We start from the raw sequence: 98,601 nt of genomic DNA, 5'->3' as shown, positions 1-98,601 counted from the left end.
AGGTGTCCCTCCTTTACAAAGATGGTAAAAGAATAAGGTTGCGCAACAATTGTACAACCTGTAAATACTTCTAATGCATATTTATACGAAACGTATTTTAAAATATAAAAACGTCGTTAGTATCCGAGATAGAGTTTTCGACAAAATAACACATGTGGACAACTATTTACTCACATGTGATTTAAACTATCCACATGTTATACACAAATTGTGGATAAAATAAAGGTGTGGAAAACTTATTCAAAGTGAAAACACAACTATAATATCAAAAAAAAGCAGCTATAGCAATGAATTTAAGAAAGTTATCCACAAAATCAATACCTTGTGGAATAAACTTGTCCACAATACGATATACTGTGTAAAAGTAAAAAAAGAGTTTGTGGATACAAAAAAGAGAAAATATATTTATCCACAAGGAAATATAGGTACTGTGAAAAAGTTTGTGAATAGGTTAAAAATGAATATTTGATGAAAATTTCGAGAACCATTGACATTTTCCTATTTGATTTACTATAATTTATTAGACTGTCTTTAACAGATATTCCTCAGGGAGGTGTCATATAATGAAAAGAACTTACCAACCAAATAAACGTAAGCGCAGCAAAGTACATGGTTTCCGCAGCCGTATGAGCACAGCAAACGGACGTAAAGTGCTAGCAGCTCGTCGTCGTAAAGGAAGAAAAGTATTATCTGCGTAGACCACTGATCGTTCAGTGGTCTTTTTTTCTAATAATAATGAGTTTCCGCTGATGAAATACAGGAGTGTCAAATGATATGAAGAAAAAAAATCGTATAAAAAAGAATGATGAATTCCAGGCTGTTTTCCAAAAAGGACAATCGAATGCCAATCGCCAGTTTGTTGTATACAAATTAGATAAAGAAAAACAGCCGCATTTTCGCATTGGTCTTTCTGTTAGTAAGAAAATAGGAAATGCAGTAGTGCGTAATCGAATTAAGCGTATGATTCGCCAATCGATTATAGAATTAAAAGATGAGATAGATTCTGGAAAAGATTTTGTTATAATAGCAAGGAAGCCTTGTGCAGAGATGACATATGAAGAGTTAAAGAAAAGCTTAATTCATGTCTTTAAACGCTCTGGTATGAAAAGAATAAAAAAGTAGCGTAAGGAAATGAATTACACTATATACATACCGAAACAAGGAGGAGCAGGCTTTGAAAAAGAAAATAGGTTTATTAGCCATGGTTATTATGCTAATGGCAATTGCTACCGGTTGTAGTGAAACAAATCAACCGATTACACCGAAAAGCACTGGGATTTGGAATGAATATTTCGTATACCCGCTTTCTCAGTTAATCACGTATTTTGCAGAATTATTTGGTAGTAATTACGGTTTAGCAATCGTTGTTACAACTCTTATCATTCGTTTTGCATTATTACCATTAATGATTAAACAAACGAAGAGTACGAAAGCAATGCAGGCGTTACAACCAGAAATGGTGAAATTAAAAGAGAAATATAGTTCTAAAGATCAAGCAACACAGCAAAAACTACAACAAGAAATGATGCAGTTATATCAAAAGAATGGTGTAAACCCATTAGCAGGATGTTTACCAATATTTGTTCAGATGCCTATTTTATTCGCGTTTTATCATGCGATTATGAGAACAACAGCAATTAGTGAACATACATTTTTATGGTTCGATTTAGGACAGGCGGATCCGTTCTATATCCTTCCAGTTGTTGCAGCTATTACGACGTTTATTCAGCAAAAGCTTGCAATGGCAGGAACGGCTGGACAAAATCCGCAAATGGCAATGATGATTTGGCTTATGCCAATTATGATTTTAGTCTTTGCAATTAACTTCCCAGCAGCACTATCATTGTACTGGGTAGTTGGTAATATCTTTGGTATCGCTCAAATGTATATGATCAAAGGGCCTGAAATTAAGGCTAGTAAGGCAGGAGGATCAAGCAAGTGAGTATGATTACTGCTAAAGGACAAACAGTCGAGCTGGCAGTACAAGATGCTTTAAGACAATTAAATGCTTCGAAAGATCGAGTAGATATAAATATTATCGATGAGGGTAAGAGGGGGTTCCTGGGTTTATTTGGGAATCGCCCCGCTGTTGTAGAAGTTGTATTGAAAAAAGATCCAATCCAAGAATGTGAAGAATATTTAAAAAATGTTATTCAAAATATGGGTGTGGAAGTTGAGATTAGAAAAATTGTAAAAGGACGCGAAGTTGAATTTACAATTTCTGGTGAAAATATCGGTGTTTTAATTGGTAAAAGAGGGAATACGTTGAATTCTTTGCAGTATTTAACAAAACTTGTTGCGAACCGTAATACAAAGCAATATATTGGTATTACACTGGATGCTGAAAACTATCGTAGTAAAAGAAAAAATACGTTAGAATCTCTTTCCTATCGATTAGCAAAACAAGTAGTGAGTACTAAAAAAAGAGTTGTTCTAGAACCAATGCCTTCTTTCGAACGAAAAATTATTCACCAAGCATTATCTAATCATCAAAATATCATTACAACTTCTGAAGGAAAAGAACCACATCGGTATGTTGTAATATCTTCCAAGTGACCGGTTACTCAATTGAGTGCCGGTTTTTTTGAGGAGAAAATAAATGTGGATAACTAAAAAACACTAAACTTATCCACTGTGAATAAGTTTAGTGTTTTTTACATAAGGACATAATAAAATGAGTTATTATTCTTTTGTAGATAGGTTCGTTATGGTATCCTAATAATTTAGTGACGGAAAAAATTCATGTTGAAATAGAGATAAATAAGCAAGTGAGGTGAAAGGACATGGAATTTGATACAATTGCCGCAATTTCCACAGCGCTTGGGGAAGGTGCAATTGCCATTGTTCGAGTAAGTGGGGATGATGCGATTGAGAAAGTCGATCGTATTTTTAAAGGGAAGGATTTAACACAGGTTTCTTCTCATACAATTCATTATGGTCATATTGTCGATTTAGATACAAATCAAGTTATTGAAGAAGTTATGGTGTCCATTATGCGTGCACCAAGGACTTTTACGCGTGAAAATATAGTAGAAATTAACTGTCATGGTGGACTTGTTTCGGTAAATAAAGTATTACAGCTTATTTTAGCGCAAGGAGTACGACTGGCAGAGCCTGGTGAATTTACAAAACGTGCTTTTTTAAATGGACGTATTGATTTGTCACAAGCAGAAGCTGTTATGGACTTAATCCGTGCGAAAACAGATCGTGCTATGAATGTAGCGATTAACCAAATGGAAGGACGATTATCTAAATTAATCGGCCATCTGCGTCAAGAAATATTAGAAACATTAGCTCATATTGAGGTGAATATAGATTACCCAGAATATGATGATGTGGAAGAGATGACGCATAATATTTTAATTGAGAAAGCTACACATGTCCGTGCTGAAATTGCAAAGATATTAGAAACATCGAAGCAAGGAAAGATTTTACGTGAAGGCATTTCTACCGCGATTATCGGTAGACCTAACGTTGGGAAATCATCGCTATTGAATAGTCTTGTTCAGGAGAAAAAGGCAATTGTAACTGATATTGCAGGAACAACTCGTGATGTTATTGAAGAGTACGTTAATGTGCGTGGTGTACCACTTAAACTTATAGATACAGCCGGAATTCGTGAAACGGAAGATATTGTTGAACGAATTGGTGTAGAGCGTTCGAAGGAAATGATGAGCCAAGCAGACTTAGTGTTAATTGTAGTGAATTATAGCGAGGCTTTAACAAATGAAGATGAGGATCTATTCCGTGCCGTACAAGGAAAAGATTTCATTGTTATTGTAAATAAGACAGATTTACCGCAAGAAATTGATATGGAACGTGTTACAGATTTAGCGGTAGGAAATCGTGTTATTACAACATCTTTAATTGAGGAGCAAGGAATAGATGAGCTTGAAAAGGCGATAGCTGATTTATTCTTTGAAGGAACAATTGATTCTGCGGATATGACATACGTGTCTAATGCGAGACATATCGGATTATTAACACAAGCAGGAAGAACAATTAATGATGCAATTGAAGCGATAGAAAATGGTGTTCCGATTGATATGGTTCAAATTGATTTAACAAGAGCGTGGGAAATACTTGGTGAAATTACTGGTGATACTGTCCATGAAAGTTTAATTGACCAATTGTTCTCTCAATTTTGTTTAGGAAAATAAAGTAAAACTTTAATCAGAGATGATTTAGTAAGATAGAGGTTATTAGGAGGAATAAACAATGGGATACAATGCCGGTTCATATGATGTCATAGTAATCGGTGCAGGTCATGCAGGATGTGAAGCTGGTCTTGCGGCAGCACGAATGGGCTCAAAAACATTAATGTTAACAATTAACTTAGATATGGTAGCGTTCATGCCATGTAACCCTTCTGTTGGTGGACCAGCAAAAGGGATTGTTGTTCGTGAAATTGATGCATTAGGCGGAGAAATGGGACGCAATATTGATAAAACACATATTCAAATGCGTATGTTAAATACGGGTAAAGGACCAGCTGTACGCGCGCTTCGTGCACAAGCTGATAAATTCTCTTACCAGCATGAATTAAAGAAAACAATTGAAGAAACACCAAACTTAACGTTGTTTCAAGGTCTGGTAGAGCGTTTAATTATTGAAGATGGTGTATGTAAAGGGGTAATTACGCAAGCTGGTGCTGAATACACAGCGAAAACAGTTGTAATTACAACGGGAACATTTTTACGTGGTGAGATTATTATGGGAGATTTAAAATATTCAAGTGGTCCAAATAATCAGCAACCATCTATTACATTATCTGAACACTTAGAGGAACTTGGTTTTGATCTTGTTAGATTTAAAACAGGTACACCTCCGCGTGTAAACAGTAATACGATTGATTATAGTAAAACAGAAATTCAACCAGGTGATGATAAGCCACGTGCTTTCTCTTTTGAAACGACAAAATTTATTATGGATCAAATTCCATGTTGGTTAACGTATACAAGTACAGAAACACATCGTTTAATAGATGAAAACTTACATCGCTCAGCTATGTATTCTGGTATGATTAAAGGAACAGGGCCTAGATATTGCCCTTCAATTGAAGACAAGGTAGTAAGATTTAATGATAAACCACGTCATCAAATTTTCTTAGAGCCAGAAGGACGTAATACACAAGAAGTATATGTACAGGGCTTATCGACGAGCTTACCAGAAGATGTACAGCGTGCAATGCTTAGAACAATTCCTGGCCTGGAAAATGTTGAAATGATGCGTACGGGTTATGCAATTGAATATGATGCGATCGTACCAACTCAACTATGGCCAACACTTGAAACGAAAAAAATTAAAAATTTATATACAGCAGGACAAATTAACGGAACTTCTGGTTACGAAGAAGCAGCAGGACAAGGGCTTATGGCTGGGATTAATGCAGCGTGTCGTTCTTTAGGTAAAAAAGAAGTTATTTTAGGTCGTGCTGATGCTTATATTGGTGTCTTAATTGATGACCTTGTAACGAAAGGTACAAATGAACCATATCGTTTATTAACGTCTCGTGCAGAATATCGCCTATTATTACGCCATGATAATGCTGACCTTCGTTTAACTGAAGTTGGTCGTGAAATTGGCTTAATTAAAGAAGATCGCTATGAGCGATTTACAAATAAAAAGTTACAAATTGAACAGGAGAAGGAACGGTTAGAGAGTATTTTTATTAAACCGCGTCCTGAAGTTCAAGAATTAATTCGTAGTATTGGTGGAAGTGAATTGAAAGATGGAATACGTGCAAGTGACTTATTACGTCGTCCAGAGGTGACATATGAGCATATTCATCTTTTAGTACCAAGTGAAGTACCATTAAGTGATGAAATTACGGAACAAGTTGAAATTCAGACCAAGTACGAAGGATATATCGAGAAATCTTTACAGCAAGTAGAACGTATGAAGAAAATGGAAAACAAAAAAATTCCTGTGGATATTGATTATGATGCGATTTCTAGCCTTGCCTCAGAAGCGAGACAGAAATTGAAAGATGTTCGTCCGCTTTCAATGGGGCAAGCTTCACGTATTTCTGGCGTAAATCCAGCTGATGTTTCCATTTTGCTTATTTACATTGAACAAGGAAAAATTGCACGAGTATCGAACCAATAACATAGTAAGGAGATATTGCTAGATGAACATAGAACAATTTCAATCTATGCTAGAAGAGAAGGGTATTTCCCTCTCTTCTAGACAGTTAGAGCAGTTCGGAATCTATTTTGAAACATTAGTAGAGTGGAATGAAAAAATGAACTTAACGGCTATTACGGAGAAAGAAGAAGTATACTTAAAACACTTTTTTGATTCTGTTACAGCGGCTTTTTATTATGATTTTTCGAAACCATTTTCTATTTGTGATGTTGGAGCAGGAGCTGGATTCCCAAGTATCCCTTTAAAAATCTGTTTCCCGCACTTAAAAGTAACAATTGTAGATTCATTACAAAAACGTATTAATTTCTTAAATCACTTAGCGCAAAAGTTAGAATTAAGTGATGTTGCATTTTGTCATGATCGTGCTGAAACATTTGGAAAAAAAGAAGGTGTACGTGAAGCATACGATATTGTAATGGCACGTGCAGTTGCACGTCTTTCTGTATTAAGTGAGCTATGTTTACCACTTGTAAAAGTAGGGGGAACATTCATTGCAATGAAAGGTGCAGCGGCGAACGAAGAAATCGAAAATGGCAAATATGCTTTAGAGGTACTTGGCGGAGAATTGAAAGAAATGTCTACGTTCCAATTACCGTTTGAAGAAAGTGAGCGTAATATTTTATTAATCGAGAAAAAGCGCAAGACACCAAAGAAATATCCACGCAAACCGGGAACGCCCAATAAATTACCTATTGAAAAATAAATCTTATTAGACGTAAGATTAAATTATATAAATGAAAACGTAAATGTTTCATAGGAAACATTTTATGTAGAACAGTCAATAGGCCTAAAAGGTGGTGGAATATGTATGAAAAATACGTTTTCTCGTTTATTTGGCTTTGGAGATAAAGAGAGCGAATTCGAATTACAAGACGAAAGCCATGAAGAAATAGCTAAAAAGGTATATGAAGAAATACAGGAAATTCCGATAGTAAACATTACCCCTAACCGTTATCAACCACGAACAGTTTTTGACGATGCACGTATTGAGGAGCTAGCATTAACGATTCGTACGCATGGGCTTATCCAGCCGATTGTTGTGAGACAGTATGAGGATGATAAGTACGAGATTATTGCCGGGGAAAGGCGTTTCCGCGCAGCAACAAAGTTAGGGTGGGAAAAAGTTCCTGCAATAATAAAGAATTTAAATGATACTGAGACAGCTTCTGTAGCGTTAATTGAAAATTTGCAACGTGAGGAATTAACAGCAATTGAGGAAGCTGTGGCATATCAAAAGCTGATTGAGTTACATAATTTAACACAAGAAGCATTGGCACAACGACTTGGAAAAGGACAATCGACAGTCGCAAATAAATTGCGATTATTAAAATTGCCTGAAGAAATCAAAAGTGCATTATTAGAAAAAAGTATTACAGAACGGCATGCTCGCGCCCTTATTCCTTTGAAGAATGAGGAATTACAACTGAAGGTTTTACAAGAGATTGTGGAGAAGCAATTGAATGTAAAGCAAACAGAAGAACGAATTGCAAAGTTATTAGAAGAAGTAAAACCAAAGCGCAAAGCGAAGCAAAAAGCAGTAAGTCGAGATGCGAGAATTGCTATGAACACGATTAGACAATCATTACAAATGGTTGCTAATAGTGGTTTGAATGTTAATTCTGCGGAAGAAGAGTTTGATGAATACTATCAAATTACGATTAAAATTCCGAAGAAAAAATAATTACGTGCTAGAGACCTTATCCTATTGGAGAGGTCTCTTTTACTATATTTTCTTGTTAAAGCAAGAAGGAGTTTAGAAATAAATTTTGAAGTTTAATAAGGACGTAAAAGAAAAACTTTTATTTCATGTTACAATAAACGTAATTGTTTCTAGAATAAGAAAGAAAGGTTGAAAGTAGGTGACATCATGGGAAAAATCATTGCTATTGCTAATCAAAAAGGCGGTGTTGGAAAAACAACAACATCCGTTAATTTAGGGGCTGGATTGGCACAAGTAGGAAAAAAAGTCCTTCTCGTAGATATTGATGCTCAAGGAAATGCAACGACTGGTGTAGGGATTGAAAAGTCTGAATTAGATCAATGTATTTATAATGTTCTTGTAGAAGATGCAGATGTTCAAGGTGCCATACGGAAAACCGCAACTGAAAACTTAGATGTTCTACCCGCTACAATTCAATTGGCTGGTGCTGAAATTGAATTGGTACCAACCATTTCCCGGGAAGTACGCTTGCAAAGAGCGTTACAGCCGATTCGTGATGAATATGAGTATATTATTATTGACTGTCCCCCATCCTTAGGGTTATTAACGATTAATGCATTAACAGCAGCAGATTCTGTTATTATTCCTGTACAGTGTGAATATTACGCGCTGGAAGGGTTAAGTCAGCTATTAAATACAGTTCGACTTGTGCAAAAGCATTTAAATGAAAATTTAGCAATTCAAGGTGTATTGTTAACGATGTTGGATGCTCGTACAAATTTAGGAATTCAAGTTATAGATGAAGTGAAAAAATACTTTAGAGATAAAGTATATCGTTCGATTATTCCTCGTAATGTTCGCTTAAGTGAGGCACCAAGTCATGGAAAACCAATTATGCAGTATGACGCTAAATCAAGAGGAGCAGAAGTATATTTAGATTTAGCAGAGGAAGTGATTGCAGGTGGCTAAGGGATTAGGAAGAGGAATCAACGTGTTTTTTCCAGATTTAGATGTGAAAGAAGAAGAAACAATTCAGGAGATTATAGTAACTGAATTAAGGCCGAATCCATATCAACCACGTAAATATTTCAATAAAGAAGCGATTCAGGAATTAGCGGCTTCTATTAAAGAGCACGGTATATTGCAACCTTTAATTGCTCGAAAGAGTATTAAAGGATATGAAATAGTTGCAGGTGAAAGAAGATATCGTGCTGCTAAAGAGGCCGGACTTGAGAAAGTGCCTGCTGTCGTAAGGCAATTAAATGAGCAGCAAATGATGGAATTTGCTTTGCTTGAAAACTTACAACGAGAAGATTTAAATCCTATGGAAGAGGCAATGGCATATCAGATGTTAATGAACGAGCTAAATGTAACACAAGAACAATTAGCAAAACGTCTTGGTAAAAGCAGGCCTTATATCGCAAATTATACTCGTTTGTTAAGCCTCCCTTCATTCGTTCAAGATATGATTGCAAACGGTCAACTTTCAATGGCTCATGGAAGAACTTTACTTACAATAAAAGATGAAGAACAGTTGAAATCTTTATTGAAGCGAATTGAAAAAGAAGGACTGAATGTTCGCCAATTGGAACAAATTGTCCAGGAAATTAATCAACGTGTTTCACGTGAAACACAACAAGTGAAAAAAGAAAGAAATATATTTTTTGTAGAGCGTGAAACGTTTTTAAGAGAAAAGTTTGGTACGGATGTAAAAATTAAAGAAACGAAAAAAGAAAAAGGTAAAATCGAAATCGAATTTTTTAATAAAGAAGATTTAAATCGAATTTTAGAATTATTATCAAAGGGAAATTAAAAAGCAAACCATCTTATTGTTTATAGATGGTTTGCTTTTTTTAATGCAGATAATTTTTGATCGGTTTCTTTTATACTTTGTGCAATTACATCGGCCATCTTCATAACTAAACTTAGTCTTGTATTTTGAAGTACGAAAAACTCCATGAAACCATTTAAATTTACGATGCCATGAATATGCAAATCACCAATTTCAGGTAATTTCTTATTCATCGCAGCTCCAGGTTTACTGGGACCCTTTCCGGTAGTTATAGAACCGATACTTTGAGATTTTCCTAAACATGCATCAACAGCAATAATAAATGAAGTAGGATTTTCTTTCTGTATATTCTGAATTTTTCCCTCTAGATTTAGTGCATGTATTGGTTCGTCTAGTGTGCCGAATACTTGAAGGTTTTTGATTTCAATTTGTTCTAGTTTAGTACCAACTAATGGACCAAGTGCATCACCGGTGGAACGGTCTGTTCCGATACAAACGAGAATGAGTGGCATATTAGTCTTAATGGGAATATGGGAAAGTAAGAAATTACTGATTGTCTCAGAGGCTTCTAAGTCATGATGCATAACATTTTGAGTTTCTTTTTCAAAAAAAGGTAAGCGAAAACTTCTAATATTCATGAAGCACCCATCCTTTTAATAAATTTTCACAATATGTTATATGGTGTGTGAAATGGAAAATTATAAGTGCATACTTTCTACAAACTGTGAATGAAAATGGAAATAATAGTACTAGTATATATATATTCGTTTCATTTTATACCTGAATGGAAGTTAACAAATGGAATTAAAGTCATAAATTTTTTTCAGAAATCAGAGAGAGTTCTGATACAATAATAAGGATAACTAAAAAGAAATTTTAGCTAGAGAGGTAGAGGGACATGGATTTAGCGTTGAAATGGTTTGAGTCCATTGATTGGACGAATATAGGTGTGAAGTCACTAAAAATAATCGTTATTTTAATACTTGGTGCAATCGTTGTGCGAGTTGCAAGGGCAATTGTACGAAATGCGTTTCGTATGGGAAGCCGTTCGCCGATTCAAATTTCAGAACGTCGTACAGTTACGGTAGCGAAGTTGCTTGAAAATATTGTGGCATACGTTGTTATGTTCATTATGTTAATTGCGATTTTAGGTGTGTTTGATATTAATGCATCAGGTCTATTAGCCGGTGCTGGGGTAATTGGTTTAGCAGTCGGTTTTGGTGCACAAAGTTTAGTTAAAGATGTTATTACAGGATTATTTATTTTGTTAGAGGATCAATTTTCAGTAGGTGATTATGTAAGAATAGGGCAATTTGAAGGAACTGTTTTGGAAATTGGACTACGTACAACGAAGATGAAAAGCTGGACAGGTGAAATTCATATAATACCAAATGGTAGTATTGTACAAGTAACGAACTTTTCCGTTAGTAATAGTGTAGCATTTGTTGATGTATCTATTTCTTATGAAAGTGATATAGTACGAGCGGAGCAAGTTATTGAAGATTTATTAGTAGAATTACCAGAAAAATATGAGAAAATGGTAACAACGCCTCAATTGCTAGGTGTTCAAACATTGGCAGCGTCTGAAGTTGTATTACGTGTTATTGCTGAAGTTGAGCCGATGCAGCATGCAGTTATTGCGAGGGCTCTTCGCAAAGAGATTAAAAATCGTCTTGATTTACATGGGATTGAAATTCCATACCCACGTATGGTTTTATATAGTCGCGAAGAATTAGTTAGTGAAAAAGCAATTTAATAGTGGGAGGGATTTAGAGAATGGAGCAAAAGCAATATAACTTGTACGATGTTGTGGAAATGAAGAAAGCCCATCCATGTGGTGAAAATCGCTGGAAGATTATTCGTATGGGAATGGATATCCGCGTTAAGTGCGAGGGGTGTGACCATTCGGTAATGATTCCTCGAAGAGAGTTTGATCGCAAGGTGAAAAAAATACTTGTAAAGCACGAAGAATAGTGAAAAAGCAACAGCTGCAGTAGACAGCCGTTGCTTTTTTTCATTTGGTGGAAACTTGTCATTTTTTTCGTTACTATCTATAATGATGAAAGATTGAGACATAGGAGTGAAAAATATGGGATTAACGGCTGGGATTGTTGGATTACCTAACGTAGGTAAGTCCACTTTATTTAATGCAATTACACAAGCAGGAGCAGAATCTGCGAACTATCCATTCTGTACAATCGATCCAAACGTAGGGATTGTAGAAGTACCAGATGAGCGTTTAAATAAATTAACGGAATTAGTAGAACCGAAAAAAACTGTTCCGACTGTATTTGAATTTACTGATATTGCAGGTATCGTAAAAGGTGCGAGTAAAGGTGAAGGGTTAGGAAATAAATTCTTATCTCACATTCGTCAAGTAGATGCAATTTGCCAAGTTGTTCGTTGTTTTGAAGATGAAAATATTACGCACGTTTCAGGAAAAGTAGATCCAATTGATGACATTGAAACAATTAACTTAGAACTAATCTTAGCGGATTTGGAATCTGTTGATAAGCGTATCGAACGAGTTGCGAAGTTAGCAAGACAAAAAGATAAAGAAGCTGTATATGAGCATGAAATTTTAGTTCGTTTAAAAGAAGTTTTTGAAGAGGGAAAACCAGCTCGTACTGTTGAATTTACAGAAGAGCAAATGAAGATTGTTAAAGGCCTGCATTTACTTACAACGAAAGAAATGCTATATGTAGCAAACGTAAGTGAAGATGATATTATGGATCCTTCCGACAATAAATATGTACAAATGGTAAAAGAATTTGCAGCAAATGAAAATTCACAAGTAATTGTTGTATGTGCAAAAATAGAATCAGAAATTGCTGAGTTAGATGAGGAAGAGAAGAAAGTATTCCTTGAAGAACTAGGTATTGAAGAATCTGGTTTAGATCAATTAATTCGTGCTGCATATGACTTATTAGGACTTGCTACTTACTTCACAGCTGGTGTGCAAGAAGTACGTGCATGGACGTTTAAACAAGGTATGAAAGCACCACAATGTGCTGGTGTTATTCATACGGACTTTGAACGTGGATTTATTCGTGCGGAAACAGTTTCTTATACTGATTTAATGACAAATGGCTCTATGACAGCTGCAAAAGAAGCTGGTAAAGTACGTTTAGAAGGAAAAGAGTATATCGTAAAAGACGGAGATGTTATGCACTTCCGCTTTAACGTTTAATTTAATATTTCCTAGGAAAAATAAAGATATGAACTTGGCAAATATATTATGTGTTTGCCAAGTTTTTTACGTATTGGTGAGTTGATTCATATAACTTACTATGATATAATCTAAACTCGTGAGTAATTACTATAAATTAATTGCTCCTTGCCCATTATGGGCCGTTTAGACCAAAAGGAGGTGAAAGTGTAATGAGAAAGTACGAAATTATGTACATCATTCGTCCTGGCGTTGAAGAAGAAGCTCAAAAAGCTTTAGTTGAACGTTTCGCAGGTGTTTTAACAAACAATGGTGCAGAAATCATTAACACAAAAGAGTGGGGTAAGCGTCGTTTAGCTTACGAAATCAACGACTTACGTGAAGGTTTCTACATGATCTTAAACGTGAACTCTAACTCAGAGGCGATTAACGAATTCGACCGTTTAGCTAAGATCAACGAAGATATCCTTCGTCATATCGTTGTTAAAGAAGAAGAAAAATAATTGATATATAAGGGAGAGTGGTTCGATTGATGAATCGTGTTATCCTCGTTGGTCGTTTAACTAAGGACCCTGACTTACGTTACACGCCCAATGGTGTTGCAGTAGCTACTTTTACGTTAGCTGTGAATCGCGCATTTGCGAATCAACAAGGTGAGCGTGAAGCTGACTTTATTAATTGTGTAATATGGCGTAAACAAGCAGAAAACGTGGCAAATTATTTGAAAAAAGGTAGCTTAGCAGGCGTAGACGGACGTCTTCAAACTCGTAATTACGATGGACAAGATGGTAAACGTGTATATGTAACAGAAGTTCTTGCGGAGAGCGTACAATTTTTAGAGCCGCGTAATGGCGGTGGGGAGCAACGTGGTTCATTCAATCAGCAACCATCAGGAGCTGGTTTCGGTAACCAAAGCTCTAACCCATTTGGTCAATCTAGTAATTCAGGTAACCAAGGTAATCAAGGTAACTCTGGATTTACGAAGAATGACGATCCATTTTCGAATGTTGGTCAACCGATTGACATTTCGGACGACGATTTACCATTTTAATGGTGTGAATCGGCTATTTTTAACAAAGAATGGAGGGAATAGACATGGCAGGACGCAAAGGTGGACGTGCGAAGCGTCGTAAGGTGTGTTTCTTTACATCTAACGGCATCACTCGCATTGACTATAAAGATGTTGATTTATTAAAACGTTTCGTTTCTGAGCGCGGTAAAATTTTACCTCGTCGTGTAACAGGAACAAGCGCGAAATACCAACGCAAACTTACAGTTGCAATTAAACGTGCTCGTCAAATGGCACTTTTACCATATGTTGGTGAATAATAGCGTATGAAATGCACAGTAGAGTCGGACTCTACTGTGCATTTTGCTATGCTTTTCTTTTTTGAAAGAGAGGTTAGATGATGAAGAATACGAAATTTATTACTGAGGGTGCAGCACTGTTAGCGATATATGCAATGTTATTGCTTATATCTATGTATGTTCCAATTTTAGGTACAGTTGTAACGTTTGCGTTGCCATTGCCATTTATATTGCTAACGATAAGATATAGATTATCTAACGCCTTTATAGTTTTTACTGCGGCGCTTTTTATTACTGTTATTGTCAGTCAGCCGATGAACCTAGTAAAGACAACTATGTTTGGATTGATAGGTATCGTTTTAGGATATATGTATAAAAAACGAAAAAAGCCGGTAGAAACTTTAATGGCGGGGACGCTTGCGTACTTAATTGGTATTATGCTCATTTATGTTGCGAGTATAAAGTTTTTTAACATAGATTTAATGAAGCAAATGCAAAATATGTTTAATGAAAGTATGGCGCAAAGTGAAAAGATAGTTACTGCTGCGGGTATGCCTATTAGTAAAGAGCAAAAAGAATTATTTGCACAATTTAATGATGTGTTACAAACGTTATTCCCAAGTTTGCTTGTAATGGTTTCTGTATGTTTTTCTTGGATTACAGTTATGATATCAGGTAGTGTTTTGAGAAAACTAAAGCATGACGTTATACCTTGGCCTAAATTTAAAGATATACAATTACCAAAGAGTATTGTTTGGTATTACGTTATATTTATTTTGCTATCAACTTTTATAAAAGTAGAACCGACATCATATTTACATATGGTATTTTCTAATTTATATGTCATATTTGCTTTACTACTAGTACTGCAAGGTCTGACATTTATCGCTTTTATAGCGCATAGCAAAGGTTTTACGAAAGGTGTTCCTATTATTAGTTTTATTGTCTGCATGTTTATTCCGATGATGTTTCCTCTTGTAACAATCTTAGGTATAATTGATTTAGGGATTTCATTGCGTTCTAAAATAGGGGAATAAAATAATATTCCTTACACTATTTTAATTTGTTTAACTAACTGGAAAGTGAGTTAGTTTTACTTTATAGGAGTTGTATACATGCCTGAATTTTATAAGAAACAGTGGTTTTTATATCCTGTTTACGTATTGGCATTTTTTGTATTCGTGCTAATTTCACTCCTCTGTTACTTTCATTTAATTATGGGGATATCAGCCTTTTTTATCTTTTGTATTGTACTTTTTTTCGTTATACGATTCGAACTTACTTTTCAAAGGAATTTTGAAAAACATACGACAGATATGATTACAAGGGTAAAGAAAGTGAGTAATGAAGCATTTAACCAAATGCCAATTGGTATTTTGTTATACAATAAGGATTATGGGATTGATTGGGCGAATCCTTATTTATCATCATGTTTGGGGCAGCATGCATTAGCTGGTTGGCACCTTTACGATGTATCAGAAACATTACTCCTTTTTATTAAGGGGGAAACTTCTGACGATATAGTTTCTTTAAATAATCGAAAGTTTCGTGTTTTTGTAAGGAAAGAAGAAAAGCTAATTTATTTCTTTGATGTAACGGAACAAACAGAAATTGAAAAGATGTATGAAGATCAGCGCACTGTTTTAGCTGTTATTTATTTAGATAACTATGATGAAGTTACGCAAGGATTAGATGACCAATTACGTACGAATATAACAAGTCTTGTGACGTCACGTCTAAATGAATGGGCCGTTAAGTATGGTGCATATTTGAAACGTGCATCTTCAGAAAGATTCTTCGTTGTACTAAATGAAAGTATTTTAGCGCAAATGGAGAAAGGGAAATTTAGTATTTTGGATCAAGTGCGTGAAGAAACATCAAAAAGGAATATACCACTTACATTAAGTGTTGGTGTTGGCTCAGGTGATTTACCTTTATCAGAACTTGGAGCGATGGCTCAATCTGGTTTAGACCTTGCATTAGGACGAGGAGGAGACCAAGTAGCTATTAAACAAGCAACGGGTAAAGTTAAGTTTTACGGTGGTAAGACGAATCCGGTTGAAAAGCGTACTCGTGTACGTGCTAGGGTTATTTCACATGCATTAAAGGATTTAGTATTAGAAAGCAGTAATGTCATTATAATGGGGCATAGAGCTCCTGATATGGATGCGATTGGTGCAGCGATTGGTATTTTAAAGGTAGCTCAATTAAATGAGCGCAAAGGATATATTGTATTAGATGAAAATGATTCTGATAAAGGAATCAAACGTTTGATGGATAAAGTGAAACAAAATGAAGAGTTATGGTCACATTTTATTACACCAGGGCAAGCGATGGAATTTGCAAATGATGATTCATTACTTGTTGTTGTTGACACGCATAAACCTTCAATGGTGATGGAGGAAAAACTGTTACACAAGATTGAAAATGTAGTAGTTATTGACCATCATCGCCGCGGGGAAGATTTCATTGAAGATCCATTACTTGTTTATATGGAGCCATACGCTTCTTCAACGGCAGAGCTTGTTACAGAATTACTTGAGTATCAACCGAAAAATTTAAAGATGACAATGTTAGAAGCAACGGCATTGTTAGCTGGTATTATTGTTGATACGAAAAGTTTTACATTCCGTACAGGCGCTCGTACATTTGATGCCGCTTCTTATTTACGCTCGCATGGCGCAGACACTGTACTTGTACAAGAGCTTTTAAAAGAAGATATGGGTCAGTATTTACGAGTTGCAAAAGCTATTAAAAATGCGTACATTTATAAAAATGGAATTGCTATTGCAAAAGTCGATAGTGATGACTATTACGATCAAGTGCTTATTGCACAATCAGCGGACACGCTATTAACGATGACGGGTATTATTGCATCATTTGTTATTGCGAAACGTGGGGAGAATTTCATTGGAATTAGCGGCAGGTCTTTAGGTGAAGTGAATGTGCAGCTAATTATGGAGAATTTAGGAGGTGGCGGGCATTTGACGAATGCAGCCACACAAATGAAAAATGTTACAGTAGATGAAGCGGAGGAGAAGCTTCAATTTGTTATTGATGACTATTTACAGGGAGGCACACAATCATGAAAGTAATTTTTCTAAAAGACGTAAAAGGTAAAGGTAAAAAAGGAGAAATAAAAAACGTACCAGATGGTTATGCAAATAACTTTTTACTAAAACAAGGGTTAGCTGCTGAAGCGACAAACAGCAGTATGAAAACTTTAGATGCTCAAAAGCGCAAAGAGGAAAAAGATGCAGCAGCAGAAGTTGAGAATGCAAAAGAGCTGAAAGAAACATTAGAGAAATTAACTGTAGAAGTAAAGGCGAAATCTGGAGAAGGTGGCCGCTTATTTGGTTCTATCACGAGTAAACAAATTGTAGATGTAATGCAAAAGTCACACAAGATTAAACTTGATAAACGTAAATTTGAAATGGATGATGCAATCCGTGCATTAGGTTATACAAACGTCAATGTGAAATTGCATCCACAAGTAACAGCAACAGTAAAAGTTCATGTTAGTGAACAATAAAAATAAATTAAGCAAGGAGGATTGCGCATGAGTGATGTAATGGCTGATCGTACCCCTCCGCATAATATAGAAGCTGAGCAGGCAGTCTTAGGTGCCATATTAATTGATCAGGATGCGTTAACGTCAGCATCGGAACTATTGGTACCTGACTCATTTTATCGAACGAAACATCAAAAGATTTTTGAAGTCATGCTTGGGTTGTCTGATAAGGGAGAACCAATCGACTTAGTAATAATGACATCAGCGATGGCTGATCAAGGATTACTAGAAGAAGTTGGTGGGGTTTCTTATCTAGCAGAGTTAGCAGAAGTTGTTCCAACAGCTGCTAACGTAGAATATTATGCACGCATCATCGCTGAAAAGGCACTTTTACGTCGTTTAATTCGAACGGCGACTCATATTGTATCGGATGGATACGAGCGAGAAGATGATGTGGATGGCCTTTTAAATGAGGCTGAGAAAAAAATATTAGAAGTATCTCACCAAACAAATGCAAAAGCATTCCAAAACATTAAAGATGTTCTTGTAGATGCTTATGATAAAATTGAACTTTTGCATAATCAAAAGGGTGAAGTTACCGGGATACCAACTGGATTTACTGAATTAGATAAGATGACCGCAGGTTTTCAGCGAAATGATTTAATCATCGTGGCGGCGCGTCCATCGGTAGGGAAAACTGCATTTTCACTAAATATCGCACAAAACGTAGCGACGAAAACTGATGAAAATGTAGCGATTTTTAGTTTAGAGATGGGCTCTGATCAGCTTGTTATGCGTATGCTTTGTGCAGAAGGAAATATTGATGCACAAAGACTTCGTACCGGTTCATTAACTTCTGATGATTGGGCGAAATTAACAATGGCGATGGGTAGCCTTTCTAATGCTGGTATATATATTGATGATACACCAGGGATTAAAGTAAATGAGATTCGAGCAAAATGTCGTAGATTAAAGCAAGAGCAAGGTCTTGGGATGGTTTTGATTGACTATTTACAGCTTATTCAAGGAAGTGGGAAATCAGGAGAAAACCGTCAGCAGGAAGTATCTGAGATTTCTCGTACATTAAAAGGGATTGCACGTGAATTGCAAGTACCTGTTATCGCCTTGTCGCAGTTATCTCGTGGTGTAGAATCTCGTCAAGATAAACGTCCGATGATGTCTGACATTCGTGAATCAGGAAGTATCGAGCAGGATGCTGACATTGTAGCCTTCCTATATCGTGAAGATTACTATGACCGTGAAACAGAAAATAAAAATACAATTGAAATTATCATTGCAAAACAACGTAATGGTCCGGTAGGTTCAGTAGAGCTTGCGTTTGTTAAGGAATTTAATAAATTCGTCAACTTAGAACGCCGCTTTGAGGATGGACATGCACCGCACGCATAAAGGCAGTATAAAAAAGAAACACATTTCTTATAATAAGATGTGTTTCTTTTTTTTATATGAAAGATAGGGCTTTCATAAGATGAATATGTAATTCTTACGAACGAAAACGTTTTTCGATAAAAAAATGTTCGCTTTTTGGTTGACTTCTCTTTCTGTTTTGGTACAATTATATTGTTTGAATAGATCGTTTGAAAATTGCGGAGGTGCTTTAATAATGTCTTCAGTAGTAGTTGTAGGAACACAATGGGGCGACGAAGGAAAAGGTAAAATCACTGATTTTCTTTCTGAGCATGCGGAAGTAGTTGCAAGATATCAAGGTGGAAATAACGCGGGACATACAATTGTTTTCGGCGGAGTTAAATATAAATTACACTTAATTCCATCTGGTATTTTCTATAAAGAGAAAATTTGTGTAATCGGAAATGGCTTAGTAGTAGATCCGAAAGCATTACTTGAAGAGTTGAAATACTTACACGATCGTGGTGTAAGTACTGATAATTTACGTGTAAGTAACCGTGCGCACGTTATTTTACCTTATCACTTAAAACAAGATGAATTAGAAGAAGCGAGTAAAGGTGATAACAAGATCGGTACAACGAAAAAAGGTATCGGTCCTGCATATATGGATAAAGCTGCTCGTATTGGTATCCGTATGGCTGATCTTTTAGACCGTGAAGCATTTAAAGAGAAGCTTGAGCGTAATTTAGTGGAGAAAAATCGTTTGTTTGAAAAAATGTACGATACAGAAGGTTTCAGCGTAGAAGAAATCTTTGAAGAGTACTTCGAATACGGACAACAAATCGCACATTACGTATGCGATACATCAGTCGTATTAAATGATGCACTAGATAACAATAATCGTGTATTATTTGAAGGTGCACAAGGTGTTATGCTTGATATCGACCACGGTACGTACCCGTTCGTTACATCTTCTAACCCAATTGCTGGTGGTGTAACAGTTGGAACTGGAGTTGGTCCTGCGAAAGTTACTCGCGTTGTAGGTGTATGTAAAGCATATACAAGCCGTGTTGGTGATGGTCCATTCCCTACTGAACTTAATGATGAAATCGGTCACCAAATTCGTGAAGTTGGTCGTGAATACGGAACAACAACGGGTCGTCCACGCCGTGTAGGTTGGTTCGATAGCGTTGTTGTAAGACATGCACGTCGTGTTAGTGGTTTAACAGATTTATCATTAAACTCTATCGATGTATTAACAGGTATTCCAACTGTTAAAATTTGTGTTGCTTACAAATGCAATGGCGAAGTTATCGATGAAGTTCCAGCTAACTTAAACATTTTAGCGAAATGTGAGCCTGTATATGAAGAGCTTCCAGGTTGGACAGAAGATGTTACTGCTGTGAAATCATTGGATGAACTTCCTGAAAATGCAAGAAAATACGTAGAGCGTGTTTCTGAATTAACAGGAATCCAATTATCTATGTTCTCGGTTGGACCAGATCGTAATCAAACAAATATCGTTCGTAACGTATACGAAGCTTAATTGATATAAAAAATTGATTTTTTTAAGAAAAAACTCATATTTTTATGAGTTTTTTCTTATTTTTTATAAAAAAATAAAAAAAGGTATTGCAAAAATGAAAGATAGCATGTTATGATATGTCTTGTCGTCACGAAAATATGACGTTGGTGAGTATGAGCCATTAGCTCAGTTGGTAGAGCATCTGACTTTTAATCAGAGGGTCGAAGGTTCGAATCCTTCATGGCTCACCATTTTATTTTTCGTGGCCCGTTGGTCAAGTGGTTAAGACACCGCCCTTTCACGGCGGTAACACGGGTTCGAATCCCGTACGGGTCATGTTTTTTTTATGTTCATTTTTGGTCCCGTGGTGTAGTGGTTAACATGCCTGCCTGTCACGCAGGAGATCGCCGGTTCGACCCCGGTCGGGACCGCCACTTTTGTTTATACCACCATTAGTGGTTTTATATATAGTTTTGGCTCGGTAGCTCAGTCGGTAGAGCAGAGGACTGAAAATCCTCGTGTCGGCGGTTCGATTCCGTCCCGAGCCACTCTCAGGATATTAAGTGGGCCCACTTAATATCCTTTTTATTTTGTCCAGTTTTACAAATGTGGGTAGTTATTTTACAATAGAATGAGGAGCCTCTAGCAGTTGAAGCTAGAGGTTTTTCTATAGATCGTATAGGATTCCGTGTAAAAGTGGATGATACATGAGTCTATGAGAATAGAGGAGAAATACTTAGACTAAGATTGTTGTCATATAGGAACATACTATAGAAACATCAATATGTTTGAGGATTATTGATCATATTTTTATAAGGAGGAAATAGACGATGATGGGAAAGAAAATTTTAGTAGTTGATGATGAAAAGCCAATTGCGGATATTTTGAAGTTCAACCTAGAAAAAGAAGGTTTTGAAATTGTAATGGCGCATGATGGTGATGAGGCGATTGAAAAAGCAAATGAAGAACAGCCAGATATGGTTTTATTAGATATTATGTTACCGGGAAAAGACGGTTTAGAGGTATGTCGTGAAATACGTAAAAGCTCAGAAATGCCAATTATTATGCTTACAGCAAAAGACTCTGAAATTGATAAAGTATTAGGGCTTGAGCTTGGGGCAGATGATTATGTAACGAAGCCATTTAGTACGAGGGAGTTACTTGCTCGTGTGAAAGCGAATTTACGTCGCCATCAGCAGGGTGGTGCTGCAGAGAAAGAAGAAAATACCGAAATGGTTATTGGACCAATCGTTATCAATTCGAACGCTTATAGTGTAACAAAGCGTGAAGAAAGCATTGAGCTTACACATCGTGAATTTGAATTACTACATTATTTAGCGAAGCATTTAGGTCAAGTTATGACTCGTGAACATTTATTACAAACAGTTTGGGGTTATGATTATTTTGGAGATGTACGTACAGTAGACGTAACAGTACGTCGTTTACGCGAAAAAATTGAAGATAATCCAAGTCATCCTACTTTAATTGTAACTAGACGTGGAGTAGGGTATTACTTGCGTGACCCAGAACAGGAATAGTATATGAAGAAAGTTGGTTTTTTTCAATCTATTCATTTAAAATTTGTGCTCATATATATGCTGTTAATATTAATAGCAATGCAAGTAATTGGTGTATATTTCGTCAGGGAATTAGAAAAAAGCCTTGTAAAAGGCTTTCAAGATTCCTTAACGCAGCAAACAAATCTACTTTCTTATAACCTGAAGCAAGAGTTTGTAAAAGAACGTCCTAAAACAGAATCAGTAGATAAAGCTATTAATGATTCGATTCAAAAATTCGCATCAGATCGTAAGAAAGATATTCAAGAAGTAAGTGTAATTGATTCTACTAAAAAATTAATGGCAATTTCAGACGGGTCTAAGCAAAATAAGGTAGGAAGAACGTCAGCAGATACAGCTGTACAACGGGTAATGGTACAAAAGAAACCAGAGTCAAAGATTGAGAAAGATGGAAATACAGGTCATCGAGTTCAAGTTATGATTACCCCTATTCTAAAAGAGCCAGGCGGAGAGGTACTTGGTGTCATTCATATCGTTGCATCTATGGAAGATGTGTATAAACAAATGAAGGACATCAACCAAATTTTCGCAACGGGGACAGTAATTGCTTTATTAGTAACAGCTGTACTTGGAATTTTATTGGCTCAAACAATTACGAGACCAATTTCAGATATGCGAAGACAAGCAATTGAAATGGCGAAAGGAAATTATTCGCGAAAAGTAAAGGTGCATAGTCACGATGAGATTGGACAATTAGCATTATCTTTTAACAATTTATCTAAAAAATTACAACAAGCTCGTTCCTCCACAGAAAGTGAAAGACGAAAATTATCATCCGTTTTATCACATATGACAGATGGAGTAATTGCTACTGATCGAAAAGGGGATATCATTTTATTAAATGATCCTGCGGAAAAGATGTTAAATGTTTCGCGTGAAACGGCGCTAGATCAATCAGTGTTAGAAGTGCTAGGAATACAAGAAGAATTTACACTGGATCATTTATATGAAGAGCCTGATTCAGTTTTATTAGATTTTAGTACGAGAAATGAACCATATATTTTACGTGCTAGTTTCTCTGTTATTCAAAAAGAAACAGGGAAGGCAAATGGTTTAATTGCTGTATTATATGATGTAACAGAGCAGGAGCGGATAGAACAAGAGCGCCGTGAGTTTGTTGCGAACGTATCTCATGAGTTAAGAACGCCGTTAACAACGATGCGCAGTTACTTAGAAGCACTTACTGATGGAGCATGGCAAGATCCCAATATTGCACCGCAATTTTTAACGGTTACACAAGAGGAAACGGAAAGAATGATCAGGCTTGTAAATGCATTGTTACAACTATCTAAACTAGATAGTACAGAACATCGCTTAATGAAGGAATGGGTCGACTTTACGGATTTCTTTAATAACGTTATCGATCGTTTTGAAATGTCTAAAGAGCAAAATGTAAGCTTCAAACGATCTTTCTCTAAAAAATCTCGATTTATTGATATGGATACAGACAAAATTACACAAGTTTTATATAACATTATTTCCAATGCACTAAAATATTCGCCAGAAGGTGGTACAGTAACATATCGCCTACGTGACCGCGGGGAGTTATTAGAGATTAGTGTGAGTGATCAAGGAATGGGAATTCCGAAAGAAAATGTAGATAAAATATTTGAACGTTTTTATCGTGTAGATAAAGCGCGTTCGAGACAAATGGGTGGTACAGGTCTTGGGTTAGCTATTGCGAAAGAAATGATTGAGGCACATGGCGGCTCGGTTTGGGCGAAAAGTGAGGAAGGAAAAGGGACAACTATTTATTTCACATTGCCAATGGCGACAGATGAAGAGGACGATTGGGAATGAGTATGGAAAACTTTAAAACGATAGTTCTAATTAATTTGGTTGTCATTAGTCTATTTCTTACTTTTAACTTGTGGACATATGTTCCTGATTCTACTTCTATGCAAAATACAAAGTTCGTTCAAGGTAACGAAGAGATAAATCCGATAAAGATTTCGGAGGTTGTTCGCCCATCCTCTGTCGTTATTCATAAAGAGAAAAATCATTATGTAAGCGAAAAGAAGGAAAATGTGGATTCGATCTATAAAATTCTTGAAAACGGAGAATTACATAATTTCGAGGAAATAACGGGGACAGTCCCTAAAGGTGATTTTCTGTCTTATGTACACGGAGAAGAAAAAATTGAATTTGTTTTTCCTACAAATATCCCGTTAGATACGATTAAAAATATGTTTAATATTAAAGATAAAAACATAGAAAGTAACAGAAGTTTTAATCGTATTATAATTGATCCTTCTAGAAGTAAGGACCAAGAAATTAAAGTTAGCTTTGTTTCCTATGATACTCCTCATAAAATATATCAAGCAACATTGAGTGGTGCTTATATAAAGGATATTATAAATGTTCAAAATCAACTTATAACAGTAGCAAGACCATATTTTGAGTATCAAATAAATGATACAAAAAAACTTTTTTTACCAGAGGGGATTACGGAATTAAGTAAGGCAGAGTATATTACAGCTAAACTAGAAGTGGATCCATTTAAAAATGCTTTATTTAGTGATCCACGTTATTTAAGTCCTATTTCTGAGAAAACAAAGGAAACATTTACAGATGGCATCCGTTCTATGGAAATTGATAAGTCGGATGCAATGTTGAAATATAAAAATTCCGCTGTACATGGTGATAAATCTACGGATAATGCGGTAATTTTACAAAAAAGTTTTGACTTTGTAAGTGGGCATAGTGGATCCTTGAAGTCCTATCGTTTTGATTATATTAATGGGAGGAAAACTTCATTCCGTTTATATGAGGATGGTTTGCCTGTATTTAGTGCAAATGGAATAGCGGAATTAAAACAAGTATGGGGTTCAGGTGAAATTATGCAGTATGAAAGACCCTTTTTTGAGTTCAGTATTACTTTGCCTAGTAAACAACAAACAACTTCTCTCGCATCAGGTCGTACAGTGATGACATCACTAGAGAATAATCCAGAAATTGATAAAAAATCAATTCAGGATGTTGGTATTGGTTATAAAATGTCATTGGAACCGTCCATCAGTGATGTGAGAATCGCTGTCTTACAGCCGATATGGTATGTAAAATGTGAAGAAGATGGTAAGCAACAAATATATGAGTGGAGTGAGGGGGGACTAAATGGATTGGGATCGAATTAAAACCATATTTATTGTGACCTTTTTTGTTTTAGACCTCTTTCTTATCTTTCAGTTCATTCAAAAGCAAGATAGTAATCAATTAGAACTTGTGACGGAAACGAAAATCGATCAACAATTAAAAGCTGAAAAAATTACTATGGGAAATTTTCCTAAAGAACTTAAAAAAGAGTCATTTATAATGGCGAAAAATAAGGGTTTCAAAGAAGAAGATGTGCAATCTTTAAAAAATCAGACAGCGCATGTGCAAGATGAATATCAAATAGAGGGTAAATTAAAAGAGCCTTTTTTAAATACAAAATCATTGTCAAAAGATAAGTATAATGAGTTTTTGAAAAATTATGTGCTGGATGGACAAAAATATGAGTTTGGAGCAATAAAGGACTCAAAAATTTACTTCTTTCAAAAGTATAAAGATAAACCAATCTTCTACAATAATCGTGCGATGATTGTTGTAGATTTAAATGAAAAAAATGAGCTTATTTCGTATACACAAACAATGTTAACGGATTTGAAGGAAATGGGCGAAAGCGAAAAGACAAAAGAACAAGAAATTATTACTGCTCAAACAGCTTTAGAAAATATATATTTGAAAAATAAAATTGCAGAAAATACGCACGTGAAAGAGGCGCAGATTGGATATGCGACTCTTGCGGAGTCTTCTTCTAATATACAAGTGCTTGCTCCAACATGGAACTTAAAGACAGAACAAAAAAAGGATTTTTTTGTGAATGCAATTGAAGGACAAGTTATGGAATTGGGGGAAACTCAAGTGCCGGAAGAACATAATGGAGTGAGAAAGAATGAGCATGCATTTTAGTGTACTTGCAAGTGGAAGTACAGGGAATATGCTATATGTAGGAACAGATGAAAAAAAACTGCTTGTCGATGCAGGTTTAAGTGGTAAAGCGACAGAGGCTTTATTTAAACAAGCTGAACTGAATATAAATGACATATCAGGTATTCTTGTAACACATGAGCATAGTGATCACATTAAAGGATTAGGTGTATTGGCGCGTAAATATGATTTACCTGTTTATGCGAACGAGAAAACATGGAATGCAATGGAACATTTAATAGGTAATATCCCAACTGATCAAAAATTCATTTTCTCAGTAGGAGACGTGAAAACATTTGGGGATATTGAAGTTGAATCATTTGGTGTTTCTCATGATGCGGCGGAACCGATGTTTTACGCTTTTCATAACAATAATAGAAAGTTAGCTCTTATTACAGATACGGGCTACGTAAGTGACCGTATGAAAGGTGTTATTAAGGGAGCAAATGCTTTCGTGTTTGAAAGCAATCATGATGTGGAAATGCTTCGTATGGGACGCTATCCATGGAGCATTAAGCGACGTATTTTAAGCGACGTTGGCCACGTTTGTAATGAGGACGCTGCATTAGCGATGGCTGATGTTATTACAGATGAGACAAAACACATTTATTTAGCACATTTAAGCTTAGATAATAACATGAAAGAATTAGCGCGTATGTCTGTATCACAAGTATTAGAAGAAAAAGGTTTTGGGGTTGGAAAATCCTTTGAAATACATGATACAGATCAAAAAGTGCCTACGAAAATTCAATACGTATAATTCTTCATTTTAGTAAACAATAAAGGTGAATATAGTTGTTTTCAGGAAGATAGGTGAACAAATATGTCCTTTATTGATGAAGAAAAATATCGTATTAAACGTGCAGGCAAAAAGAAACATAAAGGTATTGTCATTTCTAGCATAGCGGGGACAATTGTAGGGGCTTCATTATTTGCATTTGGAGCGCCTTTATTTTCAAATCATGCAGGTAAGCTTCCGCAAGCTGAAGCAAGTGAAAAAAATATGGCTGAAGCTCAAAGTGGAAATGTTCCTGTTAAACAGATTAGCTTTGTAGACGCTGTTGATCGTGCTTCAGAGGCTGTTGTTGGTGTTATTAATATTCAACGAGACAATTTTTCAGAGGCTGATTCAGAAGCTGGTACAGGCTCTGGTGTGATTTATAAGAGAACAGATGGACATGCGTATATTGTAACGAATAACCACGTTGTTGCTGGGGCGAATCGTATTGAAGTGAGCTTAAGTGACGGTAAGAAAATTCCAGGTAAAGTATTAGGAACCGATGTAGTCACGGACTTAGCTGTACTAGAAATAGATGCGAAGCATGTGAAGAAAGTGATTGAAATTGGCGACTCTAATACCGTTCGTAGAGGAGAACCAGTTATTGCGATTGGAAATCCACTGGGGTTACAATTTTCCGGAACTGTCACACAAGGTATTATTTCGGCTAATGAGCGTATTGTTCCTGTAGATTTAGATCAAGATGGACATTACGATTGGCAAGTAGAAGTATTGCAAACAGATGCGGCAATTAATCCAGGTAATAGTGGTGGAGCGCTTGTAAATGTAGCGGGACAATTAATAGGTATTAACTCAATGAAAATTGCAGCAAAAGAAGTAGAAGGAATTGGACTAGCTATTCCAGTTACGAGAGCTGTTCCTATTATGAATGAACTAGAAAAGTACGGTAAAGTAAGAAGACCTTACGTTGGGATTGAACTAAGATCATTAAATGAGATTCCGAGTTACTATTGGTCAAAAACATTACACTTACCAGGTAACGTAACAGAAGGAGTCTGCATTTTAGATGTGAAAAGTCCTTCGCCAGGTACGGATGCGGGTCTTAGAGAACATGATGTTATTGTGGCGGTAGATGGAAAAGCGGTGCACGATATTATTGGGTTCCGCACGGCCTTATATAATAAAAAAATTAATGATAAAATGACTCTTACGTTTTATCGTGGTACAAAACGAGCGACAACAACGGTGAAATTAGGCATTCAAAAGTATTAAAAACAGGAGGGCCTACCTCCTGTTTTCTATTGTAGAAAAGTGAGGTGAAGAATATGAATTTACCTTGTTGTTTAGAACATGTTGAATTAGCATTAGATATCATTGTGGATGAGTGTGAAGTCGCACCGGTTATTAACAATGTGGATAACTCTAAAGAAGAGAAAAAAACATGTGAATTTTGTCAAAATGAGGCGACATATGTTGTATCGAACACAGATTCTCACACAATATGTGGGTAACATCTGTGGATATGTGGATAAGTCCTGTGGATAACGTGTTTGTAAGGTGGGGAATAAATGTGAATATCTCGATTATTTCAATTGGGAAATTAAAAGAAAAGTACTTAAAACAAGGTATAGCAGAATATTTAAAACGATTATCTTCTTACGCAAAAGTAGAAGTAATTGAATTGCCAGATGAAAAGGCACCAGAAAATTTAAGTGCAGCAGAAATGTTAATTGTAAAAGAAAAAGAAGGTATTCGTATACTGGATAAAATTTCTGATGATACGCATGTCATTGCGTTAGCTATAGAAGGAAAACAAAAATCATCAGAAGAATTTGCGGTAAGTATAGATCGCCTTGCTACATATGGAAAGAGCAAGATCACATTTGTAATTGGTGGATCACTGGGGCTTAGTTCTGAAGTAATGAAGCGTTCAAACGAATCTCTTTCTTTCTCAAAGATGACATTACCACATCAATTAATGCGTCTAGTATTGCTTGAGCAAGTGTATAGGGCGTTTCGGATTAATCGTGGTGAACCGTATCATAAATAAATTTTTCATTTGTATATAAAGAGTAAAAAAGACCATTGGACAAAAATCACCGATGGTCTTTTAAACATTAATAGATGGTATGTAGATTTCCTAAAATAAGTATGTTTCTATTTCTAAAAAAATATGCTGTAATATGAAGAGGGAAAAAGTATAAGTAGTCATAGAAGTGAGGAATTAAAGGTGAAGAAGTTTAAGAAGTTTTACTTGGAGATTACGAGTGTATGTAATCTTGCGTGCAGCTTTTGTCCGCCGACGGAAAGGCAGAAGCAATTCATTTCTGTAGAGGATTTTGCTAAAAGATTAGACCAAATTAAACCTCACACAGACTACATTTATTTGCACGTGAAGGGTGAGCCGTTGCTCCATCCGAAAATAGATCAACTATTAGATTTAAGCCATGAAAAAGGGTTTAAAGTTAATATTACAACGAACGGAACGTTAATTAATAAGAGAAGGCATAGACTGTTAAATAAGCCTGCGTTAAGACAAATGAATTTTTCACTGCACAGTTTTGATGGACACCCAGGTTCGCAAGATAAAGAGGGCTATGTAAGGAGTATACTTTCTTTCATTAGAGAGGCAACAAGTCAATCGGACTTAATCGTTTCACTAAGATTATGGAATTTAACTCAGGATAATAAAACAAATGCTGAAATCCAAAAAAATAGGGATTTATTATCTATAATTGAAAATGAGTTTGATCTATCTTATCAAATTGAAGAGAAGCTTACACCGGGAAAAGGTATAAAAATTGCGGAACGTGTCTTTATTAATCAAGACTATGAATTCCAGTGGCCGGCATTGCATGAAGAAGAGGATGATGGAAAAGGATTCTGTCATGGTCTTCGAAATCAGGCTGGAATCTTAGCGAACGGAACGGTTATTCCTTGTTGTCTAGATGGTGAGGGAATTATTAATCTTGGAAATATTAATAATGATTCATTCTCTAATATTATTGAAGGTGAAAGAGCGAACAATATTGTAGATGGATTTTCAAAAAGGGTTGCAGTAGAAGAACTATGCAGAAAGTGCGGATACCGCAAAAGATTTGGAAAGTAAATATAGAATAAGCCCTCATAAAGCGAGGGCTTATTTTTATTCTTGATAAGAACGTTCTAATTCATCAATTAAGGAACCGACGTAAGAAACGGCTTTACGGATTGCATCTGGTTTTGACATGTCTACTCCAGCGTGTTTCATTAATTCAAGTGGTTTCATTGTACCGCCTGCACGGAGTACATCAAGCCAGCGATCAACAGCAGGTTGACCCTCTTCTTTAATCATTTGAGCTACAGCGGTAGAAGCAGTTAGTCCCGCAGAATATGTGTAAGAATATAAGCCCATATAATAGTGAGGTTGACGCATCCATGTTAAACCGGCGCCTTCATCAATTTCTACGGAATCTCCCCAGAATGTCGAAAGGACCTTCGTTTTTATTTCAGTTAAAGTTGTAGCTGTGAGTGCTTGCCCTTCTTCTGCTAGAGCGTATACTCTTCTTTGATATTCTCCCTCAAGTAGATGGGTAACGAAGTTGTGGTAATATGTGCCGAGTAGTTGCAGAATAACCCATCTGCGCATTCTCTTATCTTCAGTAGTCGCAAGTAAATGCTGGGCTAATAGTAATTCATTCATCGTTGATGGAGCTTCAACGAAGTACATAGATGGACGCACATTCATAATACGCTGATTTTTATTTGCTAAATAAAAATGACCAGCATGTCCAAATTCATGAGCTAATGTGAAACATCCGCGCATCGTACCCTGCCATGTAATTAAAATATAAGGGTGAGAACCGTATGGGCTAGAGCAGAAGGCACCTGTTGATTTTCCTATGTTATCTGCAAGGTCTACCCATCTTTCTTTGAAGCCCTTTTCGATAATGGAACTATATTCATTTCCTAATACTTTTAAGGAATCTTGAATGAGTTTGCCAGCTTCTTCGTAAGTGATTGTTGGATTAAATTCAGGATCTAACGGTGCATGTAAGTCACAGAAAAGCATTTGATCAAGCCCTAATACATTCTTTTTTAAATCTGCAAAACGGCGCATATGAGGCGCTAATTCGTTATAAATAATATCTAGTTGGTTGTTGTACATTTCAAGTGGAACTTTTTGAGGTTCTAAAAGCATATGGGTAACGGACTCGTACTTGCGCAAACGAGAAAGCGCCACTTGTTTTTTTACTTCAGTAGCATATGTTGTTGCAACTGTATTTTTATATCGTTTCAATGTGGAAACAAATGATGAATATGCTTTTTTACGTATATATGCGCTTGGAGAAAATTCATATTTGCTTTCGAATAATGCAAACGATACAGGCAAATCATTTCCCTGTTCATCTTGTATAGAAGGGAAATCCATATCGGCTAATTTAGTCATGCCGTAAATTTTGTAGGGTGAACTATGAACTTCGCCGAGTGCAGCAAGAGCTTCTTCTGTTTCAGGAGAGAGTGTGTGCTGCCTCTTTTTGAGTATCTCTAGTAATGATTTACGGAAAGGTTCAAGTTTTATTTCCTCAGTTAAATATTTTTCAATTATTCCCTCCTCAAATGAGAGAATTTCGTTATGAATAAAGGATAGTGCGGTATGTACATTCGTTCCTAGAGCGAAAATTTTGGAAGAGTTCGCTTGAATAACTGAATCTGTACGATCAGCGGATTCTTTTAAATTTGCATATGCGCCGAGTTTTGTTAACTTCATTAAAAGCTCTTCTTCTAAAAGTAGGCAATTTAATAAGGTAGCGGGGCTAGTGTGTAATTGTCCTTTAAATGCATCAAGTTTTTTTATATCGTCTGTTAATACATGTAATGCAGTTTCCCACTCTTTATCAGATTCGTATAAATCAGAAAGGTCCCATGTCAATTCAGTAGAGACTTCCGCGCGAATAAGGCGTTTCTCAATTACATTTTTCATTTGTTATATCCCCCTTATTATAAGTATCTAAAAACATGATACTAGAAAATTCAGTGAAATGAAAATATTTTACATTTTTATACATGAAAAAGAAGGACAAGCATAAAAAATGCTTGTCCTTCTAGTTAAATTTATAAATTAATATACTTTGTCACCGTTGAAAATAGAGTTTTTCACGACTACATAATCTACAGTACGAATTGCGTCTAATTTTGTTCCACCAGCGTAAGAGATAGAAGATTGAAGATCTTGTTCCATTTCGATTAAAGTGTCTTCTAAAGAACCTTTATGCTCAACGAACATTTTCTTACCTTCAACGTTTTTCTTCTCACCTTTTTGGAATTCAGAAGCTGAACCGAAGTACTCTTTATAAAGTTTGCCATCTTTTTCGATTGTTTCCCCTGGAGACTCTTCATGACCTGCGAATAGAGAACCGACCATAACCATAGTTGCTCCAAATCGAATTGATTTAGCTACGTCGCCATGTGTACGAATACCACCGTCAGCGATAATTGGCTTACTTGCAGCTTTTGCACACCAGCGAAGTGCAGCTAGCTGCCAACCGCCAGTTCCAAAGCCTGTTTTAATTTTAGTAATACAAACTTTACCAGGTCCAATGCCAACTTTTGTTGCATCAGCACCAGCGTTTTCTAATTCTCTTACCGCTTCTGGAGTTCCAACGTTTCCAGCGATAACGAAGCTTTCTGGTAAATGTTTTTTAATATGTTGAATCATGTTGATCACAGCGTTAGAGTGACCATGTGCGATATCGATTGTAATGTATTCAGGTGAAAGTTGCTCAGCAGCTAATTGTTGTACGAATTCGTACTCGTCTTCTTTAACACCAACGCTGATTGAAGCAATTAATCCACGTGATTGCATATCTCTAATGAATGAAATTCGTTTCTCTGGTTGGAAACGATGCATGATATAGAAGTAATTATTTTCAGCTAAATAAGTTGCGATTCTTTCATCAATAATCGTTTGCATATTTGCAGGTACGACAGGTAATTTAAATTTATGTTTTCCTAAAGTGACAGTTGTATCACATTCAGATCGGCTATTTACAATGCATTTTGCAGGAATTAATTGAATATCTTCATAGTCAAATACGTTTTCCATCATTTACACCCCTAAAATACGAATATTTTATTTTTATTGATTAAAAATGTTCGTCCATAGGATAATTTACATCATTTTCAGTAAGAAGTCAAAGATTTTCTTAACGTTTTTTTGAAAAGAAGCCAATATATTTTAAAAATAACGTTAAAAACGAATTTAAATAGATTTCTTATGAATAATGTTCGTTTATAAAAAAGTAAGGGAAGTTGCGATAATTGCATAAGATTGTATGTATGCCTCTTATTTTGAGCGAGGGGGCTGAGGAAATACTATGAAAAAGTTAATACTAATAATAGGAATAAATTTTTTGGTTACTGCCGGATGTAGCAATAATGATGCATTTGATAAGGCAGAGAAACAAGGAGATTTAGCATTGGAAAATAAAGAATACGATAGAGCAGTCGCATCTTTTGAATTAGCATTAAAAGAAAAGAAGGATGATCGGGAAATAAGGCTGAAGGTGAATCAAACAAATAAAATGATTGAAGCATTACAGGAAAGTAATATAGACCGAGCAATTTCGTTATTGAGGGAAATTGAAAATGATTCTGCTAGTTCAGTTATATTAGCCAAACAAGCAAAAGAAAAACGAGAAGTTTTAGCTAGTCAAAAAGATGAGGAAGAAAAATATAAGCAAATGCTAGTTAAAGTAGAGGAGGTGAAAAACGAGCAGAAGTTTGCGGATGTAAAAGAGCAACTTAACGTAATTATTAGGGAAACGAAAGGGAAAGAACAGTTTAAAATATATTATCAAAATGCGAATGAACAAATTATACAGAGTGTGCCGAGGGCAGTAGATGTAGATAAAACAAAAGATGAGAACCGTAAGGAAGAAAAAGTAATAGAAGAGAAGCCGAAGAAAGAAAGTGTTATTACCGGTCAGAAGGCAGAATAATATTTTCAAAAAGTTTTTAAAATAGAAAATCCTTTTGTTTAGTAAGGCGAATCACGAATGATTCGCCTTTTTATGTGAGCTTTCAAGTATAATGAATAAGGTGATAATAACGTATATGATAATTCATTGATAGGAAAAGCGAAAAAAGAAAATAATACAGAATAAAAAGAGGTTAATATATGAGTGAAAAAAGTTTTGCTGATTATGCATTAAGTAAAGAAATTGTAAGAGCACTTACTGGTTTAGGATATGAACATCCAACGGAAGTGCAAGGAGAGGTTATTCCAGTTGCCTTGCAAAAGAAAGACCTTGTCGTGAAATCACAGACTGGAAGTGGAAAAACCGCTTCATTTGGCATACCACTTTGTGAAGTGGTGGAGTGGGAAGAGAATAAGCCACAAGCTTTAGTTTTAACACCGACGAGAGAGCTTGCGGTGCAAGTAAAAGAAGACATTACGAATATAGGTCGTTTCAAAAGAATTAAGGCCGCTGCAGTTTATGGTAAATCTCCATTTGCACGTCAAAAATTAGAGTTAAAGCAAAAAACACATATTGTAGTTGGGACTCCTGGCCGTGTGTTAGATCATATTGAAAAAGGTACCCTTTCTTTAGAGTGTTTGAAGTATTTAGTTATTGATGAAGCGGATGAAATGCTGAATATGGGTTTTATCGATCAAGTAGAGGCAATTATTGACGAATTACCTAAAAAACGAATGACAATGCTATTTTCAGCAACACTTCCAAAAGATGTTGAAAAGTTATCTCGTACGTATATGGATTCGCCAACGCATATTGAAATTAAGGCTACCGGGATTACAACAGATAAAATTGAACATACACTTTTTGAGATGAGAGAAGAGGAGAAGCTTTCACTTCTTAAAGATGTAACAACGATTGAGAATCCAGATAGTTGTATTATTTTTTGCCGTACGCAAGAAAATGTAGATCACGTATTTCAGCAGTTAAAGCGGGTTAACTATCCTTGTGACAAAATACATGGTGGTATGGTACAAGAAGATCGTTTTGAAGTTATGGACGATTTTAGAAAAGGAAAGTTCCGTTATTTAGTAGCGACAGACGTAGCTGCTAGAGGAATTGATATTGATAATATTACACATGTTATTAACTATGATATTCCATTAGAAAAAGAAAGTTATGTACATCGTACGGGAAGAACGGGACGAGCTGGTAATAACGGGAAAGCTATTACATTCATGACGCCGTATGAAAATAGATTTTTAGAAGAGATTGAGGAGTACATTGGCTTTGAAATTCCAAAGGCACTTGCACCTTCAAAAGAAGAAGTTATGAAAGGGAAAGCAGTATTTGAGGAAAAGATACATGCTAAACCAATTATAAAGAAAGATAAAAATGCAGACCTAAACAAAGGAATTATGAAATTGTACTTTAATGGCGGGAAGAAAAAGAAAATTAGGGCGGTAGATTTCGTCGGTACAATTGCTAAAATTAAAGGTGTTACAGCAGAAGATATAGGAATTATTACAATACAAGACAATGTTTCTTACGTTGAAATATTAAATGGAAAAGGACCACTTGTTTTAAAAAATATGAAAAACACAACGATTAAAGGGAAACAATTAAAGGTTCATGAAGCAATTAAGTAAACAAAAAAACTATCCACCTCTAACAGGTGGATAGTTTTTTTGTTTAAGTTTCTTTGAGGTCATCAACTAGTTTCTCTGCTAAACGTCTATACATATTACTCATAGTCACGAAGGATGTTAGTAATAAAAACTTTTCTAGCTTTGGATCTTCTAAGGAAGAAACCTCGTTTACTTCCTTAACACGGTTATTCACGTCTTGCTTAAAGCTTTCCACATTGGTGTCAGTAAGAGAAAGGTAATCTTTATATAGAGTATTTAATTCGAATGTATCATCGTTTATTAACGGTGCATTTATATTTTCTAAGGAGCTTTTTATATCATTAATGGAAAGAGCTCCTTTTAATTGATAAATTAAGCTGATTAAAATCATATGTTCTTTTGAATACTTTTTATTTTTGATAGGGATGAATAATTTCCCTTTTGCGTAATTGTTAATCATTGTTTTTGTTAATACTTTTTCATCATCAGTTCTCGTTGTATCCGTATAAGTATTCTCAAATAGTTGGACAACTTGGTCTACATATAAGTCGACATTTGGGATATCCTCAAGTTTAATACTTTTTTCTAAATGTAATGATTCAAGTAATTTATTTATATTTTCCACGTAGAACCCCTCACTTTTATAACTTAGTGGAACTTAATGTTTAGTATATCTTTAAATATGGTATTACGAAACAAATGAATTGTAAATGTTGACCCACAAGGATAATATGTATATAATTACATGTAGTTATTAAAACTACATGTAATTATATGAGGGGTGTTTATATGAATGTTTATGTAAGAGAACCGGTTAATGCATTTACTCACTTAGGAGGAGCTGTATTATCATTTATTGCATTATTAGCTATGCTTGTGAAAGTTTCTGTTAAGATGCCATCTGTTGCTGCAATTACAGCTGTTATTTTATTCGGTATCGGGATGATGGTCCTTTATATGGCATCAGCTGTGTATCATAGTGTCGTAGCCAGTGAACGTGTTATTTATTTCTTTAGGAAGCTAGATCATTCTATGATTTTCATATTAATTGCAGGTACATATGCACCCTTTTGCTTAATTACATTAAATTCGGCAAATGGTTTACTATTATTTTGTTTAGTTTATGCAACGGCAATTTGTGGTATTGTTTTTAAAATGTTTTGGTTTAATTGTCCAAGATGGTTATCGACAGCAATTTATCTTCTGATGGGTTGGTTAATTGTTCTATTCTTTGCACCGCTAGCTGATAATTTAAGTACAGGAGGTATTATTTTCTTAGTACTTGGAGGCATTTTTTATACAATTGGTGGGTTTATTTACGGCGCGAAGCCAAAATGGTTGGAGTTTAAATATATGGGACACCATGAAATTTTTCATGTTTTTGTATTGTTAGGTAGTCTTGCGCATTTTCTAAGTGTATATTGTTACGTAATTTGATAAAAAAACGCCACGCGATGCTGTTATGTGGCGTTTTTTTATTACCTGATTGGAATCGTGTATTGTACAAAAAATCATGGGATAAAATGTAAGTTTCTGTGTTCGCATAATAAACATATGATAAGAAATATGTGATATACTTTGAGAAGTTTATAATGAATGAAATATGGAGGACTATAATTATGGCAATACTTGTAACAGGTGGAGCAGGATATATTGGTAGTCATACATGCGTAGAATTACTAAAAAACGGTTACGAAATTATAGTAGTAGATAATCTTTCGAATAGCTCAGTAGAGTCTATAAATCGAGTGACAGAGATAACAGGAAAACAGTTTAAATTTTATAAAGAAGATATTTTAAATCGAGAAGCACTTGATACGATTTTTGAAGAAAATACAATTGAAGCTGTTATTCACTTTGCAGGCTTTAAGGCTGTAGGGGAATCAGTAGAAATTCCGTTAACGTATTATCATAACAACATTACAAGCACATTAGTGCTATGTGAAGTGATGCAGAAGCATGATGTGAAGAAGATGATCTTCAGTTCGTCTGCAACAGTGTATGGTATTCCAGAAACATCACCAATTACGGAGGAGTTTCCATTAAGTGCAACGAATCCATATGGTCAAACGAAATTAATGATTGAACAAATTATGCGTGACGTAGCATTTGCGGATGCAGAATGGAGTATCGCATTACTTCGTTACTTCAACCCATTTGGTGCACATGAAAGTGGACGTATTGGAGAAGATCCAAACGGAATTCCAAATAACTTAATGCCATATGTAACACAAGTAGCAGTAGGGAAGTTAAAGGAATTAAGTGTATTTGGAAATGATTATCCAACAAAAGATGGCACGGGTGTCCGTGATTATATTCATGTTGTAGATTTAGCAAAAGGCCATGTAAAGGCGCTTGAAAAGGTACTTGGCACTACTGGGATAGATGCATACAATCTCGGTACAGGTACTGGTTATAGTGTGTTGGAAATGGTTGAAGCATTTGAAAAGGTTTCGGGCAAAGAAGTTCCTTATAAAATTACGGAGCGTCGACCTGGTGATGTGGCAGTATGTTTTGCAGATGCATCGAAAGCGAAGCGTGAATTAGGATGGGAAGCAAAACGCGGATTAGAAGAGATGTGTGCAGACTCTTGGAGATGGCAATCAAATAACAAAAATGGCTATCTAGAAGTTTAATAAACAGATAAAAAAATGACCTTTTGCGGGAGCAAAAGGTCATTTTTATTTATTTATTTCCATTAAGTTTATTAGCAAATTTAGTAAAGAAAGTTCGCCGTTTTATAGGAGTATTTGACTGACAAAACGTATAGTAATCAATATCATTAATGTAAGCAAAGAGCCTAGAAATAGCATATAAGAATGTAATAGAAGATCCAAGTGCAAAACTAATACCGTAACCATTGAACCCAAATGGAAGTAGAAGAAGACTTAATAACAAATTTGCAGAAAAGAACAGGGCTGATGTTCGAAATGCCCCTTTACGATCTTCAAAATATAAGAGTAGTAACGTGATAACAAGGACCATCCCGTTTGCATAAGCACCAATTATAGTCAGCTGCAAAATAGAGTATTCAAGTGTTACGTTCCCAGATTGTGAACTAAACATCCATATTATAAAAATAATAAGTAAAGAAAAAATACCTTGATTACGAAGTATTCGTTCCATTTCTTGCTTTAGGACAAAGTTCATTGATTCTTTTAATTGTAAAATTGTATTTAATGTCGCCCCATTGTTAACTGAACCGAAGAACTTCTTATACCGTTCATAAAACCTTGTTTCAATGGATACTACGAAGAAAATATAGGTTGGGATAATGCTTAAATAAGCCCAGAAAACAGATGTATCATAAATTTGATGATAAATAAACGTGTTTTCAATATTTCCTCGCCCTTCTCCGAACCAAATAACAAAGTTACATACCCAAATGCCAATATTGTAAAGTAAGCTTGACCAAAATAGTTCTGGATATTTATCTAAATAAGAAAGAAAGGTAAATTGTTCAGTAGCATCACTATTTGGAAACATTCGTACAATAACTATACTTAACCACACTAATGTAATGAAAGTCCCGATTGTAAAAGAAATTAAAAGTAATAGGGCCAATCCGTGTTCTATTCCAAGTGTTGGATGCCAGTAAGCGATAAGCGCAATTCCAGATAAGGAGAAAATGGAACCAATTAAAAATGCAAGAGCGATGGACTGATAATCTTTAGCTGCTGTTAAATAAATGGATTGAATCCAAATGATGTTTAAAGCTAAAAATAAAAATAGCATCACGATTTTATAATACAAGGCTAATGGCGTAAAAATTGCAAACAAAAGCCATAAGATAATAGCTAAAAAAAGTGTGATTTTCGTCATTCCTAAAAAGGAAGAAAATACTTTATCAGCTTTTTGCTCGTATAAAAGGTCGGCCACATATCTAGTTACGATGAGCTGCAAGGCACCATATATGATTTGAGAAAAAATGAAGCAGTATGAAATTGAAATTGTAAAAAGGCGCTGTTCCTCAATTGAAATAGAATGGAACAAACTTAAAATGTATCGAATAGCTGTTACTGCTAAAATAACGACTAACCAAGGACCAGCTGTAACAAATAATGAAAATCCGTACGCTTTTATTCTGGAAGAATAGTAGTCTTCTTGGAATAATTTTTGTAAACGAAATCCTATCCCTGCCATGTTTTTTTACCTCTTTCTAAGTAAAGCTTACGATAACTATCAACGACACCTGATAATTGATAGTGCGCTTCAATACGATTGCGCCCGTTATCCCCAAATTGTTGAATGGATTCAGGGTGACGATAATACCACTCTAAATGAATGGCAACTTGTTCAGGAGATACAGGTGGTACAACAAATCCACATTGTCCGTAAGGATCTTCATCTTGTCCGTAAATTAATTCCTTACAAGAGCCGACATCTGTAACAACCCATGGTAATCCTGCTGCCATTCCTTCTAACATAGCTAATGGTTGTCCTTCAGATATACTTGTTAATAGGAGAATATCTGTTTGTTTTAAGTAATCTTTAATATTTACTTTGCCGGTCATTATTACATGCTCTTCTAATCCTAATTGTTGAATTAAATCACGACATTCCTGAGCATATTCTGCTTCTTCTGTATCAGGACCTAGTAAGTAAAATATAAATGGAATATCTTTTTCTAATAATAATTTAGCTGCATAAATCATTGTTTTTACATCTTTAATTGGCACAACTCGTATAATAGCGGAAATGATGAGTTTATCCGAATTGTATTTTGGTTTACGTAACCCTTTATAGTCAGATAAAGTAACGCCATTTGGAACGATTTTTAGTTTATGGGCCGGAGCACCTAATTCTTTTTGATATGCACTATTTCGGCCGAACAACGTAATTACATCAGCGGCTTGTTCATATGCTTGATGAGACAAGTGATGAAAGAAAGAAACCCATCTTTTTTTATATTCAATTGGTATCCAAGTAGATTGTAGTATTTCTTCTTCGCGCTCCCGAGAATAAATACCGTGTTCAGTTAGAATAAATGGTATATCGGACTTGGCACTAATTGCAGCACCAAGCAATCCACCATACCCTGTCGATACAGAATGAATAAGATCTAATTCAGGAAAATCAATTTGTAAAATTTGAATGATTGGTGTGAACATAGATCTCCACATCCAAAAGTAATTTAAGAAGGATCCACTACTTTCTTCATATAAATAGCTTTCTTTAACAATTGCATAAAACTCACGGCTTTCGAAGAAGGAATGGAGTGTTCCTAGCTTTTGTTTATTTCCTAATATTTGTAATGCTGTTGTATCGTTAGCTTGAAATGTAAACCATTTTTGAAGTGTCTGTACTTCTTGTTTAGTTAAATTAGTTTTTATATGTTTTGCTTCATTTTCTGATTGCAAAGGAATCAGAATGATGTCTTTTACATTGCTTGGAATTTCATATTGATATTCATCTTCTGTTTTTACTTGAGGGACTATCGCGAAAATCGTAAATTCATGTTCTTTAAACTGCTGGATAATCATTTGAACCCAGCTTGCTACCCCTCCACTTACAAAGGGATAGCTGCCTTCAACGACCAAACCTATTCTCATCTGTTATGCTCCTTTAATTGGAATCGTAGCACTGGCTTTCGTTAACGTAACGCTATAAATTTGGGAATCAAGCTTTTTAACCGTACCGTAAGAGAATGAGCCAGGTTGTATTTTCTTACCTTCTTCTACATGTATAATTGTTGAAGTATGGTTTGGTAACCCTTTATATGCAATGTGAACAGCATCATCTTCATAAGAAACATCTAGGTCACCAGTTTGATAAATTTTCATAGAAGCAGTTGCTTCACTTTGGGTCATACTTTTCATATAAGGATATCTTTCTCGTATTTCTTTAATTGTCTTTTTATAAGCTTTAAATAATTCTTCCCATGTTAAATTACCTGAGCGTTTTTCATCAAGGATATCATCTGGATGGACGAAATGTGAGATAACCCCTAAATTTGCGGTAACATCAGTTAAGATAAATTGCTCTTCATCTGTGATAGCATAGCCGCTCGTAATGCGCGGGAAGTGATAAATGTTTTTATTATGTTCATCTGGTCCAAATTCTTGAATTAAACTACCGTTACTTTTACTTCCCACATATAGAGAAGCAACTGTTTCCATAGTTGGAACCGCGTCGTTTAATGCACTTAATCCAGCTGTATTTATAATATTGGATGGTGGTACATAGGTTTTTAATTTTTCGTTTGGAAAGAAGTTATACACGAGTTTTTGCAGAGCATCTAAGGAGCTCTCCATATCCTCTTTTGAATTCCATGGAACATATTCAAGTGCTTTATCTACTGGATCTGGTGGTAATAATAAAGGTTGATGGTTATAGCCATGAATGCCTATTTCCCCGCCGTGACTTAGTAATTCTCTCCCAAATAATAAATAGGTATTTCTATTTTTACCTGTGAAATCTTCAAAGGGTGGCGTTACTTTATTTTGGTACGTCCCAATGGCAACACCCGTATATTTAATATCAAGATCTTCAGAGATATCCTTCATATTTTTCCACCAATGTTTTTTATAAAATTCTTCAACAGAAATTTTTTCTTTCGTTAAGTTTTTTAGTTCTCCACTTGGAATCGGAGATGGGAAGTCATCGATATACATAATCTCCGCTCCAAGTTGTGCTGAAGCGAAAGTCGGGAAAATAGTACCCAGTGATTGAACGAACATACCTCTACCTAATTTATCGTTCAATGCTGTTGTATTCCAATATAAGACTTTTCCTTCACCGTAGTCATTGGTCCAAAGGATGGGAGTATCTTCCGCTGTAATCCAAGTATTAGTTGTATTCTCATCTAGCGTAATATTCATTGAGCTATGAGTAAACAATGGAGAAGAACTTGAGAGATCTGGATAACCAGGGAATAAAACTTCTTCAAAGGTTAATCCTTTCGCATCTTTGAAACCTTCTTTTTGGGTAATACCAAATAATGTGTTCCAGGAAGGATCTGAATCAAGTCGGTTTGCGATAATAATTCTTCCGCCCATTTGTACAAAATTTTGAATATCAGCTTGTGGAAGTTGCTCCATTATTTCACCTGTAATAATAATCCCTGTATAGGGAGAGGGAGTAAGTCCCTTAATTTCATTAGCTGTAATATCTTTATAGTGTAGGTGTGCGTAATCCATTGCCTTCTTCGTATTAAATTCGACTTGTTGCCCTAATGTATTATCCGTTTTTAAAACGTATAATTGCATTTTTTGTCCATTTTGAGCTACATCTTTTGCTTTGAGTGTTTTAACAGTATCTGTTTCTTTAGTTTTAGGAACAGAAAACTTTTGATAAAAATTTTCTGTTCGATATATAAGGATGGATAAAATTAAGAGAAATAAAATGATACTAATAATCCCGATATATATATTAATCCCCTTTTTCAATGTGTGCGCCTCCAAACTGCCTTACAAATAATTGATATTTACGCGGTAGTATATGAACTCTTTTTGCATCTGTTAGATTATTGATTAAGTTATAGAGCTCGTCCCATAACTGTTGCTCATAATATATTTCAAGTAAACCAACGTAACCGTAATATGATTCAGGATAGAAATGAATAAGATTTAAAAATTGTTCTTCAGACTTTGCATATTGTTTTGTGTGTAGAAACAGATTTCCAAGATGGAAAGGGTAAAGAGGTTCGTTAGGGAATAGTTCTACACCTTGTGTAATAAAATTCATAAATTCAGCGATTATTTTTTCTTTTTGCTGATTAGAAAGGAGACCACTGTTTATATATCTTAAATAGTTAGAAACCAATTCTTTTGCAATTTCATTTTGTGGATTTTGTAGAAATTGCTTATTTAAGTATTCGATTTGTTTTTCGTACCGTTCATTTAGTAAATTAATAGTAGTTGCTGCGTAATGCACAGTTTCAGGATCTTTATGGTGAATGGCTTCTTTCAATAAGCCTCCTTCATTAGCAATAGAGGAGGAGCTTAACTGTACAATGAGTTGTTTATGTAATTCAGGCTTATCTAGTTCTAATCCAGAAGAAAATGAAATTAAGTCCATATCTTGTTTTGCTGATTCCAAAATATCCTCGTAATTATCAACGTGAAAGGCAACATAATCAGAGTATTGCTGTAACCACTCGGTTTTGAAACGTCTTATATTAAGTAATAACATGATTGCTGATACAATAAGTCCGATAAGCGGGAAAAGAAGAGATAGAATCAAGCAAAATTCAATAATTCCTTTTTTATCTTTAGTAATCAAACTTTTCGTAAATCGAAATAAAAGAAAAACCAAAATAACATAAATAAAATAAAGAAGGAGTAAAATCATTAGACTATGACTCCTTTAGAAGAAAGAGCGTTTTGTATACGAGTTTGAACTTGTATACAAAAATGTTCTTCAGTGCCAGGTAATAAAATCATGATTGTCTGCTCGGTCGTACTATAACCGAATATATCGATATCTCGCAAATGGTCTTTTAAAATAGAATTTATCATTCCTAAATAATCTTGTGGAGCATTGAACTCAAAATAGGAATATGGATAAGATAGTGTTTCGTAACGTTTCTTTTCTATTTTTAGTAAATGTTTAAATTCATCTTCATAATAAATGCTTGTTTTAGGGAATGTGCGATCCTCTTGACTGGATAGCCAAAGATTAGAAGCGTTTTGTAAACGATCACCCATCCAGCGTAAATACCATGTGAAAAGTTCGAATTGCTCAGAAGTTACTTTTGAAAATTCGATTTCGTCTAATATAATGACGTATTGTACATCATCTTGGAATAGGACGGGACCAACTAAAAGTGGAGCGTCTTGAAAATCCTCATCTGTACGGAAAAAAGGTCGATTATGCGCTAGCGCATTTTTGATGACTAAGGAAGCGTTTTTAACGAAAATAGATTGAGATAATGTATTTTTACCAGTTTCAGCTCTTAATTTAATACGAAGCGATTGTTTATTGTTATCAACGTGATAGATACCAATTTTTTTTGCTCCAAAATACATTTTTAATACATTCATTCCTTCATCGAGTACAATTTCAGGATGTGTATGATTTAAAGCTTTAAACATATGATACATTTTAGATAAGTGGTTATTTGACTCAAGTACACGAGAACGTAGTGTAATACGTGTTTCATCCAATTGTTTCACGACATATTTTAATTCTTTATTTTCAGCTTTCAACTCATTATTTATCATATGTACATCTTCATAACGTTCTTTTTGTGCAGTGCTCATCAGTCCGCAACATAAACTAATAACAAGTAAGAAAATCCAACTTATCCAGTAATCTAATGAATAAAAGTACAGTAATACATCATTTTCTTTATATATACCGCTTACGAAAATATAAATCATTGCTTCCAGAAAGGCGAAAAGGGCAATAGATATGCCATACCGGCTAGAAATAATTAATGTAATAAATAAGAGTAGGAAGTATTCATACGTTGGTGTAAGAAAATCAGTTAGTATTGATAGAAAAAATAGTGCAATAAAGAGAATCGTAGGTTCAATCATCTTTTGGAATATATTAGATTGTCTATAGTGCATAAAAAACCCCTTCTTTCGTTTGCAAATTTAATTTTGAGGAATAGTACACTGAAATAAAATACATAATTTAAAAGAATTATTTTAAGATATATAATATATAAAGCCCAAATCATTTTATCAACAGAGATGTAGTAAATTCAAGTGAAATAAATTCTAATTTCTGTTAATGTATTGCATTTATTGGGATTTTTATAAAAAATCGAGTTTGAAAAAATGTAGAATGTTATGGTATTACTATATTTGTATTAATATTTAAAACAATAGAAAATTACAGTTGTATAGGGGGTAATATTATTATGGAGTGGAAACGTTCCGTATGCTTTTTAGCTATATTTTCTTTTATTTTTTCCTCAAGTACATCCGCACAAGCAAATGTTGTGGAACCAGTTTTAAAAAATGTACGAAGTTATAAAATTTATTATGGTGAAGCAAATGAGCAAGTAATTGAGAGACTTTCAAAGTATGACATGGTTATTATAGAGCCATATGCATTTACGAAAGAACAGGTTCAGCAATTAAAAAAATCAGGAACGGTAGTTCTTGGCTATGTTAGTGTTTTAGAATTAGAATCGTGGCATAAATCGCAAGTAGTTGAATCAGACTATTATTATAGAGATGGTAAGAAAATGAAGATTGAGCAGTGGGATACATATATTATGAATTTAGCTGATGAACACTACCGCGGGATTGTTGTGAATAAGGTGAAACAGCAAGTTATTGGAAAAGGAATAGATGGGGTGTTTTTAGATACAGCTGGTGATATTGATGACTATTTTTATGATCAGCCGTCTACACAAGGGAAATTTCGAGAAGCATATGTAAATTTATTAAAAGAAATTAAAAGTGTTGATTCCAACCTGCTTCTTATACAGAATTGGGGATTTGACACAATCAAAAATACATCCTTGAATTTTATACATGGTGTATTGTGGGAAGACTTCAATAAACAAGTTATTGCGAAAGATGAATGGAGTCAAAAGTGGATGCGTTATTTTAAACAACAAAGCAATAAAATTGTAACGTTTACCGTGACCCCAGATAATGTATCTAAAAAATATAGTTCTACAAATGGATTTGTTCCTACAATAAATCCGAATGATATTTATGATAAATAGCAAGTGTTCAAAATGAGATACTATCAAGATTGACTATCACGCTTTAGGTCAGTAATACGATTATCTTATAAAGATAAATGTATTACTGACCAGCCCAGCCCCTTTCACATAATAGGGGAGATTTAATGAATTCGAACGAGTTGTTTATGGTATACTGTATTACCTTCTTGGCTTGTATATGGCGGGATACTTCGCCCAAAACAATTTGCAACAATATTGGAGTGGCCAGGATAAGAAATACGAATTTCATACAAATCAATAGAGTCATCTAAATCAGCATAAAAAACTGCTAAGTGGTTGCCTTGTAAAATATATGGGAATGCTACTTCCGTATTTTCACCAATTAGTACAGGTAATTTTACAGGATTAGAATAGTTAGACCAATCCCAAACCTCTATAGTTACATGGTGTGTGTAATATGCATCTAAATTTACAATGTTTACTACTGCTGAAACAGTTGCAGGCTCTCTTGTTAATACACCTGTGGAGTGAAAAACAAAATGATTTGGATAATGAAGAGGCATAAATATCAAACCTTTCTAAATTAATATGAGTGTACGATATTCTATGCAAATAATTAATAGAATGAGATAGGGAAAATGTATCATTCTACTAATTTTTTATAGAAATTCAAAACGTAGTATTGAAAAGTATTCCAACACTTGTATCATTGTTAGAGTACGTTTATAATCAAGGAATCCTATTTCATGTTTTGATAGGATTATTTATTATTGAAAGCGTTTTAAATTTGTTGTTTTTTAAGGTAGGAAGTCTAACTTATTCAGGTTAAAAATTATGTATGTAGTTTTAAATAGGAAGAAAAATAATAAAGTGAAACTTTAATCAGTGGGTGGGGGTTGTTCATCCCCACTGATTATTAGCCTTCACCAATCGGGCTTTACGGGCAGTTGATCTCTCACTTAACTTCTTTGCTCTAGCTGAATTTTGAGGTGGGAGTTTTACTGCTCGTTAATGCGGGATAAAGTATCACTTTATATTGTGGGGAGGTTAAAAGTGTGAAAGGGAAAGATTTTCACACGAATATATATGGGTTACGTAGGATTATTACTTTCAGGTGCAGCTTTATTTTTAAATAGTCTTGTCATATTAGGCAAAGTAGAGATGAAAAGTGCAGGTGTCTTTAATTTATTTGTGGGGGCATTACAAATTATCATTCCGTTCTATTTGATTATGATTTCTGATCAAAGTAATTGGACGGTATATTCATATGCGGCTACTTTTTTATTTGGTTTAACTTATTTATATGTAGGCGTTACTTTTATTAAAGGAATGGATAGTAGTGGACTAGGCTGGTTCTGTATTTGGGTAGCAATTATTGCTTTATTCTATATGATTGTTTCATTTGTTCAATTCCACGATGTTGTTAATGCGTTAACATGGTTTATGTGGGCATTACTTTGGTATTTATTCTTTGTATTAAATGCACAAAAAAAGAATATCAATCAATATCTTGGCAGAATTGCTTTTGTACAATCATGGGTAACATTGACGTTGCCCTCACTCTTTTATTTTATGGGAGTATGGGGCGAGGGATTCATATATGAACTATGGGTTTATGTATCAGTAATTTCTATTTTATATTGCTGCTATTGTATTTTTAAATATCGAGTACGTTAATGTATCGTGTGTAGAAAAAACATGGAATTGTTAAACTGATTCCATGTTTTTTTATTTTAGCATTTATAATAATAGAGGTAGTATTTTACAATTTGTGAAAACGGGGATGATGAAGGTGAAAAAAGTATTGGTGCTAGGGGGAACAAGATTTTTTGGTAAACATTTAGTAGAAGTACTGTTGCAAGCTGGACATGATGTAACGATTGCGACGAGGGGAGTTACTGAAGATTCCTTTGGAAGTGCAGTAAAAAGACTGACTGTAGATAGAGAAGATGAGAGGCTACTAGAAGAGCGTTTTGAAGGTAAAAGCTATGATATTGTATACGATAATTTATGCTATAGCTCGAATGCAGCGAAGATAATATGTGAAGTGCTAAAAGGAAAAACGAAAAAATACATTATGACATCTTCAATGGCTGTCTATGAGCCTGCGTTAGTCCTATTAGAAGAAAATTTCAATCCGTACGAGTATACAATTACGTATGGAGGTAGGAATGATTTCAATTATAGTGAAGGCAAGCGATTAGCTGAAGCAGTTTTATTTCAATATGCAACATTCCCAGTCGTTGTGGTAAGATTTCCCGTCGTTATTGGAGAAAACGATTATACGAAAAGATTACAATTTTACGTTGAACATGTTGTGAAACAAGAGTCTATCGTTGTGGATCATATAGATGGAGAGTTGTCATTTATACATGAAAAGGAAGCAGGACAGTTTTTAGCTTGGTGCGGGATGGAAAACATAGAAGGGCCAATTAATGCTTGTAGTAACGGGGTGGTTTCTACCAGAGAAGTTATTCGTTTCATAGAAGAGAATACCGGGATAAAAGCGCTCATTCAAGAAGTAGGAGATAATATAGCTCCTTATAATGGAGTGATTAATTGTACGTTACATAATGGAAAGGCTCGTGAATTAGGATTCCCGTTCCGAGAGTTGAAATTAGAGACGGAAAAAGTTTTACGTTATTACATAAATACAATGAAATAATCATAAATCCCCCGGTGGCAATCCGGGGGATTCTGGAGGATTTCGACAATACTAATTTTACATTACCAAATTTACCTTATACGCACGACTAATGTGTTTGTGATTGAATTGCTTGTAAATACTTTTCATTTACCCGGTCCCAGTTCACCGTATGCCACCAGTTGGTAACAAATTCTGGACGCCGATTTTGATACTTTAAATAATAGGCGTGTTCCCATACATCGATGACGAGTAATGGAATTTTACCTTCTTGCAAAGGTGTATCTTGATTGGGTGTACTCATAACGGAAAGTTCCTCACCGTCCAGAACAAGCCATCCATAGCCACTTCCAAAACGACTAATAGCTGCTTTGGAAAGTTGATCTTTTAAGTTGTCAAAGGTATTGAAATAATAATCAATTACTTTTGCAACGTCTCCATTAGGCTCACCGCCACCTCGCGGGCTCATTAATTCCCAAAAAAGACTATGACAATAATGTCCACCACCGTTATTTCTGACAGCTGTAACAATTTCTTTTGGTAAAGTTTCTAAATTACATAGTAACTCTTCTAAAGATTTATTATGTAATTCCGTATAGTTTTCTAAAGCGGCATTCAAGTTATTTACGTATGTCGCATGGTGCTTTCCATGATGAATAGAAAGCGTGTTGCTATCGATATATGGCTCTAGTTCATCATAGTCATATGAAAGATTTGGCAATTGAAATGAAGACATAACATTCCCTCCTTTCTTATTAAAAAGTTGGTCTAGGTAAAAATAATTTACCTGAGTCAAAAATACACCTATTTTTTATGCAAGTCAATAGTAATTTCTTTAATTTTCTGAAAAATATTACAATAAAAGTAACACTTCGAATTTCATTTGTGACTCTTATTCTTTTTGCTTATACTGTAAAGTAGTAACGTTTTGTTGAAATAGAAGGAGATCGTTTATGAGTAAAACGAAACAATTAATAGAGGAAGCGAGTCATTTTATTACGGTTTGCTATAAAGAGCTTAATAAAGAACAATTCATAGAAGAGAGAATAAAAGAAATTCAAGTTGAGATAGAGAAGACGGGGACGTATGAGCATACATTTGAAGAACTTGTTCATGGATCACGAATGGCATGGCGCAATAGTAATCGATGTATCGGAAGACTATTTTGGAGTAAGATGCACATATTAGATGCACGTGAAGTAAATGATGAGGAAGGTGTATACAATGCATTAATTCATCATATTAAATATGCAACGAACGATGGGAAAGTTAAACCGACAATTACAATTTTTAAGCAATATCAAGGTGAAGAAAATAATATACGAATTTATAATCACCAATTGATTCGGTATGCAGGATATAACACAGAAATGGGAGTGATTGGTGACTCTCATTCCACTACGTTTACAGATTTTTGTCAGGAACTTGGCTGGCAAGGAGAAGGTACGAATTTCGATGTATTGCCACTTGTGTTTTCTATAAACGGGAAGGCACCTATATATAAAGAAATTCCGAGAGAAGAAGTAAAAGAAGTGCCAATTGAACACCCAGAATACCCGATTTCGTCACTTGGAGCAAAATGGTATGGGGTTCCAATGATTTCAGATATGTGCTTAGAAATTGGCGGTATTTCTTATACGGCAGCCCCGTTCAATGGATGGTATATGGGAACGGAGATTGGGGCTCGTAACTTAGCGGATCATGATCGCTATAATTTACTTCCGGCTGTTGCGGAGATGATGAAGCTCGATACATCGAGAAACGGTACGTTATGGAAAGACAAGGCGCTAATTGAATTAAACGTGGCTGTTTTACATTCTTTTAAAAAACAAGGAGTTAGTATTGTGGATCACCATACAGCTGCACAACAATTTCAACAATTTGAGAAGCAGGAAGCGGCATGTGGACGGGTTGTAACAGGTAATTGGGTGTGGCTCATTCCACCGTTGTCGCCAGCTACCACTCATATTTATCATAAACCGTATCCAAATGAAATTTTGAAGCCGAATTTCTTTCATAAATAATAGCTAGTATAGTTTTTTTTCTGCAAAATATAATTTTTTTTAATTACTGTTACGTAGCAAATGGAAGCCTTTACTATCGGCTATTTTTGGAAAGGGCTTTTTGAACCAAGGAGTTCCTTATGTTATAATCAAATTTCTGTTTCGAAGACCTTATAGAAATATAAGGTCTTTTGTTTTGCTTTTTTATGTAATAGGAATAGAAATTTTCTTTTAAATAAGGGATTTAGCATATTTTTAGGGACAACATAAGTGTGTAGGAAATTGATGAATTATTATGCTTATATAATCATTGTGTTTTGGGTGTAAACAAGAAAACATAATAAAGTTGTTTTTTTAGATTGCTGAGGAAGGAGGAAGTGTAAATGAGGATGAAGAGTCGAAAAACGGATTGGCCTGTATTTCTTATTAGTGGTGGCTCACTTTTATTATTTGTAATTGCAGTTATTTTAAATAAAAGTTACGTAGAGGGAGCCATTAATAGTAGTTTTGCAGCTTCAATTAAATATTTTGGTGCCTTTTGGCAGGTTTTATTAATTGGTACATTTGTTGTTGCAATGTGTATGGCGTTTTCGAAATATGGGAGAGTTAAACTTGGGGGACTAGAAAAACCTGAGATTAGTACGACAAAATGGCTCGCTATTATTATGTCTACATTACTTGCCGGAGGTGGCGTTTTTTGGGCAGCCGCAGAGCCGATGTACCATTTGATGACGGTGCCACCAATACATGAAGGTATAACTGCTGGAACGAAAGAAGCGATAATGCCGGCTTTAGCACAAAGTTATATGCACTGGGGTTTCCTGGCTTGGACGATTTTAGGTACAATTAGTGCGGTAGTTATGATGTACGGGCATTATCATAAAGATATGCCTTTAAAACCTCGAACGCTTTTATATCCTATTTTCGGAGAGAAATTGCGAAAGAGTTGGCTTGGAACAATGATCGATGTATTTGCCATTATTGCGGTAGCTGCAGGGACGATTGGTCCAATCGGATTTTTAGGACTACAAGCAAGTTATGGGTTACAAGCATTGTTTAACATTCCTGATGTGTTTACTACTCAATTAGCCATTATTGTTTGTGTAGTAGCTGTTTCTACTATATCTGCGGTAACAGGAATTGATAAAGGGATTCAAATTATAAGTAATTTAAATGTTAGGTTAGCAGTTCTATTAATGGTATTTGTATTACTATTTGGACCAGGTGGATTTATTATCGATTCATTTGTTTCTTCGTTTGGATTTTATATAAATGAATTTATTCCAATGAGCACATATCGTGGTGATACAGCTTGGTTAGGATCGTGGACAATCTTTTTCTGGGGATGGTTTATTGGATATGGACCGATGATGGCAATTTTAGTGAGCCGAATTTCAAGAGGAAGAACAATCCGAGAAATCATCGTTGCAATTGGAATTATTGCACCTATTATTACAACGTTTTGGTTTACTATACTAGGGGGATCAGGTGTGTTTTATGAGTTAATGAATCCTGGTTCTATCTCGACCGCATTAAGTGAATCTGGTATGCCAGCGGCTATGATTGCAATTACAGAGCAACTGCCACTATCTAATATTATTGGACCTGCATTTCTTTTATTAACAATTTTATTTGTAGTGACAACAGGAGATTCAATGGCTTATTCGATTTCAATGGCAGTGACTGGAGATGGAGATCCTAGAATTAGTTTGCGAGTTTTTTGGTCGCTTATTATGGGCGCAGTTGCGGCGATTCTTTTATATATGGGTGAGGGAAGTATTAACGCCTTACAATCCTTCATTGTAGTGACGGCTGTTCCGGTATCTATTCTGTTATTCCCAATGCTATGGCTAGCGCCTAAAGTCGCAGGGGAATTGGCGTTAAAACAAGGTATTGTAAAAGAAGAAGATAAAACTAGCTTCTTGTTCCAAAAAGCTAGTAAATCAAAATAAATAATTGTATTTATATAAGAAGAGGAAGCATTTCATTTGAGATGCTTCCTCTTTGCTATTTATCCAAATACTTTTCCTGAGGGGACAGTATTTGGATAAACATTTCGTACAGTTTCAATCTATTCTAATACTTTATCTTTCGTCTCTGGGACACATAATAGCATTGTAACTAAACCGATTGGATAGATAATGAAGATGAGAGATAATGCTCCCATTAAATTACCACCTGCAGCAAGTAAGCCGATAATAACAGGTCCAAATCCAGCTAACCCACGTCCTGTACCGAAAATAAAGTTCTCTGCTGTCGAGCGAGCTTCAGCAGGATAGTTTTCAGCTAAAATTGCTCCGAATCCCCCCATCATGCCATTGGCAAAGAATCCAAGCAATGCACTTCCCCATAACAATGATGTTGAGTCTGTGAATAAGAAGAAGTAAACGAGACAGTATATAGTACCACCGACATAATAGATTGTAAAAGTTTTACGGCGACCAATTTTATCGGCTAGAATACCAAAAGTCGCAATTCCAATTAGCATGCCGATCGTAGAGATGAACATCCAGCCGCTCGCTTTTGCTAATGTGTAGTTATATTTATTCGCTAAAATAGTTGGCATCCATGTGAAAATTCCATAATATCCGAAGTTCTGGATGAATGACATAATAATAAGACCAATTGTTGTTATCGTTACTTTTTTATTGGCAAATAACTTTCGAAGTGGGAACTTTTTCATTTGCTTTAGTTGTTCTGCCTCAGTAGTTGTTAAATTACCTTTAGCTTCTTTTTGTAACAATTCTTTTTTGTATCGTTGTTTTTGTTCCCATATTTTCGGTTCACTTAAACTTTTGCGGACGTAAACAGCTAGTAGAGCGGGAATGAGTCCAAATAAGAAAACAGCTCTCCATCCGAAATGCGGGACGATAAATGCCGGAAGGAGTGAAGCGACTAGTACGCCAAATTGCCATCCAAGTGCAACAACGGATGTCGCCTTAGCGCGCATTTCTTTAGACCATGTTTCAGTTACGATGGCCATCCCAATCCCGAATTCACCACCAACTCCCATTCCAACTAAAAAGCGAAGAATTAATAATTGCCAATAATCTGTTGCGAAATAAATAAGTGTTGTTGCTAGTGAGAATAGTAAGATTGTGAAGGCCATCGTACGGATACGCCCAAATAAATCAGCAATAAATCCAAATAAATAAGACCCGATTAGCATTCCTATTGTGGTAGCTAATGTTAAGTTTCCACCTTCAACAGGGCTTAAATGAAATTCTTTTAAAATGTAGACGAGTACGAAAGATAAGAGCAACATGTCTAAACCTTCTGCTGCATATCCTAGCGCAGAACCAAACAATGTTTTATATCTTTTCTCTTTCGTCTCCTCTGTTGTTGATTGTACATCAGTAGTGACGTTCATCATTACTCCTCCTTATTTTCTTCTACAGTCGCTATGGAAGAATAACAAAAGGCCTTCTCACCTGATATGATGAGAAGGCCAAAAAAGCATACGTATCCCTAAAAAAGACCATACGTATAGTATATTCCGACTTCCTTCTCAACCTCACGGGGTTGGGTTAAAGGACTGTATTATATTACTTTATTTTTAGCACTCTTCTGTTAGATTGTCAAATAAAGAGGGGATAGTTATGTGTAAAATATTTCAAAAAACATTTCATTCTCCTTGACGCACGCTTCATTATTTTTCCATAATAAAACTAACTAATATAAAAAGGAATGAATCACAGATGCTAAATTTAGTACTTATGATGATTGAACGCGTCGGACTTATTGTTATTTTAGGATTTTTACTCTCTCATATTAAAACGTTCCGGCGTCTTCTTCATAAGCAAGACGGATATGTAGATAAGTTTAAGCTTATTTGTATTTTTTCAGTGTTTACAATTGTAAGCAATTACACAGGGATTGAAATAGCAGGAAATACTATTATGAATGAAAATTGGTTACAAGGTGTTTCATCATCCAGCACAATTGCGAATACACGAATCATGGGTGTTGGAATTAGTGGATTGCTTGGCGGTCCTATCGTCGGAATTGGAGTAGGTTCTATTGCGGGTATTCATCGTTATATGCTTGGCGGGACGACGGCAGTAAGTTGTGCAATTTCATCAATTTTGGCTGGGATTATAACAGGTTATATTGGATACATTTTCAAAAAATATAACCGTACTATTACTCCTAAATTTTCTGCGATTTTAAGTGTTTTTATCGTTACTTTAGAAATGCTTATGATTCTATTAATTATAGAAGATGGACTTAGTGTTGTGAAAACAATTGCGCTACCGATGATTCTTGTAAATAGTTTTGGCAGTTTCATTTTACTTTCGATGATACTAGCTATTTTACGACAAGAAGAAAACGCAAAAGCTTTGCAAACGCATAAAGTATTACGAATTGCTGATAAGACGTTACCATATTTCCGCCAAGGGTTAACAGAAGAGTCTTGTAAACATGTGGCACAAATTATTCACCGCTTTACGGGAACAGATGCGGTATCCTTAACAGATACAGAGGAAATCTTAGCTCACGTTGGATTAGCATCAGATCATCATATTCCTTCACACAGTTTAATAACAGGTTTATCAAAAGAAGTATTAAAAACAGGGAAAATAATGAAGGCAAAATCACGTGAGATTATTAATTGTCAACATGAAGGGTGTCCATTACAAGCGGCAGTTGTTATTCCATTAACTTCACATGGAAATACGATAGGAACATTAAAACTTTATTTTAAAAACCCTAATCAATTAAGTCGTGTTGAAGAAGAGTTAGCGGAAGGGCTAGCGAAAATATTCTCCACACAGCTTGAGTTAGGTGAAGCTGAGTTACAAAGTAAGTTATTGCAAGATGCCGAAATAAAAGCGTTGCAAGCACAAATCAATCCGCATTTTTTATTTAATGCAATTAATACAGTATCAGCTTTATGCCGAACAGATGTAGAGAAAGCGAGAAAATTATTATTGCAGCTTAGCGTTTATTTTCGTTGTAATTTGCAAGGGGCACGACAATTACTTATTCCATTAGAACAAGAGTTGAATCATGTACATGCATATTTATCGTTAGAGCAAGCGAGGTTTCCGAATAAGTATGAAGTGAAGATGTACATTGAAGAGGCACTAAAGGTGACTTTAGTTCCACCATTTGTGCTTCAGCTATTAGTTGAAAATGCATTGCGCCATGCTTTTCCGAAAAAGCAGCCAGTGTGCCAAGTCGAGGTACATGTGTTTGAAAAAGAAGGGATGGTTCACTTTGAAGTAAAGGATAATGGACAAGGGATTGAGAGTGAACGTCTAGAGCAATTAGGAAAAATGGTAGTTCCATCAAAGAAAGGGACGGGAACAGCCTTATATAATATTAATGAACGACTTATCGGGTTATTTGGGAAAGAGACAATGCTTCAAATTGAAAGTGAATTAGAGCAAGGGACAAAGATCCTCTTTGTGATTCCGAAAAAAGTAGAGGAGGAAAAACGGAGTGTTAAAAGTATTAGTAGTTGATGATGAAATGTTAGCACGGGATGAATTGAAATATTTATTAGAGAAAACAAAAGAAGTAGAGATAATTGGTGAGGCGGATTGTGTAGAGGATGCATTAGAAGAATTAATGAAAAACAAACCAGATATTGTTTTTCTAGATATTCAATTATCTGATGATAATGGATTTGAAATCGCAAATATATTAAAGAAAATGAAAAACCCACCTTCAATTGTGTTTGCTACTGCCTATGATCAATATGCATTGCAAGCATTTGAAGTAGATGCGTTAGATTACATTTTAAAGCCATTTGATGAAGAACGTATCGTACAGACATTAAAGAAATATAAAAAACAAAAGCAAATAAAGTTAGAAACAAAGCAAGATGTAAAGAGTGTAGATGTAACGGCCGAGATGCATAAATTAGCATTACCAATTGAGGAATCAATTGTACTTGTTAACATTGAAGATATTATTTATGTAGGGCTTGTAGATGGGAAAGTAACTGTAAAAACAATGAAAGAAACATATGTAACACATGATACGCTTGTCATTTTGGAAAAGAAATTACCACAAACAATTTTTATGCGTGTTCATCGTAGTTTCGTTGCTAATATTAATCATATTTCTGAGATACAGCCGTGGTTTAATTCGACTTATAACTTAATTATGAAAGAGGGATCCAAAGTCCCGGTTAGCCGTACATATGCAAAAGAACTTAAAAAGCTGCTTCGTATTTAAGAAGCAGTTTTTGTATTTCGTCTGCCTATTTTTGTAACTAATTTTGTATATTTGACGTTCTGTTATGTAAACGCTTACAGTTGTATTTTTATCTTATACAATAAAGGTACCAAATCGAAAGAGGTGGCCAAAATGAGTACGAAAAAAGTATATAGTTTCTTATCACAAGCATTCATATTTTCAGCTATTATGTTAGTTTCTAATATTATTGCAACGCATTTACCAATTCCGATGCCTTCATCGGTGATCGGATTAGTTATTTTATTTAGCCTATTATGTTTAAAAGTTATTAAATTGGAACAAGTTGAATCACTCGGAACAGCTTTAACAGGTATTATCGGATTCCTTTTCGTTCCATCAGGTATTTCGGTTATTAATTCTCTCGGTGTAATGGGACAATATTTTGTACAAATTTTAACTGTAATTGTTGTCGCAACAATTATTTTACTCGCTGTAACAGGATTATTTGCACAATTTATTTTAGGAAAAGACGATAAAGAAATAGAAGATACGAAAGAATTGAAAGTAGTAAATAAAGGACGCAAGCACGGAAAAGTTGCGTAACCAATTTAGTATATATTGTTAGGAGGGAATGAACATGGCAAGCACAATGACTCCATATTTCGGAATCGTCGTTTCATTAATCGCATACGGAATCGGAACATTATTATTTAAGCATTCAAAAGGATTCTTCTTATTCACACCATTATTCGTAGCGATGGTATTAGGGATTGTCTTTCTAAAAGTAGGTAACTTTACTTTTGAAGAATATAATACTGGCGGAAAAATGATTAGCTTCTTCTTAGAACCAGCAACAATCGCATTTGCAATTCCATTATATAAACAAGTTGATAAGTTAAAAAAATATTGGTGGCAAATTTTATCGGCTATTGTGGTTGGATCTATTTGTTCAGTGGTTGTTGTGTTCATTGTCGCAAAAGCAATTGGTCTAGATACAGCTGTAATGAACTCAATGTTACCGCAGGCAGCAACAACAGCAATTGCATTACCAATCTCTGAAAGTATCGGTGGTATTCCAGCAATTACATCATTTGCAGTTATCTTTAATGCTGTTATCGTATACGCATTAGGAGCTTTATTCTTAAAAACATTTAGAGTTAAACATCCGATTGCTAAAGGTTTAGCGCTTGGAACAGCAGGACATGCGTTAGGGGTTGCAGTAGGTATCGAAATGGGTGAAGTAGAAGCAGCTATGGCCAGTATCGCTGTGACAGTGGTTGGTGTCGTAACAGTGGTGGTTATTCCAATGTTCATGCCGTTTATTGGATGATAAAACTTACTAAAAAAATATAAAAGCAAGTTATTTGTAGGACGGATTTCTACTGATAGCTTGCTTTTTATGTTACAGTAGTGGTAAGACCTATTGAAGGATAAAAGTTTCCTTAAATCTTCATTAATACTACGTATAATGCGTTCTGAAATAGGTCATTGTATTGTAAAATAAGAAGTAACATAATATATAGCACAATTAACGGGTGGTTAGGGTTGAATATAAATTGCTCGCAATGGCTTTAATATTAAAGGATAATTATAAGTAGAAAATAGAGAGAGATCTACTTGTTAACGTTTTACTTTATAGGACAGGAGAGAGTACTCGTCGATTATGCAAATAAAAAACCTGTTTCAAAGCAAAGGATTTCAGAGGTTAATCGTATTAGTATTACTTGCTCTCATATTGTATGGGATGCAAAGTATGTTAAATTTAATTTTAATTACGTTTATGTTGACGTATTTAATGGATCGATTCCAAAAGTTTATTTCTCGTAAATTAGATCATTTCATGCCAATTAATCGAAAAATTATTATAGCGCTTTTATATGTAATGTTGGTGGCAGGAATTGCCATTACGCTATTTAAATATTTACCGGTATTAACAATACAAATTTCACAATTGATTTATCAATTTAATGTATTTTTAAGAAATCCACCTGATAGTGAATTAATTAAGTATGCAGTTAATGCTGTTAATCATATGGAGCTTTCTAAATATGTGGGGCAAGGCGTAGACATTTTGTATAAATCTATTACGAATGTTGGGAAATTTGGCCTTCAAGTTTTACTTTCTGTAATTTTAAGCTTATTTTTCTTACTTGAAAAAGCACGTATCGTTGCTTTTACTTCGAAATTTAAAGAAAGCCGACTTGCAATTTTCTATAACGAAATAGAGTATTTCGGAAAGAAATTTGCACGTTCATTCGGAAAAGTAATCGAAGCACAATTTTTAATTGCAATTGTTAACTGTGTTTTATCTGTTATTGCATTATGGATATTAGGATTCCCGCAATTACTAGGTTTAGCGTTAATGATTTTCTTGCTTGGCTTAATTCCAGTGGCGGGTGTTATTATCTCGTTATTCCCACTCTGTATGATTGCTTACAATATTGGCGGTATTATGTATGTCGTTTATATTGTAGTTATCGTAACAGTAATTCATGCACTTGAGAGCTATGTATTAAATCCGAAGTTTATGTCTCAAAAAACAAACTTACCAATCTTCTACACATTTATGGTATTAATTTTCTCTGAGCATTTCTTAGGTGTGTGGGGACTTATTATCGGTATTCCAATCTTCATTTTCTTATTAGATGTCTTAGATGTGACAAGTGATGAAATGGAGAAGGACGTTGAAAAAAATAAAGTGAAGTAAAGAAAAAGCATCGATGTTCGATGCTTTTTCTTTTATAACATGACGTTCCTTATGCCATACTGTAAGGAGAAGATAGAATAGGGGTGAAATAATGGCTGTAAATGAAAAGATAGAGTTAGCTACGTTTGCCGGAGGGTGTTTCTGGTGTATGGTTTCGCCATTTGAAGAGATGGAAGGGATTATACAGGTTGTTTCAGGCTATACAGGTGGCCATAAAGAGGATCCAACGTATAAAGAAGTGTGCTCGGAAACAACTGGGCATTATGAAGCAGTACAAATTAAATTTGATGCAAATAAAATGCCGTATGAAGAGTTGTTAAATATATATTGGAGACAAATTGACCCGACTGATATAGGGGGACAATTCCACGACCGCGGGCAGTCTTATGAAACGGTGATTTTTTATCATAATGAAGAACAACATAAAAAGGCAGAGGCTTCAAAAGAAGAGCTTGAGAAAAGTGGGCATTTTTCGAAGCCAATTGCGACAAAAATATTGCCAGCTGCTACGTTTTATCCAGCTGAAGAATATCACCAAGGATATTATAAGAAGAATACATTTCGCTATGAGTTATATCGTAAAGGCTCAGGTCGAGATGCTTTTATTAAACAACATTGGCCAAAGAAGAATGCTCATTTAAAAGAAAGATTAAACGAGATGCAGTTTTATGTAACACAGGAAAATGGGACAGAACCGCCTTTTCAAAATGAGTATTGGAATCATAAAGAAGAAGGGCTTTATGTAGATATTGTTTCGGGGGAACCATTATTTACTTCTTTCGATAAGTTCGATAGCGGCTGTGGATGGCCGAGTTTTACGAAACCAGTTATGTCAGCTAGTGTGAAAGAAAAAATGGATGTTAGCCATAATATGACGCGTACGGAAGTGAGAAGTAAAGAAGGAGATTCACATCTTGGGCATGTATTTCCAGACGGCCCAGGACAAAACGGCCTTCGTTATTGTATTAATTCGGCAGCGCTACGCTTTATTCAAAAAGAAGATTTAGAAAAAGAAGGATATGGTGATTTCCTAATCTTGTTTGGGAATAAAAAATAACCTCGCAGTCAGCGAGGTTATTTTTTTATTTTACTTTTTTCTTTTTAAATTTGCTTAATGCTTCATAAACGATTGGAACAATAAGAAGTGTTAATAACGTTGAACTTGTTAATCCACCAATTACTGTTACGCCAAGTCCTTTAGAAATTAAGCCGCTACCTTCAAATCCTAATGCAAGCGGGATAAGAGCCCCGATTGTTGCAATTGCAGTCATTAAGATAGGACGCAGGCGTGTTGTACCAGCTTCTAATAATGCTTCACGTGTTGATAGGCCGTCATTTTCTTTATGAATAACACGGTCAATGAGCACGATTGCGTTCGTTACAACGATACCAATTAGCATAAGAGCCCCAATCATCGCAGATACGCTTAACGTTTCGCCAGAGATTAATAAGGCAACGAGTGCACCAATGATTGTGAATGGTAGCGAGAATAAAATTGCGAATGGTGCAAGGGCACCGCCAAATGTAACAACAAGAACGAAGTATACAATGGCAATCGCAGCTAACATCGCTAAGCCAAGTTGTTTGAATGATTCTTGAATATCTTGTGTAACACCACCCATAGAAACATCTATACCAGAAGGAAGATCCATTTTATCTACTTCTTTTTGAACAGCGGCAGATGCTTTTGAAACGTCATCAGATGTTAGTTTTGCACTAACTTCCGCATAAACACGGCCATCACGATGTGTTACTGTGTTAGAAGTTTCACCTTCTTTTACAGTCATAACATCTTTAACAGCAACTTCATTACCAAGTGGTGTTGTAATTTTACGATTTGTTAAGTCATCGATCGTTTCATAGTTTTGTTTTTCAGTTTCTACATATACATTTATATCTTTATTATCTTTTTTAATTGTTGTAAGAACAGGGCGATCATGTTGATTAGAAAGTCCCATTCCAATTTGAGCAGCAGTTAGCCCCATTTTACTTAACTTTTCTTGATCAGCGACTAAAGTATATTCTGCATATGTTTTTGCAACACTAGAGTCTATGTCTTTTAAATCTTTATTTTTCTTCATGATATTTTGAATGTCTTTCACGACAGGCTTAATTTCTTCAGAGCTATCTCCATAAACGTATAGCTTAATTTCGTTACTACCGCCACCTGCTCCGAAATCTTGGTTTTTCCATTCACCTTTTCCAGACATCTTTTGTAAATCTTTAACGACTTGTTCTTTCTCTTTTTCAAAGTTTTTCGTATCGTTATCATATTGAACGAAGAACATCGCTTGATTTGTTTGACCAGGGCTCATTGGGTTTTCGCCGCCTAATGAGAATTGAATCGTTTTGACGTCTTTTTTATCTTGGAAATGCTTTTCAGCTTTCGTTGCAATTTTTTCAACGTCGTCTAACGTTTGACCTGGCTCAGGTTTGTACGTTGCGATAATCATTTTTTCTTCTTCAGATGGTAAGAAGCTGACACCGATGATTGGTACAAGTGCAAGGCTGCCTACTAATAGGAGGACTGTGATACTTGATGTAATAATTTTATGGTTTAACGCCCATTCAAGTATACGTTTATAGCCGTTTGCTAATTTGCTTGGTTTTTCCTCATGATGTACTTCTTTTTCTCTCATGCTTTCCTTCTTAAATAAGGAATGTGCTAGCATCGGCACAATTGTAACTGCCACAAGTAAGGAAGCAAGTAGGGCAAAAACAATTGTTAAAGCAAATGGTAAGAACATTTCACCAATCATACCCTTTACAAGCCCAAGAGGTAAGAATACAGCGATTGTTACAATTGTAGAAGACATAATCGGGATAAACATTTCTTTCGTAGCTTCACGAATTAAATCTTTCCCACGTAATTTCTCTTCTGATAAAGACATACGTCGGTAAATATTTTCAATAACAACAATTGAGTCATCAACAACGCGTCCAATAGCAACTGTCATTGCTCCAAGTGTCATAATGTTAAGGGTAATATCCATTTGTTTTATTACTAAAACTGCAATTAATAAAGAAAGTGGTATAGAAACGACAGAGATTAGTGTTGTTCGAATGTTTCGCAGGAACAACATAATAATAACAATCGCAAAGATAGCACCGAAAATAGCTTTGCTAAGCATTGTTTCGACTGATTTTTCAATAGGCGCACCTTGATCGAATGTTGAAATAATCTCTAAGTCTTTATATTTTTTCTCAAGGTCTTTTACTTTATCTTTAACTGCATTTACAACATCAACTGTATTCGCATCAGCAGCCTTCACAATTTGAATACCGATTGCTTCTTTTCCATTCGTTCGAGAAATGGATTCTGCTTTTCCAACTTCTTTAATATCAGCAATCTCTTCTAATGTAACCGTTGGTATGCCATTCATAGCGGCCGGATTCATCTGTGGTGCTTGTGTTCCAGCACCAGCGTTTTGGCCACCTTGACCATTCGGTGATGAAGGGATAGCTGGAATTTTTAATTCTTTTAATGCTTTAATTGTTGTAATGTTACCATCGACAACAACTGATTTTTCCGTATCTTTAAATGTATATAAGCCAAGTGGTAACGATACGTCCGAACCTTTAATCATATTTTTTACAGTATCTTCACTTAAACCTAATTCTTTCATCTTATCTTTTTTGAAGACAAGCTGTACTTCGTCTACTTGTTGACCTGCGATTTGAACAGATGCGACACCATCAAGTCCTTTTAATCCAGGAACAATATTTTTTTCTACATTTTCTGTTAAGGAAGCTAAAGATTCATTTTTACTCGCTACGCTTAATGAAATAACAGGAAAGGCATTAAAGTTTACTCGTGAGACTTTCGGGTCTTTCACACCTTCTGGCAGTTTCACGTTTGCGAGCGATTCTTTAATTTCCGTTTCGGCTTTTTCCATATTTTTATCAAAATCATATTCTACCTGAATAGAAGATGCGTTTTGATAAGATGATGAACTAACAACGTTTACACCGCTTAAATTTTGGAGTTGCTCTTCCATTGGTTTTGAAATTTTATCAGCTACTTCTTCTGGTGTAGCACCAGGATAAACCGTGGTTACTGTTACAATCGGTGTTGTAATATCAGGAATTGTCTCCAGCTTCATATTGAGTCCAGAATAAATACCCGCAATAGTAACAATAATGGTTAGTAGCCAAACTGCGAACTTATTTTTTAACGTGAAATTGATGATTTTGTTCATGTTTGCGCTCCCTTTTTATTATATTGACCAATCGGTCAGTCTAATACATAATATAACTGACCGATTGGTCAGTCGTCAATGAAAAGAGATGGTATAATAAAATCAAACTGTAAGTAGTCGGTTTCCTATTCTTTTTCTGATCATTGGCTTTTACTAACCGGATTTTATAGATGGAAAGGCTTCTATATAAACCATTTACTCCATTAAATTTTAGATGGGGAGTTTTATTTTCAGTTAATGTGGAATAAAATCAAGTTTGAATTTACATAAGATGCGAGATTAAGTTTAGGAGAGAGAATATGAAAGAAAAAGAGCGCTTAATTATAGAGATGGCTATGAGGTTATTTGCAACTAAGGGTGTAAATGCAACGTCAGTACAAGAAATCGTAACCGCATGTGGTATATCAAAAGGAGCTTTTTATTTATATTTCAAATCAAAAGATGAGTTATTATTGGCCACACTTCGATATTATTATGACAAGATTCAGAAGAAAATGCTGGATATTGAAAAAGAATCTTTATTACCACGTGAAAAATTTGAAAAACAATTATATTGTCAGTTTACTGATGTGCAAAAACATAAAGAATTTATTATTATGCATGCAAGAGAAAATGCAATTCCATGTAATAAAGAAGTAGAAGAGTTTATGATGAGGATGAAATTAGAGTCTCATGCATTTTATCGGAATAGCTTACTGTCTATTTATGGTGACAAAGTCAGTCCATATTTATTAGATTTGGTAATTATGGTAGAAGGAATATGCCACGGTTATTTACAATTAATTATTTTAAATGCACCGGAAATTGATTTATCCTATGTTTCGACCTTTATTTTACAGAGGATAGATAATTTAGTAGAGGGGCTTCTAGAATCTTCGGAGGAACCTGTCCTACATGAAGAGAGACTAGGAGAATTTCTTTGTAGTTCCGAGCTTATTAAGGAACAGGTGAAGGAACATTTTCTAAGTGAAATTATTGTATTTAAACGAACATTAGCTGATCAATTAGAAAATGATGAGTTACTTGTAACTTTAGATGTTTTAGAGGCAGAAATGAGATTGCAAAATCCAAGAATTCCAGTCATTAGAGGTATGCTTGCTAATTTAGCGGTATATCCTGGTTTAAATGAGTTTCGATTGAGGCTTACGGCATACTATAATATAAAAAATCCTTGCATATAGAACGCAAGGATTTTCTATTATAATTAAGAATTATTTTGTGACCACTCTTCAACATTCCAAGTTTTTGTTATCCAGCCTTCATAAAATTCTGGTTCGTGACATACAAGAAGGATTGTCCCTTTATATGCTTTCAGAGCTTTTTGAAGTTCTTCCTTTGCTGTAACATCAAGATGGTTTGTTGGCTCATCGAATAGGATCCAGTTACTTTCTTCACCCATTAGCTTACATAAACGAACTTTTGCTTGTTCACCACCACTTAATTGATTTAGCGGGCGAGAGATATGCTCATTTTTTAATCCGCATTTTGCTAACATTGCACGAATTTGATGTTGGTCCATGCTAGGGAATGTGTTCCAAACATCATCAATTGGTGTTATATTATCCGCTTTTACTTCTTGCTCAAAGTATGCAGGCTCTAAGAAGTCACCAAGACTCGTTTTACCGCTTAAAGGTTTAATTTTTCCTAAAATTGTTTTTAGTAATGTTGATTTACCGACACCATTACATCCAACGATAGCAATTTTTTCACCGCGTTCAATTGTCATTGTTAGTTTTGGTAGTAATGGGTGCGTATATCCGATTTCTACATTTTCACCTTCAAAGACGAAACGGCTACTTGCACGACATTCTTTAAATGAGAATTCTGGCTTAATTGCTGTTTCAGGACGATCAATACGCTCCATGCGATCAAGTTGTTTTTGACGACTTTTTGCACGACCTGTCGTTGAATAACGAGCTTTGTTCTTTGCAATAAAATCTTCCTGCTTTTTAATAAACTCTTTCTGTTTTTCATAAGCATTTATATGTTGATTTTTATTAATTTCGGCTAACTCTAGGAATTTTTCGTATGTCGCTGTATAGCGCGTCATTTTTGTAAATTCTAGATGGAAAATAACATCAACGCATTTGTTCATAAATTCCGTATCATGAGAAATTAATAAGAATGCATGTGGATATTCTTTTAAATAATTCGTTAACCAATGAATATGTTCAACGTCTAAATAGTTAGTAGGCTCATCGAGTAATAACACTTCTGGTTGCTCAAGTAATAGCTTTGCAAGTAATACTTTTGTACGTTGTCCACCACTTAGTGCTGAAACATCACGATCTAAACCGATTGCATCAATTCCAAGACCTCTTGCTGCCTCTTCGATTTTCATATCTAGTAAATAGAAACCACCTGCTTCGAGAGCATCTTGGATTTCTGCCATCTGCTCAAGAAGGTCCTCTAATTCTTCCGGTGTTGCAGTTCCCATTTTTTCTGCAACTTCATTTAAAGCTTTTTCTTTTTCAAATAAAGGTAAAAACGCGTCAGCTAATACATCACGAATTGTGCGACCAGGTGTTAAAATTGTATGCTGGTCTAAGTAACTGTAATTTGTACCAGGTGTCCATTCTACACGGCCTTCATCATGGATAAGTTGACCAGTAATAATATTCATAAATGTTGATTTGCCAACACCGTTTGCACCGACTAATCCGACATGTTCTCCTGCTAGTAAACGCATGGATACATCTTTAAATAATGTGCGATCGCCAAATGTATGGCCTAGTTTTTCTACTGTTAATAAGCTCATAGTATCCTCCGTCCAACTTGAAATAGTACCTTGAATCATGATACTAAATTATTGAGTATAATGCTATCCTTTCAAAATGTATCTTTTTTCAAGAATTATTTTGCGTTAATTTTTTTGGGAAATATAATAGTAAAAAAGTTACTTCTATTTACAGAAGTAACTTTTTTACTAAGCTTTTTGTTTTACTTTACTAACTTTTTTTTCTGCTACAATGAAATGTGGTCTACGCTTTGTTTCATAATAAATACGACCGATGTATTCACCGATAACCCCTAGGAAAATGAGTTGAATACCACCGATAAATAATATGGCAGAAATTAATGTAAAGTATCCTGGTACATCGACGCCGCTAACGGTAATTTGAATAAATGTAGTGATTACATATAAAACAGCTAAAAGCGTTGTTAATAATCCAAGGTATATAGATAATCGCAATGGTTTATTGTTAAACGAAATTACACCATCTATCCCGTAATTTAATAACTTAGAGAAAGTCCATTTACTTTCTCCGTCAGAACGTAATACATTTTCGTATTCAATAATTTGTTCTTTGAAACCAATCCAAGAAAATAAACCTTTTGAAAAACGATTGTATTCAGTTAGAGATAGTAGTGAATCGACTGCACTTCTACTTAAAAGTCTAAAATCACCGATGCCATCTACTAGCTCAATATCAACGAATTTATTCATGACTTTATAATATAAGCTAGAAACGAAAGAACGTACTGGTGAATCACCCGTTCTAGTTCGCTTTGCAATTACTTGATCATAGCCGTTATTATAGCCGTCTAGCATATCTTTTATTAGTTCGGGTGGATGTTGTAGATCAGCATCCATAATAACCACAGCGTCGCCTGTAGCATACTTTAGACCGGCAAGCATAGCAGCTTCTTTTCCAAAATTCCTACTAAATGATATATAATGCACACTTGAGTCTGAATCGGCTAGGTCACGTAGAATTTCTAGTGTGTTATCTTTACTTCCATCATTGACGAAAACAAATTCATAATCAGTAGTTAGTTTATGAATTTCAAGAGAAGTCTCTGAATAGAAAGCTCTGAGTACCTTCTCTTCATTATAACAAGGTACTACTATTGAAAGGGTCATGTTAGGACCTCCTTAGGTGTAATTTTAAACTGGGCATGAAGTAAAAGCTCAAGCAATTATCTTCAACTTTTACTTCACTTTATTTTAATAACTTTTTTTAAAACGACTTTTAAATTTTTTATATCGATCCTTATCTCCAAGAACTAGAAGCGAGATACAAATGATAAATGAAATGATAGAAATAACGAGACCCATTTTGAAATAAGGTGTGACGTATTTCATTTCAACTACATGCTGCCCTTTTGAAATAGGAACACCAATAAAGGAAGAATTAGCCTTCGTAAACTCAGTTTCTTTACCGTCAACCTGTATTGACCATCCTTTACTATACGGTACAGATAAATATAGTAATCCATCTTTAGTAGAATTAATATTACCTTTTAAGTAGTTACCTTTATAGTAAATATTTTGTAGGCTATTTTCTTTTAAAGTATTCACTTTTTTCGGGACAGTTTTATAGTTGGTACTGTTGACTTGTAAGTCTTTCAACTCGTATTGACCAGGAGTAGGGATAGAAATGATTAGCTCAGTTGGCTTCGCATCTTTTCCTAAATTGTAAACAAATCTTTCTAACGGGTAAGCATAAGCTCCATCTTCATTACCTTTTATCATAGATTTGTCATTCACAGTAACCCCAAATGATTCCTTATTTATATTTCTAATTTTAATTTCAACAAGGAGATCACCTAACATATCGGTATTATCAACAGGTACTATTATACGCCCATTTTCATGAACAGTGAGTATATCTTTCTCTTTATCTATATTTTCCCACTTAATTTTATTTGGATTAATCTTAATTTGTTTTGAATCTAGCTGTTTTGTATTAAATTGTTTTAACGGAAGACTTCCAACATTATCTACAACTACAGCATCTAATAAAAGTTGATCTCTCTCAGCAAAATTAAGTTTTGAAAATTCTTCATCACTTATTCCAGCTTCGTATACATAGCCTAATGGTAGTGCAAATTCGTTTTTATAAATGTTGTAAGGACCTACTTGTTGTAAATATTTATAACCATACGGAATATCAGTTTTATTAGCACCTTCACTTAATACATAATATTTTACCCCTAGCATGTTCTCAAGGAATAGTCGTTTATCTAACTGGAAGAACATAGATGGACTATCATATCCTTGGAAAACATTGTACTTATTTTTCATAAAGTCATGAACATCACGATTGACTAAGCTTTGATAAGTACTTGTACCATGATAACCTTGCAGCATCGGTGTATTCTTATAATTATTGTTTGGATTGATAATTCGATAAAAATCTTTATCTTGATTTTGTATATAATGAATTGCGTCAATTTCATCCTTATTATCGAGACCTGGACCATGTAATGATTCTTTTGTTGCGCCTGCTTGATTAAAGTGTTTACTAAGAGCTGTATCTGAATAGATGTAATTAATACATATTACATTGACCAGTACATTCAATATAATGAAAGATTGTAAGACTGCTTTTGATAAATAGCGCCATAGTAATATTGTAATAATAGATAAAGCAGTGGTACCAATTAAAATTTTATCAATCGTTTCTAGTGGTTGTTCGTTTATATTTGTTTTTCTATAGAATGCGTAAATAAATAACGCTGTCGCTAGCAAAGGACCTATTAAATAGTTGACCTTCTTTTTGTGAAGTAGCATCCAATCTAAAATGTAAGCTGAAGTTTGGGCAACCACAAATGCAAATAGGTAAAACCATCTGGATTGCATAGCAGAAAAACCATTAAATACGGAATACGTATATGGAAGCATATACAGAACTAGCATAAACCCAATAAAGAGTAACTTATTTGTGACAAGTTTATTGCGTATTAGAAGCGCGCTAGTAATAAGGAAGAGAATGAAAACTGGGAATGCGAGCTGATACTCCTCTGTATTATTAATGAAAAAGATACTTTCCATTAAGTTTTTATAAAACGTATCTTCAAAAAATAATGGAATAGTAAATTTTGTAGCTAGTCGATCTGAACTAAATACACCATTTACAGATGGTATAAAGCAAACAGCAGCTAAACCTAGTGATAAAGAATATAGGAAAGCAATTCTAATATAATAAGTTAGAAATGTTTTTATCGTTTTGTTTTGCTGTGTAGCGAAATACTGGAAAAAGGCATAAATATAGATGAAAATGCTAGTAATGAAAGCGAAATAGAAATTTGATGCAAGCATAAGCGCTGTTGCAAACAGGAATAATCCCTTTTTTCGCTCTAAAATATATTTATCCAGTCCCCATATTACTAAAGGTAAAAACACTATAGCATCTGCCATGAAATCCCATAATAAAGAATGGCGAATAAAAGTCACACATCCCCCATATATAATGGCAGAAATGAAAGAAGAAAAAATAGTTTTATTATGATAACGTAAAGAGCCATACATGAATAACATCGCTAATGTACTTTTTAAAATACTCATATATAGCTTCATCTCAAAGATTTGGTCAAAATTTAGTTTAGGAAGAAGGAGCGTAAGCCAGAAAAATGGTGCTGTACTATAGTAATAACTAAATTCCCCGAATAAATCTCCACCTAAGCCATAATCCCAAGACCAAAATAAATTCCCATCTTTAAATGCATGTTGTAAAAGGAATGTAAAGAAGCTGAATTGTGATAATGCATCTCCCGTACTAGAAAATACACTGTCTGATTTTAAGAAAAAGTAATGAAAAGCAAATGCACATACTATTAATAATGGAATGATAATAAGTGTGCTTTTAGTGAAAAAGGTTCTTTTATTTACTTCTGAAGTCATTAAATGAATAAGCCTCCTCAATACAATTATTAAGATTTAAGCCACATTCTCCATATTTAGATATTGTTTTATAATGAAGAAAAACTATGGATGAATCGACGATTTTTGATGGTAGTAATAAAGTTTTCAGGTGTGCAATTTATGGTAAATTTAGGGCGTAACAAGTTAATGTTTGTATAGAAGATTAACTGCGAATTGCTTTAATACTAGGTGTTGTACATCTAGGGCTGTCCGTTTCCAAGTATAATCATTCCAGAAAGGCAAGTCAATTTAAGATAAAGATTGAAAACAAGGTTAATTCTAAGTAAAGACGATAAAATAAAAACTTCAAATTAAATTTGAAGTTTTTATTTTTATTTATTTTCTAGCTAGCTTTTTATTTATAAATCCTAAAATTAACCCGCGTATTTGAGGATCAATGGCAAGACCGATAATGCCGTACAATATACCAGTAAATGTTAAAGCTATTAGTGGCGGTAAGTTAATTAACACTGTGCGGTATATCGCGTAACTGATTATAAATGCTAATGCATTGAATATTATTCCTTTGAATAGTAATGCAAAGCCTTTACGAACGAATAAAGTAAATCCGATTAATAATGTAATTTCGGTAATGATTGCAGCTCCCGCAGCTCCCATCATTCCAAATTGGCTACCTAATACGATGTAACTTACGATAGCGACAGCTAATCCAATTCCCATCGTTGTCGCCCGCTTCCACTGTTGACCAATAGTTGTTAAATTATCAGCAAGTGGATAGTTGATAGATTGTAAAATGACCATAAAGGCTAAAATTGCAAGAGCATCACCGGCTGGTGCATATTGTTCACCTAATAAAGTAACAATCCAAAAGCTTGGATCAGCGATAAATGGAATGGAGATTCCCATTCCTAAGAAAGACATAAGTTTTAATTCGAACTGAGATAGTTTTCTATGTTCATCAATATTCTTTTCATTTCCAAAAGTAAATAATTTTGGATAAAAAGCTGCTGCAATTACACCAGGTATTTGATAAAGGACAGCGGGTATTTTCGATGCAGCTCCAAAGAATCCAACTTGCTCATACGTTGAAACTTTTTCTAATATAATGGGCCCTAACTGTGGTAAGAGCATAATGATAATGCCATTGATTGTGAAAATGAGCAATTGATCTAAAATACCTTTATCCCAGCCCTTATGAACTGTTGTATGGCGAATTACCATTATAAAGGCGATGAGTCCTGTTACGAGACTGGATATCCCGTACATGGCAGCAACCATCATAAGTGACCATTTAAAGGACATTCCTAGTAGAAGAGCAGCTGCGGCTGTTACACCTTGTATTACAGAAATAATCGCTGTAAATTGCATGCGTTCTGTTACTTGGAAGTAAGCCATCCCAACACCTTGTAAAGTGGCTCCAAACATTGTCGGCAGTACAACCCAATATACCATCGCACGTAAGTAAGCATCAGGATAGAAGAACTGAGCGAAAATAGCGAAGAGCACAGAAATTACGATAGCTAATACTAAACGAATACGTAAATAACTACTAATTAGTACGCTAATGTTAGCGTTGCTTCTCGTTCCTTCACGCATAAACGTATGTGTCAAACCTGCATCTGTAAAATAACAAATAACAGCGGAAACTGCTAATGCAGTTGTAAACATCCCATAATCCTTTGGTGAAACATATCTCGCAAAGAAAATCGTCGCAATAGCAAGTACAAATCGAACAGTAATATTTCCTACAAATAGGTAGGAGGCGTTTTTAAGGATTTTATTTGTTTTCATGGAACAAGACCTTTCTATTTTTCAGGACGCACTTCGTCCTATTTGTAAATTTGATTTGTTTACGGAAGGTATGTTTAAAAGCGTATTCTTTATTTAAGAAAACATAAACTTTATTCGTACAAACCAAAGCATTGCGTATAGCTTTTTGCTTCGTTTTCCATTTTTTGAATAAATTTTGCGACAATATTTATTTATATCGCCCTTGATTAATTGAACTTGTGATTTATCTAACTTAGAGCTTCCTTTAATGTATATACAAGCATTGTTAATGACTGTATATGGGAATAGGTAAGTTTCAAGAATTTCAAGAAGTTCTGTAGAATCATTCACGATTAAGTCTTGTGATTTATTATGAACCCAATCCTTCATTCGATTAAATACTTCTAATTCTTTTGCTGTTTTTAATTCATAATCTTTATACTTTGAAGAAAGATTTCCTTCTGATAAGATTCTGTAATATGTCAAATATTCATCTACATAGCATACGTTTGTTACACTCATTAATTTAAATAGAAATTCTAAGTCTTCTCCCCAGCTACATCCTGGTGTGAAACGAATGTTATGATCCATCACGATAGATCTTTTAAAAATCCAAGTACTCGTTTGCGCAACAACTTGATGCGTTAAGAAAGCTTTTGTCATATCACCTTTAATAAAGTTTGTCGTGTGTTCAACTTTTTCACCCGTCTCTTCATAAAAGTTCATATAGCCACAATAACAAGCATTCATGTTGTTTTTATGCATGCTTTCAACTTGTTTTTCGATTTTTGTTGGATGCCATAAATCATCACTATCAAGAAAAGCAACATATTCTCCGCTAGCGTTTTCAATTCCTGTATTACGAGCAACAGAAACGCCTTGATTTTCTTGAGGGACGTATTTTATTTGTCCTGGATATTTTTGTTCAAGGTTTTTTACGATAGAAGATGATTGATCTTTACTCCCATCATCTATAATTACAATTTCAATATGTTTATATGTTTGATTTAGTATCGATTCCATCGTTTCTTCAATATATTTTTCCGCATTATACAGCGGGATAACAACTGAAACGATTTGTTTTTGTTCCATCATATAATTTTTATCTCCTCAAATTTTTTATGTTTCACACTATATATAGGCCTTTTCAAAGGAAGAAGATTACAAGAACATCTGTATAAGTTTACCGCATATAAACTTTGTAAATCAACTCTATGTATTTTATATGAAAAGCGTGCAAACAAATGCTTCATATAAAAAACCTTCCTTTTTGATTAGAAAAAAGGAAGGTAAATCAGTTATTAAATACTCCAAGGTTTATTCAAAGTTAACACTTCAGCCATTTCTTTACTTTTCAAACGTCCCTTTTTTCTATTTTCTGCACGCTCTGAACCAGTTGTATGTAGCCAATGTTCTTCCTCTGTTTCAGGAATTACTTGTGGTACAGATGAAGGTTTTCCGTCTTTTAATGCGACAAATGTAATGAAACACGTTGCGGCCATTCTACGCTCGCCTGCTAGTAGATCCTCTGCAATTACTTTTACGAAAACTTCCATTGAAGATTTTCCTGTATAACATACGAATGCTTCATAACAAACAGAATCTGCTTGGTGAATTGGAGTTAAAAAATCAACGGAATCGATAGATGCTGTTACGCAATGTTTGCGGCTATGTCTTGCAGCTGCAATTGAGGCGATACTATCAATTTCTGCTAATAATTTCCCACCGAAAAGTGTTTGGTGATTATTTAAATCGTTAGGAAAAACACGTGTTGTTTTAATTGCTTTTGATTCTCGCATGAATTTCTTTTCCATATATTCATCCCCTATTTTCTGTTTTCAATCAGAGTGACATGTGTAAGTGGAGTACTCATATTAGATATTTAATGAAGTAAAGTGTTCCAAGAGGATTATCCCGCTATTTTCGGGATAATAGTCAGTGGAGGATGAACAACCCCCCGCGGATTAAAGTTTCACTTTATTGAAATTTCTGTATTTACATTCATGTAACTGAAAGAAAATTTATCGTATATAAAATGTAGTGTAAAAGAGGATTCGCTTACATTGCAAGTGAAAAAGTAATGACTATGTATTTGTCATAGAAATTCCCTATTAACCTTATGCCTATTCATGATAGAATCGTTTTGTTATGAATGGAAATAGAGGTGCAATGGACATATGAATCATATACAAATAAATTTTTCATCTTTCTTCAGTAAAATAATGATTGGTGCGATGCTCGCATTTTTTGTCTATAGTTGTTGGTCCGCTTTTGAAACAAGTAAGCAATTTTTTGGGGGAAGTACAACAAGTATAACAATCGTATTAGTGATTTTTGTTATTCTTATTTTGTTAGTAGCATCAATTTTGCAATATCGTTTTACAGATAAACAATTTCTTATTTTTCTTATAAGCATGTCTATAGTTGTAAGACTTATCACAGTTCTATTTGTAGATAGTCCAATGATAGGTGATATGAAAGCTATGTATGAGTCTGCAAAGCAGATTGCAATTGGCAATAATATAGAGAATGTAGCACAGTTACCTTTTATTATTTATGAATCGATCATCATTCGTATATTTGGTGATACGGTATTCGCTTTACAACTATTTAATATTTTATTTTGTACAGGAACTGCATTTTTCATTTATCGCATTGCGTCAATGGTCTTTGGAGAAGAGTGTGGTCGTATTGCATCAATATTTTACGCTTTATATATTCCAAATATATTTATGAGTTCTGTATTAACGGGGGAATCACTCGCAATATTTTTATTTTATTGTGCTTGTTACATATTTTTATATAAGGGATTAGATCATCCTTATATGTGGGTAATTTCAACCATTTTATTTGCGCTTAGCAATATGATTTTCCCAATGGGGTTATTTTTACCTATCTTTATAGCTGTATATGTGCTGTTAATTGAATTATTTCAATCAGGGGCGAAACAAAAATTACTATTAAAAATGATAGGAATACTTATTCTGTTTTATAGTACTCATTTTGGTGTGAGCTATGGTATCAAGATGATGGGAATGTCACAGTATACGATTTCTAATCAGACTTATGTTCAATCTGTTTTAATTGGGAAAAGTCAAAAGGAAGAAAAAACATCCAAAAATCAAAGTGTAAAAGAGCACATTGATCAAGAGTTAAAAGAAATGGAAGTAGAAAGATTTAAACTGTTAAAACCAGTTATTAACCAGTTTTCAGATGAGGGAATAAATTCTATTATTTTTAAATGTGAAAAGCTTATATATATAGTGGTGACATTATTTATGGCCATAGCTTTATTACATTTTCTAATTAAGAAACAGCAAAACGAAGGATATATGTTGTTTGTATTATTAATTACCGGATATGTGTCGTTAAGGCTCTTTCGAGTAGATATGGCATATTATAATATTATTATGCCAGCCTTGTTTATTTTACAAAGCTTTGGTGTTTATATGAGTTATTTTTATTGCCAAAAGATATTTTTCAGAAAATAAAAGAATCCATTTTGGATTCTTTTTTTGTAGATGGATGATAAGGATGAATGCAAAGCGGAGATGAAGAATCTCCACTTTGTATCGATTCGCCTTATCGGTTTAGTTCTAGTTGTAAATTATCCGCTGTTAAGGCCATTGTTGAGGAATCGTCTTGAATACTCTTCATTACTTGTGAGATAGTCTCTAATTCATTTTCAATTTTTTTATTTTGTTCTTTAGAGTTAGACATATCTTTTACGATTTCTTGGAAATATTGATCTGTCGCATGCATACTATCTGTCCCTTCAGATACGAGAGAGCTTATTTGTTCCACGGAAGAAGAGACGTGTATAATTTGTTCATTAGTTTTTTCAACGAGTTTTGTAACGTTGGAAATTGATTCTTTCGTTTGCTCTGATAACTTTCGAATTTCTCCCGCTACGACTGAAAAACCTTTACCAAATTCGCCGGCACGTGCAGATTCAATAGCGGCATTTAATGCCAGTAAATTTGTTTGCTCGGCGATTGATTTTACAATATCAATGATTTCGTTAATTTTGTTAGAAATATCAAGAAGTTCACGAGTATCAGTAATAATAGTTTCCATATTCGTTTGGATGCTTTCCATTCGTTTGTTTTGCAGATTTAATTGTTCTTTTCCTTTATTGGCCTTTTCTTCTGATGTCGTAGCTAATGATGTACCTGTTTTTGCAATTCCTATGATACTTTCTGATTTAGATGTTAACTGTTGAATAGAAGAGCTTGTTTTTTCAGATACTGCCGCTAGTTCTGTTGCAATATGTGTAATCGTCATAGTTGTCAGTTCTTTTTCTTTTTCATGTTCTTTTTGGATTCTTTCATATTCGGATTCATAAGCCGCAATAACAAGTTCTTGTTCTAATGTGAATAATTTATTTATTACGTTTATGGAATAAGAAAAATCGTCTATCGTTGAAATTTTCGTTTGCAAAATCTTCATGACGGAGCGGAATAACTCTTGATAAGCAGCAGTATACCATTTTCTATGTAAACCAATTTGTACGTGCCTTTTTGCAATTCTAACACGTTGTTCAATAAAATCTTCATTCATATTCCCGCTGAACAATTCTTTAATATGTGTCTTTAAAGTTTGTTTTAATTTGGGAATAGAGCTGTAGCGTTCAATAACAGCAATTAAATTAGGTTGTTTTGTGATGTTGGTGTAGAATTTTTCTGTTATCCAATCTATTTCCTCATAAATAAATGGCTGTAATACTTTAACAATTTGTAAATCTTCCTTTGAAATATGTAGCATATCCATTTGAGTTTTTAGTTCAGAATTAGCAGGCACGTTAAATATGATTTGTTGGCCTTTGCTTAATTCAATTATACTGGTGTTTGTTTTATTTTTTTTAAAAACCCCAAGCATCATTCTTCCCCCTGTTTATAAAGCGTTTTCATTTGTTTATTCTAATGTAATTATATATTTTTATATACAATTACTCTATAGTATATGGAATTGTATATAAATTAAGAGAATTCTATGTAGAATTCTCTTAATGGCCTTTATTAATTTTTGCATGTGTTTTAAAGAAAACTGGGAAATGTACATTATATATTACGGTGACTACACGAATAACGAATGTTATTAATAAACAGACATAGAAAGCTAATACGTGTGCCCCCATTGCATGTGTAATTAGGAAACTAACTGCTCCTAAAATAGAAGCAATTGCATATATCTCTTTTCGGAATACATACGGGATATCTTGAGCGCAAATGTCACGTAAAATGCCGCCCCCAATACCTGTAATAACTCCCATTGAAACGACTAAAAACGAGGCGTCAACGTGATGTGACATTGCTGCATTTGCACCAATAGCTGTAAATACACCTAAACCAACAGCATCAGAAAGCATAATAACAACTTGAAGTTTATTGATGCGCTCAAAAAACATACATGTGAATAATGCTGATAGTACACTTACGAAAAAGTAAATGGGTTTTACAAATGCGACAGGAGGCAGGTTACCAATCATAATATCACGAATAATACCGCCGCCGAGCGCAGTAGCTACAGCTAAACAAAGGACACCAAATAAATCTAGATCTTTTTTCAAACCAACTAATGTACCAGAAATGGCAGCGGCGATAATGCCAAGAAACGTAAATATATCGATTAATAACATGGCTTTAATTCCTTCCTCTTAAAGATGTTCCAGAGAAAAAATATACACTAAAGTTTTGGAAATAACAATTACTTTTCGCTACATGTAGAAAAACGGATGAAATAGCTAAAGAAAGCGTTTGAAAATGCTTGATAAGTAGCAATAAAGTAAAGCGAAAAAGTGTGGAAAGATTAATTGTATAGTTTTTTGATGTAGCTTAGTTGGAGGAATGGTAGAATAAGAGAAGTCCGCTTTGTACATTTGTATAAAATGATAAAAAAATATTTCTGTACGGTCGAAAATAAGTGCACAGGTGTTAGATAGTTTTTATAGGGATAGGGAAGGATAGCTAAAGGACAATAGTTTCTATTACTAATAACGCTTGATTTGACTAGTGTCGGCATAAAAAATAGTTCTCAATTTAAATATGAGTTATGTTATAATTGCTAGGTGTGTTTTAACGATAGAAAACTATGATTAAAAGATAATGTAAAGATTTTGTATGGAGGTCTTGGAATGTTAGCAAATCAAGCTAGGGTTAGATTTGAGCATTTTTTGCTCTTTTTTATTATTTTACAGCCTGTTTTGGATTTATTAACGTCTCTTAGCATTGAGTTATTAAAAGTAAATGCGACAGTTGGAATTATGGTGAGATTCCTCATTATGGCAATGGGCGGTATCTATATTTTAATTCAGGCAAAAGAAAGAGAAAATAGGAAGTTTTTGATTTATCTTGTATTACTAGGAGCTGCATTAGGAATAGGGTTTATTAATAACAAGTTAATCAAGAGTCCTATTGTACTCGCAGAAGAAGTTAAATTCATTGGAAAAGCATTGTATATATATATTATGCTTGGTTCATACATTTTAGCTTTAAAATCACTAAAGAAAACAGTAAATATTAGCGATAAAGTTAGAAATAACATTATGTATTCAACATTAATTATTAGTGCTGTTATGGTTATTTCTATTACGACAGGTACAGATTTCGGTAGTTATGAATGGATGAAAGTTGGTTCCCGAGGATGGTTCTATGCAGGTAATGAACTAGGGTCAATCTTAGCTATTATTTTCCCTATCGTGGTACTATATTCTATTCAAAAAACAAAGAGCGTGAAACACGTTTTATATTGGATTCCATCGCTTTTAATGATTTACTCGTTAATTCAAGTTGGTACGAAAGTAGGGATGGGCTCAATTGGTGCTACGTTAGCAGCAGCAATCGGGATTATCGTACTACAATTATTATTTGATAGAAGAAATCCAAACAAAAGGTCTCTTGTACTTAATGGATTAATTGCTATTGTTCTATTAGCTGGTGTTGTCGGAACGTTTAAAATGACGCCATTAGCACAAAATATGGGTATTCATAACAACTATTTATCAGAACAAAATGTAGCGCAGCAAGGTCAGAAAGAAAAAGAAATTAAAGATAAAATTAAAAAAGAAGAAAAACAACAACATAAAGTTGAAAAGCCGGAAGAAAAGGCAAAGATAGAAGAGGAAGTTAAGAAAGAGCTTGAGAAAGAGCAAAAGAAAGAAAATCAAGAAAATCTTATTTTCAGTGGACGTCAAGTATATGAAGAGAGACATAAGCAGTTCTTTAAAGAAGCGCCAACGTCACAAAAGTTATTCGGAATGGGTTATGCAGGTAACTATAAATATAATGAACAAAAGCAGCCAGATCCGAAGCTAATCGAAATGGACTTCCATGATTGGTTTTATGATTTCGGAATTATTGGTTTTGCGTTAATGATGATTCCATTTATTTATTACGGCTTAAGAATCTTAATAGCATTTGTTACAAGATTTAAGGAAATATTCAATGTGAAATATGGAATGATTTCAGCAAGCTTAGTATTAGCATTAGGTATTGCATATATTGCAGGACATATTTTGACAGCACCAGGAGTCGGGATTTACTTTGTAGTGTTGTTAGCTTATCTAATCGTAGATCTAGAAATTGAATGATAAAAATAAAAGCTAACTTTTGTTAGCTTTTATTTTTTAGTACAGTAAAATAAAGATAGATGGAAATGTAGCGAGGATTTAAAGGAGGAAAAAAATATGAGGATATTGCATATGAATGCAGGAGCAGAAGATGGTGGAGGAAAAACACATATTATTTCACTGCTCGATCAGTTTCCGGATGGTGAAGTAGAATTAGCAGTATTTGAAGATGGAATTGTTGCGAAAGAAGCAAGAGAGCTAGGAATAAAAGTTCATGTGTTTTCACAAAAATCTCGCTATGATTTATCCATTTTAAAGAACATAAGTGAATTCATTAATAAAGAAAAATTTGATGTAGTTCATACACACGGTCCTAGGGCGAATTTCTTTGTTTCTCTAATGAAGAAGAAATTCGCAGCAAAATGGGTTACGACAATTCATAGTGATCCATTTCAAGACTTTACTAAACAAGGCTTAAAAGGCTGGATTTTTACTAAATTAAATTTGAAAGCTTTAAAAAATATAGATTTATTTTTTGTTGTAACGAATAGGTTGAAAAAAAGCTTAGCCGCATTAGGTATTTCAAATGAAAAGATGCATGTTATCTATAACGGGATTGAATATGATCAGGAAAAAGCAGATGGCTATAATAAAAAGGAAATGTTTAATATTGATGAAGATGTGTTTACGGCAATCCAAGTAGCGCGTTTGCATCCTGTTAAAGGACATGAAGTTTTATTCGATGCGTTACAACAAACAAAATTGGAGAAAATTAAAGTGTTATTAGTTGGTGACGGGCCGTTAGAAAGAGAACTAAAGGCGTTAGCTACTGAAAAAGGGATTAATGATAAAGTTGAATTTTTAGGGCATCGTCAAGATGTGAAACAATTATTTGCTTCATCACATGTCAATTTGTTAACTTCCCATAGCGAAGGATTTCCATTAGTTTTATTAGAAGCGGCAAATCAACGTGTACCATCAATTGTGACTAGAGCTGGAGAAATCGAACCGTTAATTGCAGATGAAACTTATGGGTGGATTGTACCAACTGGTGATGGAAAAGCATTGGTATCGGCATTAGAAGAGGCGTATGATAAGTGGAAAACTGGAGAGTTATCAGTAATGGGCAAGCATATTTATGAGCATGCTACTATGAACTTCTCACTTCAAAAGTTATATGAAGATACGAAAGAAACATATAAGCAATTAATAGCGAAAAACCTTTAATGATAGAGAGGATAGTTAAATATGGCAGTACAAACGGTTGATATTCTAGGTGTTCCTTTCTCTACAATGACAATGGATGAAACGGTCCAATATTTAAAGGAACAACTAGAATTGGAGCAAACTCATACTTTTCAGGTAGTAACAGCAAACCCTGAAATTGTTATGTGCGCAAAAAAGGATGAAAAATTCCATAAAACATTACTAAATACCGATTTAATTACACCTGATGGTATTGGGGTTGTAAAAGCAAGTGGTATGCTTGGTACACCTGTAAAAGAACGTGTAGCAGGTTTTGATTTAATGTGTAATTTATTTGCGAAGTTATCAGAAGAGAATAAACCAGTATCTATTTTCTTATTAGGTGCAAAACCACATGTTGTACAAGCCGCGGCTGATCATTTAACGAAGACATATTCGGCTGCATCTATCGTGGGGATACAAGATGGATATTTTAAACAAGAAGAAGAAGAGAATATTGTTTCACGTATTCAAGAGGCAAAACCAGATCTATTACTTGTTGCACTTGGCTTTCCAAGACAAGAAAACTTTATCCAAAACAATAAGCATCGTTTAGAAACGAAAATGGCTGTTGGAGTAGGCGGTAGTTTAGATGTGTGGGCTGGAGAGGTAAAGCGTGCGCCAAAATGGATTCAATCTATTCATTTAGAGTGGTTTTACAGATTATGTAGTAATCCAACACGTTGGCGTCGTCAGTTAGTATTAGCTGAATTTTTAAAAGAAGTAATGCGTTCAAAAAAGTAGCGGAACATCGCTACTTTTTTTTATTTGTTTATTTTTGATAAACATTTTACTTTTGGGAATGATGAAGGAGAATTTTTTATAAGAAAGTATTTTACTTATGCAATACACACATGTAAAATGATGTGTAAAGACACCTGTGTAAGGAGGACTTCTTGTGAGCAAGGTAAAAGAAATTTCGAAGCGAAAGCTACTGGGTATAGCAGGGCTTGGCTGGCTATTTGATGCAATGGATGTTGGAATGCTTTCATTTGTAATCGTAGCACTCCAAAAAGATTGGGGATTAAGTACTCAAGAAATGGGTTGGATAGGTAGCGTTAATTCAATTGGTATGGCAGTAGGAGCGCTCCTTTTTGGGATACTATCAGATAAAATAGGACGGAAATCAGTCTTTATTATTACATTATTACTATTTTCTATCGGTAGTGGTTTAACTGCTTTAACGACGACATTCGCGATGTTCCTCGTTTTACGCTTTTTAATTGGTATGGGACTTGGCGGGGAACTTCCAGTTGCATCTACTCTTGTATCAGAAAGTGTTGAAGCGCACGAACGTGGAAAAATAGTTGTACTATTAGAAAGCTTTTGGGCTGGTGGTTGGTTAATCGCAGCTCTTATCTCATATTTTGTTATTCCTAAATACGGTTGGGAAGTTGCTATGGTATTAAGTGCAGTTCCAGCGTTATATGCTTTATATTTAAGATGGAATTTACCCGATTCTCCAAGGTTCCAAAAGGTTGCAAAAAGGCCATCTGTTATTGAAAATATAAAATCGGTTTGGTCTGGAGAATATCGTAAAGCAACAATTATGTTATGGATTCTATGGTTTTGTGTTGTCTTTTCCTATTATGGAATGTTCCTTTGGTTACCTAGTGTAATGGTACTGAAAGGCTTTAGTTTAATAAAAAGTTTTCAGTACGTACTCATTATGACTTTAGCTCAACTTCCAGGATATTTCACAGCTGCATGGTTTATTGAACGTCTTGGTCGTAAATTTGTATTGGTTACGTATTTAATTGGTACAGCATGTAGTGCTTATGTGTTCGGAATTGCGGATTCATTAACAGCATTAATAGTGGCGGGTATGTTACTATCCTTCTTTAATTTAGGTGCTTGGGGTGCATTATACGCTTATACACCGGAACAGTATCCAACAACTATTCGCGGTACAGGTGCAGGAATGGCAGCTGCATTTGGGCGTATTGGTGGTATTCTTGGACCACTATTAGTAGGGTATTTAGTTGCTTCACAAGCTTCACTATCGCTAATATTTACGATTTTCTGTGGATCAATTTTAATAGGGGCACTTGCTGTAGTTATACTTGGTCAAGAAACGAAACAGAGGGAATTAGTATAAAGAGAAACCTTAATCAGTGGTGTTTTGTCCATCAACCACTGATTATTAGCCCGCACCAATCGGGATAAAAGAAAAGGGGAACCAAAGTGGTTTCCTTTTTTCTGTTTTTTTAGATAAATAATGGTATAGTAAGAAAAAGGGAATGTTTCTTACTAAAGCGAATGTATACAACAAGACATATGGACAAAGGAATTAGGTGGCTGGATAAATGAAAATCTTACTTATCATGGAAGAAACAGAAGAGCGAAGAAAATTAGTTGAGAACTTTACTGAAAACATTCGAAATGTAGAATGTTTTGAAGCGAAAACTGGAACAGAATCTTTGCTAATAATGAAAAAACATACACCTGATTTTGTTTTTTTAAATTCGCAATTAATGGATGGTACTGGTTTTGAATATTCGAGTTTGTTACGAGAAGTGAATTGTTATACGAAATTTATTTTTATTGGTGAGGATATAGAAGAGGCAATTACAGCTTTTCGTTTCCAAGCGTTTTATTATTTATTACGACCATTTCGTGAAGAAGATTTACAATTCATTTTATATAAAATGGGAAAAGAACAAGGTGAGAAAGTAAAGAGTCATCTGCGTAAACTGCCGATAGAAGGCCATGAGGGGATTAGATATATTCTCCCGGAGGATATTGTATATATTAGTAAAAATAAGGAAAACAAAACCGTTTCAATTTATACAACGAATAATCAGTATATTTCAACATACACACTTCAGGAATTAGAAAATAAACTAAATGCATATGATTTTTTACGTGTACATAAAAGCTATTTAATTAATATGTCATATGTACAAGAACTTAAACCTTATTATAATGGCACGTATAATTTGCATTTAGACAGGTACGATGAGCAACCGATTCCAGTAAGCCGTAATTATGTAAAACGGCTTCGAAATAAAATTGAGCTATGACAAGTAATGAGAGAATTTTAACATAATAGCCTAGAAATCCTTCATGATAAGGAGGATTTAAATTAAATATTCAGAAAATTTAGTACAATCTCCTCTAAGAAGTAGTAATGGGGGGATTGTACGTGAAAACATTGAAATCAATTTTACTCTGGGGAGTTATTGCAGCGGTAGGAGCATCTGCTTTTGGTGTAATAGCTTTATCACAAGGTGAGACAATTAATGCTGTATGGCTATTAGTTGCTGCTGTATCAGTGTATGCCATTGCTTATCGCTTTTATAGTAGATTTATAGCAAGGAAAGTTTTTGGCCTAGATAATAATAGGCAAACGCCTGCTCATACGTTAAATGATGGGAAGGATTATGTTCCAACAAATAAATGGGTTTTATTCGGACATCACTTCGCTGCGATTGCAGGGGCAGGTCCTTTAGTAGGACCAATTTTGGCGGCGCAGATGGGGTATTTACCTGGGACTATTTGGATTATTGTTGGGGTAGTTATTGCCGGAGCTGTACAAGATTTTGTAATTTTATTTGCTTCAATGAGACGTAATGGTAAATCATTAGGAGAAATGATTAAAGATGAAATTGGTCCTGTTACAGGATTAATTGCGATGATTGGTATTTTAGGTATTATGATAATTTTATTAGCAGTATTAGCTTTAGTAGTTGTGAAGGCACTTGTTGGAAGCCCATGGGGAATGTTTACAATCGCAGCAACAATTCCAATTGCTATTTTAATGGGAGTTTACATGCGTTACATTAGACCAGGGCGAGTAGGGGAAGGATCAGTAATCGGTATTGTTCTACTAGTCCTATCGCTTATTGGTGGAAAGTATGTAGCAGAAAATCCAACACTTGCAAGTATGTTTACTTTTAGTGGTGAAACAATTGCTATTATGCTTATCGTATATGGATTCATTGCATCGGCATTACCAGTTTGGATGCTCCTTGCACCACGTGATTATTTAAGTACATTTTTAAAAATAGGAACGATACTTGGATTAGCAATTGGTATTTTAATTGTAGCTCCAGATTTGAAGATGCCGGCAGTATCTAAGTTTATTGATGGAACAGGCCCTGTCTTCTCCGGGAATTTATTTCCGTTCTTATTTATTACAATAGCTTGCGGTGCTGTCTCTGGATTCCACGCTCTCGTTTCATCAGGTACGACGCCGAAAATGATTGAGCAAGAAGGTCATGCACAGCCAATTGGTTATGGGGCAATGTTAATGGAATCATTTGTAGCAGCGATGGCTATGATTGCAGCTTGTGTATTAACACCAGGAACTTATTTTGCAATTAATAGTCCAGCAGCACTGATCGGAACAGATGTATCACAAGCGGCTCAAGTTATTTCTTCGTGGGGATTTGCTATTACACCGAATGAATTAAAAGAACTTGCTGTTAACGTCGGGGAACAGACCATTTTATCACGTACAGGTGGCGCACCAACATTAGCAATTGGTATGGCACATATATTTTCACAAGTAATAGGTGGAACGGCGATGATGGCATTTTGGTACCATTTTGCCATTCTTTTTGAAGCACTATTTATTTTAACAACGATTGATGCTGGAACACGTGTAGGACGATTTATGATTCAAGATATTTTAGGGCATGTGTACAAGCCGTTTGCGAAAACAGATTCCACAATAGCGAATGTGGTCGCTACAACGTTATGCGTATTAGGCTGGGGGTACTTCTTATATCAAGGGGTGGTTGACCCTCTCGGTGGAATTAATACGCTATGGCCACTTTTCGGTATTGCAAATCAAATGTTAGCGGGGATTGCATTATTACTTGGAACGACAATTTTATTCAAAATGGGGAAAAAGGCATACGTTTGGGTAACGCTTATTCCGACTATAGGATTACTTATTGTAACGATGACAGCTGGTTATCAAAAGTTATTTCATGAAAATCCTAAAATAGGATTTCTATCACATGCGAAAGTATTTCAGGGAGCATTAGATGATGGTAAGGTATTAGCTCCAGCTAAAAATGTTGCGCAAATGAAACAAATTATTTTTAATGACTATATTGATGCGGCACTTTGTGGAATTTTTATGATAGTTGTAATTGCTGTATTAATTTCTGCACTTCGAATTTGGATTCAAGTATTAAGAAATAAGCCAATGCCGTTAAAAGAGGCACCATATATTCCAAAAGATGAAAGTGAGTCGAGGAACTATGCTTAAAAATTTACGGAACGTATGGGGAAAGAGAAAGCAATTTATTAGTTTACTTGTCGGAGTTCCAAGTTATGAAACGTATGTAAATCACATGAAAATAAATCATCCAGAAGAGAAAATTCTATGTCAAAAGCAATTTTTTGCTGAGGCACAAGAAGCTAGATTTAATGCAAAGGGAGGAAAGATATCGCGATGTTGTTAATGGAGGAGACGAAATTTCGTCTCCTTTTTTATTTTGCTGTTCCACGTGGAACAATAAAATAAAAAAGTTTGGGAATTATAGGGATTTCGTAATACAATAACATATAGAAAGGGATAGATGGAAAAGAAAAAGTAGGGAGATTATTTTATGTTTAGAGATCTATTTGTAAATATGACAATTATTCTGTCCTTTATCTTTGTTGGTGCTCAGCTTTTAAGAGATAAGCCATTAAAAGAAGGATTCTCTTTTTGGCAGAAATGTTTGGTCGGTATTTTAACTGGAATATTGAGTATATTGTTGATGCATTTTGGTGTGCATATTGAAGATATTATGTTGGATTTACGTTATTTAGCTGTTGTTTTGGCAATTATAATTGGTGGCCCGATAGCTAGTAGTATAACTGTTATGATTATTTTAATAACGCGGGTATTTTTTACTGAGTATTCTTTAGCCTCTGAATTAGCTTGCTATACTATCGTGGCAATAGGGATTGGCATTACTCTCATTTGGCGGATGAAGATTTCTATATTTACAAAATGGATATGGTTTAATGTGTACAGTTTGTCTATTTTAATACTACCACTTTATATTTTATTTAAGGATATATATGTAGTGGTATTATATTTAATTTGTTGTATTGTAGCGGCATACATCACATTTGTAAGTGCAAGTTACATATTGCAATCCAATGAATTATTTCAAACGATGAAGCATTATGCAACGATAGATGCATTAACGAATCTAGGAAATGTAAGACAGTTTGATTTTGAGATGAATCGTCATATTGATAGTAAGCATATGAAAAATGATTCACTTTGTTTATTACTTATCGATATTGATCACTTTAAGTATGTAAATGATACGTACGGTCATCCTGCTGGAGATGAAGTGTTAAAACAACTAGGGCGTATTTTGTTAGAGAATGCGCCATTCCCAAATTTAGTCTTTCGAAAAGGTGGCGAAGAGTTTGCTCTGTTGTTACCAAAAAAGAGAGTAGCATTTGGAACTCGTATAGGGGAACAAATTCGACTAGCAGTTGAAAAGCATTCATTTCAACTGCAAAATGGGGAAAAAATTAAAATTACAGTTTCTGTTGGGCTTTCAGAATATAAAAAATCACCTGAGCAATTTATTCAATCAGCGGATGATGCGTTATATTATTCAAAAAGAAATGGTAGAAACAAGGTTAGTTCAGCATCATAGGAATTCGGGGAGTACTTTAAAAGATTTCTGTAAAGTAATTAAAACCCACAGAACAATAAATGTTCTGTGGGTTTTAATCTATTTTTAAATTTATGAATAAAAAGCTGTATGTTAGACAAGTTCTTTCGGTGCAACGAATTTGCGGTATGCACCGTGATGTGTTGGTCCTACATATTCGTTAATCTTAAATGAATGACGAATTGCAGCTGTGATGAATTCTTTCGCAGTTTTTACTGCTTCTTTCACCGTTTTTCCTTTTGCAAGTTCTGCTGTAATTGCAGCAGAATATGTACAACCTGCACCGTGTGTATTTGTCGTATCAATCTTTTCTGATTCTAGAAGATCGAATGTTTCTCCGTCATATAATACATCAATAGCAGTTTCTGTGCCTAGTTTGCTACCACCTTTAATCAGTACGTATTTAGCACCTAAAGCATGGATTTTTTTTGCAGCTTCTTTCATGTCCTCAAGAGAATTAATTTTCACACCACTTAATTGATATGCTTCAAATAAGTTTGGCGTTACGACTAATGCCTTTGGAACAAGAACGTCACGTAAGCAGTCATTTGTTTCAGGATGTAACGCTTCATCCGCTCCTTTACATACCATAACAGGATCAACTACTACATTTTCGAAATTGTGCTTTTCAATTGTTTCCGCAACCATTTCGATAATTTCTACTGATCCAAGCATACCCGTTTTTAAAGCATCTACACCAACGCCTTCAATTGTCGTTTCTAATTGTGGTTTTAATGTAGAAGCTGGGATTGGGAATACGTTATGTGCCCAACCGTTATGTGGATCCATCGTTACGATTGTCGTAAGAGATGTCATTCCGTATACACCAAGCTCTTGGAATGTTTTTAAATCTGCTTGTATACCAGCACCGCCACTTGTGTCAGAACCAGCGATAGTAAGTGCCTTATTCAATGTCATTATGAAAGCCCCCTCAAGTGATATAATGGTGAAAACTATGTTTTCACCATTATATCAATGTTACGAATAAGTACAAAGTGAAAAGTAGATGATTTATGTTAAGTACTATTTAAAATCTTGTATGTAGGAGACGAATTATGTTTCAAGAGAATCGTACAAATGAATTAGTTATATTAAAAGAGATTGCAGAAACGTTGAATACCTCAAATGATACATATCACGTACTTCAAGCTGTGCTGGAAAAGCTGTTGAATGTAACTGGTTTAACGACAGGATGGATTTTCCTTGCGGATGAAAATGGTAGATATACAAAATTAATTGATTACCAATTACCAGAGGGATTGAAATTCGAAAATAAACGACCGATGTGTGAGGGGAATTGCTGGTGCTTACACCGCTTTGTGGAAGGAAAACTAGAGCGAGCAGTTAATATTATTGAATGTAAGAGAATTAATAATGCGATTGAATACAACTGGGGAGATACAGAAGGGATTGTACATCATGCGACAGTACCGCTAAAAGCGGGAGAAGATGAATTTGGCGTGTTAAATGTAGCTAGCCCAGGTAAAACGCATTTTTCAGAAGAAGAATTAGTACTATTACAATCAGTTGCCTTTCAAATTGGAACGGCATTAAAGCGTACAAAACTGTATGAAAATGAAAAGAGAAGAGCTCATTATTATGTAAAGTTAGAACGCTTTATTCAAGCTTTAAGGACAATTCATAAATTTAATGCATTACCAGAAGAGATTGTAATGCAAATAGGGAGCTTATTTCTATGGGAGCAAGTTGTATTCTTTATTAGAGAAGAAAATGAACTAGCTGTGAGAGCTTCTTATAAGAAAGGTGAACTACAAGATGATTTGAGGGCAGCAGCACAGGAAGCGTTGGAAAAAGAAGAGTCTGTCTTGTCAAAGCGTCAGGTTGGGAATATAGAGCATCCCAATAGGGCAGTTATCGCTATTCCGATACATATTCAAGATCATATATTTGGAGTATTAAGTGTAAGTTCTAATAATGGAGAATTTGATATAAATACGATAGATGTAGTACAAGCGTTAGCAAATCATATTTCATTAATGATAGAGAACTTAAGATTAAATGAAAAACGCCGCGAACTTGTACGAATGGAAGAGCGTAATCGTTTAGCTAGAGATTTACATGATTCTGTTTCACAAAAGTTGTTTTCATTAACGTTTATGACGAAAGGCGCTGAAGCTGTTTTAAAGGGTCAAAATGAAAAGGTAGATCAGTCTTTGTATGAGATGCGTGAATTAGCACAAGGTGCCTTAAAAGAAATGAGGACATTAATTTGGCAGCTCCGTCCGGCTGGATTAGAGAAAGGGTTATTACCAGCTTTAAAGCAATATGGTGAAAGTTTAGGATTGAAAATTCGGGAACAAGTTACAGGTGTACGTGATTTGCCGCGTGTAGTAGAAGAAGCGCTATGGCGAATTGGACAAGAAGCTTTAAATAACGTAAGTAAGCATGCGAATGTAAGAGAAGCGACGATTTATTTCAAAGTGACGGAGAAAAATGTATCATTAGAAATAGTCGATCAAGGAAATGGGTTTGTAGAAAAGGATATAAAAGAGAAGAAATCACTCGGTATGACTACGATGCGTGAAAGAGTAGAATTAGTTGGTGGAACAATTAAAATTGTAAGTAGTAAGAAACGAACGAGTATAAAAGTAAATGTACCATTATGATGTGAAAATGAGGGAAGTTTGTGAAAATAAAAGTATTGTTAGTTGATGATCATACAGTTGTTTTAAAAGGATTAGCATTTTTTCTAAGCACACAGGAAGATTTTGAATTAGTTGGTGAAGCAAATAATGGGAAAGAGGCGCTAGTGAAAGTAGGCGAAACAAGTCCAGATGTCGTATTAATGGATTTATATATGCCTGAGATGGATGGAATTGAGGCAACAGCTTGTATTAAAAAAGAATATCCAAACGTGAAAGTAATTGTATTGACTAGTTTCTCTGATCAAGCTCATGTATTGCCGGCACTAAAAGCTGGGGCGAGCGGTTATATTTTAAAAGATATCGAACCAGATCAGCTTGTTGAAGCTATTCGAAGCGCGTATAAAGGTAATATTCAATTACATCCAGATATAGCAAATGCCCTTCTTTCTCAAACATTACCACAGGAAGAGAAAGAAGAAGAACCTTCCGTTCAAGTGGATGTATTAACAGCGAGAGAAAATGAAGTATTGCAGTTATTGGCGAAAGGGATGAGTAATAAAGAAATTGCTTCTGTTTTAGTTATTACAGAAAAAACGGTAAAAGCTCATATGAGTAGTATTTTGAGTAAGTTACATTTATCCGATCGCACACAAGCAGCATTATATGCAGTGAAAAATGGAATTGTATAAGACAAAAGTCGTAAGACCTAGTTCGCCTTTAGAAGGTGGACTTTTTTTATGGAAAAATACGTCTATGTGAGGACGTAATTGTCTTGATATAAAGATAAAATGTATTTGTAAGCAACAATAATTATAAGGGAGTACCCTTTTTCGTAAGTGATATATAACAACATAAGAGTGAGTAGTAGGAGGAAAAACAATGGCAACAGTTTTATTTGTAAAAGCAAACAACCGCCCAGCGGAACAAGCAGTTAGTGTGAAATTATACGAGGCATTTTTAGCAAACTATAAAGAAGCGCATCCAAATGATACAGTGGTAGAACTTGATTTATATAAAGAAGAATTACCATATGTAGGCGTAGATATGATTAATGGTACATTCAAAGCAGGTAGAGGATTTGATTTAACAGAAGAAGAAGCAAAAGTGGTAGCAGTTGCTGATAAGTATTTAAATCAATTTCTAGAAGCTGATAAAGTAGTTTTCGGTTTCCCATTATGGAACTTAACGATTCCAGCCGTATTACACACGTATATTGATTATTTAAACCGTGCTGGTAAAACGTTTAAATATACACCAGAAGGTCCAGTTGGGCTTATTGGAGATAAGAAGATTGCGTTATTAAATGCACGCGGCGGCGTATATTCTGAAGGACCAGCAGCTGAAATGGAAATGGCTGTTAAATACGTAGCAAGCATGATGGGCTTCTTCGGTGCAACAAACATGGAAACGGTAATTATCGAGGGACATAACCAATTCCCAGATAAAGCAGAAGAGATCATTACAGCAGGTCTTGAAGAAGCGGATAAAGTAGCAAGTAAATTTTAATTAAAAACATAATCGTCACTCGAAAAAAAGCAGCAATAACATTTACGTGTTAATGCTGTTTTTTTATATTTTTAGCTCGTCAGCAAGTTTTTCTAATTGATTTCGATCTTGTATATAATATGTTCGGCCTTCTTTTTTTAAATAGTTTTGCTGGCAAAACTGGTTTAATACATATAAAAGATGGCGGTAACTGACGTTTAAGTATTCTGAGGCCTCAGTATGTTTTTCGGTATAGCAACTATTTTGTTCCGTTAATAGAATGAACGCAGCTAATCGGTTTTCAAATGGATAACTATAGTTTTTGGCGTAATTTTCTGTTCGGATAATTGTTTTTTCTCCAATAAATTTGCATAGTTTCTGTAGAAAGGTAGCATCTTGCAATAAAAGATGCTGACAATCTTTAAGAGGAAGCGCTAAGCAAATACAATCTTCAATCACCTCAACCGCTTTCGTAACAGATTCTACGCCAATTAATCCTAATTCTCCAATGAATGAAGGTGCTTGAATAAAATTAATTAAAGAGACTTTCCCATTTTTATGGCTCATATATATTTTTGCTTTCCCGGAAATTAAGTAATAGAGATAAGGGAGGTCGACTCCCTCCTTACATATCATCTCTTTCTTTTGAAAAGAATGTAGTTCTACATATGGTAAGACATGAAAGGAAAAAAGAGTATGGAATTGATGAATTTGCATGTGTTGATAAATTTCTTTCTCATTTTTACTGATTTTCATATTTTCACCCCTGTTTGTAGTATGAGATATCTCCTATTATTTTTACAAGGAAGAATGATACGATTTATGTAAATTTGTTTTTGTAGAAAAGAGAGTGTGAGGGGTTTATGAAAAAATATAAAACATTGCTATTTGATGTAGATGATACATTGTTAGATTTTCAGAAGGCGGAGAAAGTGGCGTTACGTATGCTCTTTGAAGAGAAAGGGATTCCTTTAACTAGCGAGGTTGAAGCGCAGTATAAAAAAATTAATAAAAGCCTTTGGGATGCTTTTGAAGAAGGTGAAATAAACCGTGATGAAGTCGTAAATACACGATTTTCGATTTTGTTTAAAGAGTACGGGGAAGAAGTAGATGGGATATTATTCGAAAATAATTATCGTAGCTACTTAGAAGAAGGAAACCAACTTATGCAAGGTGCATTTGAATTTATAAATCAAATTCAAAATGAGTATGATTTATATATAGTGACAAACGGTATTTCTAAGACGCAAGATAAACGTTTACGTAATGCAGGATTACATTCATTGTTTAAAGATATTTTTGTTTCTGAAGATACGGGATTCCAAAAGCCGATGGAAGAGTATTTTGATTATGTTTTTGAAAGGATTCCTAATTTCGCTTTTGAAGAAGGGCTCATTATTGGGGATTCGTTAAGTGCCGATATTAAAGGTGGATATGTAGCGGGAATTGATACTTGTTGGTTTAATTCAGAAAAGAAACCAAATAATAGCGAGATTGTGCCAACATATGAAGTGCATAGTTTTGAAGCGTTATACGCGCTATTAAAGCAGCATGTGTAATAAAGTGAAACTTTTTAATCAGTGTGGATTTTGGCCATCCCCCACTGATTATTAGCCTTCACCAATCGGGCAGTTACGGGCAGTTATCTCCCACCCAACTCCCTCGCACTTGCCGGATTTTGAGGTGGGAGTCTTACTGCTCGCAAATAGCGGGATAAAAACAGGCAGTGGAACTTTTGTCCCTACTGCCTGTATGTATTAGTTTGTAGCTTCATTGTTTTTAGGAAGCGGAAATGCATTCCCAATCGCTGCTGCCCCGAGCATCGGTAATAATAAATTGAGCGGGAAAAACATGAGTAATAGTAATGTTATAGCTATTGGTTTTCTTAATGCATAGCTTGAAATAGCTGTCGTGACGATGGCTACAGAAGCTATTGGATCTATAGGGATAATAGAAGCTATAGCATATCCGATACTTGATCCAGCAAATATAATTGGGAAAATATGTCCGCCGCGCCAACCCGTATTTAAACAAACGGCAGTAATACATAATTTTAAAATTCCTGAAAGAAGTAGTACCCAGAAGGATAAATGGCTCCATTCAACGACTAAATCTTTTAATTGATGTTCCCCTGAGAATAACGTGTAAGGAAGGAAAGTTCCTGTAATTCCTAATAAAATACCGCCTATAATTCCAAGTGATAACTTGTATTCTTTGAAGGGGTGGATTAATTTCTCTAATGTGAATTCTAATTTGAAATAAAAGAAACCAACTATAGCACCAATGCTAGCAAGTGGTAGAAAGGCGATCCATTCATTAAGAGCAAGAGACCCTTCCCCAAAATCAACAATAAAGGATCCACGATTATCGAGTTTACTAAGCAATAAGTAAACGGAAAAACCGGCAAAAGTGGTAGCTAAATATACAATTGCTTTTTTTCCTTTCGAAAATTCATTAATTTGTTCACCCTCATTTTCATTCGGAGCTAAGTAACCGAATAATGGTGCATTAAAAATTACACTTAAAGTAGCACCAATTCCAACCTCTGTTAGTTCATTCATTCCCTTTAAAGCAAAATTAAAGCGATCTCCTACCCATGTACAAAGTCCACCGATAATTCCAACAAGTGCTGCTTCTGGGCCTAAACTAGCTCCAAATATTAAAACGATAATCGCAGTTAAAGTAGCTTTATGTACAAAACTGTATTCGATTCTACCTGTTTTTTTATATTCAGCCATCACTTCCGGCATAAGACGTGGATATGTACCGAAGTATTTTTGTGTGAAACCAACGAGGATACCACCGATGATTGTTACACAAATGGTGTAATAAGGCGGAGAAGAGAAAATAGTAGGTAAGTATCCCCAAATAAAGTGAATTCCGATATTTATTGTAACTAAAAATAACCAGACTGTAGCTCCTACTATAGAGCCTAAAAGAATGCCATATAGGACGAGTATATAGTGCATGTCCTTTTTATTTGTCATGTTGTACCTCCGTTATGTAAATTTTCATGTAGAAAGGATTAAATATGCTAGTGTGAAATGAATTGAATATATATAGTATCTTTTTGAGGGTTTGGCTTATTCAATATATTGAAATCTCATGAAAATTTGAAACCAACGCGGTTAAACCACTTATTTAATTTTATATATTGATCGGAGTTTTTAAAAGGTCTTTTTCAAATGAATATGGAATATATTTCTTTTGTTGTTTATATTAAATTCCTCGCATTTAATTTAGAACATTCAGAAAAACTATTTGACATCAGGAAATTATTGCTATAAAATCAACGGTAATTGCATAGTCTTATCAAGAAAAGGTGGAGGGACAGGCCCGATGAAACCTTGGCAACAGCCGTATAACGGAATTGTGCCAAATCCTGCAGGTAATAATCCTGAGAGATAAGAAAGAACCTTAGAGCGTGTTTTCAAACTGCTCCTTTCTTGTTTTCAGGGAAGGGGCAGTTTTTTATTTTGCATAAAAGAAAGGAGAATGAGAGATGGGAGAATCATGGGGGAAAGGAACGATTTGTGTGCAAGGTGGCTATACGCCAAAAAATGGTGAGCCGCGTGTTTTGCCACTTTATCAAAGTACAACGTATAAATACGATACGTCAGATGATTTAGCAGCACTATTTAATTTGGAGGCAGAAGGATATATATATACGCGTATTGGAAATCCTACTCTAGCTGCATTTGAGCAGAAGTTATCAGATTTAGAAGGCGGTGTAGGGGCTGTTGCAACAGCTTCTGGGCAGGCAGCCATTATGCTTGCGGTTTTAAATATTTGCAGTAGTGGAGACCATTTACTTTGTTCTTCAACTGTTTACGGAGGAACGTTTAATTTATTTGGAGTGAGTTTGCGAAAGCTGGGCATAGATGTTACGTTCTTTAATCCTAATTTAACGGCAGATGAAATTGCGGCACTTGCTAATGATAAGACAAAACTCGTTTATGCAGAGTCGTTAGGAAATCCAGCAATGAACGTTTTGAATTTCAAAGAACTTTCAGCGGCAGCAAAAGAATTAGAAGTACCTTTTATCGTTGATAATACATTGGCGACGCCTTATTTATGCCAGGCGTTTGAACATGGGGCAAATATCATTGTCCATTCTACAACGAAATATATTGATGGCCATGCAAGTTCTTTAGGTGGGATTGTAATAGATGGAGGGAACTTCGATTGGACAAATGGCAAATACCCTGAGCTTGTCGAACCTGACCCGAGTTATCATGGCGTAAGCTATGTTCAAAATTTTGGAGCAGCAGCGTATATTGTGAAAGCACGCGTTCAGTTATTAAGAGACTACGGAAACTGTATGAGCCCATTCAATGCATATATTAGCAACATTGGCCTTGAAACATTGCATTTACGAATGGAGCGTCATAGTGAAAATGCTCTCGAAGTTGCTAAGTGGCTTGCCAATCATGATCGCATTGAATGGGTGAATTATCCAGGATTAGATAGTAATGAAAATTATTCGTTAGCACAAAAGTATTTGAAAAAAGGTGCTAGTGGAGTTTTAACATTTGGTATTAAGGGTGGATTAGAAGCAGCGAAAGAATTTATCGCAAATGTAAAGCTTGCAACTCTTGTAACGCATGTAGCTGATGCAAGAACTTGTGTAATACATCCTGCTAGTACGACGCACAGACAATTAAGCGCAGAAAATCAGCGTTTAGCTGGCGTTACATCTGATTTAATCCGTTTATCGGTCGGTATAGAAGATGTTTCTGATATTATTGCAGATTTAGAAGCGGCGCTAGTCGGAGGCAAACAACATGCCGATCATAATTGATAAAGATTTACCAGCTCGCAAAGTATTGCAGAAGGAAAATATTTTTGTAATGACGAAGGAGCGAGCAGTAACACAAGATATACGTGCTTTGAAAATTGCTATATTAAATTTAATGCCCACAAAGCAAGAAACAGAGGCGCAATTACTTCGTTTAATTGGAAATACGCCGTTGCAATTAGATGTGCATTTACTTCATATGGAATCGCATCTGTCTCGCAATGTAGCGCAGGACCATTTAACGAGCTTCTATAAAACATTTCGTGATATTGAGGATGAAAAATTTGATGGACTCATTATTACAGGAGCACCAGTTGAAACTCTTTCTTTTGAAGAGGTAGATTATTGGGAAGAGCTTGGACGTATTATGGAGTATTCAAAAACGAATGTAACATCTACGCTTCATATTTGCTGGGGGGCACAAGCAGGTTTGTATTATCACTATGGTGTGCCGAAGTATCCTCTTGCGGAAAAAATGTTTGGTGTATTTGAACATGAGGTTCGCGAGCAACATGTGAAATTGTTACAAGGGTTTGATGAAGTGTTTTTTGCTCCGCATTCTCGTCATACAGAAGTAAGAGAGAGTGATATTGAAAAGGTGAAAGAATTAACATTATTAGCCAATTCTGAAGAAGCAGGTGTTCATCTTGCTATTGGGCAAGAGGGAAGGCAAGTTTTCGCACTCGGACATAGTGAATACAGTTGTGATACGTTAAAGCAAGAATACGAACGGGACTGCCAAAAAGGGTTAAATATTGATGTGCCAAAAAATTATTTTAAACATAATAATCCAGATGAGAAGCCACTTGTTAGGTGGAGGAGTCATGGGAATTTATTATTCTCTAATTGGCTGAATTATTACGTGTATCAAGAAACCCCTTATATATTGTAAATAATGATTGTATAACACGTGGTAGCGTTTTATTTGTAAAGATTAACCTTTATTTTTCTTAATATTCAAAATACATTGTTTTTCAGATTTTTTGTCTATATAATGGCATCTAAACACAATTTTTGAGGGGTGGACAGTATTATGAAAGACATTCAAGTGGGGTTATTAGGTCTTGGGACAGTTGGTAGTGGTGTAGTTCGTATTATTACAGATCATCAAGAACGACTTATACACCAAGTAGGTTGTCCAGTGAAAGTAACGAAAGTATTGGTGCAAAACATTGAGAAAGAGAGAGAAGTAGACGTGCCTTCTACTCTATTAACACAAGATGTGAATGAAATTTTAGATAATCCTAATATTGATGTTGTCATTGAAGTAATGGGCGGCATTGATGATGCAAAAGCATATATTTTACAAGCTTTAAAAAGCGGGAAGCACGTTGTGACTGCAAATAAAGATTTAATGGCGTTACACGGAGCGGAACTCTTAGCGGTAGCAAAAGATAATAAGGCTGATTTATTTTACGAAGCAAGTGTAGCTGGAGGGATTCCAATTTTACGAAGCATCGTAGAAGGACTTTCCTCAGATCTTATTACGAAAGTAATGGGAATTGTAAATGGAACGACAAATTTTATTTTGACGAAAATGTCAGACGAAGGGAGAGCATATAACGACGTGTTAAAAGAAGCTCAGCAGCTTGGATTTGCAGAAGCAGATCCAACATCAGACGTAGAAGGTTTAGATGCAGCAAGAAAAATGACGATTTTGGCTACCCTCGGTTTCTCTACAAATGTAGAGCTTGGAGATGTGAAGGTAAAAGGAATTACTTCTATTACAGCAGAAGATATTGAATATAGTAAGAGCTTAGGCTATACAATTAAATTAATTGGTCTTGCAAAGCGAGATGGCGAGAAATTAGAGGTTACAGTTGAGCCAACTTTACTTCCAAATGCACACCCTCTTGCGGCAGTGCAAAATGAATATAATGCTGTCTATGTGTATGGTGAAGCGGTAGGAGAAACGATGTTTTATGGACCGGGAGCAGGAAGTTTACCGACAGCGACAGCTGTTGTTTCTGACCTAGTTGCTGTAATGCAAAATATTAGGCTTGGTGTAAACGGAAATAGTGCGGTAGTCCCGCAATATCAAAAGGTACTAAAAGAGCCAGATGAAATTGTTGTGAAAAAGTTTTTAAGACTTCATGTGAAAGACGAAATTGGTGTGTTTGCAAAAATTACATCATTGTTCTCTGAGCGCGGTGTTAGTTTTGAAAAGATTATTCAAATGCCACTTGAAGAGAAAGGGAAAGCAGAAATCGTAATCGTAACGCATCGTGCTTCTCTTGCGGAT

Annotated in this window: 86 protein-coding genes, 4 tRNA genes, 2 pseudogenes and 1 riboswitch (1 of these 93 only partly in view); of the genes and pseudogenes, 67 read left to right on the top strand and 25 right to left on the bottom strand. The window is 34.9% G+C overall.

The window, feature by feature from the left end:
• The first annotated feature begins 563 nt into the window (after window positions 1-563).
• The 10 genes from rpmH (at window position 564) to spo0J (ending at window position 9,620) form a co-directional block, all read left to right on the top strand.
• Window positions 564-698, top strand: coding sequence for a 50S ribosomal protein L34 (gene rpmH, locus MKY70_RS28405; protein WP_000831901.1), 135 nt, complete (start codon window positions 564-566; stop codon window positions 696-698).
• 76 nt (window positions 699-774) lie between these two features.
• Window positions 775-1,122, top strand: coding sequence for a ribonuclease P protein component (gene rnpA / locus MKY70_RS28400; RefSeq protein ID WP_002089963.1), 348 nt, complete (start codon window positions 775-777; stop codon window positions 1,120-1,122).
• 52 nt (window positions 1,123-1,174) lie between these two features.
• Window positions 1,175-1,942, top strand: coding sequence for a YidC family membrane integrase SpoIIIJ (spoIIIJ, locus tag MKY70_RS28395; protein WP_002130197.1), 768 nt, complete (start codon window positions 1,175-1,177; stop codon window positions 1,940-1,942).
• Window positions 1,939-2,556 (top strand): RNA-binding cell elongation regulator Jag/EloR, encoded by a 618-nt coding sequence (gene jag / locus MKY70_RS28390; protein WP_002166368.1) that lies wholly within the window; start codon window positions 1,939-1,941, stop codon window positions 2,554-2,556. The genes spoIIIJ and jag overlap by 4 nt, the downstream gene beginning before the upstream one ends.
• Before the next feature lie 227 nt (window positions 2,557-2,783).
• Window positions 2,784-4,160 carry a tRNA uridine-5-carboxymethylaminomethyl(34) synthesis GTPase MnmE gene (mnmE, locus tag MKY70_RS28385; protein ID WP_002034990.1) on the top strand — a complete coding sequence of 459 codons (1,377 nt, stop codon included), beginning with the start codon at window positions 2,784-2,786 and terminating at the stop codon, window positions 4,158-4,160.
• Window positions 4,161-4,218: 58 nt separating this feature from the next.
• A complete protein-coding gene (gene mnmG / locus MKY70_RS28380) occupies window positions 4,219-6,108 on the top strand; it encodes a tRNA uridine-5-carboxymethylaminomethyl(34) synthesis enzyme MnmG (RefSeq protein WP_002130192.1) in 1,890 nt (629 codons plus the stop codon).
• 22 nt (window positions 6,109-6,130) lie between these two features.
• Complete coding sequence (gene rsmG, locus MKY70_RS28375) at window positions 6,131-6,850, top strand: 16S rRNA (guanine(527)-N(7))-methyltransferase RsmG (protein WP_002016472.1); 720 nt, start codon at window positions 6,131-6,133, stop codon at window positions 6,848-6,850.
• A gap of 105 nt (window positions 6,851-6,955) precedes the next feature.
• Window positions 6,956-7,828 carry a nucleoid occlusion protein gene (gene noc, locus MKY70_RS28370; RefSeq protein WP_002016471.1) on the top strand — a complete coding sequence of 291 codons (873 nt, stop codon included), beginning with the start codon at window positions 6,956-6,958 and terminating at the stop codon, window positions 7,826-7,828.
• 186 nt (window positions 7,829-8,014) lie between these two features.
• Window positions 8,015-8,776 (top strand): sporulation initiation inhibitor protein Soj, encoded by a 762-nt coding sequence (soj, locus tag MKY70_RS28365; protein ID WP_341074625.1) that lies wholly within the window; start codon window positions 8,015-8,017, stop codon window positions 8,774-8,776.
• Window positions 8,769-9,620, top strand: a complete 852-nt coding sequence (spo0J, locus tag MKY70_RS28360; protein ID WP_170935246.1) for a stage 0 sporulation protein Spo0J — start codon at window positions 8,769-8,771, stop codon at window positions 9,618-9,620. The genes soj and spo0J overlap by 8 nt, the downstream gene beginning before the upstream one ends.
• Before the next feature lie 20 nt (window positions 9,621-9,640).
• Here the strand turns inward: spo0J and yyaC are convergent, their stop codons facing one another.
• Window positions 9,641-10,237 carry a spore protease YyaC gene (yyaC, locus tag MKY70_RS28355; RefSeq protein WP_201034579.1) on the bottom strand — a complete coding sequence of 199 codons (597 nt, stop codon included), beginning with the start codon at window positions 10,235-10,237 and terminating at the stop codon, window positions 9,641-9,643.
• A 260-nt stretch (window positions 10,238-10,497) separates the two neighbouring features.
• Here yyaC and MKY70_RS28350 point away from each other — a divergent pair, with 260 nt between their 5' ends.
• From MKY70_RS28350 to MKY70_RS28235, 24 genes are all read left to right on the top strand, one after another.
• Window positions 10,498-11,355 carry a mechanosensitive ion channel family protein gene (locus MKY70_RS28350; protein WP_002089952.1) on the top strand — a complete coding sequence of 286 codons (858 nt, stop codon included), beginning with the start codon at window positions 10,498-10,500 and terminating at the stop codon, window positions 11,353-11,355.
• 20 nt (window positions 11,356-11,375) lie between these two features.
• Complete coding sequence (locus tag MKY70_RS28345; protein ID WP_000436054.1) at window positions 11,376-11,573, top strand: DUF951 domain-containing protein; 198 nt, start codon at window positions 11,376-11,378, stop codon at window positions 11,571-11,573.
• A 115-nt stretch (window positions 11,574-11,688) separates the two neighbouring features.
• Window positions 11,689-12,789: a redox-regulated ATPase YchF gene (gene ychF / locus MKY70_RS28340; protein WP_341026343.1), complete on the top strand. Its 1,101-nt coding sequence runs from the start codon at window positions 11,689-11,691 to the stop codon at window positions 12,787-12,789.
• A gap of 191 nt (window positions 12,790-12,980) precedes the next feature.
• On the top strand, window positions 12,981-13,271 hold the full coding sequence (gene rpsF, locus MKY70_RS28335; protein WP_001233782.1) for a 30S ribosomal protein S6: 291 nt from the start codon (window positions 12,981-12,983) through the stop codon (window positions 13,269-13,271).
• 26 nt (window positions 13,272-13,297) lie between these two features.
• The gene (gene ssb, locus MKY70_RS28330; protein WP_000981963.1) at window positions 13,298-13,819 is read left to right on the top strand and encodes a single-stranded DNA-binding protein; all 522 of its coding nucleotides are present in this window, start codon (window positions 13,298-13,300) and stop codon (window positions 13,817-13,819) included.
• 44 nt (window positions 13,820-13,863) lie between these two features.
• On the top strand, window positions 13,864-14,097 hold the full coding sequence (rpsR, locus tag MKY70_RS28325; protein ID WP_000918874.1) for a 30S ribosomal protein S18: 234 nt from the start codon (window positions 13,864-13,866) through the stop codon (window positions 14,095-14,097).
• Window positions 14,098-14,177: 80 nt separating this feature from the next.
• The gene (locus tag MKY70_RS28320) at window positions 14,178-15,113 is read left to right on the top strand and encodes a YybS family protein (RefSeq protein ID WP_002130187.1); all 936 of its coding nucleotides are present in this window, start codon (window positions 14,178-14,180) and stop codon (window positions 15,111-15,113) included.
• A 78-nt stretch (window positions 15,114-15,191) separates the two neighbouring features.
• A complete protein-coding gene (locus tag MKY70_RS28315; RefSeq protein WP_088033928.1) occupies window positions 15,192-17,165 on the top strand; it encodes a DHH family phosphoesterase in 1,974 nt (657 codons plus the stop codon).
• Complete coding sequence (gene rplI, locus MKY70_RS28310; RefSeq protein WP_002130186.1) at window positions 17,162-17,608, top strand: 50S ribosomal protein L9; 447 nt, start codon at window positions 17,162-17,164, stop codon at window positions 17,606-17,608. Before MKY70_RS28315 ends, rplI begins: the two co-directional genes overlap by 4 nt.
• 27 nt (window positions 17,609-17,635) lie before the next feature.
• Complete coding sequence (gene dnaB, locus MKY70_RS28305; RefSeq protein ID WP_002016457.1) at window positions 17,636-18,997, top strand: replicative DNA helicase; 1,362 nt, start codon at window positions 17,636-17,638, stop codon at window positions 18,995-18,997.
• A gap of 214 nt (window positions 18,998-19,211) precedes the next feature.
• Window positions 19,212-20,501: an adenylosuccinate synthase gene (locus MKY70_RS28300; protein ID WP_002034994.1), complete on the top strand. Its 1,290-nt coding sequence runs from the start codon at window positions 19,212-19,214 to the stop codon at window positions 20,499-20,501.
• A gap of 154 nt (window positions 20,502-20,655) precedes the next feature.
• Window positions 20,656-20,731 (top strand) — tRNA-Lys (locus MKY70_RS28295).
• A gap of 13 nt (window positions 20,732-20,744) precedes the next feature.
• A tRNA-Glu gene (locus MKY70_RS28290) sits at window positions 20,745-20,816 on the top strand.
• Window positions 20,817-20,838: 22 nt separating this feature from the next.
• A tRNA-Asp gene (locus MKY70_RS28285) sits at window positions 20,839-20,914 on the top strand.
• 41 nt (window positions 20,915-20,955) lie between these two features.
• Window positions 20,956-21,028 (top strand) — tRNA-Phe (locus tag MKY70_RS28280).
• Between the two features lie 282 nt (window positions 21,029-21,310).
• Window positions 21,311-22,018 (top strand): cell wall metabolism DNA-binding response regulator WalR, encoded by a 708-nt coding sequence (walR, locus tag MKY70_RS28275; protein WP_000971867.1) that lies wholly within the window; start codon window positions 21,311-21,313, stop codon window positions 22,016-22,018.
• A 3-nt stretch (window positions 22,019-22,021) separates the two neighbouring features.
• Window positions 22,022-23,857: a cell wall metabolism sensor histidine kinase WalK gene (walK, locus tag MKY70_RS28270; protein ID WP_002166370.1), complete on the top strand. Its 1,836-nt coding sequence runs from the start codon at window positions 22,022-22,024 to the stop codon at window positions 23,855-23,857.
• On the top strand, window positions 23,854-25,191 hold the full coding sequence (locus MKY70_RS28265) for a YycH family regulatory protein (RefSeq protein ID WP_341026336.1): 1,338 nt from the start codon (window positions 23,854-23,856) through the stop codon (window positions 25,189-25,191). Before walK ends, MKY70_RS28265 begins: the two co-directional genes overlap by 4 nt.
• Window positions 25,172-26,008 (top strand): two-component system regulatory protein YycI, encoded by an 837-nt coding sequence (locus MKY70_RS28260; protein WP_341026334.1) that lies wholly within the window; start codon window positions 25,172-25,174, stop codon window positions 26,006-26,008. Before MKY70_RS28265 ends, MKY70_RS28260 begins: the two co-directional genes overlap by 20 nt.
• A complete protein-coding gene (locus tag MKY70_RS28255) occupies window positions 25,992-26,786 on the top strand; it encodes an MBL fold metallo-hydrolase (RefSeq protein ID WP_002167283.1) in 795 nt (264 codons plus the stop codon). The genes MKY70_RS28260 and MKY70_RS28255 overlap by 17 nt, the downstream gene beginning before the upstream one ends.
• 63 nt (window positions 26,787-26,849) lie before the next feature.
• On the top strand, window positions 26,850-28,037 hold the full coding sequence (locus MKY70_RS28250) for a S1C family serine protease (protein WP_002035000.1): 1,188 nt from the start codon (window positions 26,850-26,852) through the stop codon (window positions 28,035-28,037).
• A 53-nt stretch (window positions 28,038-28,090) separates the two neighbouring features.
• Window positions 28,091-28,276 carry a CxxH/CxxC protein gene (locus MKY70_RS28245; protein ID WP_002035001.1) on the top strand — a complete coding sequence of 62 codons (186 nt, stop codon included), beginning with the start codon at window positions 28,091-28,093 and terminating at the stop codon, window positions 28,274-28,276.
• Window positions 28,277-28,335: 59 nt separating this feature from the next.
• Window positions 28,336-28,815 carry a 23S rRNA (pseudouridine(1915)-N(3))-methyltransferase RlmH gene (gene rlmH / locus MKY70_RS28240; protein ID WP_002130178.1) on the top strand — a complete coding sequence of 160 codons (480 nt, stop codon included), beginning with the start codon at window positions 28,336-28,338 and terminating at the stop codon, window positions 28,813-28,815.
• Between the two features lie 180 nt (window positions 28,816-28,995).
• Window positions 28,996-29,874 carry a radical SAM/SPASM domain-containing protein gene (locus MKY70_RS28235; RefSeq protein WP_002016446.1) on the top strand — a complete coding sequence of 293 codons (879 nt, stop codon included), beginning with the start codon at window positions 28,996-28,998 and terminating at the stop codon, window positions 29,872-29,874.
• 36 nt (window positions 29,875-29,910) lie between these two features.
• On the opposite strand, the gene pepF is transcribed toward MKY70_RS28235, so the two are convergent.
• Both pepF and guaC read right to left on the bottom strand, forming a co-directional pair.
• Window positions 29,911-31,728, bottom strand: a complete 1,818-nt coding sequence (gene pepF, locus MKY70_RS28230; protein ID WP_341026331.1) for an oligoendopeptidase F — start codon at window positions 31,726-31,728, stop codon at window positions 29,911-29,913.
• A gap of 138 nt (window positions 31,729-31,866) precedes the next feature.
• On the bottom strand, window positions 31,867-32,850 hold the full coding sequence (gene guaC, locus MKY70_RS28225; protein WP_002068771.1) for a GMP reductase: 984 nt from the start codon (window positions 32,848-32,850) through the stop codon (window positions 31,867-31,869).
• A 271-nt stretch (window positions 32,851-33,121) separates the two neighbouring features.
• On the opposite strand from guaC, the gene MKY70_RS28220 reads away from it, so the two are divergent.
• Together MKY70_RS28220 and MKY70_RS28215 are read left to right on the top strand one after the other, a co-directional pair.
• Window positions 33,122-33,745 (top strand): hypothetical protein, encoded by a 624-nt coding sequence (locus tag MKY70_RS28220; protein ID WP_445662072.1) that lies wholly within the window; start codon window positions 33,122-33,124, stop codon window positions 33,743-33,745.
• A 179-nt stretch (window positions 33,746-33,924) separates the two neighbouring features.
• Window positions 33,925-35,370, top strand: a complete 1,446-nt coding sequence (locus MKY70_RS28215; protein WP_341026329.1) for a DEAD/DEAH box helicase — start codon at window positions 33,925-33,927, stop codon at window positions 35,368-35,370.
• A gap of 43 nt (window positions 35,371-35,413) precedes the next feature.
• Here the strand turns inward: MKY70_RS28215 and MKY70_RS28210 are convergent, their stop codons facing one another.
• The gene (locus MKY70_RS28210; protein WP_088033916.1) at window positions 35,414-35,974 is read right to left on the bottom strand and encodes a DUF1836 domain-containing protein; all 561 of its coding nucleotides are present in this window, start codon (window positions 35,972-35,974) and stop codon (window positions 35,414-35,416) included.
• A 164-nt stretch (window positions 35,975-36,138) separates the two neighbouring features.
• On the opposite strand from MKY70_RS28210, the gene trhA reads away from it, so the two are divergent.
• A complete protein-coding gene (gene trhA, locus MKY70_RS28205) occupies window positions 36,139-36,786 on the top strand; it encodes a PAQR family membrane homeostasis protein TrhA (protein ID WP_088033913.1) in 648 nt (215 codons plus the stop codon).
• A gap of 182 nt (window positions 36,787-36,968) precedes the next feature.
• Entirely contained in the window at window positions 36,969-37,985 is a 1,017-nt protein-coding gene (galE, locus tag MKY70_RS28200; RefSeq protein WP_088033911.1) for a UDP-glucose 4-epimerase GalE, read from the top strand.
• Window positions 37,986-38,034: 49 nt separating this feature from the next.
• Here the strand turns inward: galE and pelG are convergent, their stop codons facing one another.
• From pelG to MKY70_RS28175, 5 genes are read right to left on the bottom strand one after another with little or no spacing between them, the layout of a single operon-like run.
• The gene (gene pelG / locus MKY70_RS28195; protein WP_088033909.1) at window positions 38,035-39,492 is read right to left on the bottom strand and encodes an exopolysaccharide Pel transporter PelG; all 1,458 of its coding nucleotides are present in this window, start codon (window positions 39,490-39,492) and stop codon (window positions 38,035-38,037) included.
• Entirely contained in the window at window positions 39,480-40,901 is a 1,422-nt protein-coding gene (pelF, locus tag MKY70_RS28190; RefSeq protein WP_088033907.1) for a GT4 family glycosyltransferase PelF, read from the bottom strand. Before pelF ends, pelG begins: the two co-directional genes overlap by 13 nt.
• 3 nt (window positions 40,902-40,904) lie before the next feature.
• Complete coding sequence (locus MKY70_RS28185; RefSeq protein WP_289405064.1) at window positions 40,905-42,737, bottom strand: DUF2194 domain-containing protein; 1,833 nt, start codon at window positions 42,735-42,737, stop codon at window positions 40,905-40,907.
• Window positions 42,721-43,641, bottom strand: a complete 921-nt coding sequence (locus tag MKY70_RS28180) for a tetratricopeptide repeat protein (protein WP_088033903.1) — start codon at window positions 43,639-43,641, stop codon at window positions 42,721-42,723. The genes MKY70_RS28185 and MKY70_RS28180 overlap by 17 nt, the downstream gene beginning before the upstream one ends.
• Window positions 43,641-44,864: a GAF domain-containing protein gene (locus MKY70_RS28175; protein WP_341026324.1), complete on the bottom strand. Its 1,224-nt coding sequence runs from the start codon at window positions 44,862-44,864 to the stop codon at window positions 43,641-43,643. The genes MKY70_RS28180 and MKY70_RS28175 overlap by 1 nt, the downstream gene beginning before the upstream one ends.
• Window positions 44,865-45,160: 296 nt before the next feature.
• On the opposite strand from MKY70_RS28175, the gene MKY70_RS28170 reads away from it, so the two are divergent.
• Window positions 45,161-45,979 (top strand): endo alpha-1,4 polygalactosaminidase, encoded by an 819-nt coding sequence (locus MKY70_RS28170; protein ID WP_002130160.1) that lies wholly within the window; start codon window positions 45,161-45,163, stop codon window positions 45,977-45,979.
• A 122-nt stretch (window positions 45,980-46,101) separates the two neighbouring features.
• Here the strand turns inward: MKY70_RS28170 and MKY70_RS28165 are convergent, their stop codons facing one another.
• The gene (locus MKY70_RS28165; protein WP_002192217.1) at window positions 46,102-46,503 is read right to left on the bottom strand and encodes a hypothetical protein; all 402 of its coding nucleotides are present in this window, start codon (window positions 46,501-46,503) and stop codon (window positions 46,102-46,104) included.
• A gap of 523 nt (window positions 46,504-47,026) precedes the next feature.
• Here MKY70_RS28165 and MKY70_RS28160 point away from each other — a divergent pair.
• Window positions 47,027-47,617: an AmiS/UreI family transporter gene (locus tag MKY70_RS28160; protein ID WP_002068662.1), complete on the top strand. Its 591-nt coding sequence runs from the start codon at window positions 47,027-47,029 to the stop codon at window positions 47,615-47,617.
• A 43-nt stretch (window positions 47,618-47,660) separates the two neighbouring features.
• Window positions 47,661-48,605 carry an NAD-dependent epimerase/dehydratase family protein gene (locus MKY70_RS28155; protein ID WP_341026321.1) on the top strand — a complete coding sequence of 315 codons (945 nt, stop codon included), beginning with the start codon at window positions 47,661-47,663 and terminating at the stop codon, window positions 48,603-48,605.
• Window positions 48,606-48,693: 88 nt separating this feature from the next.
• Here MKY70_RS28155 and sodA read toward each other — a convergent pair whose 3' ends face one another.
• On the bottom strand, window positions 48,694-49,320 hold the full coding sequence (gene sodA, locus MKY70_RS28150; RefSeq protein WP_341026318.1) for a superoxide dismutase [Mn]: 627 nt from the start codon (window positions 49,318-49,320) through the stop codon (window positions 48,694-48,696).
• Window positions 49,321-49,537: 217 nt separating this feature from the next.
• Between sodA and MKY70_RS28145 the strand changes: the two genes are divergently transcribed.
• Together MKY70_RS28145 and MKY70_RS28140 are read left to right on the top strand one after the other, a co-directional pair.
• Window positions 49,538-50,608, top strand: coding sequence for a nitric oxide synthase oxygenase (locus tag MKY70_RS28145; protein ID WP_341026316.1), 1,071 nt, complete (start codon window positions 49,538-49,540; stop codon window positions 50,606-50,608).
• Window positions 50,609-50,970: 362 nt separating this feature from the next.
• Window positions 50,971-52,539 (top strand): BCCT family transporter, encoded by a 1,569-nt coding sequence (locus tag MKY70_RS28140; protein ID WP_341026314.1) that lies wholly within the window; start codon window positions 50,971-50,973, stop codon window positions 52,537-52,539.
• Between the two features lie 119 nt (window positions 52,540-52,658).
• On the opposite strand, the gene MKY70_RS28135 is transcribed toward MKY70_RS28140, so the two are convergent.
• Window positions 52,659-53,957, bottom strand: coding sequence for an MFS transporter (locus MKY70_RS28135; RefSeq protein ID WP_289405059.1), 1,299 nt, complete (start codon window positions 53,955-53,957; stop codon window positions 52,659-52,661).
• A gap of 328 nt (window positions 53,958-54,285) precedes the next feature.
• Here MKY70_RS28135 and lytS point away from each other — a divergent pair, with 328 nt between their 5' ends.
• From lytS to msrB, 7 genes and pseudogenes are all read left to right on the top strand, one after another.
• On the top strand, window positions 54,286-56,055 hold the full coding sequence (lytS, locus tag MKY70_RS28130; RefSeq protein WP_002089899.1) for a two-component system sensor histidine kinase LytS: 1,770 nt from the start codon (window positions 54,286-54,288) through the stop codon (window positions 56,053-56,055).
• On the top strand, window positions 56,033-56,773 hold the full coding sequence (locus MKY70_RS28125) for a LytR/AlgR family response regulator transcription factor (RefSeq protein WP_002130151.1): 741 nt from the start codon (window positions 56,033-56,035) through the stop codon (window positions 56,771-56,773). The genes lytS and MKY70_RS28125 overlap by 23 nt, the downstream gene beginning before the upstream one ends.
• A gap of 132 nt (window positions 56,774-56,905) precedes the next feature.
• Window positions 56,906-57,337, top strand: coding sequence for an antiholin-like murein hydrolase modulator LrgA (gene lrgA / locus MKY70_RS28120; RefSeq protein ID WP_000104908.1), 432 nt, complete (start codon window positions 56,906-56,908; stop codon window positions 57,335-57,337).
• A 34-nt stretch (window positions 57,338-57,371) separates the two neighbouring features.
• Window positions 57,372-58,064 carry an antiholin-like protein LrgB gene (lrgB, locus tag MKY70_RS28115; protein WP_000168872.1) on the top strand — a complete coding sequence of 231 codons (693 nt, stop codon included), beginning with the start codon at window positions 57,372-57,374 and terminating at the stop codon, window positions 58,062-58,064.
• A 333-nt stretch (window positions 58,065-58,397) separates the two neighbouring features.
• Window positions 58,398-59,441: an AI-2E family transporter gene (locus tag MKY70_RS28110; protein ID WP_002089894.1), complete on the top strand. Its 1,044-nt coding sequence runs from the start codon at window positions 58,398-58,400 to the stop codon at window positions 59,439-59,441.
• 91 nt (window positions 59,442-59,532) lie between these two features.
• A pseudogene (gene msrA, locus MKY70_RS30910) lies at window positions 59,533-60,000 on the top strand (peptide-methionine (S)-S-oxide reductase MsrA); the annotation flags it as partial.
• Window positions 60,001-60,045: 45 nt separating this feature from the next.
• Window positions 60,046-60,498: a peptide-methionine (R)-S-oxide reductase MsrB gene (gene msrB, locus MKY70_RS30905; RefSeq protein ID WP_445662081.1), complete on the top strand. Its 453-nt coding sequence runs from the start codon at window positions 60,046-60,048 to the stop codon at window positions 60,496-60,498.
• A gap of 25 nt (window positions 60,499-60,523) precedes the next feature.
• Here msrB and MKY70_RS28100 read toward each other — a convergent pair whose 3' ends face one another.
• Window positions 60,524-63,640 carry an efflux RND transporter permease subunit gene (locus MKY70_RS28100; RefSeq protein WP_341026302.1) on the bottom strand — a complete coding sequence of 1,039 codons (3,117 nt, stop codon included), beginning with the start codon at window positions 63,638-63,640 and terminating at the stop codon, window positions 60,524-60,526.
• 299 nt (window positions 63,641-63,939) lie between these two features.
• On the opposite strand from MKY70_RS28100, the gene MKY70_RS28095 reads away from it, so the two are divergent.
• Window positions 63,940-64,821, top strand: a complete 882-nt coding sequence (locus MKY70_RS28095) for a TetR/AcrR family transcriptional regulator (protein ID WP_341026301.1) — start codon at window positions 63,940-63,942, stop codon at window positions 64,819-64,821.
• Window positions 64,822-64,844: 23 nt separating this feature from the next.
• Here MKY70_RS28095 and MKY70_RS28090 read toward each other — a convergent pair whose 3' ends face one another.
• The 6 genes from MKY70_RS28090 to MKY70_RS28065 all read right to left on the bottom strand — a co-directional run bounded on the left by MKY70_RS28090 (window position 64,845) and on the right by MKY70_RS28065 (window position 73,834).
• Entirely contained in the window at window positions 64,845-66,398 is a 1,554-nt protein-coding gene (locus MKY70_RS28090) for an ABC-F family ATP-binding cassette domain-containing protein (protein ID WP_002138941.1), read from the bottom strand.
• A 168-nt stretch (window positions 66,399-66,566) separates the two neighbouring features.
• Window positions 66,567-67,505, bottom strand: coding sequence for a glycosyltransferase family 2 protein (locus tag MKY70_RS28085; RefSeq protein ID WP_000175832.1), 939 nt, complete (start codon window positions 67,503-67,505; stop codon window positions 66,567-66,569).
• Between the two features lie 84 nt (window positions 67,506-67,589).
• Entirely contained in the window at window positions 67,590-70,268 is a 2,679-nt protein-coding gene (locus MKY70_RS28080) for a YfhO family protein (RefSeq protein WP_340779750.1), read from the bottom strand.
• 357 nt (window positions 70,269-70,625) lie between these two features.
• Window positions 70,626-72,041, bottom strand: a complete 1,416-nt coding sequence (locus MKY70_RS28075; RefSeq protein WP_341026298.1) for an oligosaccharide flippase family protein — start codon at window positions 72,039-72,041, stop codon at window positions 70,626-70,628.
• A gap of 93 nt (window positions 72,042-72,134) precedes the next feature.
• On the bottom strand, window positions 72,135-73,115 hold the full coding sequence (locus tag MKY70_RS28070) for a glycosyltransferase family 2 protein (protein WP_340779745.1): 981 nt from the start codon (window positions 73,113-73,115) through the stop codon (window positions 72,135-72,137).
• A 206-nt stretch (window positions 73,116-73,321) separates the two neighbouring features.
• On the bottom strand, window positions 73,322-73,834 hold the full coding sequence (locus tag MKY70_RS28065; RefSeq protein ID WP_071743997.1) for an acyl-CoA thioesterase: 513 nt from the start codon (window positions 73,832-73,834) through the stop codon (window positions 73,322-73,324).
• Between the two features lie 363 nt (window positions 73,835-74,197).
• On the opposite strand from MKY70_RS28065, the gene MKY70_RS28060 reads away from it, so the two are divergent.
• Complete coding sequence (locus MKY70_RS28060) at window positions 74,198-75,511, top strand: glycosyltransferase family 39 protein (RefSeq protein ID WP_341026297.1); 1,314 nt, start codon at window positions 74,198-74,200, stop codon at window positions 75,509-75,511.
• A gap of 91 nt (window positions 75,512-75,602) precedes the next feature.
• On the opposite strand, the gene MKY70_RS30900 is transcribed toward MKY70_RS28060, so the two are convergent.
• The 3 genes and pseudogenes from MKY70_RS30900 to MKY70_RS28050 form a co-directional block, all read right to left on the bottom strand.
• A complete protein-coding gene (locus MKY70_RS30900; protein WP_445662080.1) occupies window positions 75,603-76,409 on the bottom strand; it encodes a methyl-accepting chemotaxis protein in 807 nt (268 codons plus the stop codon).
• Window positions 76,407-76,784: pseudogene (locus MKY70_RS30895) on the bottom strand (protoglobin family protein); the annotation flags it as partial. The pseudogene MKY70_RS30895 and the gene MKY70_RS30900, both read right to left, overlap by 3 nt.
• 241 nt (window positions 76,785-77,025) lie before the next feature.
• A complete protein-coding gene (locus MKY70_RS28050; RefSeq protein ID WP_000924380.1) occupies window positions 77,026-77,658 on the bottom strand; it encodes a trimeric intracellular cation channel family protein in 633 nt (210 codons plus the stop codon).
• A 495-nt stretch (window positions 77,659-78,153) separates the two neighbouring features.
• Between MKY70_RS28050 and MKY70_RS28045 the strand changes: the two genes are divergently transcribed.
• The 8 genes from MKY70_RS28045 to MKY70_RS28010 all read left to right on the top strand — a co-directional run bounded on the left by MKY70_RS28045 (window position 78,154) and on the right by MKY70_RS28010 (window position 87,452).
• A complete protein-coding gene (locus MKY70_RS28045; protein ID WP_341026292.1) occupies window positions 78,154-79,608 on the top strand; it encodes an O-antigen ligase family protein in 1,455 nt (484 codons plus the stop codon).
• A gap of 96 nt (window positions 79,609-79,704) precedes the next feature.
• The gene (locus MKY70_RS28040) at window positions 79,705-80,814 is read left to right on the top strand and encodes a glycosyltransferase family 4 protein (RefSeq protein WP_341026291.1); all 1,110 of its coding nucleotides are present in this window, start codon (window positions 79,705-79,707) and stop codon (window positions 80,812-80,814) included.
• A gap of 21 nt (window positions 80,815-80,835) precedes the next feature.
• Entirely contained in the window at window positions 80,836-81,576 is a 741-nt protein-coding gene (locus tag MKY70_RS28035; RefSeq protein ID WP_341026289.1) for a WecB/TagA/CpsF family glycosyltransferase, read from the top strand.
• 154 nt (window positions 81,577-81,730) lie between these two features.
• A complete protein-coding gene (locus tag MKY70_RS28030) occupies window positions 81,731-82,930 on the top strand; it encodes an MFS transporter (RefSeq protein ID WP_002016404.1) in 1,200 nt (399 codons plus the stop codon).
• 208 nt (window positions 82,931-83,138) lie between these two features.
• Window positions 83,139-83,855: a LytR/AlgR family response regulator transcription factor gene (locus tag MKY70_RS28025; RefSeq protein ID WP_341026287.1), complete on the top strand. Its 717-nt coding sequence runs from the start codon at window positions 83,139-83,141 to the stop codon at window positions 83,853-83,855.
• A 122-nt stretch (window positions 83,856-83,977) separates the two neighbouring features.
• The gene (gene cstA / locus MKY70_RS28020; protein WP_341026286.1) at window positions 83,978-86,053 is read left to right on the top strand and encodes a carbon starvation protein CstA; all 2,076 of its coding nucleotides are present in this window, start codon (window positions 83,978-83,980) and stop codon (window positions 86,051-86,053) included.
• Complete coding sequence (locus MKY70_RS28015; protein WP_002130134.1) at window positions 86,046-86,249, top strand: YbdD/YjiX family protein; 204 nt, start codon at window positions 86,046-86,048, stop codon at window positions 86,247-86,249. The genes cstA and MKY70_RS28015 overlap by 8 nt, the downstream gene beginning before the upstream one ends.
• Window positions 86,250-86,396: 147 nt before the next feature.
• Window positions 86,397-87,452 carry a diguanylate cyclase gene (locus tag MKY70_RS28010; protein ID WP_060750544.1) on the top strand — a complete coding sequence of 352 codons (1,056 nt, stop codon included), beginning with the start codon at window positions 86,397-86,399 and terminating at the stop codon, window positions 87,450-87,452.
• A gap of 111 nt (window positions 87,453-87,563) precedes the next feature.
• Here MKY70_RS28010 and pdxK read toward each other — a convergent pair whose 3' ends face one another.
• Window positions 87,564-88,388: a pyridoxine/pyridoxal/pyridoxamine kinase gene (gene pdxK, locus MKY70_RS28005; protein WP_002016397.1), complete on the bottom strand. Its 825-nt coding sequence runs from the start codon at window positions 88,386-88,388 to the stop codon at window positions 87,564-87,566.
• Between the two features lie 137 nt (window positions 88,389-88,525).
• On the opposite strand from pdxK, the gene MKY70_RS28000 reads away from it, so the two are divergent.
• The 3 genes from MKY70_RS28000 to MKY70_RS27990 all read left to right on the top strand — a co-directional run bounded on the left by MKY70_RS28000 (window position 88,526) and on the right by MKY70_RS27990 (window position 91,582).
• The gene (locus tag MKY70_RS28000; RefSeq protein ID WP_002016395.1) at window positions 88,526-90,097 is read left to right on the top strand and encodes a GAF domain-containing sensor histidine kinase; all 1,572 of its coding nucleotides are present in this window, start codon (window positions 88,526-88,528) and stop codon (window positions 90,095-90,097) included.
• Between the two features lie 20 nt (window positions 90,098-90,117).
• Window positions 90,118-90,765: a response regulator gene (locus MKY70_RS27995; protein ID WP_002016393.1), complete on the top strand. Its 648-nt coding sequence runs from the start codon at window positions 90,118-90,120 to the stop codon at window positions 90,763-90,765.
• 190 nt (window positions 90,766-90,955) lie between these two features.
• Window positions 90,956-91,582, top strand: a complete 627-nt coding sequence (locus MKY70_RS27990; RefSeq protein ID WP_341026285.1) for an FMN-dependent NADH-azoreductase — start codon at window positions 90,956-90,958, stop codon at window positions 91,580-91,582.
• Between the two features lie 63 nt (window positions 91,583-91,645).
• Here MKY70_RS27990 and MKY70_RS27985 read toward each other — a convergent pair whose 3' ends face one another.
• Window positions 91,646-92,317: a transcriptional regulator YeiL gene (locus MKY70_RS27985; protein ID WP_061673833.1), complete on the bottom strand. Its 672-nt coding sequence runs from the start codon at window positions 92,315-92,317 to the stop codon at window positions 91,646-91,648.
• Between the two features lie 107 nt (window positions 92,318-92,424).
• On the opposite strand from MKY70_RS27985, the gene MKY70_RS27980 reads away from it, so the two are divergent.
• Window positions 92,425-93,120 carry a YjjG family noncanonical pyrimidine nucleotidase gene (locus MKY70_RS27980; RefSeq protein WP_044438384.1) on the top strand — a complete coding sequence of 232 codons (696 nt, stop codon included), beginning with the start codon at window positions 92,425-92,427 and terminating at the stop codon, window positions 93,118-93,120.
• A gap of 198 nt (window positions 93,121-93,318) precedes the next feature.
• Here MKY70_RS27980 and MKY70_RS27975 read toward each other — a convergent pair whose 3' ends face one another.
• Complete coding sequence (locus MKY70_RS27975; protein WP_341026284.1) at window positions 93,319-94,548, bottom strand: chloride channel protein; 1,230 nt, start codon at window positions 94,546-94,548, stop codon at window positions 93,319-93,321.
• Window positions 94,549-94,867: 319 nt separating this feature from the next.
• Window positions 94,868-94,972, top strand: a riboswitch (SAM riboswitch).
• 91 nt (window positions 94,973-95,063) lie between these two features.
• Between MKY70_RS27975 and MKY70_RS27970 the strand changes: the two genes are divergently transcribed.
• From MKY70_RS27970 to MKY70_RS27960, 3 genes are all read left to right on the top strand, one after another.
• Window positions 95,064-96,362, top strand: coding sequence for a bifunctional O-acetylhomoserine aminocarboxypropyltransferase/cysteine synthase (locus MKY70_RS27970; protein WP_002068601.1), 1,299 nt, complete (start codon window positions 95,064-95,066; stop codon window positions 96,360-96,362).
• Window positions 96,346-97,251, top strand: coding sequence for a homoserine O-acetyltransferase MetA (metA, locus tag MKY70_RS27965; RefSeq protein ID WP_088033857.1), 906 nt, complete (start codon window positions 96,346-96,348; stop codon window positions 97,249-97,251). Before MKY70_RS27970 ends, metA begins: the two co-directional genes overlap by 17 nt.
• Before the next feature lie 141 nt (window positions 97,252-97,392).
• Window positions 97,393-98,601, top strand: partial view of a homoserine dehydrogenase gene (locus MKY70_RS27960; protein ID WP_341026281.1) — the 5' portion only. 87 nt of this gene lie beyond the right edge of the window; only the first 1,209 of its 1,296 coding nucleotides appear in the window; the start codon lies at window positions 97,393-97,395; its stop codon lies beyond the right edge, outside the window.

Source organism: Bacillus sp. FSL R9-9492, from assembly GCF_038007365.1.
Taxonomy (GTDB): domain Bacteria; phylum Bacillota; class Bacilli; order Bacillales; family Bacillaceae_G; genus Bacillus_A; species Bacillus_A mycoides.
Note: the sequence above shows the minus strand (reverse complement) of the source record. Positions and strands in the feature narration are given on the sequence as shown.

Coding starts and splice junctions, on each gene's coding strand:
- noc (WP_002016471.1), top strand. CDS start 6,956: ATGAAAAATACGTTTTCTCGTTTATTTGGCTTTGGAGATAAAGAGAGC.
- MKY70_RS28165 (WP_002192217.1), bottom strand. CDS start 46,503: ATGCCTCTTCATTATCCAAATCATTTTGTTTTTCACTCCACAGGTGTA.
- MKY70_RS27975 (WP_341026284.1), bottom strand. CDS start 94,548: ATGACAAATAAAAAGGACATGCACTATATACTCGTCCTATATGGCATT.
- MKY70_RS28155 (WP_341026321.1), top strand. CDS start 47,661: ATGTTTTTTTATTTTAGCATTTATAATAATAGAGGTAGTATTTTACAA.
- MKY70_RS28085 (WP_000175832.1), bottom strand. CDS start 67,505: ATGACCCTTTCAATAGTAGTACCTTGTTATAATGAAGAGAAGGTACTC.
- MKY70_RS28025 (WP_341026287.1), top strand. CDS start 83,139: ATGAAAATCTTACTTATCATGGAAGAAACAGAAGAGCGAAGAAAATTA.
- rpsF (WP_001233782.1), top strand. CDS start 12,981: ATGAGAAAGTACGAAATTATGTACATCATTCGTCCTGGCGTTGAAGAA.
- pdxK (WP_002016397.1), bottom strand. CDS start 88,388: ATGACATTGAATAAGGCACTTACTATCGCTGGTTCTGACACAAGTGGC.
- sodA (WP_341026318.1), bottom strand. CDS start 49,320: ATGTCTTCATTTCAATTGCCAAATCTTTCATATGACTATGATGAACTA.
- walR (WP_000971867.1), top strand. CDS start 21,311: ATGATGGGAAAGAAAATTTTAGTAGTTGATGATGAAAAGCCAATTGCG.
- MKY70_RS28175 (WP_341026324.1), bottom strand. CDS start 44,864: ATGCACTATAGACAATCTAATATATTCCAAAAGATGATTGAACCTACG.
- MKY70_RS27980 (WP_044438384.1), top strand. CDS start 92,425: ATGAAAAAATATAAAACATTGCTATTTGATGTAGATGATACATTGTTA.
- rpsR (WP_000918874.1), top strand. CDS start 13,864: ATGGCAGGACGCAAAGGTGGACGTGCGAAGCGTCGTAAGGTGTGTTTC.
- MKY70_RS28260 (WP_341026334.1), top strand. CDS start 25,172: ATGGATTGGGATCGAATTAAAACCATATTTATTGTGACCTTTTTTGTT.
- MKY70_RS28350 (WP_002089952.1), top strand. CDS start 10,498: ATGGATTTAGCGTTGAAATGGTTTGAGTCCATTGATTGGACGAATATA.
- MKY70_RS28145 (WP_341026316.1), top strand. CDS start 49,538: ATGAGTAAAACGAAACAATTAATAGAGGAAGCGAGTCATTTTATTACG.
- MKY70_RS28100 (WP_341026302.1), bottom strand. CDS start 63,640: ATGAACAAAATCATCAATTTCACGTTAAAAAATAAGTTCGCAGTTTGG.
- trhA (WP_088033913.1), top strand. CDS start 36,139: ATGAATGTTTATGTAAGAGAACCGGTTAATGCATTTACTCACTTAGGA.
- MKY70_RS27970 (WP_002068601.1), top strand. CDS start 95,064: ATGGGAGAATCATGGGGGAAAGGAACGATTTGTGTGCAAGGTGGCTAT.
- soj (WP_341074625.1), top strand. CDS start 8,015: ATGGGAAAAATCATTGCTATTGCTAATCAAAAAGGCGGTGTTGGAAAA.
- MKY70_RS28220 (WP_445662072.1), top strand. CDS start 33,122: ATGAAAAAGTTAATACTAATAATAGGAATAAATTTTTTGGTTACTGCC.
- MKY70_RS28315 (WP_088033928.1), top strand. CDS start 15,192: ATGCCTGAATTTTATAAGAAACAGTGGTTTTTATATCCTGTTTACGTA.
- walK (WP_002166370.1), top strand. CDS start 22,022: ATGAAGAAAGTTGGTTTTTTTCAATCTATTCATTTAAAATTTGTGCTC.
- MKY70_RS28300 (WP_002034994.1), top strand. CDS start 19,212: ATGTCTTCAGTAGTAGTTGTAGGAACACAATGGGGCGACGAAGGAAAA.
- MKY70_RS28160 (WP_002068662.1), top strand. CDS start 47,027: ATGGGTTACGTAGGATTATTACTTTCAGGTGCAGCTTTATTTTTAAAT.
- rplI (WP_002130186.1), top strand. CDS start 17,162: ATGAAAGTAATTTTTCTAAAAGACGTAAAAGGTAAAGGTAAAAAAGGA.
- MKY70_RS28060 (WP_341026297.1), top strand. CDS start 74,198: ATGAATCATATACAAATAAATTTTTCATCTTTCTTCAGTAAAATAATG.
- MKY70_RS28015 (WP_002130134.1), top strand. CDS start 86,046: ATGCTTAAAAATTTACGGAACGTATGGGGAAAGAGAAAGCAATTTATT.
- rpmH (WP_000831901.1), top strand. CDS start 564: ATGAAAAGAACTTACCAACCAAATAAACGTAAGCGCAGCAAAGTACAT.
- MKY70_RS28035 (WP_341026289.1), top strand. CDS start 80,836: ATGGCAGTACAAACGGTTGATATTCTAGGTGTTCCTTTCTCTACAATG.
- mnmG (WP_002130192.1), top strand. CDS start 4,219: ATGGGATACAATGCCGGTTCATATGATGTCATAGTAATCGGTGCAGGT.
- MKY70_RS28110 (WP_002089894.1), top strand. CDS start 58,398: ATGCAAATAAAAAACCTGTTTCAAAGCAAAGGATTTCAGAGGTTAATC.
- MKY70_RS28215 (WP_341026329.1), top strand. CDS start 33,925: ATGAGTGAAAAAAGTTTTGCTGATTATGCATTAAGTAAAGAAATTGTA.
- MKY70_RS28010 (WP_060750544.1), top strand. CDS start 86,397: ATGTTTAGAGATCTATTTGTAAATATGACAATTATTCTGTCCTTTATC.
- lrgB (WP_000168872.1), top strand. CDS start 57,372: ATGGCAAGCACAATGACTCCATATTTCGGAATCGTCGTTTCATTAATC.
- mnmE (WP_002034990.1), top strand. CDS start 2,784: ATGGAATTTGATACAATTGCCGCAATTTCCACAGCGCTTGGGGAAGGT.
- guaC (WP_002068771.1), bottom strand. CDS start 32,850: ATGGAAAACGTATTTGACTATGAAGATATTCAATTAATTCCTGCAAAA.
- metA (WP_088033857.1), top strand. CDS start 96,346: ATGCCGATCATAATTGATAAAGATTTACCAGCTCGCAAAGTATTGCAG.
- MKY70_RS28245 (WP_002035001.1), top strand. CDS start 28,091: ATGAATTTACCTTGTTGTTTAGAACATGTTGAATTAGCATTAGATATC.
- MKY70_RS28320 (WP_002130187.1), top strand. CDS start 14,178: ATGAAGAATACGAAATTTATTACTGAGGGTGCAGCACTGTTAGCGATA.
- MKY70_RS28090 (WP_002138941.1), bottom strand. CDS start 66,398: ATGAGCTTATTAACAGTAGAAAAACTAGGCCATACATTTGGCGATCGC.
- MKY70_RS28140 (WP_341026314.1), top strand. CDS start 50,971: ATGAGGATGAAGAGTCGAAAAACGGATTGGCCTGTATTTCTTATTAGT.
- MKY70_RS28050 (WP_000924380.1), bottom strand. CDS start 77,658: ATGTTATTAATCGATATATTTACGTTTCTTGGCATTATCGCCGCTGCC.
- MKY70_RS27985 (WP_061673833.1), bottom strand. CDS start 92,317: ATGAAAATCAGTAAAAATGAGAAAGAAATTTATCAACACATGCAAATT.
- MKY70_RS27990 (WP_341026285.1), top strand. CDS start 90,956: ATGGCAACAGTTTTATTTGTAAAAGCAAACAACCGCCCAGCGGAACAA.
- pepF (WP_341026331.1), bottom strand. CDS start 31,728: ATGAAAAATGTAATTGAGAAACGCCTTATTCGCGCGGAAGTCTCTACT.
- pelF (WP_088033907.1), bottom strand. CDS start 40,901: ATGAGAATAGGTTTGGTCGTTGAAGGCAGCTATCCCTTTGTAAGTGGA.
- MKY70_RS28095 (WP_341026301.1), top strand. CDS start 63,940: ATGAAAGAAAAAGAGCGCTTAATTATAGAGATGGCTATGAGGTTATTT.
- MKY70_RS28070 (WP_340779745.1), bottom strand. CDS start 73,115: ATGATGGAACAAAAACAAATCGTTTCAGTTGTTATCCCGCTGTATAAT.
- MKY70_RS28045 (WP_341026292.1), top strand. CDS start 78,154: ATGTTAGCAAATCAAGCTAGGGTTAGATTTGAGCATTTTTTGCTCTTT.
- MKY70_RS28080 (WP_340779750.1), bottom strand. CDS start 70,268: ATGACTTCAGAAGTAAATAAAAGAACCTTTTTCACTAAAAGCACACTT.
- galE (WP_088033911.1), top strand. CDS start 36,969: ATGGCAATACTTGTAACAGGTGGAGCAGGATATATTGGTAGTCATACA.
- MKY70_RS28000 (WP_002016395.1), top strand. CDS start 88,526: ATGTTTCAAGAGAATCGTACAAATGAATTAGTTATATTAAAAGAGATT.
- yyaC (WP_201034579.1), bottom strand. CDS start 10,237: ATGAATATTAGAAGTTTTCGCTTACCTTTTTTTGAAAAAGAAACTCAA.
- rnpA (WP_002089963.1), top strand. CDS start 775: ATGAAGAAAAAAAATCGTATAAAAAAGAATGATGAATTCCAGGCTGTT.
- MKY70_RS28075 (WP_341026298.1), bottom strand. CDS start 72,041: ATGAAAACAAATAAAATCCTTAAAAACGCCTCCTACCTATTTGTAGGA.
- MKY70_RS28255 (WP_002167283.1), top strand. CDS start 25,992: ATGAGCATGCATTTTAGTGTACTTGCAAGTGGAAGTACAGGGAATATG.
- MKY70_RS28040 (WP_341026291.1), top strand. CDS start 79,705: ATGAGGATATTGCATATGAATGCAGGAGCAGAAGATGGTGGAGGAAAA.
- MKY70_RS28345 (WP_000436054.1), top strand. CDS start 11,376: ATGGAGCAAAAGCAATATAACTTGTACGATGTTGTGGAAATGAAGAAA.
- lytS (WP_002089899.1), top strand. CDS start 54,286: ATGCTAAATTTAGTACTTATGATGATTGAACGCGTCGGACTTATTGTT.
- pelG (WP_088033909.1), bottom strand. CDS start 39,492: ATGGCAGGGATAGGATTTCGTTTACAAAAATTATTCCAAGAAGACTAC.
- MKY70_RS28180 (WP_088033903.1), bottom strand. CDS start 43,641: ATGATTTTACTCCTTCTTTATTTTATTTATGTTATTTTGGTTTTTCTT.
- MKY70_RS28065 (WP_071743997.1), bottom strand. CDS start 73,834: ATGGAAAAGAAATTCATGCGAGAATCAAAAGCAATTAAAACAACACGT.
- dnaB (WP_002016457.1), top strand. CDS start 17,636: ATGAGTGATGTAATGGCTGATCGTACCCCTCCGCATAATATAGAAGCT.
- MKY70_RS28135 (WP_289405059.1), bottom strand. CDS start 53,957: ATGAACGTCACTACTGATGTACAATCAACAACAGAGGAGACGAAAGAG.
- MKY70_RS28265 (WP_341026336.1), top strand. CDS start 23,854: ATGAGTATGGAAAACTTTAAAACGATAGTTCTAATTAATTTGGTTGTC.
- rsmG (WP_002016472.1), top strand. CDS start 6,131: ATGAACATAGAACAATTTCAATCTATGCTAGAAGAGAAGGGTATTTCC.
- MKY70_RS28170 (WP_002130160.1), top strand. CDS start 45,161: ATGGAGTGGAAACGTTCCGTATGCTTTTTAGCTATATTTTCTTTTATT.
- lrgA (WP_000104908.1), top strand. CDS start 56,906: ATGAGTACGAAAAAAGTATATAGTTTCTTATCACAAGCATTCATATTT.
- MKY70_RS28250 (WP_002035000.1), top strand. CDS start 26,850: ATGTCCTTTATTGATGAAGAAAAATATCGTATTAAACGTGCAGGCAAA.
- ychF (WP_341026343.1), top strand. CDS start 11,689: ATGGGATTAACGGCTGGGATTGTTGGATTACCTAACGTAGGTAAGTCC.